The sequence below is a fragment of the Methylophilus sp. 5 genome (genome assembly GCF_000515275.1).
Taxonomy (GTDB): domain Bacteria; phylum Pseudomonadota; class Gammaproteobacteria; order Burkholderiales; family Methylophilaceae; genus Methylophilus.
The window spans coordinates 1,608,484-1,720,920 of the sequence record NZ_KI911560.1 but is presented as its reverse complement, the minus strand read 5'-3'; the positions used below and the strand labels follow the sequence as shown (position 1 = coordinate 1,720,920).

Genomic DNA, 112,437 nt, shown 5'->3' with positions numbered 1-112,437 from the left:
AGCAAAGCCATACGTCCAAGCAGGCCACGGTGGTTGGGCTAACCAGCTATCAGGCGGCCGCCTTTCCAGAAATGACCAACGAAGAGGTCTATAACTGGTTTAACAGCGACACCGCGCTCAACTCGATTCCGGTGATTAACCAACAGGCAACGCCGCTGGGATTAATTAGCCGCTACGACACCATAGACCGTTTTGCCAGACGCTACCAAAAAGAGTTACATGGCAAAAAGTCTTGTACCACCTTTATGGACACGCACTGCCTGATGGTGCAAAAAGACATGACGATTTTGGCCTTGAGTGAGTTGATTCTGGCGGCTGACCCCAAATATCTGCTCAATGGCTTTATGATTGTAGATGGTGAGCGCTATGTGGGCATGGGCAGCGGACATGCCTTGCTGCGCGAGGTCACCAATATGCAAATCCACGCTGCACGTTATGCCAACCCGCTTACCCTGCTGCCGGGCAATGTGCCTATTAATGCCCATATTGATAAATTGCTAGAGCGACGCATCCCTTTTGTCGCCTGCTATTGTGACTTAGACCACTTTAAGCCGTTTAACGACGCTTATGGTTATCGGCGTGGCGATGAAGTGATTCAGTTTGTGGGGCGTTTATTAAGCAGCATGGTGAACAATGAGCACGACTTTGTCGGCCATATTGGTGGCGATGACTTTGTGCTGATTTTTCAAAGCGAAGACTGGGAGGTCATTTGTCATGACATTCTGGAGACCATTGTGAAAGTGATGCCAGACTTTTATGACCTGAAAGACGTGCAACTGGGCGGCATACGCATAGAAGACCGCTTGGGCAACGAGCATTTTTATCCGTTTGGCAGTTTGTCGATAGGCGCTGTGCGCGCATGCTCAGACGCGTTTGCCAGCCATCACGAAGTAGCTGGCGCCATGAGCAATGCCAAAAAACAAGCCAAAAAAACCATAGGCAACAGTCTTTTTATAGAGCGCCGCAAACTGGCGCCGACGGCCACACCATAGCGATTGCCCAGGCAGAAAAACAGGTTTATGCCTGCGGAGCAGCTCTAAAAACGTCTTTATAACTGATGTACTGAAAAGCAAACATCAAGGCATTAATCACCAGCAACGCGGCAAACACCAAAAGTGGCATCAGCAACTGTGCCAACATGGGGATTAACGCGCCTAAAATACCAATCACCAGCCCCAAGCCCAGCATCACCACCAGCATACCAATCGTCATCACCAGCCAGGAAACTCCCATTGGCACGGTGTACTGCAACATGCCTGCAATGCTGGATTTAATCGCCTTGAGCAAGGGGTAGCCATTTAAGGCAATCAGCATGGGCGAAAACCAGGTGGCAATAAACAACGGCAGCAACAGCAGTAACACCTTGACGATAAAAGACAGGGTGTTTTCAAGAAACAGCGTCATTTGTGACTCGGTCATGCCGGCTTTGGTTGGCGCATGCGAAATCAGTGAAGCAAGCTCGCTGCTAAGCAAATAGGTGGCTAATACGGCATAGACCAGGCAACTGGCGCCGAGCAATACCAATGGTTTAAAGTGCTGTTGCAATTGATGCCATACCGCCGGCGGTGACATACTGCCCTGCAAATCTACCTGGCGGTATAACATCACCACCAATGCCATGCACACCGGCCAAATGACCACTGAAATCAAGCCCAAAAAGCCTAACATGGGCAATGAGGGCAAGACCATGAAAATCACGATATAAGCCAGCGAACACAACATCCAGACATGCGGCTGTGTTCGGAACAAAGCCACGCTTTCTTTCACCCAGCGCACACCGCGTTGGCTCCCGGTTTCTGTCATGTGTATCCCTTTTTTATATTCTTGAATCATTAAGTTAAAACTTTGCGATTGAGCAGCACCCGCTCAAAATACGCAGGGTCTTTGGCATGTGTCAGCTCACCGGTCACCGGATAATAAAAATCATACAGGCGCGATAACCAGAAACGCAAGGCAGCGCGACGCAACAAGGCAGGCCAATGCTTTTTCTCGGCCTCGGTAAATGGCCGTTCTGACTGGTAGGCGCTCATAAAGGCCGCCAGCTTGTCATCGACAAAGTTGCCAGTCGCATCGACGCACCACTCATTGGCCGCAATCGCTATATCGTAAGCCAGCACATCATGGCAAGCATAATAAAAATCAATAAAGCCGCCCAACGCATCGCCATCGAACAACACATTGTCACGGAACAAGTCACCATGAATCACGCCATGTGGCAATCGTGATAAATCCAGGCCATGCTGAAACTCTAATTCTTCTTGCAGCAAGTGCTGCTGTACTGGCGCCAGTTTTGGCATCACCTGTTGCGCGGTCATGACGCGCCAGCCCTGCCCGCGCTGATTGTGTGACTGCTCATGAAAATCCAGCCCGGCCACATGCATGCGTGCCAATGTCTTTGCCACGGCCTCAATCTGTTTTAAATTGGGCTGACTGACATCGCTGCCTTGCAGGCAACTCACCATTAAAGCCGGTTTGCCGTGAATACGCTGCAAGGCCGTGCCTTTAGTATCCACAATTGGCCGCGGGCATAAAATGCCATGGCGTGACAAATGCGTCATCAAATGGACAAAATAGGGCAGCTCATCAAAATCGTTTTTTTCAAACACAGTGAGCACAAAGCGCGCTTGACTGGTTTCAACGAAATAATTGGTATTGGTGATACCGGCAGCAATGCCGCGCAAGGTATGCAACTCGCCAATATTAAAAGGCGTCAGCCACTGGCGCACTTCATCTAAACTCAGGGTGGTAAAAACAGACATGGTATGTGCTAACCCGCCAGTGATGGCAGGCGATCAGAATTAGAATCGAAACAGAATCCATTTAGGAACGGAGAGTGGGCGTGTCGGGCCATCATGCACCCAGTCACCATTGCGGTCTTCGCGATGCAGGTAGTAAGGCTTACCACTTGGTGGCGTCACTTTTACCATATAAACCTCGCCATTCAGGCTATATTCCTCAACGTCATTTTCGCCATCTTTGCGCTTGGCAACACTAGGCTGGTCAATCGGCTGCCCTTCAATCACCTTGGGCGGCGGCGGCACCTCCTCAAGCAGCTCTGCATCTTTAGGGGCGGCAGCCCATACTGGCATCGCAATGGCGGCAATGCAGATGGCCAGCAATAAACGGGAAAAATCACGCATGGAGGACTCCTTAGTCAGTGATGACTATTCTAGCAAAAACCCACGCGCTGGCGGTCACTGCACTCATAATAAACTTACAAAATAATGCCCGGCAAGACTGACCGGGCACAACCAGGCAAACATTTACAGATAAAGCTGCATCTTGCGCTCGGTGGGGGTGAGCTCAAAACCGGTGGTTTCATAGTGTTTAAAAATTGCATCCACAATCTGCTGCGGCTCATCAATGATCTGAATCAGGTCCATATCGCCAGGAGACGCCATGCCCTCAGCCACCAGCGTATTGCGTAACCAGTCGACCAGCCCGGCCCAAAACTGGCTACCGACTAAAATAATCGGGATTTTGCGGCTCTTGCCGGTTTGCACCAGCGTAATCGCCTCCATCACCTCGTCCAGCGTGCCAAAGCCGCCCGGCATCACCACAAAGGCGCTGGCATATTTAACAAACATCACCTTGCGCATAAAAAAGTATTTAAAGCTGATGCCAATATCCTGATAAGGATTGCCATGCTGCTCGAACGGCAGCCTGATATTCAAGCCGACACTGGCGCCACGGCCAGGGAACGCGCCTTTGTTGGCTGCCTCCATCACGCCGGGGCCGCCACCAGAAATCACACTAAAGCCTGAGTCTGACAATAAACGCGCAATTTCTTCGGTGAGCAAATAATAAGGATGGTCGGGCTTGGTACGCGCACTGCCAAAAATGGACACGGCAGGCATGATGGCTTTGAGACTTTCAGTTGCCCCAACAAACTCGGCCATGATCTCAAAGGCACGCCAGGACTCATGGGAAACATCATCGCCATCCAACAACTCCGGCTCCACCATGCTCGGTAGCTTTTGACTATTCATACATCTATCTTTCAAATAACAATCCAAATTAGTGTACATGAAGTCGCTTTGAAATGCGTAAAATACGCCATTGATTTGATTCACGAGAACGCACAATGAAAACCTTGCTTCTGGTAGACGGTTCCAGTTACCTTTATCGCGCCTTTCACGCCATGCCTGATTTGCGCAACTCGGCCAATGAGCCGGTTGGTGCGATTCAAGGCGTGCTCAATATGCTGCGCCGCCTGCACAAGGATTACCCCTCTGACTACAGCGCCTGTGTGTTCGACGCCAAAGGCAAAACCTTCCGTGACGACCTCTACGCCGAATACAAGGCCAATCGTGCCAGCATGCCGGATGACTTGCGCGTGCAAATCGAGCCCTTGTATGAAACGATACGTGCGATGGGCTGGCCCTTGATTATTGAAGAAGGTGTAGAAGCCGATGACGTGATTGGCGCTCTGGCCAAACAAGCCGAACAACAAGGCATTAAAACCATTATCTCTACCGGTGACAAAGACATCACGCAGTTAGTCAATGCGCACATCACCGTCGTTAACACCATGCGTGACGCCTTCCGCAAAACCGATGATGTGCTGGATGTAGCCGGTGTTGAAAATAAATTTGGCATCCCGCCAGACAAGATCATTGATTACCTGATTCTGGTCGGTGATACCGCAGACAACGTGCCCGGCGTAGAAAAAGTGGGCCCGAAAACTGCAGTCAAATGGCTGACCGAATACGGCACACTCGATAACATTATTGCCAATGCCGACAATATCAAAGGGGTCGTGGGTGAAAACCTGCGCAAAGCCCTGCCCTGGCTGCCAACAGCGCGTGAGCTGATTACCATACGCTGCGATGTCGGCTTATGTGAAAGCTTTGACGAACTGACAACGCAAACGCCAGATAAAGAAAAACTGCTGGCCTTGTTTGACCATTTTGAATTCCGCAGCTGGAAGCGTGATCTGGATAAACTGGCTGATGGCAGCACCACTGACACAACAGCAAGCACGGCAATCAGCCAGCCACCATCGCAGCCTGAACACAGCTACACCCCAGACACGCGCCGCCAGTACCAGACCATCCTCAGCGAGGCTGATTTAGATGTTTGGCTCGCAAAGCTACAGCAAGCAGAACTGGTGTGTTTTGACACTGAAACCACCTCACTCGACGCCATGCAGGCAAAAATTGTTGGCGTCTCATTTAGCGTGACACCCGGCGAAGCGGCTTACGTGCCACTCACACACGACTACTTTGACGCCCCAGAACAATTGCCATTGGCAACCACACTGAGTAAGTTAAAGCCGATGCTGGAAAATGCCGCGATTAAAAAAGTGGGCCAAAACCTCAAATACGATATGCATGTGCTGGCAAATCACGGCATCCAGTTGCAAGGCGTGGCGCATGACACGTTGCTGGAGTCTTATGTGTTTGAGAGCCACAAAGGCCATGGCATGGACGAACTCAGTGAACGCCACTTAGGCATCGCGCCTATCAGCTACGAAACCGTCGCAGGCAAAGGGGCTAAACAAGTCAGCTTTAACCAGGTCACCGTTGAGCAAGCTGCTGACTATGCCGCTGAGGATGCAGACATTACGCTACAGTTGCACCAGGCGCTTTACCCGCAAGTGAGCGCCTCGGACAAACTCAATTTTATTTATCAACAGATTGAATTGCCTAGCATGCAGGTGCTGCAACGCATAGAGCGAAACGGCGTATTGATTGATAGCCATATGCTTAATCGCCAGAGCAATGAAATCGGCCTGCGTTTGGTAGACATTGAAAAACAAGCGTTTGAACTGGCCGGGCAACCGTTTAACCTCGGCAGCCCCAAACAACTGCAAGAGATTCTGTTTGGTAAATTGGGCATCAAGCCGCTGAAAAAAACGCCGTCTGGCGCACCGTCTACCGACGAAGATGTGTTGCAGGAACTGGCGCTCGACCACCCTTTGCCCAAAGTGATTCTGGAACATAGAAGCCTGGCCAAACTAAAATCGACCTACACCGACAAACTGCCCAAAATGATCAATGCGCAGACCGGGCGCGTGCACACCAACTATAACCAGGCCGTCGCCATTACCGGCCGCCTGGCGAGCTCTGACCCCAACTTGCAGAATATCCCGGTGCGTACTGCCGAAGGCCGCCGCATCCGCGAGGCATTTGTGGCGCCAGCAGGCGCGCATATCGTGTCAGCTGACTATTCACAAATTGAATTACGCATCATGGCGCACTTATCACAAGATGCAGGCATGCTCACCGCGTTTGCCAACAATGAAGATATTCACCGCGCGACAGCAGCTGAAATCTTCGGCGTAGAAAAATCCGCCGTCGACAACGAACAGCGCCGCTATGCCAAAGTGATCAACTTCGGCCTCATTTACGGCATGAGCGCATTCGGCCTGGCACAAAACCTCAACATTGAGCGCAGCGCCGCCGCCAACTATATCGAACGTTATTTTGCGCGCTACCCAGGCGTGAAAGCCTATATGGAAAACACCCGCGCGCTAGCCAAACAGCAAGGCTATGTAGAAACCTACTTTGGCCGCCGCCTGTGGGTGCCCGAAATCAACAGCGCCAATGTGCAACGCCGCAACGGCGCCGAACGCGCAGCCATTAACGCACCCATGCAAGGCACCGCCGCCGACCTGATCAAACTGGCCATGATTGCAGTCGACCAATGGCTGACCGCCGAAAAATTGCAGACCAAACTGATCATGCAAGTACACGATGAACTGGTGCTGGAAGTACCCGACGCCGAGCTGGCGCTGATTCAGGAAAATCTGCCAAAACTGATGCAAAGTGTGGCGACGCTGGATGTACCGTTGCTGGCTGAAGTGGGTAGCGGCAGCAATTGGGAAAGCGCGCATTAATGATGCGTTGATCATCAACCTAAATGCAGAGATAAGTGACGGTCTCTCTTAATATTTTTCGCATCACAGAATATGGTTTAAAATACGATCAATCGCACCATTAAGGATGCTAATCATGCAACAGTTGACCGCAAATGATTTAAAAACTAAAGGCGTTGCCGCCATTGAAGCTTCTCTGGAAGGGCAAACAGAGGTGGTTGTTTCTGTGCGTGGCAAAGATAAATATGTGGTGATGGACTTAGCGCAGTACCACTATTTACGCGAGTGTGAATTGGAAGCGGCGCTGGCTGAAAGTCGCGCTAATTTGGCAGAAGGCAAGTTTGTCAAAGAATCCGCTGAAGCACATTTGACACGTTTGGATCATTTCAATCAGCCTTAATAGCGGTGAACTAAAGTGAGTTTCAATTTAGTTTTTACCGAGCAATACAATAAGCGGGCTGCACGCTTTTTAAAACGCCATCCTGAGTTACGGTCGCAATACTTAAAAACATTACAGTTGCTTGAAGCCAACCCGCATCACCCCTCATTGCGCTTATACCCACTCGCTGGCAAATTAAGCGGCTTGCACTCTGTGTCTATCAATCTGTCGTATCGTATTACCTTGGAGTTGATTATTCAAAATAATGAGATCACTCCTATCAATGTGGGTGATCATGATGCTGTTTATTAAAACAGCAAGCAGATTGGTTTAAGCGAGCAACACCTGGCAGCAAAGCCGCACATTAAACCTGCAGCGTATGTTAAGGTAATACATCACATGACTTATTTGGAGGGTACGCGATGAAGTCTTCGCTTATGATCGGCATTATCTTGGTCGCTTTTGGCGTAGCTGGATTGGTTTTCAAGGGCTTTAGCTATGAAAGCAAAGAAACCGTGGCTAAACTCGGCTCTCTGGAGGCCAGTGCAGAAATCACTAAAGACGTCGAAATTCCGCAAGCATTGAGCATTATTGTGCTGGTGGCAGGGGTGGCGATGGTGCTGGTGGGGTTAAAAAAATAACTCGAGGCGCGCCAGCTTGCCAGTCTTTTCTGACAGGCAGTTCCTACAACCACTGACAGATTGCAGCAACCACTTTGGTTAGCATACGGTTTCATCACAACAACAAAGGGAGATTCACATGCTTTGGACAATAGTCGTTGGTATTATTGCAGGTTGGCTGGCTGGTCTGATTATGAAGGGTGATGGCTTTGGCCTGATCTGGGATTTGATTTTAGGCATTGCGGGCGCGGTGGTTGGTGGCTGGCTGTTTGGTTTGCTGGGCTTAAGTGCCAGTGGCGGCCTTGTTGGTAGCATTATTGTGGCTACCATTGGCGCGGTGTTCCTGATCTTTATTTCGCGCGTGCTCAGAAAAGCCTAAACGCATCTCTTCATCTAAACACTAAATGCTGGAAAAGATGACTTTTCCAGCATTTCCTTTTTTTGCCTGATACATCGCCGCATCTGCTTTTTGCAGCAAGGCTTCAATTTCTTCTCTTTTTTGCGGCCAGGCAAAGGCCACGCCGATACTGCAACCAACCGTGATTTCTTGCCCGGATTGCAGCCTGATGGTTTTTTGAATGGTGTCGATCAGCTTGTCTGCAATCTTGCTGGCGAGCGTTTCCGGGTGATCGGTGAAGGTGAGCAGAATCACGAACTCATCGCCGCCATACCGGCACACCATATCATCCTCACGCAGCACGCTGGGGATGCGTTGTGAGACCGTGATCAAGACCTCATCACCTGCGGCATGTCCTAGCTGGTCATTCACGGCTTTAAATCCGTCTAAATCCAAAAACAGTAAAATCATGCCGCGATTCACGTTGTGCGCATGCGCGCCGCTGGCAATGCCTCGCATCAGGCTGAGTAAGCCACGCCGATTAAACAATCCAGTCAACGGGTCCTCGGTCAGCAGTTTTTCCAGCGCGTTTTGCTGGGTGTGAAACGCGGTCATGTCCATCAAAAAACTAATACAAAAATTGGATTCATTTTCAACCACGCGGGTCAGCGCAATCCTGAGCGGGATTTCGTGGCCATCGGCATGAAAGCCTTTGCGCTCGGCCACCATTTTTTCAGTCGTATCCAGTTGCCTGCGTTTTTTGGCATAGGCATTCAACTGTTTCCAATCGGGGATCATTTTTGAAATATGTTTGCCGATAATCAACTGCGCCTGATAACCAAACATACCCTCAAAGGCGCGATTGACCATGTTGATAAAGCCCTTGGCATCGGTGATGACAATGGCATCAATCGAGTTTTGAAAGATCACCCGCATTTGATGTTCTTTGAATTGCAAATCACGGCCTAGCTGACGTTGCCTGGCAATCATATTTTGCGCCATGGCAGCACCGATCAAGGTCATGGCCCCCAAGGTCACCAGTGTAGACAGATACCAGCGGTCTACGGTTGGTGCTGGTTCGACAAATTCGGCGATGCCCACAAACGTGGCGGCTGCCATGCCAACATAATGCATCAGCGTAATGGCTGCCCCCATTACCAACCCGCTCACTAGGTGGCGCCAGGCGCGTAGCCGTTGTAACCGCTCACATTGCTGCCTAAACCATAAGGCGAGTACGGCCAACAACACCGCAACCACCACAGACATCATGACCCACCATGGTTTGAATGTCATGGTGGCGGCAGTGCGAATGGCTAACATGCCGCTGTAGTGCATGACACCAATGCCCAGGCCAATAATGACGCCACCTAACCATAAATGTTTGACGCCGCGCTCAGTGTGCGAGATCCAGCGCATCGCCGCCCAGGAGGCGACAAACGCGGGCAAAATCGAGAGCAAGGTGGGCAGCGGCGCATATTTCACAGTGACGCAAAGCTCGAATGCCAGCATGCCTAAAAAATGCATGCTCCAGACGGCGGCACCCAATGCAATGGCGCCACTCAGCAGCGCAACCTTTTGATCTCTTTTTAACTGAAACTGTGTGGCCAGGTCGGCCAGATGCATGGCTAAGATAGAAGCAACCACGGCAATAAAATAAGACAAAGCGACCATCCATCCTGCATAACGGGAGAGGATGATGGCACCTGCTGGACTCACAAAATCAAACAAAAAGTTCGTCAATTGCTGTTATCCAATCACACATGGTGACTTTGTCAGGGCGTGGTGCAGCGGCTCAACTCAGCCCGCGCTTGCACACACTGCTGGCGCTAATTAATTTTTGTGATGCGTGTTTCACGACAAAACAAATTTAAAAGCGCTGACTGGTATTATGATGACCTTGAAAAACACTTTCAAAACACATTTACGCAAATTAACCATGAATCAGTTTGGTATTTATATTATTGGCGATGAAATCCTCTCTGGCAAACGTCAGGACGCCCATTTAAGCAAAGTGATTGCCCTGCTGTCAGCCCGCGGATTGCAACTGAGTTGGGCACATTTTATTGGCGATATTCCCGACCAAATTACCAGTCACCTCAAAGCAAGTATGGCGCGCGGCGATGTCGTGTTTAGTTTTGGCGGCATAGGGGCCACGCCAGATGACCATACCCGGCAATGTGCCGCTGCCGCTGCGGGTGTCAACATTGAACGCCATGCCGGTGCGGTGGCCAATATCGAAGCGCAGTATGGTGAAGGCGCCTACCCTAAGCGCGTGTTGATGGCCGAATTTCCGCAAGGTTGCGATCTGATTCCTAACCCGGTTAACCGCGTAGCGGGATTCAGCTTGAATCAGCATTATTTTGTGCCGGGCTTTCCTGAAATGGCGCACCCGATGGTCGAATGGGTGCTCGATACTTATTACAGTCACCTGTTTCATACAGCAGACTACCTGGAACAAGCCATTGTGGTGACTGAGGCGGGTGAAAGCGACCTGATTGATTTAATGCATCAGGTGCTCAGCCGTTACCCCATGCTCAAGCTGTTCAGCTTGCCGCGCACCAATCAACGCCGCACCACTGAAGTCGGGCTAAAAGGACAAAGTGACGCGGTGAAACAGGCCATGCAGGATTTAAAGGCAGGGGTCTCAGCACTCGGCTACCCCTGGGTGGATGTTTAATCCGTGGACTGTCGTCCGCAATGTGGCGCATGTTGTATTGCGCCATCTATTAACAGCGCCATCCCTGGCATGCCGCATGGCAAGCCAGCCGGGGTGGCCTGTGTGCAACTAGATGAGTTATTCAGATGCAAGCTGTTTGGCAAACCGGAACGACCAGCATTTTGTGGTGGCCTGCAGCCCAGCCTGGAGATGTGCGGCGATACGCAACAGCCGCGTGACTATGCCATACACTGGCTGAGCGCCCTGGAGTTAGCCACACAGCCAGATTCAACCCTTAATTAAGGGTTGCGATACGCCCAGCGCATCATGCCCAGCCCGACCAGAATCATGGGCACGCACAGCCACTGCCCCATACTCAAACCCAGTGATAACAGGCCTAAAAAGCTGTCCGGCTCACGCGTAAATTCGACAATAAATCTAAAGCTGCCATAGCCTAGCAAAAACATGGCTGAGACAGCGCCTATTGGTCGCTTTTTACCGGCAAACAACCATAAAATCAGAAACAGCGCGATGCCTTCCAGCGCGAATTCATATAACTGCGACGGATGGCGCGCTAACTGGTCAACGGCAGGAAACACCATGCCCCAATCGGCATTGGTCGGGCGCCCCCACAACTCAGCGTTGATAAAGTTACCTAAACGCCCTGCCCCCAGGCCAATTGGCACCAATGGCGCGACAAAATCCATCAATTGTAACCAGACCACACCACGTTTGCGCGCAAACAAAGCCATCGCCAGCATGACACCGATAAACCCACCGTGGAACGACATACCACCTTGCCACAGCGCAAAAATTTCCAGCGGGTGCTGCAAAAAATACGCAGGCTGGTAAAACAGCACATAGCCCAAACGGCCACCAAACACTACGCCCAGCGCGATGTAAAACAGCATATCGTCCGGGTCACGTGCTTGCCAGGGTGATGCGGCGTCGAGCCTACGCAAACGGTTGACCTGATATTGTCCCAGCCATAAGCCACCAAAAAAACCGACCAGATACATCAAGCCGTACCAGTGAATGCCGAAACTGCCGATTTGCAATGCAATAGGGTTAAAGCCCGGATGGGTAAACATACCGTGTCACCGTGAGAAAAATTGCATTATACCTGCTACCAGCACAAGAACAGATGCGAACAAGCACAGTGCTTGCAGCTTAGTCTGCCAGCACTGCGGGCGAGGTCATGTGCCACACGGCCAACAGACTAATCAAGGCCATCAGCGACATATACGCCCCTACCCAGGGCAAGCCACCTTGCTGCACCAAAAACTGTGCAACGGCTGGCGCAAAAGACGCGCCTAAAATACCGCCCAACTGGTAGCTGAGGCCTGCGCCGCTATAACGCACCGCCACCGGAAACTGCTCGGGCAAAAAAGCGCCCATGGGCGCAAACGTCACCCCCATCAAAAACAGGGCCGCAAATAAAAACAGTACGATACATAAGCTATCACCGCTGCCCAGCATAGGGGCCAGCGCAAAACCAAGCATCACCGCCAGCATTTGCCCTATCATCAGCACCGGGCGCCTGCCGATGCGGTCGGCCCACCAGGCAGCGAGCGGTGTGGCAAGCGCCATACCGAGCACAGCAATACACAGCAAGCCCAAAAACAATGGTCGCGGTATATGCAGGGTTTGTGTGCCATAGCTCAGGCAAAATACCGTCGCCGTGTAAAACAGGTGGTAACACACTGCCATGGCCAGCGCACCCAGCACAATCGCACGCCCGTGTTGCAACAACAGCGCCTTTAACGGCCAGCGGTGCAAATGCTGTGCCGATTGCGCCTGTGCAAACACTGGCGTTTCGGCCAGTTTAAATCTGACATACAAGCCCACCATCACTAGCGCCGCACTGATGATAAACGGCACGCGCCATCCCCATTGCTCAAACTGGCTGTCACTCAAGCACACACTCAAGCCTAAAAATGTCAGTGTCGCCAGTAAAAACCCAATCGACGGCCCCAGTTGCGGAAACATGCCATACCAGCCACGTTTGTGCGCGGGGGCATACTCGGTCGCCAGCAATGCGGCCCCGGCCCATTCGCCGCCGAGGCCGATGCCTTGCGCAACCCTGAGCAGACAAAGCACGATAGGCGCCCAGACACCCCAACTGGCATAGCCAGGCAGCACACCAATCAAAAAAGTCGCGCTACCCATCACCAGCAAAGAGGCCGCCAGTGTTGATTTACGACCAATGCGGTCACCAAAGTGGCCAAACAACAAAGCGCCGACGGGCCGCGCAATAAACGCCAGGCCAAAAGTAAGTAAGGCATTTAAAGATTGAATAGCGGGGTCACCCGCAGGAAAAAATACTTGCCCGATCACCAACGCAGCCGCCATGGCGTAAATATAAAAATCGTAGAACTCAATAGCGGTGCCAATGAAACTGGCAAACGCAATATGCTTTAAAGAAGGTGTGGTCATGCCCGCATCTTAAAGGCGCCCGCAGCTTTTGCCTAGCCAATAAAAAACCGGGCTAACGAAACCTCGTTAGCCCGGCTAGCTCACACATACAACAAAAGAATGACTTTTTAGCGCGTTATTTCTTAGACTCGGCTTCGGCTGTGACGCTCTCTGGCTTCCAGCCGCCGCCCAATGCTTTGAACAAATCAACCGAAGCGGTTAATGTGTTCTGGCGACTCTGTACAACCGCTTGCGTGGCCTCATTATGGTTGCGCTGTGCATCGAGCACCTCAAGGTAGCTGGTATAACCTGCCTCGTAGCGATTTTTTGCAACGCGCAGAATATTGCCAGTGGTTTTTTCTTTGGACTCGGCCAATGCCTCCTGCTCGCGGTATTGCTGCGCGTTCACCAGCGCATCACTCACCTCGGTAAAGGCGGTTTGCAAGGTGCTTTGATAGGTTGCCAGCACTTGTTTTTGCTGTGCCGTCGCCTGATCTAAACGGGCATTCAGACGACCACCGTTGAAAATCGGCATACTAATATCAAGCCCCAGTGACCACACGCGTGCGGGTGATTTGAGCAAGTTGTTGAGCGCGATACTCTCACCACCGTAAGTCGTTGATAGCGAAATGCTAGGGTAAAACGCGGCACGTGCCACGGCAATATTAGCATTGGCTGAAACCATGTCCTGCTCTGCCTGGCGCACATCCGGTCTGGCTTCCATCAACGCAGAAGGCAAACCGGTTGGCGCGACGGGTGGCGTTGGCATGGTCATCAGGTCACCAGCGGCAATTTTTAAGCCCAGGTCATTAGTCAGCAAACCAAGTTGATGCTCACTCAAGGCACGCAAACGCTTCAATTCCAACGTTTGCGTTTGCAATGTGGTCACCACCAATTCGGCCTGGTGGGCATCCAGGATAGTCGACACACCGCCTTCGACCCGGCGTTTGGCCAAGTCGAGGCTGTCTTGTGCGGTTTTGAGGTTTTGTTCGTTAACCAGCAATTGCGCATCCAGGCTGCGTATCATCAGGTAATGATTCGCCACCAGGCTAGAGAGTGACCAGGTCACGGCCTCTTTGGCATAACGTGTCGCCAATAACTGCGCACGTGCAGCTTCATTGGCGCGGCGCAATTTACCCCACAGGTCGAGCTCATAGCTGCCGTTCAAACCAACTTTGTAGGTTTTACGCGGGTTGTTACCAAACACCGGAAACACGCCAGACTCGGTGACGCGGTTACGCAAACCGGAGCCTGTGGCTGTCACGGTAGGTAGCAAATTGGCACCAATTTCGCGCATTTGCGCATCTGCCTCTTCAATGCGTGCAACCGCCAGTTGCACGTTATTGTTTTTGGCTAATGCCGTGTCTACCAATTGGTTCAACTGGCTGTCATTAAACAAGGTCCACCATTGTTGCAAGGTCAGTTGCTGCTCGGCGCTGAGTGCGTTGGCACCCGTAGCGCCATATTCGGCTGGCAATTGTGGCGCCGGACGCGAATACAAATCACCCAGCATCTGGCAACCAGTCATAGACAAGGTCAGCAGCCCCAGCAGCAATGACTGCTGTAATGGTTTTAATGCAAATTTTATGGTCGGTTTCATACCGATTCCTCTTCTACAATATGCCCATGGTGACGCACTTTTTTCTCATTGGTCAGCCAGGTAAAGAACAACGGGATAAAGATAGTGGCAATAAAGGTCGCCAGCAGCATACCGCCAAACACACCAGTCCCCATGGATTGACGCGCTGCCGCACCCGCACCGGTCGCGAATACCAGCGGGATAATCCCCAGCATAAACGCCATCGACGTCATCACAATCGGTCTGAAACGCAAGCGTGCAGCTTCCAGTGCAGCCTCAGCCAACGGCATGCCTTCTTCCATTTTTTGCGAGGCAAACTCCACGATCAGAATCGCGTTTTTAGCCGCCAAACCGATCAGCGTAATCAGCCCGATCTGGAAGTAAATGTCGTTGTTCATGCCACGTGTCAGCACGGCGATCAAGGCCCCTGTCATCGCGAACGGAATCGCCATAATCACCGCTAATGGCAATGCCCAGGTTTCAAACTGTGCCGCCAGAATCAAGAACACCATGATGGTCGCAAACGCAAAGGCAACCAGCGCGGCAGAACCAGTACGATTCTCCTGATAAGCCTGACCAGTCCAGGCAATCTGGTAACCATCCGGCAGGTTTTCCTTGGCAATCTTTTCCACCAGCTTGATCGCGTCGCCCGAGCTCACACCTGGCGCACCGCTACCAAATACTTTGGCAGACAGCAAGCCGTTGTAACGTTCTAACTGCTCGGCACCGACAATATTGCTGACCTTGGCCAGGGCAGACATCGGCACCATATTGCCGTTAGGATTATCTTCCGTTGGCTGGCTACGCACATACACCTTGCCCAAGTCTTCCGGCTTCATGCGGTACTCAGCCTCGGCTTGCAACTGCACTCGATAAGTACGGCCACTACGGTTAAAGTCGTTAACGTAAAGCGAACCCATGGTGCTTTGCAAGGTCGCGTAAATATCCGCAATTTTCACGTTTTGTGACAGCGCCTTGGCTTCATCTACCTCAATAAACAACTGCGGCACGGTTGGGCGGAAGAAGCTGTTAATACCGGTCAATTGCGGACTCGCACGCATCGCATCCATAAAGTTATTCATGACTTGCGCCAGCTTGATCGGATCGGTATCACCATGGCTTTGTACATACACCTCAAACCCACCGGCAGAACCCAGGCCACGAATTGCTGGCGGGTTCACCGCAAAGCTCAAACCGTCTGGCTGACTCATGCCGATGCCAATCAGTTTGCCCACCATTTGGTCAGCATTGGTGGTGCGTTTATCCCAGTCTGTCATACGCACAAACATAGTGGCAGCATTGGTTTTGTTAGCGCCGGTCAGCAATTCAAAGCCGTTCACAGCAAATTCATGCGCAGTGGCCGGATCTTTGGCAATCGTCGCACGAATATTTTCTGTGGTTTGCGACGTACGTTTCAAGGTTGCGCCATCCGGCATCACCACAATGCTGATCACATAGCCTTGATCTTCTGGCGGTACAAAACCACCTGGCACGGCACGGAACAAGAAAATCATGACAACAACCATGGCACCAAACACTACCGCACCAATAATTTTGTGATGCAGGGTCAGGTTAACCGTGCCGGTATACAAGTTGGTCAAGCGGCTAAAACCACGGTTAAATTTTCTGAAAAAGGCGTTTTCATGGTGGCCATTTTTCAAAATCATGGCGCACAGGGCTGGCGTTAACGTCAACGCCACCACGCCTGAAATCACCACAGAAATAGCCACTGTTACCGCAAACTGGCGATACAACTCACCAGCAATACCGCCCTGGAAAGCCACCGGCACAAACACCGCGCACAGCACCAGTACAATCGCCACCACCGCCGCTTGTACCTGGGCAATAGATTTAATGGCCGCATGCAGCGGGTTCAGGTTTTCTTCCTTCATCAGACGCTCGGTGTTTTCGAGCACCACAATCGCGTCATCCACCACAATACCAATCGCCAGAATCATGGCAAACAAGGTAAGCAGGTTGATTGAGAATCCAAACAGATACAAACCGGCAAACGTACCGATAATAGAAATCGGCACTGCGATCATCGGAATCAAGGTTGCGCGCCAGCTTTGCAAGAACAGGAACACCACCAGCACCACTAGAAGCAGCGCTTCGCCAAAGGTATGAAACACTTCTTTGATGGTCGCTTTTACAAAGTCACTGGTGTCATATGGAATGTTGTAGTCCATGCCTTCAGGAAACTTGAGCTTCAACTCGTCCACTTTGGCCTTGATGGCTTCGGCAGTTTCGAGCGCATTCGCACCCGTTTGCAAAAAGATAGGCAACGCAACCCCAGGCTGTCCATTGAGGGCAGACGCCACGTTGTAGGTTTGTGCACCCAACTCAATACGCGCGACATCTTTCAGGCGCAGCACGCCGTTAGGGCCTTGCGCACGAATAATAATATTACCGAACTCTTCTGGCTCGATTAAACGGCCTTTGGCAGTGACGGTAAACGCCAGTTGCTGATTAGGCGTGGCTGGCTCGGCACCAATTTTACCTGCCGCATACTGCGCGTTTTGCGCGCCAATGGCGGCAGAAATATCACTGGTAGACACCCCCAGTTGCGCCATACGGTCAGGACGCAACCAGACGCGCATAGAGTAATCCTGGCCACCAAAAATAGTGACATCGCCCACGCCCTTGATGCGTTTAAACTCATCCAGCACATTCAGCGTGGCATAGTTACTCAAGAACAAGCGGTCATGCTCTTTTTTCTTGGAGATCAGCATCACCACCAACAAGATGTCGTTGGAGCGCTTTTGCACTACAACGCCGGTCCTGCGCACGTCTTCTGGCAAGCGCGGCAAGGCAATATTGACGCGGTTACTGACGTTAAACGTCGCCTGGTCAACATTGGTGCCAATATCAAACGTGGCGGTAATGGTTAAGGTGCCGCTACTGTCTGAGCTTGAGTTAAAGTAAAGCAGGTTTTCCACCCCACTTAACTGCTCTTCAATCGGTGCTGCCACGGTTTTAGACAGTGTTTCAGCACTGGCGCCAGGATAGCTGGCCGTAATCAACACAGTTGGCGGTGCAATTTGCGGATATTGTGCAATCGGCAATTTAAATGCCGCAGCCAACCCTGCCAACACGATGATGATAGACAGCACGCTGGCAAAAATCGGCCGTGTGATAAAAAATCGGGTCATATCGTTTTTCCTGAGACGGGCCTGAAGTTAGACTCAGGCCCCAGATAACATGATTAAATCGAAAACAACATTAAGCACTTACCAAATTAGCTTTTGGCTTGTTCGCCTGCTGGCGCAGCGTCTGCCGCATGCGGTGCCACCGGCGCGCCTGGACGGACTTTGATCAGGTTATCAACAATCACCTGGTCACCTGCTTTCAAACCATTCAGCACAATCCAGCGATCATTAAACCAACCACCAGCCACAATCGGCCGCACGGCAGCCACGGTTTTGCCTTCTTTGTCTTTTTCAGCCACAAAGATAAATTTACCTTGCTGACCGGTCAATATCGCAGTTTGCGGAATCAGGAACACGCCATCGCGTTGACCAGTAGTCAGGCGCACGCGCACAAACTGTCCTGGCAACAAGGCGTGATCAGCGTTTTGAAACTCAGCGCGTAACTGTTGTGTCCCTAAAGCCGGGTCAATCTGGCTGGCAGAAAAGTTGAGTTTGCCTGACTGTGGATACTCACTGTTATCCGCCAGAATCAGTCGCACATCCTGCACACGGCCTGGACGCAAATGGCCGCCCAGCGTCAGTAAATCAGACTCAGACAAACTGAAACGCACCCAAATTGGCGAGACTTGTACAATCGTACTCAGCAACGTGGTGTTTGCACTTGCCAGCGCACCTTCAGACAACACAAAACGCCCAGCAATACCGCTTTCTGGTGCTTTAACATGGGTATAAGACAAGTTTAGTTCAGCTTCACGCAATTGCGCCTGGTATTGCAGCAACGTCGCTGCCGCCACCGAGTTATCAGAGGCCGCATTGTCATACTCGCGCTGACTGATAGATTTTGTTTCCAGCAAGCCTTTCAACCGTTGCGCTTCACGCGCAGTTTGCTCAATGCGGGCTTTTTGCTGCGCAATTAACGCTCTTGCCTGCTCAACCTGCAACTGGAAAGGCACCGGGTCAATCAGGAACATATCCTGACCGGCTTTCACCGATTCGCCTTCTTGATACAAACGTTTTAACACAATGCCGCCCACACGTGGACGCACTTCAATTTGCTTAGCACCTTCAGTTTGTGCCACCACTTCGGTTTGCACCGGCACAGTTTCTGCTGTCACCGTTTGCGTGGTCACCGGCATGGCTGGCATCGCGCCCGCCGCCGGGGCTTGTTCGTTGGATGATTTTCCGCAGGCACTCAATACAATGCCCAAAGCAAGCACGAGCAGCGTACGACGAGGCTGGATAGTCTGTGAAATCAACATGTTATCCTCTAAAAATTTTTAAAATAGACTTGATTACATACAGTCTTGGATGTATATTATATACAAACACGAATGTATGTAAATGGGTTTTGCAAAAAATTTGCCGATCAACCTGCGAAAAACTAGCAACCTGTCACAACTGGTAAAATACCCTATATACAAGAAACTTTAATGAAACTTAAACGAGCGATAGAGACTGATGGTACGTAAAACCAAAGAAGATGCCGCAATTACCCGCCAACGCATTATTGATGCAGCGCGCGAGATGTTCCTGCAAAAAGGTGTTAGCCGTACCAGCCTGGAGCAAATTGCCACCCACGCCAGCGTCACGCGTGGCGCCGTCTACTGGCACTTTCAAAACAAGGCTGAGCTTTTCCATGCCATGCGCGAAGAGGTCTACCTGCCCCTGATTGACCGTATGGACGACACCTTGCTTGGTAACGCCGACGAGTCCAACCGCGACCCCCTGGGCCGCATTCGCAAACATATGGCCAGCACCATCCAGATTCTCGATGACGACCAGACCACGCGCGCCACCTATGAAGTTATGATGACCAAATGCGAATATGTGGACGAATTTGCCGATGTACTCAAGTCTATTTTAAGTAACTGTAGCGGACTCGTGCACAAATTGGAACAGGCCTACGCCAAAGCACAAGAAATCGGTCAGGTTGGCACCCAGTTAACCGCCGCCGAACTCGCCATGGATACCCACCTGTTTTTCTCTGGCTTGCTGCATATGTGGGTCAAAGACACCGAGGGCACGTTATTCCGTGACCACGCCCTGCAACTGATAGACACACATATCAACCTGCGTAAAAAATAAGCAATAATTCTTATTACGCATTCCCTGATGCGTGATTTGCAGTTAAAATAGTCGGTCTTTTCACTGTTTTTTCAATCACATGCAAATCGGCTCACACATTCTGAAAAACAATCTGGTGGTCGCCCCTATGGCGGGTGTCACTGATCGCCCTTTCCGCATGCTGTGCAAGAAAATGGGCGCAGGCCTGGCCGTGTCTGAGATGGTGACATCCAACTCTTTGTTATATGGCAGTGAAAAAACCAAGCGCCGCGCCAATCACGAGGGTGAAGTGAGCCCAATCTCGGTGCAAATTGCCGGTGCAGAACCTGCCATGATGGCCGAAGCTGCCAGACACAACGTTGACAATGGCGCACAAATCATTGACATCAATATGGGCTGTCCAGCCAAAAAAATCTGTAATGTAATGGCGGGCTCTGCGCTGCTGCGTGACGAGCCACTGGTGTCACAAATTCTCAGGGCAGTCGTCAATGCCGTAGATGTGCCGGTCACACTGAAAATCCGCACCGGCTGGGACAGACAAAACAAAAACGCGATCCAGATTGCAAAAATGGCCGAGGACCTTGGCGTGCAGGCGCTGACGATTCATGGCCGCACGCGTAACGACCTTTATCATGGCGACGCAGAATACGACACCATTGCCGCCGTCAAACAGGCGATTAACATTCCACTCATCGCCAACGGCGACATCACTACGCCAGAAAAAGCCAAGTTCGTGCTTGATTACACCAAGGCAGACGCCGTGATGATTGGCCGCGCCGCACAAGGCCGCCCATGGATTTTTCGCGAAACCGAGCATTTCTTGCTCACGGGTGAGCATATGCTGCCACCCACCGTGGATGAAATTCACCAGGTTATGCTGGAACACTTGCATGATTTATATGACTTTTATGGTGACCTGACCGGCATGCGTGTCGCACGCAAGCATATTTCCTGGTATACCAAAGGCTTGTCAGGGTCAGCGGCTTTCCGCCACAACATGAACACCCTGCAAACCATAGAATTACAACTACAAGCTATCAACGACTTTTTTGCCGAACTCAAAGCGAAGAACGACCGATTGGTCTATGTCGACAATGAGGATGAAAACAATGGCAACGAGGAGTTGGCGGCATAATGCAGACCGATAGCAAATTAAGCCTCGCCGTGCGCGAGTCACTGGACGATTATTTCACGCACCTGGACGGGCAACCGCCGCACGCCATTTACGACATGGTATTGGGTTGCGTCGAAAAACCCATGCTGGAATACGTACTCAATAAAGTCGGTGGCAATCAAAGCAAAGCCGCAGACATGATGGGCATTAACCGCAACACCCTGAGAAAAAAAATGGCCGCCTACGGCCTGGAATAGACTAAACCGGGTCTGATGATTGTTAATCATCAGACCTTTTCATTTTCTTTATCAAGCAACTCCACTCAATTCATTATGACGATTAAACGCGCGCTTATCAGTGTTTCCGATAAAACCGGTGTGCTCGAACTGGCACAATCCCTGCACCAGCTTGGTGTAGAACTCCTTTCTACTGGCGGCACCGCCAAACTGTTCCGTGACAACAATATTCCGGTCAAAGAGGTCAGTGACTTTACTGGTTTTCCAGAAATGCTGGATGGCCGAGTCAAAACACTGCACCCAAAAGTGCACGGTGGCCTGCTCGGTCGCCGCGACTTGCCTGAGCACGTGGCTGCCATGCAGCAATATGGCATTGAAAATATCGACTTGCTGGCGGTGAATTTATACCCGTTTGAAGCCACCGTCGCTAAAGCCAACTGCACACTGGAAGACGCCATTGAGAATATCGACATTGGCGGCCCAGCCATGGTACGCTCAGCTGCCAAAAACTGGAATGACGTAGCCGTGCTCACCGATGCCGCACAATATGCTGAAATCGTGAGTGAGCTGCAAGCCAACAACGGTAGCGTATCCAAAGCGACACGCTTCAAGCTGTCAGTAGCAGCGTTTAACCGTATTGCCCAATACGATGCCGCCATCAGCAATTATCTGTCTGCCATTGACTTCACCGAAACCGAGTCTGCAGGCAAGCCGGTCTTGAGCCAGTTCCCGGGCCAAATGAACAGCAGCTTTGTCAAAGTACAAGACCTGCGCTACGGTGAAAACAGCCACCAGCAAGCCGCGTTCTATCGCGATTTGTATCCAGCGCCAGGTAGCTTGGCGACTGCACAACAATTGCAAGGCAAAGAGCTCAGCTATAACAATATCGCTGATGCCGACGCGGCCTGGGAGACCGTCAAATCCTTTACTGGCCAGGCCTGTGTGATTGTGAAACATGCCAATCCTTGCGGTGTTGCACTTGGCGCCAATGCACTTGAAGCCTACAGCAAAGCACTCAAAACTGACCCGACCTCTGCCTTTGGCGGCATTATTGCGTTTAATGGCACGCTGGATGGCGCCGCAGCAGAAGCGGTCTCCAAGCAATTTGTAGAGGTATTGATTGCACCTGACTTTACAGCAGAAGCGCTGGCCATTTTTAGCGCCAAAGCCAATGTGCGTGTATTAAAAATTGCTTTACCACAAGGCGGCAACACTGCCTGGGAGCAAGGCCGCAACGCGGTTGACTCCAAACGCGTTGGCTCAGGGATTTTGCTGCAATCCGCCGACAACCACGACCTGCAATTGGCCGATCTGAAAATCGTCACCAAACTGCAACCCACCCCAGCACAACTGCAAGACCTGCTATTTGCCTGGAAAGTAGCCAAATATGTGAAATCCAATGCCATCGTATTCTGTGGCAATGGCATGACCCTGGGCGTAGGCGCAGGCCAGATGAGCCGTGTCGACAGCACCAAAATCGCTGCCATCAAGGCACAAAATGCGGGCTTAAGCCTGCAAGGCTCTGTGGTCGCCTCTGACGCCTTCTTCCCGTTCCGTGACGGCGTCGATGTGTTAGCCGACGCCGGCGCAAGCTGCGTGATCCACCCGGGCGGCAGCATGCGCGACGAAGAGGTGATTGCCGCAGCAGACGAGCGTGGCTTGGCCATGGTGGTGACAGGTATTCGTCACTTTAGACATTAATTTTATTTGCCACAGAGGGCACCGAGACCACAGAGAACTTCTTTAATCATGTTTTCCTCTGTGCTCTCTGTGCCCTCTGTGGCTCAAACTCAATTAGGTAATACAAAATGAAAATTTTAGTGATTGGTTCTGGCGGTCGTGAGCACGCACTGGCATGGAAAGTGACACAAAACAAAGAAGTCAGCCGCGTCTATGTCGCGCCTGGTAACGCTGGCACAGCCACCAACCCGGACATGGTCAACGTGCCCATCACCAAAATTGACGAATTAGTGAAATTTGCCGAGGACGAGCAAATCGCGCTGACCATCGTTGGCCCCGAAGCACCGCTTTCACAAGGCGTAGTGGATGCCTTTCGCGCGGCCGATTTAAAGATTTTTGGCCCAACCAAAGCCGCGGCGCAGCTTGAAAGCTCCAAAGACTTCGCCAAGGCGTTTATGGTGCGTCATAACATCCCGACCGCAAAATACCAAACCTTTAGCGATGCCACAGCAGCCCATACCTATATTGATGCCAATGGCGCGCCGATTGTAATCAAAGCTGACGGCCTGGCAGCAGGCAAAGGCGTAGTCGTTGCCATGACGCTGGAAGAGGCACATGCGGCAGTCGACGCCATGTTGTCGGACAACAAGCTTGGTGATGCCGGTGCTCGTGTGGTGATTGAAGAGTTTTTAACCGGCGAAGAAGCCAGCTTTATGGTCATGGTCGATGGTAAAAACATTTTGCCACTGGCCACCAGCCAAGACCACAAACGTCTGCTCGATGCCGACCAGGGCCCAAACACTGGCGGCATGGGCGCTTACTCGCCAGCCCCGGTGGTCACGCCAGACATCCACGCCAAAGCCATGCGCGAAATCATCGTGCCTACGGTTGAAGGCATGGCTAAAGATGGCATTCCTTATACCGGCTTTTTGTATGCCGGCTTGATGATCAGCCCAAGTGGCGAGGTCAAAACACTGGAGTTCAATTGCCGTATGGGCGACCCTGAAACACAGCCAATCATGATGCGTTTGAAATCAGACCTGGTTGAACTAGCAGAACATGCCGTAGATGGCACACTGGACCAAGCTAAAGCCGACTGGGATTGGCGCTTTGCGTTGGGCGTGGTGATGGCGAGCGCTCACTATCCTGACACCCCAAGACTGGGCGACGAAATTACCGGCCTGCCAAAAAACGTGCAAGATGGTCATGTGTTTCACGCGGGCACCACGCTCACCGATGGCAAAGTAGTAACCAGTGGCGGCCGCGTGCTCTGTGTCACCGCACTGGGCGAAACGGTGAAATCAGCGCAACAGCAAGCTTATAAAATACTGGAACAAATCCAGTTTGACGGCGCACAGTACCGTAAAGATATTGGCTATCGCGCCATTAAAAACTAAACGCCCTGAAAACGAATGACCATGACAGACCAGATTCGCCCTCAAGCTGTTTTTGATTTTCTGCAAGGCTTACAAGCCCGGATTGTCGAAGCCATAGAACTTGTCGATGGCAAAAACTTTTTGCAGGACAGCTGGCAACGGCCCGAGGGCGGCGGCGGTAACTCTTGCCTGCTCGAGGGCGGCAATGTGTTCGAACGCGCCGGGGTCGGTTTTTCACATGTGCTAGGCAACAAACTACCGCCTGCCGCCAGCATTGCCCACCCTGAGGCCGCAGGGCGTCCATGGGAAGCCATGGGCGTGTCATTGGTGTTTCACCCGCACAACCCTTACGTGCCCACGGTGCATATGAATGTGCGCTTTTTTGTGGCTAAAGCACAACACGCTGGCGAACAGGATATCTGGTGGTTTGGCGGCGGCATGGACCTCACGCCTTATTATGGTTTTGAGGATGACTGCATCCACTTTCACCGTGTGAACAAAGAGGCATTGGCGCCGTTTGGTGCCGATTACTACCCTGCCTTTAAAAAACACTGCGACGAATACTTTTTCCTCAAACATCGCAAAGAGCCACGCGGCATCGGTGGCGTGTTTTTTGATGACTTTAGCGCATTAGGCTTTGAAAAAAGCTTTGCCCTGCAACGAGCAGTGGGCGACGCTTTTATCAATGCCTATTTGCCAATCGTGCAACGCCGCAAAGACACCGCTTACGGCGAACGTGAGCGTGATTTCCAGGCTTATCGCCGTGGCCGTTACGTCGAATTCAACCTGATTTTTGACCGTGGCACTATTTTCGGGCTGCAATCGAATGGCCGTACTGAGTCTATCTTGCTCTCCATGCCGCCAATTGTGAAATGGCGCTACGACTGGAAACCAGAAGCCAACAGCGCAGAAGCCAACCTCTATAGCAATTTTTTGATTGAGAAAGACTGGGTATAAACATGCAAGTTTCAATAGAAGCCAGACAACAAGCGCAAGCCCTGCTGGCCTTTATTGATCATAGCCCCAGCCCCTGGCACGCGGTGGAAACAGTTGCCTCGCAACTGAAAGCGCATGGTTTTATCCACTTGCAGGAAACCGAAGCGTGGCAACTCAACGCAGGGGGCAAATATTTTGTGGTGCGCGATGGCGGCTCTATCATTGCATTTGTACCTGGCCAGCAGGCCATAGCGCAAAGCGGCTTCCGCATCGTAGGTGCGCATACGGACTCGCCCGGCTTACGCCTCAAACCCAAAGCAGCCTATAGCACAGAAGGCCTGGCGCAATTAGGCGTCGAGGTTTACGGTGGCCCGATTTTAGCCACCTTTACTGACCGTGACTTAAGCCTGGCCGGACGCGTAATGATCCGCACCGCGCAAGGCCTGGAGGTGCGGTTGATCCGACTAGACCAACCGATCGCGCGACTGCCCAACCTGGCGATCCACATGAACCGCGAAGTCAATGAAAAAGGGCTGGCGCTCAACAAGCAAACCGGTCTGCCACTGATTTTTGGTCATGCCGCGAATACCGAAACGGCCAAACAATTACTGATAGACACCTTGGCAGGCAAACTGGCCGTGCCAGCGCAAGCCATTGTCAGCTGGGACCTTGCCTTATACGACACCCAAACCGGCAGTTTCTGGGGCATAGAGCAGGAGTTTATTGCCAACAGCCAGTTGGACAATCTGGCTTCTTGCCACGCTGCACTTGAGGCCTTATTAAGCACTGAAACACCGCAGGCGACCTCTATTTGTGCATTATTTGACCACGAAGAGGTCGGCTCTGAAAGCGCAACCGGGGCTGGTGGCAGTTTTTTGCTGGATGTGATTGAACGCATTTGTCACACCACGCAGTTATCACAAGAAGACAAGCTGCGCGGTTTTGCCAACAGTTTTTTCATCAGTGCAGACATGGCGCACGCTTTTCATCCTAACCATGCTGGCAGCTACGAACCTTGTCATCACGTACAAATGAATCACGGGCCGGTGATTAAAACCAATGCTAACCACCGTTACAGCACCAATGCCAGCACCGCTGCACGCTTTATGCAGTTGTGCGATCAGGCAAATGTGCCGCACCAGCAATATGCGCATCGCACAGACTTGGGCTGCGGCAGCACCATAGGCCCGATCATGGCCGCGCAATTAGGCATTGCTACAGTGGATGTCGGCAACCCGATGTGGGCCATGCACAGCATCCGCGAAAGCGCAGGCGTGCTCGACCACAGCTACATGATTGCCACATTGCAACAGCATTACGCCAGCTAATGCACGACCAGCATTGACGCTGGTACAACGATTGCTTTACCCTAGGCAAACAAGGGGAGAATCAATCAATGTTAGAACAATTATTGCGCAAAAAACCAATCCAACCACATGCGCACACCGGCCTTAAAAAATGTTTAACCGCCTTTGACCTGGCCTTATTAGGCATAGGTGGCGCCATCGGCACCGGCATTTTCGTCCTTACCGGCATTGCGGCGGCCACACAATCTGGCCCTGCCGTCGTCCTCTCATTTATTATTGCCGCCATCGCCGCCGGTTTTGCCGCACTCTCTTATGCCGAATTGTCGTCGTCAATTGGCGGCTCCGGCAGCGCTTACGGCTATAGCTATGTCGCCTTTGGCGAATTTGCTGCCTGGATGATGGGCTGGATGCTACTGCTCGAATACGGCGTTGGCGCGGCTGCGGTTGCCAATGGCTGGTCAGGTTATTTTGTAAACACCTTGAGCAATCTCGGCTGGCACATGCCTGAGCATCTCACCAAGGCACCTATACTTGGCGGGTCGATTAACTTGCCCGCTTTTGCCATCATCTGGATATTAACCTTGCTACTGATGGTGGGCGTTAAGGAAAGTGCCCGCGCCAACAACATCATGGTGATTATCAAGCTGTCTACCATCGCCATCTTTCTGGCCTTGTCTGTCGGCCATATCAGCACCACCAACTGGCAACCATTTATGCCGTTTGGCTGGTTTGAAACCTTAGACAATGGCAAAAATATTGGCGTACTGGCCGGCGCCTCACTGGTATTTTTTGCTTACTTTGGCTTTGATGCTGTTTCGACCGCAGCTGAAGAGTGCCAGCAACCACAACGTGACTTACCTATTGGCCTGATTGCCTCACTGACTTTCTGCACCATCATTTATATTATTGTATCTGGCACGCTCACCGGCGTGATTCCCTACACCGAGCTCAACACCTCCTCACCAGTGGCTTATGCCCTAACCAAGCTGGGCTACACCTGGTCATCGACCTTGGTGGCGACAGGTGTATTGGCTGGGCTTATTACGGTGTTACTGGTGCTGCTCTATGGCCTCACCCGCATTTTATTTGCCATGAGCCGCGATGGTTTGATTTCACCGGTTTTTTCAGCGGTCAACCCCGAACGACAAACCCCTAGCAAAATCATTCTGATGTGCGGCATTGTCGTGTCTATTGTGGCGGGCTTTATTCCGCTGGGCGAGCTGGCAGAAACAGTCAATATTGGCACCTTGGCCAGTTTTATTATGGTGTGTTTTGGCGTGATGCGTTTACGCAAAACCCATCCAGACCTCGCGCGCCCGTTTAAAAATCCCTTTAATCCACTGATTCCGCTGGGTGGCGTCATCTCATGCGCAGCGCTGATGTCTTTTTTACCAGCAGAAACCTGGCATCGCTTTATTTCGTGGGCTATCGTCGGCGTGATTTTTTACTTTGTTTACTCATTGCGGCATAGCAAGTTACGCGCATAAATAGCAATAAAAAAGCCGACTCATGAGTCGGCTTTTTTGAATCACAGCAACGCTTAAATTACAGAGACAACACCCAGTCAACGATGGTTTTGATGTCTTCGTCTTTCACTTGTGGGCTGTTTGCAGGCATAGGGATATTACCCCAAACACCAGCACCACCTTTTTTCACTTTTTCAATCAGCTTGGCTTCAGCAGTTTTGTCGCCTTTGTATTTTGCTGCAACATCTTTGTATGCAGGGCCTAATACTTTGGCATCAACACTATGACATGCCAAACAGCCACTTTTTTGTGCCAGTGCTTTAGCTGCAGCGGCATCAACAGCGTGTGCTGAACCTGCCATCAACAAAGTCGCTGCTGCGACTGCGGATAATAAAACTTTCATGCGATCTCCTTGAATATCCTCTAAACAAATAGAACCCCGTAATGCAATTCTCATGCATGTGGCATATTACCTGACCAGACAAAATCCACAATAGAAAAACCGTGAAAACGCACGGTGATTCGGATAATTTCAACTGGTTTGGCGTTTTGCCAACAAGCTAAAAACGCATGTGCAACTTAACGGTTGACACGTGTCGCGTCTATGTTACAAGGTCTCGATAGAGTACTCTGCACTGAGCACATGTTTGCGGCCCGGGTTAATCACCACCATGTTGTCCATCGCATTGGTGGTTTCCACGCAAATGGTTTTACGCCACTCTTCACCCACGCCCATGTCGCCCATCGCGCCAGCTTTATCAGCGCCCGGATTCCACACTACGGTGGTATCACTGCCGGACTTGGCCACATGAATAATGCGGTTAAAGCCGCTGTCATGAATCGCACAATCAGAACTGTGGTGTACATAAACACGGTCATACTCTTTACCGTCAAATGTGAGCGCGTTGTGCTCCACATTGCGCTCATATTTGAGTAACTTGTCCAGATAAACCAGGTCTTGCATGCCGGTGATTTTAACGTTCGATAAATCACTGACATTAAAATACGTGTGAAATGCCTCGCTGATGACAAACGGATGCTCAGCCAGGTTAGTGGTCGCCAGATCAATTCGCAAACGACGGCCAATGGTGATGGTTAAGGTGAGCTCATATGGATAAGACAATTGGCGTTGCGCTTCTGGCGTTTGCTGCATCTCAAGAATGATGCGCGTCGCACCAGTCGGCGTGGCATCAATATCCATCACGCGCCACGGAATCACACGCGCAAAGCCGTGTGGGCACAGTGTGCTGTCCGTCGGGTGTGCACCAAACCATGGCCAGCAAATCGGCGTACCACCGCGGATAGAGCGCCCTTTAACATAGCGCGCATTGCTCGATAGCCATAACACCGGATTGGCCAGGAACTTGGGTTGCCACTGCATGACGTGCGCGCCTTGCAAGGCGATTTTGCCTGTTGCCAGCGGGTTATCAATCTCCAGGTACTGCAAGCCATTTTCGTCCTGCCATTGGGTAACATGCGCATGTAATGTCATACGCTTGGTCATTTCCATGCTGTTGGCCAGGAGACTACATTCGTCGCTCATTATTTCCCTCTCTCAATCTGCGCCACATCACGCACCGCGCCTTTGGCAGCGCTGGTACTCATGGCCGCATAGGCGCGCAAGGCTGGTGAAACCACACGCTCGCGATTCAATGGTTTCCATGCATCTCGACCTTTAGCGTCCATCTGGCCACGGCGATGCGCCATTTCTTCATCACTAATCACCAGATGTATCGTGCGGTTCGGGATATCAATCTCAATGGCATCGCCTTCTTGCACCAGGCCAATTGCGCCACCTTCGGCCGCCTCTGGTGAAGCATGACCGATACTCAACCCAGACGTACCACCAGAAAAACGGCCATCTGTCAGCAAGGCACAGGCTTTACCCAAGCCTTTAGACTTCAGGTACGAGGTTGGGTACAGCATCTCTTGCATGCCAGGGCCACCACGTGGACCTTCATAGCGGATCACAACCACATCGCCCGCCACAATCTCATCATTTAAAATACTTTCGACTGCCGCATCCTGGCTTTCATAAACGCGTGCGCGACCGTTAAATTTAAGAATGCTGTCATCCACACCAGCGGTTTTAACAATACAGCCATCTAAAGCAATATTGCCGTAAAGCACTGCCAGGCCGCCATCTTGTGAGTAAGCATGCGCTTTGTTGCGAATACAGCCATTTTCGCGGTCATCGTCCAGCGCTGGCCACAACATGCTCTGGCTGAAGGCAATGGTGGTTGCAATGCCACCAGGGGCGGCACGGAAAAACTTTTTCACGTCTTCATCTTGCGTAGTAACAATATCCCACTTAGCCAATGCTTCACCCATGCTAGGGCTATGAACGGTTGGCACCTCGGTATGGATGACACCGGCGCGATTGAGTTCCGCTAAAATACCCATTACGCCACCGGCACGATGCACGTCTTCCATATGGTATTTGCTGGTGGCAGGCGCTACTTTGGCCACACAAGGCACCTGGCGTGAAATGCGGTCTATGTCTTTCATGGTGAAATCCACACCCGCCTCATGTGCGGCTGCCAGCAAATGCAACACCGTGTTGGTAGAGCCACCCATCGCAACGTCCAGGCTCATGGCATTCTCAAAAGCCTGCATGGTCGCAATACTGCGCGGCAATACGCTGTAATCATCTTGCTCGTAATGGCGCTTGGCCAGCTCTACAATCAGGCGGCCTGCTTGCAAAAACAATTGCTTGCGCGCAGAATGCGTGGCCAGCGTCGAGCCATTGCCAGGCAAGCTTAAACCCAGCGCTTCAGTTAAACAGTTCATCGAGTTAGCGGTAAACATGCCTGAGCAAGAGCCGCAGGTTGGGCAAGCAGAGCGCTCAATTTCAGCCACTTCAGCATCGCTGACATGACTATCAGCAGCCTCCACCATGGCGTCAACCAAGTCCAGCTTGCGCACTTCGCCATTCCAGTTCACCTTGCCAGCTTCCATCGGGCCGCCAGACACAAACACCACCGGAATATTCAGGCGTAACGCAGCCATGAGCATGCCAGGGGTAATCTTGTCGCAGTTAGAAATACACACCAGCGCATCAGCACAGTGTGCATTCACCATGTATTCCACGCTATCGGCAATCAGGTCGCGGCTAGGCAGGCTATACAGCATGCCGCTATGGCCCATGGCAATGCCATCATCCACGGCAATAGTATTAAACTCTTTGGCAACCCCACCCACCTTTTCGATCTCGCGGGCGACGAGTTGTCCCATGTCTTTTAAATGGACATGACCCGGCACAAACTGGGTAAACGAATTAGCTACCGCAATAATCGGCTTGGAAAAGTCTTCATCTTTCATGCCGGTGGCACGCCACAAAGCGCGAGCACCAGCCATGTTACGACCTTGGGTAGTCGTGTGAGAACGGTATTTAGGCATGAGAAATACTAGGATGGTCGTTAAAAGCTTATTTTAACTGAATAAACCGTCGCGATATACCTCGCTTACAGGATTGTTACATGTATAAAAGCGCGATCAAATATAAGTGTGTCACGAGCGATCGAAGATCAAAACGTTTCCAGCCAATAACACGCTGGATAACATATCAATTTCAACATCACCACCTAACGCTTAAACCATAGCGCCTTCAGGCTCTGATCTATGGATCAATGCTACCGAGCCCCTTGTCATCAAGGCTGCGTTTTTGCCTGCAAACCAAGTTGAAAGGCATGTGCGATAGCCACGAACTGCGGCATAATCACGCCTCTAATAAAAAGGAAAACAATAATGAAAAAACTGCTCGCAGCATTACTTGTCGCTATTTCTTTATCAGGGTGCATGCCAGAACTCAAAGTCGGCAAAGTAGAGACCACCTCTGGACTCATCCAGCCGGCTCAAGGCAGGAAGCTAGGTCAGGCAGAGATTATTAAGAAAACTTCGTTGTCCTTAACGCCGTATAAAGACACCGCGTTCTTTTCATCAAACCAATACTATTTTCAATATGGCTTTGATCAACTGAAAGCTTTTAATTATTTCAATCAAGTGGTTAACTACAGCGACCTAGAGAAGGTGGTGATTGCGAATAACCTGCAAGATAAAGTGATCAATTTAGATAGTCAAATCGGCTTAAGTCGCCTGGCGAATAACTACAAACCTTTTTTATGGATAAGACTCTCGCCTAAATCAGAAAATAGTAAACAATATCTGGCATTAATTGTCACCAACCCGACCAACGCAGAAGATCTATTCGAGGCGAGGACGCTGCAAAGCGCTGAGACTGACGAACAGTTGTTATACCCACTGTTCAATGAATTATCACTATGGATAAAAGCAAACCAATAACAATCAGGATGTGTATGAAAAAACTATTTATTTTATGTGCCATTGCCTTATTAAGTGCATGCAGTGTCTTTAAAGTGGTGCCGATTGACCCAAAAACCGGCTATTACCCAGCCAAAACAGAGGCTCAAGTCGTACTGAGCAAGCCTACTGACCTCGACAAAAGAAAATCTCTCTTACTGATTGCTGATCATGACTTTGTACGCGGTCAAATTACCAACATGCACTACTTCGATGAGTTAATGACGCTATCTGAGCTGGAAACAAAAATTGTGAAGGCTCAGCTCACTGACAAAATTCCTTCGGTAAATGACAAGATAGGCATCAATAACGCAGCAAAGTATTACAAGGACTTCTTGTGGTTTAGAGTCGAATTTAAAAAAGAAGGTTACGCGAACAAGTCTGTTAAATTCATTCTCACAGACCCGCAAAACATGGAGGATATTTTCATCACAGAAACAGAACTGGATTACCAGTGGAAAGGGGTCAACGACCAATATAATTGGTACCCTATGTTTAATGCGATGCTCAAATATATCCGAGACAATTCAAAGTCCTACAAATAAGTATTTTAGTGAAAAAAGGCCGCTCATGATGGAGCGGCCTTTTTTCTATCTGCGGCTAAATCAGCAGCAACGCTTCACCCCAGTCCACTTTTGGTCTTGCCACTGCTTAAAAAATTCGGCGCGAGACAGCGCCGGTTGCGCATCGGGCTCGCTGGCATGATGTTCGTTGTAATGCGCCAGATAACGCTCATAGGCATCATCACCAGATAACTGGCGTATACGTTGCCAAGCTTGCTTTAACCAGTATGCACGCATGCGCTCTTACCTACACCAGCTTAGAGGCGACATAAGCGGTTTCATTGGATGGCCTGACTGGCTGCCCGGCAAAATAGCGGCCGCTCATTCTGAGCATATCAAGCACGACTATCCACAACATCGCCACGAAAAATAAGGTTAACCAGGCATCCAGCTGCTGATTCACAATCAGTTGCGGTGCCACAGCTGCTTTTTCTGCTGGCAATACACCACTCGCCAACTTTTGTGACAAATCATTCGCAGCCGCAAAAAAGCCAACCCGAATATCGTCGCTAAACACTTTTTCGTAGGCGGCGCTTGTTGTAATGACAAGCAGCCAAACCAATGGCAAGCCGGTGATCCAGGCTTTGGTGGCTTTACCGGACTTGATTAAGACGCCGGTCGCGACAGACAGTGCAATCGCCGCCAGCATTTGGTTGGCAATGCCAAACAGCGGCCACAGAATATTGACACCGCCATTTGGATCAATCACGCCGATATAGAGAAAATAGCCCCAGCCCGCCACGACTAACGCACTGGTGAGCAGCACAGACGGCGTATAAGACGTTTCGCCGAGCTTGGGATGCACATTGCCCAGCATATCTTGCAGCATAAAACGGCCAACGCGCGTCCCGGCATCCAGCGTGGTGAGGATAAAAATCGCCTCAAACATGATTGCAAAGTGATACCACAATGCTAGCAAATGCTCACCAAATACTGTGCCCAAAATGCTGGCCATGCCAACCGCCAGGCTGGGCGCGCCACCGGTGCGGGCAAACAGCGTACTTTCGCCCATGGCACTGGCCAGATGCTGCATCTGCTCAACGGTGACCTGATAGCCCCAACCACTGATGGTATTGACTGCATCCAGCGCCTCTTTACCCACCACGCCAGCCGGGCTATTAATTGCAAAATAGACGCCCGGCTCTAACACTGTCGCGGCGATCATCGCCATGATGGCGACAAAACTCTCCAGCAACATAGCGCCGTAACCGATCATGCGAATATCATTCTCGCCGGTGATCAGCTTAGGTGTGGTGCCGCTGGCAATCAGCGCATGAAAGCCTGAAATGGCGCCACAAGCGATGGTGATGAATACAAACGGGAATAATTTGCCGCCAAAAATGGGGCCGGTGCCATCAATAAAAGGCGTGATGGCGGGCATATGAATCTCTGGCCGCAGCCACAAAATAGCAACCGCCAGCATCAACACGGTGCCCAGCTTCATGTAGGTAGACAAATAATCGCGCGGCGCCAACAACAACCAGACTGGCAACACTGCCGCCGCGAAGCCGTAAGCAATGACACTAAACGCTAGCGGTAAGCCTTCATGATCAAACCATGCAGCCAACACCGGATGATGATCTACCCAGCCGCCAAACACCACCGATGCCAGCAACAACACTACACCGAGCAAAGAGGCTTCTAACACGCGGCCTGGGCGCAAATAACGCATATACACACCCACCAGCATGGCAATCGGGATCGTGGACGCCACCGTAGCGGTGCCCCACGGGCTATGCTTCATGGCGTTTACGACCACCAGCCCCAACACGGCGATTAGAATAATCATGATAATGAAAGTGCCGATGAGCGCCGCCGTCCCACCAATCGGGCCAATTTCGTCACGCGCCATCTGCCCAAGACTACGGCCATTGCGGCGCGTAGACAAAAACAGGGTGACCATATCTTGCACTGCGCCGCCGAGTACTGCGCCTATTAATATCCACAAGGTGCCCGGCAAATAACCAAACTGCGCCGCCAAAGTGGGCCCCACCAATGGGCCTGGCCCGGCAATGGCAGCAAAATGATGTCCGAATACCACCCAGCGATGAGTGGGCACGTAATCGCGCCCATTGTTTAAACGCTCCGCCGGTGTGGCGCGAGTCGCATCAATCGCCAGTACATTGGCGGCAATCCAGGCCGAATAAAAACGATAGCCAATCAAATATACACAGACCGCTGCGGTGACCAGCCACAACGCATTCAGCGACTCTCCGCGCGCCATGGCCACATGTGCCAGTGCCGCAGCCCCCAGCAAAGCCACACTGGCCCAACCTGCACGCCCCCAAAAAGCTTTCATCATGATGGAATTCATCCCTGTTTTTTTAATGATTTGCACTGTAACAAAAAGGCCCTCTGCACGCAAAAAACATGCAGGGCCCAGACGTTGTTGATGTGGTGCAATGGCACTGCCTTGGTGCACCTCAAGAGATCAGAACAACAACGAACAAGCCCAAAAATAAGGGTAATTATTGTTTAAAATCATCACATTAACAAAAAATCACCAACTGGCATGCAGATTGCTAAATTGTAGTAGAACATTTTTTAATGATGAGCAATGAGACCTGTACCCACTAACATGTCAGCCTCACCTTTCTCAAAACCGCCCATTATTCTGAGCATAGAAGACCAGAAGCTGGTCGACTCGGCGAAAGAGATTTTAATGCACCAGCGCGACCTGAGTGAAGAACAAGCCTATTTGTTATTGTCCGAGATGGCAGACAAGCGCAAAACTGGCATGGCCGACATTTCGCTGCAATTAATCAACATCACCAAACGACTGACCGTTTAAGCCTAAGTAGCCCTCACAAAACACAAAACATTTTTTTGCTGGCTCTTGCAGTAAAAAAGAGATTCGGTATAATGCGGCCTTCGTTGCAAGGCACGGGTGCTTAGCTCAGTTGGTAGAGCGTCGCCCTTACAAGGCGAATGTCAGCGGTTCGACCCCGTTAGCACCCACCACCTCCCTGCCTGCACCGCTCAAATCAATCCCCGCTCACTAAACGAAAACGTTTCCTGCCTGGCCACAATAATGTGATCAAGCACTTTGATATCCACCAAATTCAATGCGTCTTTCAAGCTGATGGTCAATTGTTCATCGGCACGACTGGGCTTGGCACTGCCGCCTGGATGGTTGTGACTCAGAATCAACGCGGCCGCATTTAAAGCCAGCGCGCGCTTCACCACCTCTCGCGGATAAACACTGGTTTGCATCAAACTGCCTTCAAATAAGGTTTCATAAGCAATCAGGCGATTCTGCGCATCGAGAAACATAATGCCAAATACCTCCCGTTGCAGATGCGACAGTTGCAATTGCAGGTAGTCTTTGACTTGTGCGGGAGATCGAAAGCTATCGCTCTGCTGCAGCGTTTCACCCAGCGCGCGTTTGCTCATCTCAAGCACGGCCTGCAACTGGCAATATTTACTCACGCCCATGCCGGGCACCGCCGTCATTTGCTGTAAATCGGCCGAGAATACGCCGTTCAGGCTTTGAAAATTCTGCAGTAAGTCGCGTGCCAGATCAACCGCAGTTTTGCCTGCCATGCCTACGCGTAAAAAAATAGCCAGCAATTCGGCGTCAGATAGCGTGGCGACCCCTGCGCGCAACAGTTTTTCACGTGGTCGCTCCTGTTCTGGCCAGTCGGTAATTGCCATCGCGCCTCCTTAATCACCCATTTGTCACCCGGTTTATTTTGACCAGCCAATTTCGCGCGCGGTTGGTCGGCCAATCACAGCCTCATGCAAACTTTTGGCCATGCGTGCTGTTTGCGGTGTTTGCGGCACCTTGCCTGCCATCACTTCGGCCATAGATTGCGGATAAAGCGGCTGCGCATAAGGCTCGGCGTAGCCTTGAGGAAACAAGGGCAGGCTATTGCTCAAGTCATATTTATCGGTGGCGCTCAACGTATGCAGCAACTCGTGCCCAATAATGACGGCATTGGTCGCATGCTGGCTGTTTTCCGCAAACAGATTGACGCGGCCAATTCTGCCTTTATGCAAAGCGGTTGAATGTAATAAGCGGCGATGCCTATCTGGATCGTGATACAACAGATATAACTTGATATCAACAGGCACACCCACCGCTGGCTGATGGCCCCAGCTAAACCACCTGAACTTAAGGCTCCACAGAACAATATCGAGCAAGCGCCCATTGACTGCGGGTGGCGCAGGCGGAATATCATGAATCTCGGGGCCTAAGTAAAGCGTGATGGGGCGCCGCAAAGGCAATTGGTATTTGAGTGCTTCGCGTGAAAAAAACTGCACAATGACTTCAAAATCTTGCGCACGCAAGCTGGCAATATAGGTATCCACGACTGGCGTACCATCTGCATTGACCGGGTACACAGCCACGTTCAAAGGCTTGCGCCACTGCAAGGTTTGATACTCTTGCCAAAGCTGCATCAAAGCAGTCAGCACCACAATCACCCAGAAAAAGATTCTGACCACCTTTATCATGTATTTCACCTCACCGATGCCAGATGTTAACATTTTTAAAGAAAATGCTATACGGCGCATAAATGGCAATTGCGCAAAATTTACAGTTAAAATGCAGCCATGATTCCAGCGCACTCACCTCATCAACACCTACTGCTTGGCGTGACTGGCGGTATTGCCGCTTATAAAGCCGCCGAACTGGTTCGCTTGTTGGTTAAACAAGGCCATCGCGTACAAGTCGTGATGACAGAAGCGGCGACCCACTTTATAACGCCCACCACCTTGCAGGCGCTGTCTGGCAACCCGGTGTTTGTCGATAGCTGGGATCAGCGTATTTCTAATGGCATGCCGCACATAGAACTCAGCCGCAAAGCCGATGCCATTTTGGTCGCACCCGCCAGCGCAGACTTTATCGCCAAACTGGCGCATGGCTTTGCCAACGATTTACTCTCGACATTATGCCTTGCACGTGAGTGCCCACTTATTGTTGCGCCCGCAATGAACAAGCAAATGTGGGAGAACGCAGCCACGCAGCGCAATATCGGGCAATTACAGCAAGACGCCATCACCATCTTAGGCCCGGATAGCGGCGAACAAGCCTGCGGTGAAGTCGGGCTAGGCAGAATGCTAGAGCCAGCAGACTTGCTGGAAGGCCTGCAAACGTTTTTTACGCCCAAGCTGCTGGCTGGCAAAAAGATACTGATCACCGCCGGGGCAACACTCGAAATGCTAGACCCGGTGCGTGGCATCACCAATATTAGCAGCGGCAAAATGGGCTACGCACTGGCGCAGGCAGCCATGCGCATGGGGGCAGAAGTCACCCTTATTTACGGCCACACCAGTGCCTCGCGCCCGGCCACCAGCCAAGCCTACTTTGCCAGCAGCGCGCATGACATGTACCAAAGCGTAATGCAATCTATTGCAGATCAGGATATTTTTATTGCGGTGGCAGCCGTTGCCGACTATAGGCCGGATGTTTCCTCAGTGCAAAAAATTAAGAAGAGTGAGCAAACACTCACCCTAGAACTCATAAAAAATAAAGACATACTGGCAGATGTCGCCTCTTTACCCAACCCACCCTATTGCGTTGGATTCGCCGCCGAAACAGAACGAGTGATCGACTACGCCAAACAAAAAAGGCTGGCAAAACGTATCCCTATGATCGTGGCTAACCACGCCAACACCGCAATGGGTAGTGATCAAAATACGGTCACTATCATTGACGAGCACGGTGAATATGCACTTGGCACCGACGATAAAATTAACATTGCATTCAAACTCTTAACGCACCTTAAAAGCCAACTTGATCCACGCTAATTAAATCGGCATTTCTCAGTATTTTCATGAAAATACTGAGCGGCCAAAGCTTACACTCAGCTTACAATCCGCGCAGTTTAACTTTAGTATTGAGAATAATGATGCGCGCACCCCGCCTCACGCCGTTGTATATTGCCCTTTCTGCCGTGTTTGGCAACCTGCCACAAGCCATGGCAGACGAAGAAAAAACACTCACGCTTTCACCTGTTGTCGTTACAGCCACACGCCAGGCACAAAACAGTTTTGATTTACCGGTGGCGATTGATGTGATTGAACAAAAAAACATCAAAGACGGCCAGTTACAAATGAACCTGTCCGAAAGCCTGATTCGCGTACCCGGCGTGACAGCGCAAAACAGAACGCAACAAGCACAAGACCCGCAAATTTCCAGTCGTGGCTTTGGCTCCCGCTCGTCATTTGGTGTACGTGGCATCCGTATCTATGTTGATGGTATTCCACTCACCATGCCAGACGGCCAGGGTCAACCAGGCGTCATGGACCTGTCTGCCATTAAAAGCATAGAAGTCATGCGCGGCCCATTCTCTTCACTCTACGGCAACTCATCTGGCGGCGTGATTCAGATGTTTACGCAAGATGCGCCAGCTACACCTACCATTGGCGCCACCACTATGTTTGGTAGCTACAACACGAAGCGGAATGTGCTGGAAGCAGCTGGGCAATTAGAGGGTTTGGAATACTCGCTGAATGTATCTAACTATGAGTCTGACGGCTACAGAGCCAACAGCTCAAGCAATAAACAAATGGCCACCGCCAAATTCAAATTTAATTTGAACGAAGATACTAAAGTCACAACTTTAGTGAATTGGTTTGACCAGGAAGCGCAGGACCCTCTGGGACTAGACAGAGCAAGAGCCTTTTCTAACGCAACAAGAGATAAAGTTGTTTCTGCTGCCTTATTTGCCAACACAAGTGTTAAACGTGACCATACGCAAGTGGGTTTTAACATTGAGCATGCGTTTAACGAAAATAACAAAATCAGTTTTATTCCCTACGTAGGTAGTAGAAATAATGCACAAATTTTAACGACGACGGCAACCGCTACAACCCTTGCTGCTACCAGTTCACGACTCAGTGAAATCAGTAGAGAATTTTACGGTGCAGACTTGAGATGGGACAACAAAGGCAGTCTGGGCAACCTCCCCTACCAAATAACTCTTGGGTTGAATTATGGGAAGTCAACCGATGACCGCAAAGACACCAACCTTTTGCGCTTAGGCTCAATCGTTAACACACCAAATAGGCTGGAACAAAACATCTCCAGCAACTTCGATCAATATTTACAAGGCAATTTAAGCATCACGCCCAACCTTGATTTGCACGCAGGTGCACGTCATACCAAAGTAAAACTGGAAGTTCAAGACAACTTCATTACCGGCACAGGCTCAAACGGCGATAACAGTGGAAATGTTGAGTACCAAAAAACCACGCCAGTGGTCGGCATTATTTGGAAAGCGACTGAGAAGTTAAACTTCTATGCTAACTTCGGTAAAGGCTTCGAAACGCCTACGTTTATTGAAGCAGCTTTTGATAATGTCACAGGCGGTGTAGCAAGCAAACCGAACCTTTCATTGAAGGCTGCAGAAAGCACAAATATTGAATTAGGCGCAAAAGCTTTTATCACTGACGATATCAGAGCCAACGTTACGCTATTTAAAGTCGATACTGACAATGAAATTGTGACCCGTCAAACCGTTTCAGGACGTTCAAGCTATCAAAATGCAGGCAAAACAAAAAGGACAGGCATTGAAGCTTCGATTGATGCCAACCTGGACAACAATATCACTGTATTCGCCGCCTACACACTACTCAATGCAAAATTTGATGATCCTTTTGTAACAGTGATTAACGCAGCAGGCACAACCGGCCCAGTCAACTCAGGCAACCGCATCCCTGGCACCTACAAGTCACAAGTGTATGGAGAAATCGCTTGGAAGTACCCTAGCCTTGGCTTTTTCTCAGCTCTCGAAGGTCGCCATAACAGTCAAGTCTACGTGAACGACATCAATACAGATAAAGCACCTTCGTACACAATCTTTAATATCCGCGCAGGTTTTGAACAGAACCTGACCAAGTGGCGCTTCAAACAATATGTGCGTATTGAGAACATTACCGATAAGGATTACATCGGTTCTGTACGCGTGAATGATGGCAATGCCTTGTTCTTCGAACCTGCCGCTGGCCGCAATTACCTGCTCGGTTTAACCGCGCAATATAAGTTTTAAACATTCACACGATTTGCAAAGCCAGCAACTGCTGGCTTTTTTGTTGCTGACTAATTATCGTAATCAGTGATTTTCAGCCATATTTCGTGTTTAATAGCGCAATATTTTTCTGGAGCATGCCGTATGTCGATTACCGTAGATCTCAAGATTCTTGACCCTCGCCTGCATCACATGATGCCTAACTATGCAACGCCAGGCTCAGCCGGGCTGGATTTGCGGGCTTGCATTGAGCACACACAAACCATACAACCGGGAGAGACCATCATGATCCCTACCGGCATGGCGATTCATATCGACAATGCTTATTATGCCGCCATGATTTTGCCGCGCTCGGGTCTGGGTCATAAACATGGTATTGTGCTGGGCAATCTGGTCGGGCTAATTGATTCAGATTACCAAGGGCAGCTACTGGTGTCGTGCTGGAACCGCAGTAAAGAAGCGTTTATTTTGAACCCGATGGAACGTGTGGCGCAGATGGTCATTGTGCCTGTGGTACAGGCGGACTTTCATATTGTGGACGAATTCACCAGCAGCGAACGCGGTGAAGGTGGCTTTGGCAGCACAGGCAAGCACTAATTGTTTGAAAAATTACAATAATCGCTTGATTTGTGCGGGCGATTCAATCTATAATCTCGCTCTTTCTGAAAAGATAAAAGTATTTGGAGACAACCATGGCACGTGTATGTCAGGTAACCGGTAAAAAACCAATGGTGGGTAACAATGTTTCTCACGCACAAAACAAAACAAGACGTCGTTTCTTGCCTAACTTGCAAAACCGTAAGTTTTGGGTTGAGAGCGAAAACCGCTGGGTAAGCCTGCGCATTACCAACGCTGCTTTGCGTACGATCGACAAAAACGGTATCGACGCTGTGTTGGCTGATTTGCGTGCTGCTGGCGAAAAAATCTAACTCGCGACATTAGTCAGCTAAGGATATTATCATGCGTGAAAAAATCAAATTAGAGTCTAGTGCTGGTACAGGTCATTTCTATACCACCACAAAAAACAAACGTACTATGCCAGAGAAAATGGAGATCAAGAAATTTGACCCAGTTGCTCGTAAGCATGTCATGTACAAAGAAACTAAATTGAAATAATCTTAGTTTCAAGTATTAATAAAAAAGCCTGCAAATGCAGGCTTTTTTATTAGCTGCGCATTGTCTTCACCCGTAAAAAAGGCCCAATCATTAGATTGAGCCTTTTGCATATAGGGAACAGTTCTTGATTGCAGCTTAAATCGCTGCAGAAGCCGCTGGTACCGAGATCACCCTCACGTCGCGCTGTGGGTATGGAATCTGGATATTATTCGCTTTAAAACGCTGCCAGATCTCATAGTAGATCTCACTTTGCAGTTTGGCCGTCGCCTCCTCCGGATTAAGCACCCATAGCGATAGCAGCAAATCAATGCCACTCTCCGCAAACGCCTTGATAGTCACATCCACCGCAGTATCGTCTTTAATCGTACGCTGATGCGCGGTGCCAATGTCTTTTAACAACTTGATGGCCAGATCCAGATCGCTTTCATATGAAATCTGAATCGGAATAGGAACCTTGGCCTTATGCGCAGCGGAGGTATGATTGATCACGGCATCTGTGATCATCATTTCATTTGGAATAATAATTTCAGTACCATCCTGCTTACGCAGCAGCATATAGCGTGAGCGCAACTCTTTCACAATGCCATAGTGGCCATGAATAGTGACGACATCCCCCATATGCAGTGACTTATCCATCAGGATAATAAAACCGCTGACATAATTACTGGCAATTTTCTGCAAGCCAAAACCCAAGCCGACGCCAAGCGCGCCGCCAAAGACTGACAGCATCGTCACATCAATCCCCACCGCGGCCATCGACATCAGCAAGGCAATCACGATAGCAACCATGCGCACCAGCTTGACCATAATGACACGCCAGTTGCTATTTATACTCTCCGAAGCCATCAGCCGCAGCTCTATCATTCGACTTAACCACAAGGCGACCAGCATGGTGATCACAATGGTCAGCCCGCCTTGAATCAGCAACAACAGGTTTAATTTTTGCTTACCAACACTGAACGTCACATCTTCAAGAACCTGCAAGGCCGGATCCAAAAATCCGCTGATATGCAATGCCACCACCACCCAAACACTCCAGGCAATCACACGCTCAAACGAGTGCAACCAGGCACTGGGCGAAAACACGTAACGCAACACGTATACCAGGCTACGAATAATCACCATTGCTAGCAACATTCGCGCAGCGAGTCGCAACAGGCCAACATGCATGTAGCCTTCCAGCGAATAGCGCGCAATCACCAGCATTAAAAATGCCACGAACGGGAAAAACAAACGCTCGATGCCGCCCAACAGCATCTTATAAACGGTGTTGACTTTGCCTGCCGCAATTTGCTTGCGCAGGTGCCAATTGAGCAAACCGCTCACCGCCAGAATCACACCGAACACAAACAGCTGCCACAAGGCAGAGACTGTGCTCAGGTCTTGAACAATTTCTTTCCAGAGAATATTAATATCGTTATCCATCATAGATTTTTATAATAAAAAAATTGTGGCTAAGCCGAGAAAAATCAAAAAGCCGCCACTGTCGGTCAGGGCAGTAATCAACACGCTGGAGCCAACGGCCGGATCTCGACCCAACTTGTTCATCACCAACGGAATCATGACACCGGTAATGGCGGCCAATAGCAAGTTGAGCGCCATGGCGGCCATCATTACCAAGCCCAAGGCAGCATTATGGTATAACCAAAAGGCGACCAGACCGAGCACACCGCCCCATAGCAGGCCATTTAACAGCGCCACACCCATTTCTTTTTGCAGCAAAGATTTCATGTGATAACCGGAGATTTGGCCCAGTGCCAAACCGCGCACAATCATGGTGGTGGTTTGATTGCCTGAGTTGCCGCCAATGCCGGCAACAATAGGCATCAGTGCTGCCAGCGCAACGATTTTTTCGATACTGCCTTCAAACAAACCAATCACGCGCGAAGCCACTAATGCAGTGACCAGGTTAATCGCCAGCCAAGCCCAACGGTTTTGCACCGACTTCCAGATCGACGCAAAAAAGTCTTCTTCTTCGCGCAAACCGGCCAAGGACAACATGTCTGACTCCGCCTCCTCACGAATAATATCCATGACGGTATCCACCGTAATGCGCCCAACCAGCTTGCGGTTATTGTCGACCACTGGCGCCGTCACCAAGTCGTAGCGCTCAAACGCCATTGCGGCCTGGTCGGCCATGTCTTCAGGATGAAACACCACGGCATCTGTCGACATAATGTCACCAACCCGGGTCTCGGGGTCATTCAGGATAATGCGCTTGAGCGGCAACACCCCTTGCAGGATGTCATCGCGATTAATGACAAACAATTTATCGGTATGATCAGGGAATTTGGGCAATCGACGCAGGTAGCGCAACACTACCTCGAGCGTGATATCGTCACGAATAGTCACGATATCAAAGTCCATGATCGCGCCTACGGTATCTTCAGGGTAAGACAGCGCAGACTGTAAACGCTCGCGGTGTTGTGTATCCAGACTGTAAAGCAAGTCTTGCAACACATCTTTTGGCAAGTCAGGCGCCAAGTCTGCCAGCTCATCGGTGTCTAGCTGTTCGGCAGCGGCCAGCAACTCGTCACTGTCCATGTCCGCAATCAGCGTTTGACGCACGGCGTCAGAGGCTTCGAGCAGAATCTCGCCATCACGATCTGCTTTGACGAGATCCCAGACCATTAAACGGTCATCTAATGGCAATGATTCCAGGATATAAGCAACGTCAGCCGGGTGAAGCTGATCCAGCTTGTGCTGCAGAATATTCAGATTTTGCTTGTGAACCAGGTTCTCGACCAGATCATGCTTAGGCATATCCTGCCGGTGTACTACATGCTCGACCAGCTTGTGCTTACCCAGCAAGTGGATAACCTGTTGCAACGTTTCACTTAGGCTTTCCTTGCCTTCGGTCAGTTTCTCATCTTGTTCGCGAATTTCTGTCATGCATGATCCAATGTTGAGCAGCCGTTGTTTTTGCAGGTATCATTGTACAAAGCGTTGATGACACTACCTAGAGTTTTATGCAAAACCAATTGATATTATTAGGCACCCAAGGCTGCCACCTCTGCGATGACGCAGAGCAGCTTTTACAGGCCTTAAACCTACCCTACCAAAGCCTAGACATCATGGATGATGAAAAATTGCTACAGCGTTATGAAATAAGCATCCCGGTACTGCTTGACGCATCCAATAGCGGTGTAAATGAATTGTTCTGGCCATTTAACGCCGAGATGATTAGCCACTGGCTCACCACGCAGGCCTAAAAACAAAAAAGCCAGCGAAAGCTGGCTTTTTTATACATACATCGTTACTTATTCTGCTGCTGGTGCTTCTGCAACTTCTGGACGATCTACCAACTCAACAAAAGCCATTGGTGCATTGTCGCCCTGACGGAAACCACACTTCAAAATACGCAGGTAACCACCGTTGCGTGCAGTGTAACGAGGACCCAGTTCACCGAACAATTTACCAACGATATCACGGTCACGCAAGCGGCTGAACGCCAGACGACGGTTTGCCAGTGTAGGTGTTTTACCCAAAGTGATCAGTGGTTCTGCATATTTACGCAGCTCTTTTGCTTTAGGCAAAGTTGTTTTGATCACTTCATGACGCAGCAAAGACGCCACCATGTTGCGGAACATAGCTGCGCGGTGGCTGCTGGTTCTGTTCAATTTACGATTGCTATTACCGTGACGCATAGTAATTTCCTTAAGTATTTATCTGATCAGAAATTAAGCTTTTTCCAAGCCAACAGGTGGCCAGTTTTCCAGCTTCATTCCCAGTGTCAGGCCTTTAGAGGCCAACACGTCTTTAATTTCATTCAATGATTTTCTACCCAGGTTAGGCGCTTTCAGCAATTCGTTTTCTGTACGCTGAATCAGATCACCAATGTAGAAAATATTTTCCGCTTTGAGGCAGTTAGCAGAACGTACTGTCAACTCCAGGTCATCGACCGGACGCAACAGAATTGGATCTACCTGAGGCGCTGCTTTCACTTCAACATCCGCTGAAGCACCTTCCAGATTTGCAAATACTGACAACTGACCAATCAGGATACGCGCAGCATCACGAATCGCCTGCTCAGGCTCGATAATGCCGTTAGTTTCAACGTCCATAATCAGTTTGTCGAGGTCGGTACGCTGTTCAACACGTGCGCTCTCAACATGGTAGCTCACTTTGTTGATCGGGCTGAAAGAAGCATCCACCATCATAAAGCCCAAAACGCGATCTTCATCGTTGGCTTTTTGACGGGCCGGTACAGGCTGATAGCCGCGACCCATTTCAACTTTCACTTCTAGGTTCAACTTACCACCTTTGGTGATGTTGGCAATCACATGATTTGGATTAACAATCTCAGTATCATGACCAACTTCAAAATCACCCGCAGTCACAATACCTTCACCAGATTTGTTCAATACCAAAATGGTTTCAGTTTTGTTGTGCAGCTTTAAAGCAACACCTTTCAGGTTCAGCAAGATATCAACAACGTCTTCTTGCACACCTTCAATCGTGGAGTACTCATGTACAACACCATCGATTTTTACTTCAGTAATGGCAAAACCCGGGATGGAAGAAAGCAATACTCTTCTCAACGCATTCCCTAAGGTATAGCCAAAGCCACGTTCCATTGGCTCTAAAGTCACACGTGCACGCAGTGGAGTAATCACTTCAACGTCCACAACACGTGGCTTCAAATAATCTGTAGGGTTATTTTGCATACAACTCCTTGAAGTAATTGGGCAGTAACAAGTAATCCTTAGCCTAGGCTAAGTGATTACTTAGAATACAATTCAACGATCAATGATTCATTGATGGTAGCAGGCAACTCATCACGCTGAGGTTTAGCCTTGAACTTACCAGACAATGCTTTGACGTCGACTTCCAACCACTCAGGGAAACCACGTTGTTGCGCTGCTTCAATCGCAGATTTAATACGCAATTGTGCTTTTGATTTATCAGCAACAGTAATCACGTCGCCAGCCTTCACTTGATATGAAGGGATGTTCAAACGTTTACCGTTAACCAAAATGCTGTTGTGACGCACAACTTGACGTGCCTCAGAACGTGAACCAGCCAGACCCATGCGGTATGCAACGTTGTCCAAACGGGACTCCAGCAACTGCAACAGGTTCTCACCAGTAATACCTTTTTGACGATCAGCTTCAGCGTAATAAGTACGGAACTGACCTTCTAACACGCCGTAAATACGACGTACTTTTTGCTTTTCACGCAATTGCACGCCGTAATCAGACAGACGTGAGTTGCGGCGCTGACCATGCTGACCTGGTGCGAAGTTGCGCTTTTCAATTGCGCATTTGTCTGTAAAGCATTTTTCTGCTTTCAGAAACAGTTTTTCACCTTCACGACGGCATTGACGGCATTTAGGGTCTAAATTTCTAGCCAAAATAGTTCTCCAGTAATCGATTCGCTAATCTGTGACAGCGAAATGAATTAAATTCTGCGTTTTTTCGGTGGACGGCAGCCGTTATGTGGCACCGGTGTCACATCAGTAATGCTAGTGATTTTAAAACCAGCAGCATTCAACGCACGCACAGCAGATTCACGACCTGGACCTGGACCCTTGATACGCACTTCCAGATTTTTAACGCCAGACTCTTGAGCAGCTTTACCAGCCACTTCAGATGCTACCTGTGCAGCAAATGGAGTACTCTTACGTGAACCTTTAAAACCTTGACCACCAGAAGTAGCCCATGACAACGCATTGCCTTGACGATCGGTAATCGTAATAATCGTGTTGTTAAAAGAAGCGTGCACGTGAGCAATACCCTCGGCAATATTCTTTTTAACTTTTTTTCTAACGCGTACATTAGCTTTTGCCATGTTGTACTGTCCTTAATATCTACTGATGTTCAATAAAAGATTATTTAGATTGCTTGATGGCTTTAACCGGACCTTTGCGAGTACGCGCATTGGTTTTGGTACGCTGACCGCGTACTGGCAAGCCACGACGATGGCGAATACCGCGATAGCAACCCAAGTCCATCAAACGCTTGATGTTCATGGTTACTTCACGACGCAAATCACCTTCTACAGTGTATTTAGCCACTTCGTCACGCAGCTTTTCAACTTCTGAGTCGCTCAGGTCTTTGACCTTTGCTGTTGTCAATACACCAGCCGCAGCACAGATTTTCTGCGCAGTATCGCGACCAATACCGTAAATAGAGGTCAAAGCAATTTCTGCATGTTTGTGGTTTGGGATATTTACCCCGGCAATACGAGCCATACTTAAACTCCAATAATCAATCGTTTTTCACGATCAAGCTTGATGCGTAGAAAAGAAAAGCCGCATATTATATCAGCCAATCAAATCTCTCACAAGCGAATGTTTTACCATTAACCTTGACGTTGTTTATGACGTGGGTCAGTACAAATAATACGAACAACGCCGCGACGTCTTACAACTTTACAGTTACGGCATAATGTTTTAACTGATGCGCGAACTCTCATCTTACTTTCCTTTATTTAATTCACTTACTTTGCGCGGAATGCAATTCGCGCACGGGTTAAATCATATGAGGTCATTACCACTGAGACTTTGTTACCAAGCACAGCGCGACCATTTTTGAATTTCACTTTAAAACTGCACTTGGCAAAGACATCGCCTTGCATCGCAAAGCGATCTTCATCTTGCAATTTGGCTACTTGCCCGAACCTTTAAAATTGGCTTTTTTCAGCAAGCCTTCATACTGTTGAGACATCAGATGTGATTGCACCTGCGTCATAAAGTCCATCGTCACAACAACGATAATCAACAATGAAGTACCACCAAAATAGAACGGGGTATTAAACTTCAACACTAAAAACTCTGGCAACAAACAAACCAGCGTAATGTAGAGCGCACCAATCAATGTCAAACGACCCATGATGCGATCAATATATTTGGCCGTTTGATCACCAGGACGAATCCCCGGTACAAACGCACCACTTTTCTTCAAGTTATCTGCTGTTTCTTTAGGGTTGAAGACCAACGCCGTGTAGAAGAAAGCAAAAAACAAAATCGCGGCAGCAAATAACAAGATATACAAAGGCTGACCCGGTGAGAGTTTCGCACTCACGTCTTTTAACCAGTACATATGTTCACTGCTACCAAACCAGCCAGCCAAAGTGGCCGGGAACAAAATAATGCTAGAAGCAAAAATCGGTGGAATCACACCTGACATATTCAGCTTCAGTGGCAAGTGCGTAGACTGACCACCATAAATACGGTTACCAACCTGGCGTTTAGCGTAGTTGACGGTGATCTTGCGTTGACCACGTTCAACAAACACAACCAGCGCAGTCACCAGAATCACCGCAACAAACAGGAACATGACCAATGGAATGGAGAATGCACCCGTTTTGGCAAGATCCAGCGTACTGCCGATGGCATGTGGCAAACCTGCTACGATACCTGCAAAAATAATGATCGAGATGCCGTTACCAATACCACGCTCGGTAATCTGCTCACCCAACCACATCAAAAACATTGTGCCAGCAACTAACGTAGTCACGGCCGTAATACGGAACGCAAAACCGGGGTCCAATACCAAACCAGCCTGACCTTCCAACGCAATGGCAATGCCTAACGCTTGAAAGGTTGCCAGCAACACCGTGCCGTAGCGGGTGTATTTGGTAATTTGACGACGTCCAGCTTCGCCTTCTTTTTTCAGTTGCTCCAGCTGAGGTGAAACCACTGTCAGCAACTGCATGATAATTGACGCAGAAATGTAAGGCATGATGCCTAAGGCAAACACGGTGAAGCGTGACAACGCACCACCGGAGAACATGTTAAACATGCCCAAAATGCCGTCTTTCTGCGTATCAAACAACTGTTTTAACACAGTTGGATCAATGCCTGGCACTGGAATATGCGCACCTAAGCGATAAACGATCAGTGCGCCCAACAAGAACCACAAACGGCTTTTTAACTCGCCAAGTTTGCTTACGGAACTTAAGATATTATCCTGTGCCAAGCTGATACTCTTTTCTTACAACAGATTAGACTTCAAGTACTTTTCCGCCAGCAGATTCGATGGCAGCTTGAGCACCTTTAGTCAACAACAACCCTTGAACTTGCACTTTAGTAGCCACTTCACCAGACAGGTAAACCTTCACTGCTTTTGCAGAAACAGGCACCAATTTGGCTGCTTTTAAAGACAAGATGTCGATCACTTCAGCATCAACCAATGATAACTCGCTGGTACGGATACGTGCAGTGTCAGCATGTGTCAATGAGTTAAAGCCACGTTTTGGCAGACGGCGTTGCAGAGGCATTTGACCGCCTTCAAAACCGACTTTATGAAAGCCACCAGCACGGGATTTTTGACCTTTATGACCACGGCCACCAGTTTTACCTAAACCAGAGCCAATGCCACGACCTAAACGACGAGATGCTTTTTTTGCGCCTGTAGCAGGCTTAATCGTGTTTAATTGCATGATTATTCAACCTTCAAAAGATAACTCACTGCATTAATCATGCCGCGAATTTCAGGAGTGTCCTGCACTTCTACAGTGTGGTGCATACGACGCAGACCAAGACCACGTACAGTGGCTTTGTGCGCTTCAATACGACCAATCAAACTTCTAACCAACGTTACTTTTAAAGTAGCGTTTTCTTTTTTTGCTTTAACCATGATTAGCCTCTGATTTCTTCTACGGTCTTGCCACGTTTAGCGGCAATTTCAGCCGGTGTATTCATGGACGCCAAACCGTTCAAAGTTGCGCGAACCAGGTTGTAAGGATTGGTAGAACCAATACTCTTTGCAACCACGTTAGTCACACCCATCACTTCGAAGATCGCGCGCATTGCACCACCAGCAATAATACCGGTACCTTCTGAAGCTGGCTGGATCAACACTTTAGCTGCACCGTGAACGCCAGTCACTGCGTGATGCAATGTACCATTGTTCAAGTTCACTTTAACCATACCGCGACGGGCTTCGTCCATGGCTTTTTGTACAGCCACTGGCACTTCACGTGCTTTGCCTTTACCCATACCAACGGCGCCATCGCCGTCACCAACCACGGTCAACGCAGCGAAGCTCATGATACGACCGCCTTTAACCGTTTTACTTACGCGGTTAACGGTGATCATTTTTTCGCGCAAACCGTCGGTTTGCTGCTGTTCAATATCTTTAGCCATTCTTTATCTCGCCCTTAGAATTTGAGACCAGTTTCACGGGCAGCTTCGGCCAAGGCCTTGATACGACCGTGATACTTGTAGCCTGAACGATCAAATGCAACAGTGGTAATGCCAGCTTTAGCTGCTTTTTCAGCAATCAGCTTACCAATCAGGGTTGCAGCTTCGATGTTGCCGCCATTTTTCAGTTGTTGACGCACTTCAGCCTCAACGGTGGATGCACTCGCCAATACGCGATCGCCAGTTTCAGCAATGATCTGTGCGTAGATATTGGTATTGGTGCGATGTACACTCAAACGTGTAACTTTTAACTCGGCGATTTTGGCACGGGTTTTACGTGCTCTGCGCAAGCGGTTATTTACGTTCTTCATTGAATTTACCTTTAATGTTGATTCACTGTTAAGGCCAGTGTCAAACCCTGCAGCATGACGCTGCAAGTGCCTTAGTTATTTTTTCTTGGTCTCTTTGATGACTACAACTTCATCCGAATAACGAACGCCTTTGCCTTTATATGGCTCTGGTGCGCGATAAGCACGAATTTGTGCAGCAACCTGACCGACCACCTGCTTGTTAGCGCCAGTCAAAATCACCTCTGTTGGAGTAGGTGTTTGCACAGTCACGCCTTCAGGCATTTTGTGGCTGATCGGGTGAGAGTAGCCCAGCTCCAGGTTCAGGTTAGAACCTTGAGCATTGGCTTTGTAGCCCACACCAATCAGAGACAGTTTACGGGTAAAGCCAGTAGAAACACCTTGCACCATATTGGCCAGCAAAGCGCGCGTTGTACCTGACATCGCTCTAGCATGCTGCGTTTCTTTGATAGCTTTTACCAACAACTCTTCACCTTCGCGGGCAACAGAAATCTCTGCAACCAACGCCTGGCTTAATTTACCCAGAGGACCACTAATGGACACTTCTGAAGCAGAGATCACAACTTCCACTTTTTCGGGAATCGCAATCGGGTTTTTAGCAACACGTGACATATTGATTCTCCTTAAGCCACGATGCACAAAACTTCACCACCGATACCGGCAGCTTGTGCTTTACGATCAGTCATCACACCTCTAGAAGTGGAAACGATCGTAACACCTAAACCGTTCATCACTTTAGGTATATTCTGACTACCTTTATAAATACGCAAACCAGGCTTGGATACGCGCTCAATCTTCTCAATTACTGGACGACCGGCGTAGTATTTAAGACTGATGTTCAAAACTGGCTTACCATCATTGTCTTGAACGTTGAAATCATCGATGTAACCTTCATCTTTCAACACGTTTGCAATGGCGCCTTTAACTTTGGAAGCCGGCATTGAAACAGATGTTTTATTCGTACGTTGCGCGTTACGAATACGGGTCAACATATCGGCAATCGGATCACTCATACTCATGTTCTATTCCTCCGTTACCAGCTGGCCTTGGTGACACCTGGTACGTGACCAGCCATCATCAATTTACGCAACTCGTTACGTGCGATACCAAATTTACTAAACACACCACGTGGACGACCAGTCAAAGCACAACGATTACGTGTGCGAACAGGACTGGAGTTGCGTGGCAGACTTTGCAACTTCAAACGGGCAGCCATGCGATCTTCGACGCTGGCAGACTGATCGTTGCTCGCAGCAACCAGATCAGCACGTTTAGCTGCATATTTTTTAACGGTTTCGCGACGCTTTTGCTCGCGCTCTGTCATACATACTTTTGCCATGACTTAACCTCTGAAAGGGAAACTAAACGCAGCCAAAAGAGCTTTCGCTTCTTCGTCTGTTTTCGCAGTTGTAGTAATCGTGATGTTCATCCCGCGCAGCGCATCGATTTTATCGTATTCGATTTCTGGGAAAATGATTTGCTCTTTCACGCCCATGTTGTAGTTACCACGGCCGTCAAAAGACTTGCCTGAGATACCACGGAAGTCACGAATACGTGGAATAGCCACAGTGATCAGGCGATCCAAAAATTCGTACATGCGCTCACGACGCAACGTAACCTTACAACCAACAGGATAGTCATCACGGATTTTAAACGCAGCGACAGATTTCTTAGCCTTGGTTACGATTGGTTTTTGACCTGCAATTTTTTGCATATCAGAAACAGCGTTCTCCATGACTTTTTTATCAGCCACAGCCTCGCCCACACCCATGTTCAGGGTAATTTTTTCGATGCGCGGAACTTGCATTGCTGAGGTGTAACCAAATTGCTCAGTCAATTTAGCAACCACGCTATCGTTATAATACTGTTTTAAACGTGCCATATATTGTCCTATGCGTCGATAGACTCGCCGCTAGATTTGAATACACGAATCTTGCGACCATCTTCCAGTACCTTAAAACCAACACGATCAGCTTTTTGTGTTGCAGCATTGAAGATTGCCACATTGGAGCCGTCTACCGGCATTTCCTTGCTGATGATGCCACCAGTGATACCACGCATCGGGTTTGGGCGAGTGTGTTTTTTAACCACATTCAAACCTTCAACCACTACATGGCCGGTTGGCAAGACGCTTAAAACAGCACCTGTTTTACCTGCATCTTTACCTGTGTTCAGAATGACCTGGTCACCTTTGCGAATTTTGCTCATTTGATTGTCTCCAAGCCGATTACAACACTTCAGGCGCCAGTGAAACAATCTTCATGAAGCGCTCACTACGCAATTCACGTGTCACAGGGCCAAAAATACGCGTACCAATAGGCTCGAGCTTGTTATTCAACAAGACTGCGGCATTGGCATCAAATTTAACTAACGAACCATCTGGACGGCGAACACCTTTAGCAGTGCGCACAACCACAGCGTTGTAGATTTCACCTTTTTTGACGCGACCACGCGGCGCAGCATCTTTAACACTGACCTTAATGATGTCGCCAATGCTGGCATAACGACGCTTGGAACCACCCAAGACTTTGATACACTGAACGGAACGCGCACCAGTGTTATCGGCTACTTCCAGCCGAGATTGCATTTGAATCATGAGAAATAATCTCCAACTTAATCCGTTATAACCACTACAGCCGCTTGCTTTCACAATTTCGGCCAATAGACCACGGTCAGTATTGGGGTGCCAGCTACATGCCAACTAAGGCGGGCACCGAAAAGTCCAACATTATACAACCAAAAAAACGCTTATGACAAGCGTTTTTCCAGTTTTATATTTAAAGCCTTACTTAGCTTCGATTTTGCTTACTACCCAAGACTTGCTCTTGGAGTATGGGCGGCTTTCTGTGATTGTCACAAAATCGCCTTCGTTACATGCATTTGCTTCATCGTGTGCATGGAACTTGTTCGATTTAACAACCACTTTACCAATCAAAGGGTGTTTAACCTTACGCTCGACAAGCACAGTGACGGTTTTATCCATCTTGTTGCTTACCACGCGACCAGTCAAACTGCGTACTACTTTCGCTTTTTCAGTCATCATGCCTGTTTCGCTTTCTCAGCCAATACAGAGTTCACGCGAGCGATATCCTTGCGCACTTTACCCAGCTGATCTACTTTGTTCAATTGTTGGGTGGCTACCTGCATACGCAGTGAAAACTGCGCACGGCGCAACTCAACCAACTCGTTGTTGAGCTCATCTGCTGACTTTGCTCTCAATTCAGAAGCTTTCATCGTTACTACTCCTTAACTGCCAATTTGACGGGTCATGAATGTAGTTTCGACTGGCAACTTGGCAGCAGCCAATTTGAAAGCCTCACGTGCCAGCTCTTCGCTCACACCATCCATCTCGTACAGCATTTTGCCTGGCTGAATCTGGGCGATGTAGTAATCAACACTACCTTTACCATTACCCATACGTACTTCAGCAGGTTTTTTAGAAATCGGTTGATCCGGGAATACACGAATCCAAACGCGACCACCACGTTTAATGTGACGAGTCATCACACGACGGGCGGCTTCAATCTGGCGTGCTGTCAGACGACCGCGACCGATCGCCTTCAAACCAAATTCACCAAAGCTCACCTTGTTACCAGTAGTCGCAATACCTTTATTGCGACCCTTTTGCATCTTACGGTACTTCTGTCTAGCTGGTTGCAGCATCTTTAGCCCTCGGCTTTCTTACTTTTTTCTCTGGCTCAGCATCAGCAACGGCAGCGTTAGCAGCGTTGTCACCGAAGATCTCACCTTTGAATACCCAAACTTTAATTCCGATGATACCGTAAGTCGTTGAAGCCTCAGCAACACCGTAGTCGATATCAGCACGCAGTGTATGCAAAGGCACACGGCCTTCACGGTACCACTCGGTACGTGCAATTTCGATACCGTTCAAACGACCGGAACTCATGATTTTGATACCTTGTGCGCCCAAACGCATCGCGTTTTGCATGGCACGTTTCATGGCACGACGGAACATCACGCGCTTTTCCAATTGCTGAGCAATGGATTGTGCGATCAAAGTAGCGTCCAATTCTGGTTTACGCACTTCTTCGATGTTCAGGTGCACAGGCACGCCCATCAGGCCTTGCAGGGTAGAACGCAAGGATTCGATATCCTCACCCTTTTTACCAATCACAACACCTGGACGGGCGCTGTGAATCGTAATTTTAGCGTTTTTAGCAGGACGCTCAATGATAATTTTACTTACCGCAGCGCTCGCCAGTTTCTTGTTCAGAAACTCACGCACTTTGATGTCACCTTGCAACATCGCAGGGAAGTTCTGGCTATTCGAGTACCAACGTGAGGCCCAGTTTTTCTGAACGCTCAAACGGAACCCAATTGGATGAATTTTCTGTCCCATATTATTCCTTTGAGTCACCGACTGTCACATGAATGTGGCAGGTTGGTTTCGTAATACGGCCAGCGCGACCTTTTGCACGTGCACGGATACGCTTCATGACCACGCCTTTATCCACATAGATTGAAGTCACCTTCAATGTGTCGATATCAGCCCCATTGTTGTGTTCGGCGTTAGCAATCGCAGACAAAACCACTTTTTTGATAATCTCGGCACCACGCTTAGGCGTGAATGCAAGAATATTCAGTGCTTGATCTACTTTTTTGCCACGCACAAGATCGGCCACCAGACGCGCTTTTTGCGGAGAAAGGTGTACGCCTCTTAAAATTGCAGTAACTTGCATAATCAGCCCTTACTTCTTCGCTTTTTTATCAGCCGCGTGGCCCTTGAACGTGCGTGTCAACGCAAATTCACCGAGCTTGTGACCAACCATGTTTTCAGAAATCAACACAGGCACATGTTGTCTACCGTTGTGCACTGCGATGGTTAAACCAATAAAGTTTGGCAATACAGTCGAACGACGAGACCAGGTTTTAATTGGCTTTCTGTCGCGGTTCGCTGACGCAGTTTCGACCTTTTTAGCCAAGTGAGCGTCCACAAATGGACCTTTTTTAATAGAACGTGCCATAGCGATTACCTTACATTTCTCGGACGACGACTTACGCGCATGTTATCAGTACGCTTATTCTTACGTGTACGATAACCCTTAGTTTTCTGACCCCATGGTGACACAGGGTTCATACCAGCAGCTGTACGGCCTTCACCACCACCGTGCGGGTGATCAACCGGGTTCATTACCACACCGCGAACGGTAGGACGAACACCGCGCCAGCGCATTGCACCAGCTTTACCGATTGAACGCAGTGAGTGCTCTTCATTGCCTACTTCGCCCAATGTGGCTTTGCAGTCAACGTGCACACGACGCACTTCACCAGAACGCAAACGCAACTGAGCGTAGGAACCTTCACGCGCCAGCAACTGTACCGAAGTACCTGCTGAACGGGCGATTTGCGCGCCTTTACCTGGTTGAATTTCGATGCAGTGAATGGTGCTACCCACTGGAATGTTGCGCAAAGGCAATGCATTACCAGCACGGATAGGCGCTTCAGAACCGCTGATCAACTGTGCACCGGCAGCAATGCCACGTGGTGCAATAATGTAACGACGCTCACCATCGGCGTAGCACAACAGTGCAATGTTCGCCGTACGGTTTGGATCGTACTCAATACGCTCAACAGTCGCCGGAATACCATCTTTATTGCGACGGAAGTCAACAATACGGTAATGCTGCTTATGACCACCACCTTGGTGACGGGTTGTAATGCGGCCGTTGTTGTTACGACCTGCGTTTTTACTTTGACTTTCCAACAGTGGCGCGTAAGGTTTGCCTTTGTGCAAATCTGGTGTAACGACTTTCAATACACCGCGACGACCGGGGGAAGTTGGTTTGACTTTAACTAATGCCATGTCTTCTCTCCTTATTCGCCAGCTGCAAAGTTAATTTCTTGACCCGGCTTCAAGCTCACATAAGCTTTTTTCCAGTCGTTACGCTTACCAATACGACGGCCAGCACGCTTTACTTTACCTGCGACATTAATCACAGATACAGAAGCCACTTCGACTTTGAACACCAGTTCAACAGCCGCTTTAATTTCTGGCTTAGTCGCGTCAGTGCGTACTTTGAAAGCAATTTGCTGATGTTTATCAGCAATGTAAGTTGCCTTCTCAGTAATCTGAGGCGCCAAAATCACTTGCAATAAACGATCTTGTGTTTTAGTTGCTGCGGTAATCATGCCAAGATCTCCTCAAGTTTTTTCACAGCATTGGCTGTGACCAAAACGTTAGGGAAACGCACCAGACTTACTGGATCAGCATACTGCGCTTCAACCACCAATACGTTTGGCAAGTTGCGGGAAGACAAGTACAAATTCTCATCAAAACCGTCAGTCAACAGCAACACACCGCCGTCGATGCCCAGAGCATTGATTTTCTGTACAAATTGTTTTGTTTTTGGGGTATCAATTGTGAAACTGTCTACCACCTTCAAACGGTCCTGACGCACTAATTCAGACAAGATAGTCTGCATGCCAGCACGGTAAGCCTTACGGTTTACTTTGTGGCTGTAGTTTTCGTTAGGGCTGTTTGGAAATGCGCGACCGCCTCCACGCCAGATTGGGCTGGATGTCATACCGGCACGGGCGTTACCAGTGCCTTTTTGCGCATATGGCTTATGTGTCGTGTGAGCAACGGTTGCACGTGTTTTCTGTGCGCGAGTCGCAGTACGGGCATTTGCCATGTAGGCAACAACCACTTCATGCACTAAAGACTCGTTAAACTCACGACCAAAAGTACCGTCAGACGCGTCAACGCCTTTTTTAGCTACCTTGCCGTTTTGATCGATTAATTTCAGTTCCATTATTTAGCCCCTTTCGCTTTGATGGCTGGACGTACAACGACATTGCCACCTTTGGAGCCAGGTACGGAACCTTTAATCAACAACAGGTTACGCTCTACATCCACACGAACGATTTCCAGGTTTTGGGTAGTGACTTTAGCATCACCCAAATGACCAGGCATACGCTTACCAGGGAATACTCGACCTGGATCCTGCGCCATACCGATAGAACCTGGTACGTTATGCGAACGGGAGTTACCGTGAGAAGCACGGTTAGAGGAGAAGTTATGACGCTTAATCGCACCGGCAAAACCTTTACCGATCGAAGTACCTGTCACATCAACCAACTGACCAACAGCAAAAATATCAACAGTGACATTTCCACCAACTTGGAAGTTAGCCAATACATCTTCAACCACATTGAATTCTTTGATACCAGCACCAGCAGTTACGCCAGCCTTGGCAAAGTGACCAGTCAACGCTTTGTTGATACGGCTAGCGCGACGCTCACCGTAAGCAACCTGCAGGCCTGTATAGCCATCCGTTGCGACTGTCTTTACTTGTGTCACGCGGTTAGGGATCACTTCCAGCACTGTTACAGGAATGCTTGCGCCTTCATCTGTAAAAATGCGGGTCATGCCCACCTTGCGACCAATAAGCCCTAAGCTCATGATCAGTTCCTTATAATAGTTAAAGTGGACGATTACAATTGACCGTCCACCGAAGAGCGCGGATTATACCGAACAATTCTTAATTTGACAATAACCTTTTCATTTGAAAAGGTTATTTGCAATGACACCTTACAACTACAGCTTAATTTCTACATCCACGCCAGCTGGCAAATCCAACTTCATCAATGCATCAACCGTCTTGTCTGTTGGATCCACGATGTCCATCAAACGCTGATGGGTACGAATCTCAAACTGGTCACGGGAAGTTTTGTTCACGTGTGGTGAACGCAAAATATCAAAGCGCTCGATACGTGTTGGCAATGGCACCGGACCTTTAACAACTGCACCAGTACGTTTCGCAGTATCTACGATTTCCAAAGCAGACTGGTCGATCAAACGATAGTCAAATGCTTTCAGACGGATACGAATTTTTTGAGCTGCCATGTTTTTTCCTTTAAAGAGCAAAAGCGGCAGGAAATTCCTGCCGCCCATAAAAATAATTACTCGATGATTTTGGCAACAACGCCAGCACCAACGGTACGACCACCTTCACGAATAGCGAAGCGCAAGCCTTCTTCCATCGCGATTGGTGCAATCAGTGCAACTGAAATAGATACGTTGTCACCTGGCATCACCATTTCGGTACCTGCTGGCAATTCAACTGCACCAGTTACGTCTGTCGTACGGAAGTAGAACTGTGGACGGTAGCCGTTGAAGAATGGGGTATGACGACCACCTTCATCTTTACCCAACACGTAGATCTCAGCTGCGAACTTGGTGTGTGGTTTGATAGAGCCTGATTTAGACAATACTTGACCACGTTCGATATCTTCACGTTTAGTACCACGCAGCAATACGCCTACGTTGTCGCCTGCTTGACCTTGGTCCAACAGTTTACGGAACATTTCAACACCAGTACAGGTGGTTTTCACTGTTGGCTTAATACCAACGATTTCGATCTCGTCACCTACTTTAACGATACCACGCTCGATACGGCCAGTTACTACAGTACCGCGACCAGAGATAGAGAATACGTCTTCTACTGGCATCAGGAATGTACCGTCAATCGCACGCTCTGGCATTGGGATGTAGCTGTCTAAAGCTTCTGCCAATTTGAAGATCGCTGGTTCGCCGATGTCTGATTGGTCGCCTTCTAAAGCCAACTTAGCGGAACCGTGAATGATTGGGGTGTCATCACCTGGGAAGTCGTATTTGCTGAGCAACTCACGCACTTCCATTTCAACCAACTCTAACAATTCAGCATCATCAACCATGTCTGCTTTGTTCAGGAACACGATGATGTATGGCACGCCAACCTGGCGAGCTAACAGGATGTGCTCACGCGTTTGCGGCATAGGGCCGTCAGCAGCGGAACATACCAGAATCGCGCCGTCCATCTGGGCAGCACCGGTAATCATGTTTTTAACGTAATCCGCGTGACCTGGGCAGTCAACGTGGGCGTAGTGACGACCAGCTGTTTCGTATTCTACGTGTGCGGTATTAATAGTAATACCACGTGCTTTTTCTTCTGGTGCCGCGTCAATTTGGTCGTAAGCTTTTGCTTCGCCGCCAAATTTCTTCGTCAATACAGTGGTGATCGCCGCTGTCAGTGTCGTCTTACCGTGGTCAACGTGACCAATCGTACCAACGTTCACGTGTGGCTTGGTACGTTCAAATTTGCCTTTTGCCATGATGTTTTTCCTTTAATTCAATACTTTTAAATTTAATACTTAAAATTCAATTATTTTTTGTTGATGATTGCATCAGCAACGTTTTTCGGTGCATCGGAGTAATGCTTGAATTCCATGCTGTAAGTGGCACGACCTTGTGACAGGGAACGCACAACAGTGGAGTAACCAAACATTTCAGACAGTGGCACTTCCGCTTTAATCGCTTTACCACCGCCAGGCATATCATCCATACCCTGAATGATACCGCGACGAGATGACAAGTCACCCATCACATCACCCATGTAGTCTTCTGGCGTTTCCACTTCAACCGCCATCATAGGCTCCAGCAACACTGGATCCGCTTTACGCATACCGTCTTTAAAGCCAATAGAAGCCGCCATTTTAAATGCGTTTTCATTGGAGTCAACGTCATGGTATGAACCATCGAACAAGGTCACTTTTACATCGACTACCGGGAAACCAGCCAACACACCGGCAGGAATAGTTTCACGCAAGCCTTTTTCAACCGCAGGAATAAATTCACGCGGCACCGTACCACCTTTAATCTGGTCAACAAACTCAAAGCCTTTACCAGCTTCGTTTGGTTCCATTTTGAGCCATACGTGACCGTACTGACCTTTACCGCCAGATTGCTTAACGAATTTACCTTCAACTTCGACTGATTTGCGAATCGCTTCACGGTATGCCACTTGTGGCGCACCTACGTTGGCTTCAACGTTGAACTCACGACGCATACGGTCTACCAGAATTTCCAGGTGCAACTCACCCATACCGGAAATAATAGTTTGACCAGACTCTTCATCGGAACGCACACGGAATGAAGGATCTTCTTGCGCCAAACGACCCAAAGCCAAGCCCATTTTTTCCTGGTCGCTTTTGGTTTTTGGTTCAACAGCCACGTGAATCACTGGCTCAGGGAATACCATGCGCTCAAGAATAATCGGCTTGTCTGGAGAGCACAGAGACTCACCAGTCGTGACATCTTTCAAACCAATACAAGCTGCGATGTCGCCCGCCAATACCTCTTCAACCTCTTCACGGTTGTTAGCGTGCATCTGTACGATACGGCCAATACGCTCTTTTTTACCCTTTACAGAGTTGAGCACGGTATCACCCTTGTTCAACACGCCTGAGTAAACACGAATAAAGGTCAACTGACCAACAAACGGGTCTGTCATCAACTTAAATGCCAATGCAGAGAAGCCTTCTTTGTCGTCAGCTTTACGGCTAGCTGGCTGACCGTCGTCGTCCTCACCTTTAACATCATCAATATCAATCGGTGATGGCAGGAAGTCAACAACAGCGTCCAACATACGTTGCACACCTTTGTTTTTAAATGCTGAACCACACAACATAGGCTGAATTTCACCAGCAATGGTGCGTGTACGGATACCCAGGATGATGTCTTTCTCATCCAGGTCACCGCTTTCCAGGTATTTATTCATCAGGTCTTCGCTGGCCTCAGCGGCTGACTCAACCATTTGCTCACGCCATTTGGCAGCAGTTTCAACCAAATCAGCTGGAATCTCACCATAAGTGAATTTCATGCCTTGAGAAGCCTCATCCCAGATGATGGCTTTCATTTTGATCAGGTCAACCACGCCAGTGAAAGTGTCTTCACGGCCAATAGGAATCACGATAGGCACAGGATTTGCACGCAAGCGGGATTTCATCTGCTCTACGACTTTGAAGAAATCGGCGCCGGAACGATCCATTTTGTTTACAAATGCCAGACGTGGCACTTTGTATTTGTTGGCTTGACGCCATACAGTTTCAGATTGCGGCTGTACGCCACCCACTGCACAGTACACCATACAGGCACCATCAAGCACGCGCATGGAACGCTCAACCTCAATCGTGAAGTCTACGTGTCCTGGGGTATCAATAATGTTGAATCGATGCTCAGGGCGGGCAAGGTCCATACCTTTCCAGAAACAGGTGGTCGCAGCAGAAGTAATGGTGATACCACGCTCCTGCTCTTGCTCCATCCAGTCCATGGTGGCCGCACCGTCGTGCACTTCACCAATTTTGTGGTTCACACCAGTGTAGAACAAAATACGTTCTGTCGTGGTTGTTTTACCAGCGTCAATATGCGCAGAAATACCAATATTACGGTAGCGTTCAATAGGGGTTTTACGTGCCACGATGCTTTACCTTTGCTATCAATTCAACTAATTATTAAAGAACGAGGTCGTTTAATTAAAAACGGAAGTGTGAGAAGGCTTTGTTTGCCTCTGCCATACGGTGAACTTCTTCACGTTTTTTCATCGCTGAACCACGGCCTTCAGATGCTTCGATCAACTCAGCAGCCAAACGCAGGCCCATAGATTTTTCGCCACGCTTACGGGCTGCATCACGCAACCAACGCATTGCCAACGCACTACGGCGGCTTGGGCGCACTTCTACCGGCACCTGGTAGTTAGCACCACCCACACGGCGACTCTTCACTTCAACAACCGGACGCAGATTATTCAACGCTGTGGTGAATAATTCCAGCGGGTCCTTACCGCTCTTGCTGGCCACCTGATCAAAGGCACCGTAAATGATACGCTCAGCAACAGATTTCTTACCACCTGTCATCAGCACATTTACAAACTTGGACACTTCCTGGCTACCAAATTTTGGATCCGGCAAGATAATACGTTTGGGGACTTCTCTACGTCTTGGCATAACTATTCTCTTTTCAATTAAATTTTTGCTAGCAATGACACTCGCAAGGCATTTCAGCCGCTATAAAAATGGACAATTCGTCCGGACAAGCTCGCTAAATTAAGCTTTAGCTGCTTTAGGGCGCTTAGCACCGTATTTGGAACGTGACTGTTTACGGTCTTTCACACCAGCCGTATCCAAGCTACCGCGCACCATGTGGTAACGCACACCCGGCAAGTCTTTTACACGACCGCCGCGCAACAGCACAACTGAGTGCTCCTGCAGGTTATGGCCTTCACCGCCGATGTAGCTAATCACTTCGTAACCGTTGGTCAGGCGCACTTTAGCGACCTTACGCAACGCGGAGTTTGGTTTTTTTGGCGTTGTTGTATATACACGCGTACATACACCACGCTTTTGAGGACAAGCTTCCAGTGCTGGAACCTTGCTCTTGGTAACCACTTTAACGCGTGGCTTACGTATTAACTGATTAATGGTTGGCATTGCCTTAACCTCTTCACCTTTAAAAAACCACCATTTGAGCAGGAAGACTCAAGTTTGGCGGCATATCAACAATAACGCCTTATTGAGACAATAAGGCTATTCTGAGAAACCCAGCATTTTAATAAACGAGTCAAGGGGTGTCAAGCATTATTCATACTTGACACCCCTTGCACACAAAGACAACAGTGATCGAATTATTCGTTCGGTTGGTCGTCTGCTGCGGTTTCCTCAACAACTGCTTCAGTTGCAAACATCGCTTCCGCTGCCAGCAATGCTTCAGATGGCTCTGCTGCATTTGGTGTCAGTGAAGCCACGGCTGCACGCTTGCGCGACTCGTGATAAGCCAAACCGGTACCGGCTGGAATCAAGCGACCCACAATCACGTTTTCTTTCAAGCCACGCAGATCGTCGCGTTTGCCCAAAATAGCCGCTTCGGTCAACACGCGCGTCGTTTCCTGGAACGATGCCGCAGAGATGAACGAGTCAGTTGACAGCGATGCTTTAGTAATACCCAGCAACACGTACTCGAAGGTTGCCGGACGCTTGTCCTCAGCCACCACGCGTTCGTTTTCTGTCAACAGATCAGCACGCTCTACTTGCTCAGCCGGGATAAAGCCGGTATCACCAGCATCAACCACACGTACACGACGCAACATCTGGCGCACAATCACTTCAATGTGCTTGTCGTTAATCTTCACGCCTTGCAAGCGGTAAACGTCTTGCACTTCGTCGATGATGTAACGTGCCAACGCTTCACGGCCTTGCAAACGCAGGATGTCTTGCGGATCGGCTGGGCCGTCGACAATAGTTTCACCCTTGGTCACTACCTGACCATCATGCGCAGTCACGTGCTTGTCTTTAGCAATCAGGAACTCGCTGGTAATACCGTCGAGGTCAGTAATGACCAGACGTTGCTTACCTTTGGTGTCCTTACCGAAAGAAACTGTACCAGTCACTTCAGCCAGCATACCGGCGTCTTTTGGTGAACGCGCCTCGAACAGCTCGGCCACACGTGGCAGACCCCCGGTAATATCACGCGTTTTGGAAGACTCTTGCGGGATACGTGCCAGCACTTCACCCACGCCAACTTCCTGGCCATCTTTCACAGTAATGATACAACCCAGCTGGAAGGTGACGTTTACTGGTGTTTCAGTACCAGCAATTTTCACTTCCACGCCATTCGCATCCAGCAATTTCACCTGCGGGCGCAAGCCTTTGGTTTGACCAGCGCGTTGCTTAGGATCAATCACCACCAGTGAAGACAAGCCTGTAACTTCATCGACCTGTTTGGCAACGGTGATACCTTCTTCAACGTTCTCAAACTTAACCCGGCCTGCGTACTCGGTAATAATCGGACGCGTATGCGGATCCCAAGTAGCCAATGCTTGACCAGCTTTCACTATTTTACCGTCATGGATCGTCAGTGTGGCGCCGTACGGCACTTTATGACGCTCACGCTCACGGCCATTATCCTCAGAAATCACCACTTCACCATTACGGGAAATCACGATTTGCTCACCACGTGAGTTAGTCACGTAACGCATGGTCGATGTAAAGCCAGCAGAACCGTTAGATTTGCTTTCTACCTGTGAAACAGACGCTGCACGCGATACCGCACCACCGATGTGGAACGTACGCATGGTCAGCTGTGTACCTGGCTCACCAATGGACTGCGCCGCAATCACACCAACAGCTTCACCCATGCTAATCAGCTTGCCGCGACCCAGGTCACGACCGTAACACTTGGCACAAATACCGTAACGTGTATCGCAAGTCAGCGCAGTACGCACTTTAACTTCATCAATGCCCAGCGCGTCGATTTTTTCGACTTCATCTTCACCCAGCAACGTGCCTGATGGATACACCACTTCCTGTGTTTCAGGATGCAGAATGTCCAGTGCAGACGTACGGCCCAGGATACGGTCATGCAATGGCTCAATCACTTCGCCACCTTTAACCAGGGCTTTAGTCACCAAACCATCAATGGTGCCGCAATCCGGCTCAGTCACTACCAAATCTTGCGTCACATCAACCAGACGACGTGTCAGGTAACCGGAGTTCGCTGTTTTCAGCGCCGTATCGGCCAGACCCTTACGTGCACCGTGGGTAGAAATAAAGTACTGCAATACGTTCAGGCCATCACGGAAGTTCGCTTTAATCGGCGTTTCAATAATGGAACCATCCGGTTTCGCCATCAGGCCACGCATACCGGCCAGCTGACGTACCTGCGCCGCAGAACCACGGGCGCCGGAGTCGGCCATCATGTAAATCGCGTTAAACGATTCCTGACGGACGGTTTTACCGTCTTTAGTCACCACGTTACCGTCGCTGTCTTTTACATCTTCTTCACGCAACTGCTTCATCATGGCATCGGCCACTTTGTCACCGGCGCGACCCCAGATGTCGACCACTTTGTTGTAACGCTCACCCTGAGTCACCAGACCGGACACATATTGGTCTTCAATCTCTTTTACTTCCGCATCAGCGGCAGCAATCAATTGCTCTTTCTCTGGCGGCACCAACATATCGTTAATGCTGATAGAGATACCCGCTTTGGTCGCGTAGGAGTAACCGGTGTACATCAGTTTGTCAGCAAAAATCACCGTTTCACGGATGCCCACTTTACGGAAGCTAGCGTTAATCAGACGTGAAATTTCTTTTTTCTTCAGCGCTTTGTCGATGTAGCTGTATGGCAAGCCTGGTGGCAGGATTTCAGACAGCAAAGCACGACCAACCGTGGTGTTATAACGGTTGATTTTTTCAACTTTCTGGCCAGCAACATCCAGCTCAAACTCGCGGATACGCACAGTGACTTTAGCGTGCAAGTCGATCAAACCTTGATCGTACACACGCTGCACTTCTTTAATGTCACTGAAGATCATGCCTTCACCGCGTGCAGCCACTTTCTCGCGGGTCATGTAGTACAGACCCAATACGATATCCTGTGACGGCACGATAATTGGTTCACCGTTGGCTGGAGACAGCACGTTGTTAGAAGCCAGCATCAAGGTGCGTGCTTCCATTTGTGCTTCCAGGCTCAATGGAACGTGTACCGCCATTTGGTCACCGTCAAAGTCGGCGTTAAAGGCTGAACACACCAATGGGTGCAACTGGATCGCTTTACCTTCGATCAAGACTGGCTCAAACGCCTGGATACCCAAACGGTGCAGCGTAGGCGCACGGTTCAACAGTACCGGATGCTCGCGGATCACGTCTTCCAGGATATCCCAGACTTCTGGTCCTTCTTCTTCCACTTTCTTCTTGGCAGCCTTGATGGTTGTCGCCAGGCCTAATACTTCCAGCTTGTGGAAAATAAAAGGCTTGAACAGTTCCAACGCCATTTTCTTAGGCAAACCGCACTGATGCAGTTTCAGGGTTGGACCAACCACAATCACGGAACGACCGGAGTAGTCCACGCGCTTACCCAGCAAGTTCTGACGGAAACGACCGCCCTTACCTTTAATCATGTCAGCCAGTGATTTTAATGGCCGCTTGTTAGCGCCAGTCATCACTTTGCCGCGTCTACCGTTATCCAGCAACGAGTCTACCGCTTCTTGCAGCATACGTTTTTCGTTACGGACAATGATTTCCGGGGCTTTCAACTCTAACAAACGCTTCAAGCGGTTGTTACGGTTAATCACGCGACGATACAAATCGTTCAGGTCTGAGGTCGCAAAACGACCGCCGTCCAATGGCACCAACGGGCGTAATTCTGGCGGCAACACTGGCAAGATTTCCAGAATCATCCACTCTGGCTTGATGCCAGATTTCTGGAATGCTTCCAGCACTTTCAGGCGCTTGGCGATTTTCTTGATCTTGGCTTCGGAACTGGTGGCAGACAACTCGCTACGCAATTTCTCGATTTCACGCTCAATATTCATCGTGCGCAACAATTCACGCACAGCCTCGGCACCCATCACGGCATTAAATTCGTCACCGTATTCTTCAACTTTAGCCAGGTAGTCATCTTCAGTCAGCAACTGACCACGGGTCAGCGGCGTCATGCCTGGATCGATCACGATAAATGCTTCAAAGTACAACACGCGTTCGATGTCACGCAGAGCGATGTCCAGCACCATACCCAAGCGGCTAGGCAGGGATTTCAGGAACCAGATATGCGCCACTGGCGAGGCCAACTCAATGTGGCCCATGCGCTCACGACGCACTTTGCTCAAGGTGACTTCAACGCCACACTTCTCACAAATCACACCGCGGTGTTTCAGACGCTTGTATTTACCGCACAAGCACTCGTAATCTTTGATCGGGCCAAAGATTTTAGAGCAGAACAAACCGTCCCGCTCAGGTTTGAAGGTACGGTAGTTAATAGTTTCTGGCTTTTTAACTTCGCCATAGGACCATGAACGGATTTTTTCAGGTGAAGCCAGCGCAATTTTAATCGCGTCGAACTCTTCTTCTTGCGTAACCTGTTTAAATAAATCTAATAACGCTTTCATAGAGACTCTCCTTAATGGCGGGCTTAGTTACGGTCTAAATCAATATCAATGGCCAGTGAACGAATTTCTTTCACTAACACGTTGAATGATTCAGGCATACCCGCATCAATTTTGTGCTCACCTTTGACGATGTTTTCGTACACTTTGGTACGACCATTCACGTCATCTGATTTCACTGTCAACATCTCTTGCAAGGTGTATGACGCACCATAGGCTTCCAGTGCCCAAACTTCCATCTCACCGAAGCGCTGACCACCGAACTGGGCTTTACCACCCAATGGCTGTTGTGTCACCAGACTGTAAGGACCAGTAGAACGTGCGTGCATCTTGTCGTCGACCAAGTGATGCAGTTTCAGTACGTGCATGTAACCAACAGTCACCGGACGCTCGAAAGCATCACCAGTACGGCCGTCAAACAGTTTGACCTGTGTTTTACCTGCATGGAACTGCAACTTCTTGGTGTGCTCATCATCATCCGGGAACGCCAGATCCAGCATGGCTCTAATGTCGGACTCGGCAGCACCGTCAAACACCGGCGTTGCAAATGGCACGCCATGTTTCAGGTTAGTGGCCAGGTCAATCACTTCAACGTCAGTCAGGCCGACAATATCTTCTTTTTTGCCGGTGCTGCTGTTGTAGATTTTGTCCAGGAAACCACGGATTTCAGCCACTTTAGCTTCTGCTTGCAACATATCGCCCAAGCGCTTGCCCAAGCCTTTAGCAGCCCAGCCCAAGTGCGTTTCCAGAATCTGACCAATGTTCATCCGTGAAGGCACGCCCAGTGGGTTCAACACGATGTCTAACGGTGTCCCGTCAGCCATGTGCGGCATATCTTCAACCGGGCAAATCTTGGAGATCACACCCTTGTTACCGTGACGACCCGCCATTTTGTCACCTGGTTGAATACGGCGTTTCACCGCCAGATATACTTTCACCATTTTCTGTACGCCTGGTGGCAATTCGTCACCTTGCGTCAGTTTGCGTTTTTTCTCTTCAAACTTGTTGTCAAACTCAATACGGGCCTGGCTCAAGCTGTCTTTCAGCTGTTCCAGTTGACGGGCAGCTTCTTCGTCGTTCAAACGAATATCAAACCAGTCATAACGACCCACGCTTTCCAGGTATTCCTGGGTCAGTGTGTCACCTTTTTTCAGCTTGTTCGGACCACCGGTTGCCACTTTACCAGCCAGCAAACGGCTGATACGGCCAAAGGTATCGTCTTCCACAATACGCATCTGGTCGCCCAGATCTTTTTTGTAGTGAGACAACTGGTCATCAATAATCTGCTGTGCACGCTCATCACGGTCTATGCCTTCACGGGTGAAGACTTGCACGTCGATCACGGTCCCTGTCATGCCAGATGGCACGCGCAGTGACGTGTCTTTTACGTCAGACGCTTTTTCACCGAAAATGGCGCGCAGCAATTTTTCTTCTGGCGTTAAAGTGGTTTCACCTTTTGGTGTCACTTTACCCACCAATACGTCACCAGCTTCTACCTCAGCACCAATGTAGATAATACCGGAGTCATCCAGACGGCCTAGCATGCGCTCGGACAGGTTGGAAATATCGCGGGTAATCTCTTCAGGTCCCAGTTTGGTATCACGGGCAACCACAGACAACTCTTCAATGTGGATGGACGTGTAACGGTCATCAGCCACTACGCGCTCAGAGATCAAAATCGAGTCTTCGTAGTTATAACCGTTCCATGGCATAAAGCCAACCAGCATGTTCTGACCCAGCGCCAACTCACCCATGTCAGTAGACGCACCATCAGCCACCACGTCGCCGCGGGCAATAATGTCGCCCACTTTAACCAATGGACGCTGGTTGATGTTGGTGTTCTGGTTAGAACGGGTGTATTTGGTCAGGTTGTAAATATCCACACCAACTTCGCCTGCCAATGCTTCCACATCATGCACACGCACCACGATACGACCAGAGTCAACGTAATCGACCACACCACCACGACGCGCAGTCACGACAGTACCGGAGTCAATCGCCACTGTACGCTCAATACCAGTACCAACCACGGCTTTTTCAGCACGCAGACATGGCACAGCTTGACGTTGCATGTTGGCACCCATCAATGCACGGTTCGCGTCATCGTGTTCCAGGAATGGAATCAGCGACGCCGCCACGGACACGATCTGGCCTGGGGCCACGTCCATATACTGTACGCGATCAGGTTGTGTCATGGTGAATTCGTTATGAAAACGCGCAGACACCAGATCTTCTTTAAAGCCACCATCTTTAGCAACATCAGTGTTAGCCTGTGCAATCACATACTGGCTCTCTTCAATCGCTGACAAGTAATCAATCTTGCCTGAGACTTTATTGTCTTCAACCAAACGGTAAGGCGTTTCGAGGAAACCGTATTCATTGGTACGTGCATACAGCGCCAATGAGTTGATCAAACCAATGTTTGGACCTTCCGGTGTTTCAATTGGACACACGCGGCCATAGTGGGTGGTATGTACGTCACGCACCTCAAAACCGGCACGTTCACGCGTCAAACCGCCAGGGCCCAAAGCAGAAATACGACGTTTGTGCGTAATTTCTGACAACGGGTTAGTTTGGTCCATAAACTGTGACAATTGGCTGGAACCGAAGAACTCACGGATCGCGCTAGACACTGGTTTAGCGTTAATCAGGTCATGTGGCATCAGGTTCTCAGACTCAGCCTGAGACAGACGCTCTTTCACTGCACGCTCAACACGCACCAAACCGGCACGGAACTGGTTCTCGGCCAATTCACCCACAGAACGGATACGACGGTTACCCAAGTGGTCGATATCGTCAATTTCACCGCGACCATTGCGCAACTCGATCAACACACCGATCACAGCCAGGATATCTTCGTTAGACAACACATTAGCGCCGGTATCCCCTTGTGCACCAACTGCCTCGTAAAAACGACGCATCCAGGTAGCAGTACGGTCTTCCAGCTTGGTTGGATAAGCACGGCGGTTAAACTTCATGCGGCCAACCACAGACAGGTCATAACGATCTTCTGTGAAGAACAAGCCTTTGAACAAAGCCTCTACAGCATCTTCGGTTGGCGGTTCACCAGGACGCATCATACGGTAAATCGCAACACGCGCACTGTATTGGTCAGGAATCTCATCACTACGCAATGTTTGCGAAATGAAGTTACCGTGATCCAGATCGTTGGTATAGATAGTATCGACTGCCGAGATCTTGGCTGCCACTAATTTTTCCAGCAATGAAGGCGTTACTTCATCGTTGGCATTGGCAATCAACTCACCGGTTTCGGTATCAATAATATTTTTGGCAACAGCACGACCCATCATAAAGTCAGTCGGCACAGCCATGGTTTTTACACCCGCTTTTTCGACATCGCGAATATGCTTGACTGTAATACGCTTGTCTTTAGCCACCAGCACGGTACCATCTTTATCAGTGATATCGAACTTGGCCACTTCACCGCGCAGACGGTCTGCCACCAGCTCAAATTCCACGCCTTTAGGGCCAATATGGAAAGTGTCTGTATCGTGGAATGTTTCCAGGATTTGTTCCGGGTTATACCCCAGTGCTTTAAGCAAAATGGTGACTGGCATCTTGCGACGACGGTCAACACGGAAGTACAGGTAGTCTTTTGGATCGAATTCAAAATCCAGCCAGGAACCACGGTAAGGAATGATACGTGCAGAGAACAGCAACTTACCGGAGCTGTGGGTTTTACCACGGTCGTGCTCAAAGAACACACCCGGGCTACGGTGCAACTGTGACACAATCACACGCTCAGTACCGTTAATTACAAAAGAACCGTTTTCGGTCATGAGCGGCAATTCGCCCATATAGACTTCTTGTTCTTTCACTTCTTTAACGGTTGGCTTGGACGCTTCGCGGTCCATGATGGTCAAACGGACTTTAACGCGCAAAGGCACGGCATAAGTCAAACCACGTTGCTGACACTCTTTCACATCAAATGGCTCAGCGCCTAATTGATAGCTCACATAGTCCAGACGTGCATTCTCAGAATGACTGACAATCGGGAAAATAGAACGGAAAGTAGATTCCAGACCTTCGTCTTTACGTTGATCGAGTGGAACATTTTCCTGCAGAAATGATTTGTAGGACTCTAACTGCATGGCTAGCAGGTAAGGCACCTCTTGAACACTGTCGCGCTTAGCAAAACTTTTGCGGATGCGTTTCTTTTCGGTAAAGGAATAGCTCATAGCGTCTCCTGAAATTTTGAGGGTAGAAGACAAAACACTTTTCATCCACTGCAATGTTTTGACATCTAACTTCGTTTAAATTCAGCCACTTATCATAAAAAAGTGACCGTCACACAATATTACTCCGGTCGTTACAGTTGATAAATCACACCTCATTACAACTGCATACGCCAGAAATGGCGAAGGCCGACGGTCTCCCGTCAGCCCAGCCAGATTCACAATTGTGAATTATTTCATCTCAGCAGTAGCGCCCGCTTCGATCAATTTTTTCACAGCTGCTTCAGCGTCAGCCTTGCTTACGCCTTCTTTAACAGCTTTAGGTGCGCCGTCAACTACGTCTTTAGCTTCTTTCAAGCCCAAGCCAGTCAATTCACGCACGGCTTTAATAACGCTAACTTTGTTGTCGCCAGCGCTGTTCAAGATCACGTTGAACTCAGTTTGCTCAGCAGCAGCAGGCGCAGCAGCACCGGCAGCAGCGCCACCAGCAACTGCAACAGCAGCAGCAGAAACACCAAACTTCTCTTCGATTTCTTTAATGAATGCGGTCAGTTCTAAAACTGTTTTGTTACCGATTGCATCCAAAATATCAGCATTTGAAATTGCCATGATAATAATTTCCTAAAATAAATTTGATTAAAATTAAGCCGCTTGCTTTTCTTTGTCGTCGCGTACTGCTGCAACGGCACGAGCAAACTTGGTTGGGATTTCGTTGAGCATGCCAGCCAGTTTGGACAGCAACTCTTCGCGGCTCAATGTAGACGCTAATGCTTGCACACCGGCAGCATCTAAACGCTCATTAGGCATCGCACCTGCTACAAGCTTGAACTGATCATTGCTTTTGGCAAAGTTGTTCATCACTTTAGCAGCGGCCACGGCATCGGTAGAAATACCGTAAACCAGTGGACCAACCATGTCGTCAGCCAATGCTGCAAAAGGTGACCCTTCTACTGCACGACGAACCAAGGTGTTTTTCAACACGCGCAGATATACACCTGCATCACGCGCATCTGCACGCAGTTTCGTCATGTTGGCAACGCCAATACCACGATACTCGGCAAGTACGATTGACTGTGCGTTCGCAACTTGTGCGATTACCTCGGCAACGACTTCTTTTTTCTCTGTAAGATTAAGACTCAAAGTCTGTTCTCCTTCCGTTAATGAAAGCCCGACTTACGTCAAGCCACTCACGGCGTCCTTGTGCAGGGCATGGAAATATCCTGTGCTGGGGATCGCCATCTGCGTTGGTTTTTAATTGCTGCAAGCAGAGGATCGCTCGCCCACTTGCATTCAATTATCAATTAAGTCATACACCAACGGTCTTTGATGCTCTTGTGTGCTTGCCATACAGCGCCAGCACACAAGCCCAAAGTTCCTGCCCGGGCTAGTAAAAGCCCGGGACTTTAAATTAAGCAACTACTGATGCTTGATCGACACGTACGCCAGGACCCATGGTGCTGGAAACGGACAATTTTTTCAGGTAGATACCTTTTGAGCTGGTTGGCTTGGATTTGTTCAATGCCTCAACCAATGCAGACAAGTTACCTTGCAATTGCTCGGTTGTGAAAGAAGCACGACCAATCGTGCAATGCACGATACCACCCTTGTCAGTACGATATTGTACTTGACCAGCTTTGGCGTTTTTCACAGCAGTCGCTGCGTCAGGCGTCACGGTACCCACTTTTGGGTTTGGCATCAAACCACGTGGACCCAACACTTGACCCAACGCACCAACGATACGCATCGCATCAGGCGTTGCAATCGCTACGTCAAAGTCCAGCATGCCGCCTTTAACTTGTTCAGCCAGGTCTTCAAAACCAACGATATCAGCACCCGCTGCTTTTGCTGCTTCAGCTTGCGCACCTTGCGCAAACACAGCAACACGTACGCTTTTACCTGTACCGTTAGGCAGTACGATCGCACCGCGAACCAATTGGTCAGATTTACGTGGGTCAATGCCTAGGTTAATCACGGCATCAACTGACTCGTTAAATTTAGCGCTCGCGCCTTCTTTAACCAGGTTCAGGGCATCAACCACTGGATATAATTTGTTGCGGTCGATTTTCGCACGCAATGCATCAATTCTTTTAGCCATGTTATACACCCTCCACTTCGATACCCATGCTGCGTGCGCTACCAGCAATGGTACGTACGGCTGCGTCCATATCGGCTGCAGTCAGGTCAGGCATTTTTGTTTTGGCGATTTCTTCAGCTTGCGCACGAGTAATCTTGCCAACTTTGTCCGTATGAGGACGTGGAGAACCTTTTTCCAGCTTGGCCGCTTTTTTGATCAGCACGGTCGCTGGAGGGGTTTTCATCACAAAAGTGAAGCTCTTATCTGCAAACGCAGTAATCACTACTGGAATTGGCAAGCCTGGCTCAACACCTTGTGTTGCAGCGTTAAACGCTTTACAGAATTCCATGATGTTCAGACCACGTTGACCCAGTGCTGGACCAACTGGAGGGCTTGGGTTGGCTTTACCTGCAGGGATCTGCAGCTTAATGTAGCCAATGACTTTCTTTGCCATGTTTGACTCCTAAAATGGGTAATAACGCCTGCAATAGGCTCCCCGTTAAAAATATCGACCACCTATGCAGGCAGCCGAAAATACACAGTTAGACTTCTTTTTCTACCTGTGCAAAATCCAGTTCCACTGGTGTGGCACGACCAAAAATAACCACAGAAACACGCAGCTTGTTTTTGTCGTAATTTACTTCTTCGACACTACCAGAGAAATCTTTGAATGGGCCATCGATCACGCGTACGCTCTCGCCCTTTTCAAAGGTCATTTTCTGCGTTGGATTAGACTTACTGTCATCCATGCGACGTAGAATGATTTCTACTTCTTTATCTTTGATTGGGGTAGGACGCTGCGCAGTGCCGCCAATGAAAGAAGTCACTCTAGGCGTACTTCTCACCAAGTGCCAGCTCTCGTCAGTCATTTCCATCTGCACCAACACATAGCCAGGATACAGGCGACGCTCAGAAATGGTCTTCTGACCATTCTTCAACTCAACCACTTCTTCCACAGGCACCAGAATGTCACCGAACTGATCTTGTAAATTAGATCTGATGATGCGCTCTTCCAAACCGGCTTTCACGGATTTTTCCATGCCGGAGAAAGCTTGAACTGCATACCAACGCATAGACATTAAGCTCCTTTACCCATAATCCACTGCACCATGTAGGCGAAGCTGATGTCCACCAACGCCAGGAACGCAGCCATGATCACCACCAGTACAACAACTGCCAGTGTGGTTTGCATGGTTTCCTGACGCGTAGGCCAGACAACACGTTTAGCCTCAGCAACAGACTCATTAAAAAAGCCTAGCGCCTGCTTGCCCTGTGGCGCAGTCCACGCCACCGCTACAGACGCGGCAATACCTGCCAAAACGGCAAGTATCCTGATAACCATTGCTTTATCTTCAAAAAGATAAAAACCGGCGATCCCTAAAGCTAGTAACAACAGGGATAAAGCCAGTTTGATTTTATCGATCATAACCTTAACTTTATAGTGAACACCTCAGCTTATTCTGGGTGTTTGGCAGGCCAAGAGGGTCTCGAACCCCCAACCCTCGGTTTTGGAGACCGATACTCTACCAATTGAGCTATTGGCCTGTACTCTTTAAAGCGAAAGCTGCACGGGTTGTAGCGCAGCTTTCACATCACATCAAAAATTACTCGATGATTTTGGCAACAACGCCAGCACCAACGGTACGACCACCTTCACGAATAGCGAAGCGCAAGCCTTCTTCCATCGCGATTGGTGCAATCAGTGCAACTGAAATAGATACGTTGTCACCTGGCATCACCATTTCGGTACCTGCTGGCAATTCAACTGCACCAGTTACGTCTGTCGTACGGAAGTAGAACTGTGGACGGTAGCCGTTGAAGAATGGGGTATGACGACCACCTTCATCTTTACCCAACACGTAGATCTCAGCTGCGAACTTGGTGTGTGGTTTGATAGAGCCTGATTTAGACAATACTTGACCACGTTCGATATCTTCACGTTTAGTACCACGCAGCAATACGCCTACGTTGTCGCCTGCTTGACCTTGGTCCAACAGTTTACGGAACATTTCAACACCAGTACAGGTGGTTTTCACTGTTGGCTTAATACCAACGATTTCGATCTCGTCACCTACTTTAACGATACCACGCTCGATACGGCCAGTTACTACAGTACCGCGACCAGAGATAGAGAATACGTCTTCTACTGGCATCAGGAATGTACCGTCAATCGCACGCTCTGGCATTGGGATGTAGCTGTCTAAAGCTTCTGCCAATTTGAAGATCGCTGGTTCGCCGATGTCTGATTGGTCGCCTTCTAAAGCCAACTTAGCGGAACCGTGAATGATTGGGGTGTCATCACCTGGGAAGTCGTATTTGCTGAGCAACTCACGCACTTCCATTTCAACCAACTCTAACAATTCAGCATCATCAACCATGTCTGCTTTGTTCAGGAACACGATGATGTATGGCACGCCAACCTGGCGAGCTAACAGGATGTGCTCACGCGTTTGCGGCATAGGGCCGTCAGCAGCGGAACATACCAGAATCGCGCCGTCCATCTGGGCAGCACCGGTAATCATGTTTTTAACGTAATCCGCGTGACCTGGGCAGTCAACGTGGGCGTAGTGACGACCAGCTGTTTCGTATTCTACGTGTGCGGTATTAATAGTAATACCACGTGCTTTTTCTTCTGGTGCCGCGTCAATTTGGTCGTAAGCTTTTGCTTCGCCGCCAAATTTCTTCGTCAATACAGTGGTGATCGCCGCTGTCAGTGTCGTCTTACCGTGGTCAACGTGACCAATCGTACCAACGTTCACGTGTGGCTTGGTACGTTCAAATTTGCCTTTTGCCATGATGTTTTTCCTTTATTAGTACTAAATAAAGCCAATAATATTGTTTTCACAAATTATGCGACGCGGATGACAGCACCCTTGCACGCGACTACTTACCAAGCCCCATATATTGATACAGCTACCTACAGAGCAAATCTGGTGCCCATGGCGGGAATCGGACCCGCGACCTCTCCCTTACCAAGGGAGTGCTCTACCACTGAGCCACATGGGCGTTTTGCCTATTGTTATTGTTGGAGCGGGCGACGAGGTTCGAACTCGCGACATCTTGCTTGGAAGGCAAGTGCTCTACCAACTGAGCTACACCCGCACTATGCAGAACACCCAAGGAGGGTTCTCACCGACCCGCTTTACAGCAATACCGACAGGCAATCATTTTTTGGTGGAGAGGGCTGGATTCGAACCAGCGTACTCAGAGAGAACGGATTTACAGTCCGTCGCCTTTAACCACTCGGCCACCTCTCCAAAAAATCGACCGCGATTATCGCGGTTAATGTTGCTGACGTCAATGTCAACAACATATATTTGGTGCCGAGTATCGGAATCGAACTGATGACCTTCGCATTACAAGTGCGCTGCTCTACCAACTGAGCTAACCCGGCATTTCAGGAAGGCGCAACTATATCACTTTTTTTATTGAGTAATCCAGTGCTTTTTAAGATTTTTTTATTTTTCGGCGCAAAAACATAACACCGCCTCTGCATGCATACAAATCGGCCGTAAATTGCAGCAATCAGACCAGACGCTACTTCACCACTTTCAAGTGAGATTTTTTAACCGACGACTCTTCTGGCGCGACATGTTGAGCAGTCACAGGCCTGGTTGCCGGATCAGGCGCCTGACCATCCAGCACTTCAAAAAACATGCCCTGGCCATTCTCGCGGGCAAATACCCCCCCCACCCGGTTGATCGGCACATAAATATGCTGCGCAATTCCCCCAAAACGGGCCGAAAATACCACCGCATCATTATCAATATGCAAATCTTTGACGGCAGTGTAGTTCATATTGAGGACTATTTCGCCATTCTTCACATAAGCGGTCGGCACTCGCGTATGCGCATCGACCTTCACCAGCAAATGTGGCGTCAATCCATTATCAACACACCATTCATGAATGGCACGTATCAGGTAAGCAGTGGTTGGGATCAAAGCGCTCATCCGGATTTCCTTAAAAAAACAGCGCGAAGGACATTCGCGCTGCTTATGTACTGACTGATGTTATTTACGCATTGCCTTTTCAGACGGCGTCATCGCTTCGGCATACATTGGGCGCGAGAACAAACGCTCTGCATATTTCAACAATGGTGCAGCCTGGTTAGGCAACTCAATGCCATAGTGCCCCAAGCGCCATAACAATGGCGTAATCGCCACATCAAGCATGGAGTACTCGTCGCCCATCAGGTAACTTTGTTTGCCAAAAATAGGCACCAGCTGCGTTAAATTATCACGCACAACTTTACGCGCTTTGCCTGCGACTTCGTCATCACTGGATTCCAGATCTTTAATGTGGCTAAACAAATCTTTTTCAAAGTTGTAGAGAAACAGGCGTGCACGGGCACGCATCACAGGATCGGCAGGCATTAACTGCGGATGTGGAAAACGCTCATCAATATATTCATTAATGATATTGGCTTCCGACAACACAAGGTCGCGCTCGACCAACACCGGCACTTCGCCATATGGATTCAAAATGGCTAAATCTTCAGTTTTGTTGGTCAGGTCTACATCAATGACTTCAAAGTCCATGCCTTTTTCAAACAGTACAATACGGCAACGGTGACTGTAAGGATCGACGGTACCCGAATACAATCTCATCATAATTTATTTTCCCTATAAAAAAAGACACCAAGGCCTCACGCCTTGGTGTCGGACTTGGTTTGCGGTTAGCGAATATCTTTCCAGTATTCGGTTTTGATTTTCTTCACCAAGACGAACAGCACAGACAGGAACAACAATACCAGCACACCAATCCACAAACGGGATTGTTTGGCTGGCTCGGCCATGAATGCCAGGAAGTTGGTTAAATCACCAGCAAACTGGTCATACTCTTCAGGACTCAACTTACCTGCTTTTTCCAGCTTCAGTGTATGGGTTTCATGATCCAGCACCTGCACACCTTGCAACTCATATAGCACGTGCGGCATCGCCACTTTATCAAACACCTGATTATTCCAGCCAGTTGGGCGAGAATCATCTTTATAGAAGCTGCGCAGATAGGCATAAACCCAGTCCGCACCGCGCGCCCGCACTTCAACACTTAAATCAGGCGGTGCAGCACCAAACCATTTTTTAGCATCTTTAGGATTCATGCTGACGCGCATGGTCTCACCGACTTTCTCACCGGCAAACAGCAAATTCTCTTTAATCTGTTTGTCGGTCAGGCCGATATCCTGCAAACGGTTGTAGCGCATGTAATTGGCACTATGGCAATTTAAGCAGTAATTGACAAAAATCTTGGCGCCGCGCTGCAAGGAGGCTTTATCCGACATTTTAATTGGCGCCTTAACGTCAATATGCACTTCATTGGCCAAAGCCACGCCAGAAACCAGCAGTGTCAGGCCAGCAAAAGCCTGTAAAAACATTCTCTTCATCATTAGTATGTCACCCTTTCTGGCACTGGTTTGGTTTTGTCTTTTTTGGTGTACCAAGGCATTAATACAAAATATGCAAAGTAAACCGCAGTACAAATACGGGCAATCACGGTTGCACGATCTGCACGTCCCAGCCATGGGCCAAATTGCCCCCAGACATCCCCCGGAACAGTACCCAGATAACCCAGAATAACAAAACTGATGACAAAGGCAGTTAACCAGCGTTTGTACAATTGGCCACGGTAGCGAATAGATTTCACCGGACTTCTATCCAGCCATGGCAAGAATGCAAATGCCACGACTGACAAGCCCATCGCCACGACACCCGGGAATTGTGAAATACCAATTGGCGGCACGGCGCGCAAAATAGAGTAGTAAGGCGTGAAATACCAGACCGGTGCAATGTGCGCAGGTGTTTTCAATGGGTCAGCTGGCACAAAGTTGTTGGCTTCCAGGAAGTAACCACCCATTTCAGGCATAAAGAACACAATGGCAAAAAACACCATCAGAAACGCCACCACACCGACCAGGTCTTTAACCGAGTAGTAAGGATGAAATGGAATGCCATCCAAAGGAATGCCAGTGGTTTTATCTTTAATGGCTTTGATTTCAACACCGTCCGGGTTATTGGAGCCCACTTCGTGCAAAGCAACAATGTGCACGGCAACCAGGCCCAGCAACACCAGCGGCAAGGCAATGACGTGGAAAGCAAAGAAGCGGTTCAATGTCGCATCAGAGACCAGGTAATCGCCACGCAGCCATTCAGACAAATCAGGGCCAATAAAGGGCACGGTGGAGAACAGGTTTACAATCACCTGCGCACCCCAGTAGGACATTTGCCCCCATGGCAGCAGGTAACCAAAGAACGCCTCGCCCATCAACACCAGAAAAATACCCACACCAAACAGCCAGATCAGTTCACGCGGTGTCCTGTATGAGCCGTAAATAATGCCACGGAACATGTGCAGATAGACCACCACAAAGAACATGGAAGCGCCAGTAGAGTGCATGTAACGAATAATGTTGCCGCCAAACACATCACGCATGATGTATTCAACAGAGGCGAATGCCAATTCAGCATCGGGCTTGTAGTTCATGGTTAAAAAGATACCGGTGACGATTTGCAGCACCAGCACCAATAACGCTAACGAACCAAAGAAATACCAAAAATTGAAGTTTTTTGGCGCGTAATACTCGGTAAGGTGTCCCTTGACGGTACTGGTGAGCGGGAAGCGGGCATCCACCCAGTCCAATACACCAGCGGCAATTGTTTTTTTAGTAGTTGCCATGATATTTAAGCCTCCGCCTTTTTGTCATCACCAATCAAGATGGTGGTTTCTGTCAAATACTGATGTGGCGGAACAATCAGATTGGTCGGTGCTGGCGAGCCTTTGAACACCCGGCCAGTCAGGTCAAATTTGGACCCATGGCATGGACAGACAAAACCACCCGGCCACTCTGCAGTCTGCACAAAGTTTTCGTTCGGCGAACAACCCAGATGCGTGCATGTACCCAACATCACAGCATACTCAGGTTTAATCGCGCGTGCCTTATTCTTGCAATACTCAGGCTGTTGAGGCACTTCCATATTAGGATCAGACAGATCGCCATCGTGCTTATCCAGCTTCGCCATCATTTCCGGCGAACGGCGCACGATCCACACCGGCTGACCGCGCCATTCGGCCGTCATTTTTTCACCCGGTTTCAGCTTGCTGATATCCACCTCGACTGGCGCACCAGCCGCTTTGGCACGTTCACTAGGTAACATGCTGCCGACAAACGGCACCGCGACCGCAGCGACACCCACAGCACCTGTCGCCGCCGTGGCTTTCACCAAAAAGTCGCGCTTTTGCAAATCCACCTCAGATGGCTGGCAAAACGACAAACAGTTGCTGTCAATTTTGTTTTCTGACATTGGCTTCCTTAATCTACCCTTTTGAGGTAACAGTGTGATCAAAACTTGAGTCGCGATTATACATTTTTCGCAGAAACAAGCCAAATTTAATTCGATAAGCCATTGATATTAATCAATTAAACAGGATTATCCAACTCAATATAAATGTGCTCTATGCCATATTTTTCAGCGATCCACTGCCCCAGCGCCTGCACGCCATAGCGCTCGGTCGCATGATGCCCGGCACCAATATAAGCCGTGTCCGTTTCACACACGGTATGCCAGGTCTGCTCGGAGACTTCACCACTGATAAATACATCTACCCCTGCATTCACCACTTGCTGAATATATGACTGTGCTGCCCCAGTGCACCAGGCCACTGTTCTTACCTGCTTTTGCGGGTCCCCCAGCAACTGCGCCTGCCGGCCTAAACGCTGGCTGACATACTCACCCAACTGGGCCAGGGTCATCGCTTGCGGCAACACCGCCATCGGCAGCATGTTTTTATCATCGAGGTAGCGCGTGAGCGGCCACTCGAATACCTGGCCCAGCTGCACATTGTTGCCAACTTCAGGGTGCGCATCCAGCGGCAGATGATAGGCGAGCAGACTAAGGTCATGCGTGAGCAGACGCTTTAAGCGATTGCGCTTATGCCCCGTTACTTCTAGCGCCTCACCGCGCCAGAAGTAGCCGTGGTGCACCAGAATGGCATCGGCATCCGCGGCAATCGCAGCCTCAATCAACGCCTGGCTAGCCGTGACGCCACTGACAATACGTCGCACTTGCGGCCGACCTTCTACCTGCAGGCCATTTGGGCAATAATCTTGAAATTTGCCAACTTGTAAAAAATTGGCTAACTCTGTGACAAGAAGATTCAATTCCATCTCTGACTCTCATATATACTAGGCATTGTTAAGACATTCACTTACTTTTGCAATTATGCGACATCTCTGGTCTATCTTCTCACAAGCCGTCACCGTTTGTCTGGGCATTTTATTTGTCTTAAAACTATTTTATCCCGGCGTATTAGCACCAGCCAGCAACCAGCCGTTGACGCCGAAACAAACCACGGCCAACAGCGTCGCTGCCATTGCAAAAAATGGTTATCGCACGGCGGTGAGCAAAGCCATGCCTTCCGTGGTTAACATTTTTACCACGGCGCGTATTAGCCAGGATCCGCACCATGCTTTAAAAAATGATCCGCTGTTTCGCCACTTTTTTGGTGATGAAATGGAAGAAGAAGATGAGCAGCCAGAAAACAGCCTCGGCAGTGGTGTGATTGTCAGCGCCGACGGCCTGATTCTCACCAATAATCACGTGATCAGTTCTGCCGACCAGATTGAAGTGGCCTTGAGTGATGGCAGCAAATCCTCCGCCACCGTGGTTGGCACAGACCCCGACACGGATCTGGCTGTGCTAAAAATTGACCGTAAAAACCTGCCTGCGATTACTTTTAGCAATAGCGATCAAATGAAGGTTGGTGATGTGGTGCTGGCGATTGGCAATCCTTTTGGTGTCGGCCAGACAGTGACGCAGGGTATTATCAGCGCCCTTGGCCGCAACCACCTGGGTATCAACACCTTTGAAAACTTCATTCAAACTGACGCCTCGATCAACCCCGGCAACTCCGGCGGCGCGCTGATAGATGTGAACGGGAACCTGATTGGCATTAACAGTGCGATCTATTCACGCAACGGCGGCAGCATGGGCATCGGCTTTGCCATTCCAGTCAGCATTGCCAAACAGGTGATGGAACAAATCAGCTTTAATGGCTCTGTTACGCGCGGCTGGATTGGCATTGAAGCGCAAGACATCACGCCAGAACTGGCTGAGTCATTTAATCTTAAAACCGCTAACGGCTCACTGATTGCAGGGGTATTGCTGGATAGTCCGGCCGACCGTGCAGGCTTGCGCCCAGGGGATATCTTAGTGGCGATTGACGACAAACAAGTGGCAGATAGTCAATCTATGCTCAATATTATTGCCATGCTCAAGCCGCGTGACAAATCTACTTTATCTATCATCCGCGCCGGTAAAAAAGTAAATATCGCGCTGGTGGTCGGTAAGCGCCCACTACCAAGCAAGCTACCGCAATAACTTAATTGGCGGCCGAGTCGCTGGTGGGTGCTTGCGGCAGCCAGCGCACTACCAGCAAACCAAGCTCATATAGCAACCAAAGCGGGATAGCCAGCATACACTGCGAGACAATATCCGGCGGCGTGAAAATTGCGCCCAGTACAAATGCGCCAACAATCACATAAGAACGCGACTCTTTGAGCTGATCCAGCGTGACCCAGCCCATCAGCGCCAGCAAAACCACGGCAATCGGCACTTCAAACGCAAAACCAAACGCCAGAAACAAGCCAATCACAAAATCCAGATATTCAGCAATGTCCGTCATCACAGCCACCCCGGCCGGTGCACTGCCAACTAAAAAGCCGAATACCACTGGAAACACCACAAAATAGGCGAAGGCCATGCCAATAAAAAACAAGGCAATGGCAGATACTAGCAGCGGGCGGATCAAGCGCTTTTCATGCGCATATAACCCTGGGGCTACAAAAGCCCAGCATTGATAAATCATCCACGGCAGCGCAATGAGAAATGCCGCCAGCATCGTCACTTTCATCGGCACAAAAAATGGCGTTGTGACGGCAGTCGCGATCATTTGTGCCCCTTGCGGCAGCTTGGCCAATAGCGGCTCGGCCAGCAGGCTATACAACCGATCGGCAAACGGAAACAAGGCCGCGAACGCCAGTAGCCAGCCGATTGCCGCGCGCAGCAAACGATGACGTAATTCAATCAGGTGGGAAATAAAACTTTCGGTCGGCGTCATGATGAAAAAGGTATCCGAAACCGCTTAAGCCAGCGGCTTTTGTTCCGACACAGGCGCAGCGTCGTCAATTCTTTTGGCCGTATTGCGTGAACGACGCGGTTTTTTAGCCACGTCTTCTGGGACGGCAAACAGTTCCGCCTGCGGATCAGCCGCTAAAGTTTGCTGCTCGGCATTGCCAGCAGGCTGCTGCATTGCTGTAGTTACTTCATCCGTAGCAGCTAGTTCGTCATCAATGACATTGACTTTAGGCTGACGTGGTTTACGTGGCTTTTTGACAGCGACCGCTTCAGTTTCAGCGACGTCAATCACAGGGGCTTCAGGCGGCAAGATACTGTGTTCAATCTCATCGTAACCTTGTTGTAAACCGGACTGCACCTCTTGCTGCAAGGTTTGCAGCTCGGCAAAACGCGTTTCGCGGTTGACCTCATCTTTGACTTGCGCCACAAAACGTTGCATGCGGCCAAAAAAAGCGCCCGCAGTGCGGGCGACTTTGGGCAACTTTTCTGGCCCGATCACCACCAGGGCAACCAAGGCGATCACCAATAACTCTGAGAATGAAATATCAAACACAGTGCGTCAGTGCTTATTTATGTTTATCAGACAACTCTTCAGGCTTGGACTCGCCCTTGCCTTCGCTGACTGCTTTTTTAAATTCGTTGACCGCACCACCGACATCACCACCGATATTACGCAGTTTTTTAGTGCCAAATACCAACACCACAATCAGTAATACAATCAGCCAATGCCATAAACTAAATGATCCCATGGTAATCTCCTTTATCTTGTCCGGTGATATTAAGCGACAGCGCCGCCGCCAAACACGTGCAGATGAATATGAAACACTTCCTGACCGCCTTCGCGACCCACATTCATCACAGTTTTATAGCCAACCAGGCCCTGTTCAGCGGCTAACTTGGCCGCCAACAACATCATTTTACCCAACAGCGCCTGGTGTTCGGCAGTACAGTCTTTTAAGGTTTCAAGGTGTATTTTAGGCACAATCAGAAAATGTACTTTGGCCAAGGGGCGAATATCATGAAATACAATGACATCGTCGTCTTCATACAGCGTTTTAGACGGAATGCTGCCAGCCGAAATTTTGCAAAAAATACAGTCAGCACTCATTCGGTTCTGCTCGCCTTCTCTGCAATGCCTGACAACCCTTCGCGCCGCGCCAATTCATTCAGCACGTCCTGCGCACTCAAACCAGCATGACTCAACATGATCAAGGTATGAAACCATAAATCAGCCGTTTCATAAATAATTTCTTCCGCGTTGCCGCCCTTGGCTGCAATCACCGTTTCGGTCGCTTCTTCGCCAATTTTTTTCAGGATACTGTCCATGCCTTTAGCATACAGCTTGGCAACATAAGAAGACGCAGGATCAGCCGCTTTGCGCTGTTCCAGCAATTCAGACAATCTACCTAATACATCATTTCCGTTGAATGCATCACTCATGGTAAATCGCTTTCGGATCTTTGAGCACAGGCTCTACCGTGACCCAGTCATCGTTTTGCAATTGCTGGAAAAAGCAATTGTGCCGACCGGTATGACAGGCGATTCCGCCCAGTTGTTCGACCGTCAGCAAAACAACGTCGTCGTCACAATCAAGGCGAATGTCGTGCACGATTTGCGTATGGCCGGATTCTTCACCTTTGTGCCAGAGCTTGTTGCGCGAGCGGGAGAAATATACGGCATGCCCGCTATCGCGTGTCAGTTGCAACGCCTCACGGTTCATCCAGGCAAACATCAATATTTTGCCAGTGTCTTTTTCCTGTGCAATCACCGGCACCAGGCCATCGGCAGTCCACGCGACTTGATCCAGCCAGTTCATCGTATTTCTAACCCATGTTCACGCATATAGTCTTTGGCCTGCTGCACTGTGAATTCACCATAGTGAAAAATGCTGGCTGCCAACACGGCATCAGCACCCCCCAAAGTCACACCATCCACCAAGTGTTGCAAGTTACCGACGCCGCCAGAGGCAATGAGCGGCACGTCTACGGCATCGCTAATCGCTTTATTGAGCGGATTATTAAAACCAATTTTGGTGCCATCGCGGTCCATACTGGTGACCAGCAACTCGCCAGCGCCCAAACTCACCATTTTTTGCGCCCACTTCACGGCATCTAAGCCAGTTGCATTGCGGCCGCCATGCGTAAACACTTCCCACTCAAACGGCTGGTTATCGACTTTTTTTGCGTCAATCGCCACCACAATACATTGTGAGCCAAAACGGCTGGCGGCATCTTCAACCACTTGCGGATTCAGCACCGCAGTTGTATTAATGCTCACTTTATCTGCACCGGCATTAAGTAAACGGCGCACGTCATCGACTTTGCGCACGCCACCGCCTACGGTGAGTGGAATAAATATCCGCTCAGCCACGCGCTCAATGATATGCAGGATCAGGTCTCGGTTATCAGAACTGGCCGTAATATCCAGAAAAGTCAGCTCATCTGCGCCCTGTTCATTGTAGCGCTGCGCAATTTCCACCGGGTCGCCGGCGTCGCGCAACTCAAGGAAGTTAACGCCTTTGACCACGCGGCCATCGGTGACATCCAGACACGGAATAATGCGTTTGGCACAGCCCATTATTTTTGACCGCTTAACTGGTCTGCCAGTTGTTGTGCCGCCGAAAAATCCAAGGTGCCTTCATAAATAGCCCGGCCGGTGATGGTGCCGATAATGCCCTCATCCTGAACATCACACAGCTTGCGTACATCGTCCAGGTTAGTCACACCGCCGCTGGCAATCACAGGAATCGTGAGCGCCTGCGCCAATGCAACCGTCGCTTCAATGTTGACACCCGTCAACATACCGTCGCGGCCGATGTCGGTGTAGACAATGCTCTCAACCCCGTAATCTTCAAACTTTTTCGCCAGGTCAATGACATCATGCCCGGTTAACTTAGACCAGCCATCGACAGCGACTTTGCCATCCTTGGCGTCCAGGCCAACCATGATCTGACCCGGGAAGGCGTAGCAAGCTTCGTGCAAGAAGCCCGGGTTTTTCACGGCGGCGGTGCCGATAATGACATAGCTGATGCCATCATCGAGGTAGCGCTCTATGGTATCGAGGTCGCGAATGCCGCCACCTAACTGAATAGGAATATCCCCACCCACCGCGGCCACAATCGACTTGATCGCCGCTTCATTGACCGGCTTACCGGCAAAAGCACCGTTCAAATCCACCAGATGCAAACGCTTACCGCCCTTATCTACCCAATGTCTGGCCATGGCGCCCGGGTCTTCGGAAAATACTGTGGACTCTTCCATCAGGCCCTGTTTCAAACGAACGCAGTGGCCATCTTTCAAATCAATTGCTGGAATAATTAACATGTTGTTTTCAATAGATAAATAACGAGTAGTGACTAAAACAACCGGATGCCCGCTTTAGGGTTTCCAGTTTACAAAATTACGCAAAAGTTGCAAGCCTGCATTGGCGCTCTTTTCCGGGTGAAACTGTACGGCAAATACGTTATCACGTGCAATCGCGCCAGTATACTCAAATGGATACTCGGTAGTGGCTGCCGTTAAAGCAGATTCGTCTGGCGCCACATAATAACTATGCACATAATAAAAACGCGCCTGATCTGGAATCTCTGACCACAGCGCATGCGCCTGGGTTTGATGCACCTGGCTCCAGCCCATGTGTGGCACTTTCAGTTTAGCACCATGCGCATCCAGCATACGTTCGGACGGAAACCGCTTCACTTCGCCAGGATACACGCCCAAGCCCGGCACATCGCCTTCTTCAGAGTGCTCAAACAGCATCTGCAAGCCGATACAAATGCCTAAAAATGGCTTTTGCTGTGTTGCTTCTATCACTGCCTGGCGTAAATGGCGTGCATCGAGTTCACGAATACAATCCGGCATCGCGCCCTGGCCAGGAAACACCACGCGCTCAGCTTGCGCAATTTGCTCAGGATCACTCGTGACCGCAACAGAGACGGCAGGTGCCACCGCTTTAAACGCGTTGGCCACTGATCTTAAATTACCCATGCCATAATCTACGATGGCAACTTGCAAGCGACTCATGGTTAGCAATCAGGCGTTATAACGCACCCTTGGTAGATGGCATTAATCCTGCCATACGTGGATCTGGGGTCGCAGCCACACGTAGTGCACGACCAAAAGCTTTAAAAATAGTCTCTGCCTGATGGTGCGCATTATGGCCTTTGAGGTTATCAATATGCAGCGTGACCAGCGCATGATTAACAAAGCCCTGAAAGAATTCATGAATCAGGTCTACATCAAACTCGCCAATCATGGCACGCGTAAACGTGCAATCAAACGCCAGGCCAGGACGGCCGGATAAATCAAGCGCTACGCGGCTCAAGGCTTCGTCCAGCGGCACATAGCTGTGACCGTAACGGGTCAAGCCTTTTTTGTCGCCCAACGCTTTGGTAAAGGCCTGGCCCAGCGTGATGCCGATATCTTCAACAGTATGATGCGCATCAATATGCAAATCGCCGTTGGCATGTACTTTTAAATCAATCATGCCATGGCGCGCAATTTGATCCATCATATGGTCTAAAAAGCCCAGGCCACTATGCAAGTCCGATTGACCAGTGCCATCGAGGTTAATCGAGACGGTAATTTGTGTTTCTAGCGTATTACGCGTGACTTCAGCTTGACGTGACATATATGAGAGGAAAGGTGATCACAGAGAGTTAGCAATTATTGCGTTCATTTTACAGCAAGTCTTGCCAGACTGGCAAAAAGCGATCATGAAAAACAAAAAAGCAGCCCGCATGGGCTGCTTTTTTTAAATCAGAAAGCTATTCGCGAAAATAGCCGTTGATTATTTAGCTTCTTCAGTCGCTGGAGCAGCTTCAGCAGGCGCAGCCTCTTCAGCAGCTGGCGCTTCTGCGGCAGGTGCTGCATCAACTGGAGCCACTTCTTCAGCAGCTGGTGCTTCAGCAGCAGGCGCAGCCTCTTCAGATTTCTTGCCCAGCAATGAGAATACCAATACAGCAGCAACAGCAGCAATGATCCATGGCAGCAATTTGTTACCACCTTTAGTTGCTGCACCAGAACCGTGAGCAATTTTAGTGATTTCAGTTGCAGCAGCAGCTGGGTCAGCAGCACCGTAGATAGCCGCACCGGCAACCACGATATCAGCACCAGCATCAACCACTTGTTTAGTTGTTGCAGCTTTAACGCCACCAGCAACAGACACTTTAGCGCCTGTTTTCAGACCGGATACCAGACCCAGGTCAGCAAATGGTGTTTGACCAGCCGCTTGTTGGTCCAAACCAGTGTGAACACCAATAATGTGTGCACCCAATTTAACCACTTCCAGCGTACGGGCTTTTTTGTCTTTAACGTTGATCAGGTCGATTTGCGCTTCTTTGCCATATTTGTTGGCAGCGTCGATCACACCTTTGATCGTACCGATGTCTGCAGTACCCAAAACGGTACAAATATCAGCACCTGCTTTGTAGAATGGCTCAGCTTCGTAGAAGCCAGCATCCATGGTTTTCAGGTCAACCAAAATTTTGTTGTTAGGAAATTTTGAACGCAATGCTTTCAACAATTCGATACCGTTGTGTTTGATACAAGGGGTACCAATTTCCAGAATATCAACGTGTGGTGCAACTTTAGCTGCCAAAGCGATTGTTGCGTCGAAATCCAATGAATCCAATGCCATCTGGGTTTGTGCCATTTTTCTTCCTCCGAGTTTGCTCTATTTTAAATCCAATGAATCAATGCGCAGCAATTATGCAAACGCAACCCTCACTGCACATTATGTACAATAGCGTGCATCATAACCGCATTTTCAAAAAAATGACAATATTGCGACGATTTTTTTACGCCACAATGCATTCATTTGCAGCACATTAGCGTGCAAATTACGGCAAATAGTTTGATTTTAACGACATTAAGCCAACAGAAGGGCGCGCAATGCCTGCATCAAGGCCTGATTTTGAGAGGTGTTGCCTATGGTAATCCGCAAAAAGTCAGCAATCCGGGCAGGCTTTTTGAAATGACGTACAATCACAGCCTGCTCACGCAAAGCCGCGGCTAGTTGATCGCCCGCATATTTGGCATGGCGCGTGAAAATAAAGTTGGCGCCTGAGGGCAGTACTTCAAAGCCCAACGACTGCAAATCAAGCACCAGTTGATCGCGCGCAGCAATCACTTGCTGACGTGTTTGCTGAAAATAGGCTTCATCTTGCAATGCAGCAATTGCCCCAGCCTCAGCAAAACGATCAATCGGATAGGAGTTAAAGCTATCTTTGACGCGAATCAAGGCTTCAATCAATGTCGCGTTGCCGACGGCGTAGCCGACCCGCAGACCGGCCAGAGAACGCGACTTTGAATAAGTATGCGTCACCAGCAAATTGGGATATTGATTGACCAGCGCCACTGCCGACTCAGTGCCAAAATCGACATAGGCCTCATCAATCACCACCACTGATTGCGTGTTGGCTTTTAACAAGCGCTCTATCTCGCTCAGCGCAACCGGGATACCCGTTGGCGCGTTGGGGTTAGGAAAGATAATGCCGCCATTAGGGCGCAAGTAATCGTCAACGGCAATCTCAAACTGCGCATTCAATGGCACCGTTTCAAAGTCAATGCCGTAAAGGCCACAATACACCGGATAAAAACTATAAGTAATATCCGGGTAAAGCAGCGGCTGATCGTGCTTAAGCAAGGCTTGAAACACATGCGCCAGCACTTCATCGGAGCCATTACCTACAAATACCTGATTGGCCTGCAAGCCATGATACTTAGCAATCTCCGCCTTCAGGCGACTAGAGTCTGGGTCTGGGTACAAACGCAAACTATCTGCTGCCTCTGCCTGCAAGGCAGCAATCACTTTGGGGCTAGGCCCATAAGGGTTTTCGTTGGTATTCAGCTTGACCAGGTTTTGCAGTTTAGGCTGCTCGCCGGGCACATAAGGCGTCAAGCTGTGTACGAGGCGACTCCAATATTGACTCATGACAATACTCTTAAATTTCAGGCGATTATTTCAAACGATATTCGGCACTGCGTGCGTGTGCCTGCAAGCCTTCACCATACGCCAGAGTGGCGGCAATTTTTCCCAGCGTTTGCGCACCTGCAGCAGAAACCATAATCAGGCTAGAACGCTTTTGAAAATCATACACCCCTAATGGCGAGCTGAAGCGCGCGGTACGCGAGGTTGGCAAGACGTGATTAGGCCCAGCACAGTAGTCGCCTAATGCCTCACAGGTATCACGCCCCATAAAAATGGCCCCGGCGTGTCTGATCTGCTTGCTAAACGCCAACGCATCATCCATGGATAACTCCAGGTGCTCAGGGGCTATGTAGTTACAAATCTCGGCGGCCTCAGCCAGGTCCTTTACTTGAATCAAGGCACCGCGGTTTTGTAGCGAGGTGCGAATAATCTCTTGGCGTGGCATCTCGCCTACCTGGCGCTCAATACTCGCTTGTACTTGATCTAAAAACTCAGCACTTGGTGACAATAAAATCGCTTGCGCCAATTCATCGTGCTCGGCCTGGCTAAACAAGTCCATCGCGGTCCAGTCCGGGTTGCTGTGGCCATCACTAATGACCAGAATTTCTGACGGCCCGGCCACCATATCAATGCCGACCACACCAAACACACGTCGTTTTGCTGCCGCCACATAGGCATTGCCTGGCCCGACAATTTTATCTACTTGCGGCACAGTCTCGGTGCCATATGCCAACGCGCCCACAGCTTGCGCGCCACCTAAACAAAAGACACGATCGACCCCACAAACGGCAGCCGCCGCCAGCACCAATGGATTCTTCTCACCATTGGGCGTAGGCACCACCATCACCAACTCTTGCACACCAGCCACTTTGGCCGGGATCGCGTTCATCAGCACAGACGATGGATAAGCCGCTTTGCCGCCTGGCACATATAAACCAACACGGTCCAGCGCGGTCACCTGCTGACCAAGCAAGGTCCCGTCAGCTTCGGTGTATTGCCAGGACTGCATAACTTGTTTTTCGTGGTAGCTACGCACGCGATCAGCCGCCGCTTGTAAGGCTTCGCGTTGCACCGCTGGCAGGCCATTTAAAGCCGCATGCAACTCAGCCTGCGGAATTTCCAAAGCCGCCACACTGGCTGCATTGGTTTTATCAAAACGATTGGTGTACTCGAGCACGGCAGCATCGCCACGCGTTCTCACATCCTTGAGGATGTTGGCGACCACCTGGTCGATGCTGTCATCCTGCGCTGTTTCAAAAGCTAACAATGCTTTTAACTCAGCCTCAAAATCCGCATTCTGTGTATTTAAACGTTTAATCTTCATAGATATTAGTCAATTAATCTTTTTGAATAGCGGCTAATCTTTTTGAATAGCTCTAGCAAAACTGTCAATAATCGGTTGTAGCAGCGGACGGTTCACCTTGAAAGAGGCTTGATTCACCACCAGACGCGAGCTAATCGCGCCCACCTCTTCTACCGCTTTCAGCTGGTTGGCGCGTAAAGTGCCGCCAGTGCTCACCAAATCGACAATGGCATCTGCCAAGCCAACCAGTGGACCCAGCTCCATCGAGCCGTATAGCTTGATCAAGTCCACATGCATGCCTTTGGCGGCAAAATGCTCGCGCGCAGTTTTCACATACTTGGTCACCACTTTAAGACGCGCGCCCTGACGAATACTGGCTTCGTAATCAAAGTCATCTCGCACCGCGACCATCATCTTGCATTTGGCAATATTCAGGTCCAACGGTTGATACAAGCCTTCTCCACCATGCTCGTCCAGCACATCCTTACCCGCAATGCCCAAATCTGCAGCGCCATATTGCACATAGGTTGGCACATCGGTAGCGCGCACAATCACTAAACGCACATCGGCACGGTTGGTAGGCAAAATCAGCTTGCGCGAAGATTCAGGGTCTTCAAGCGCATGTATGCCTGCAGCAGCCAATAACGGCGTGGTTTCCTCAAAAATGCGCCCTTTACTGAGTGCAATAGTAATCATGATTAATTCGATCTGCGCACTTTGGCGCCCAGTTGATTCAGTTTTTCTTCCAGCTTTTCATAGCCACGGTCAAGATGGTAAATGCGGTCAATCACTGTTTCACCGTCAGCCACCAAACCCGCTAACACCAGGCCAGCCGAGGCGCGCAAATCAGTCGCCATCACATTAGCACCTTCCAGCGCAGACACACCCTGCACCATGGCAGTATTCCCCTGCACGTCAATATTGGCGCCCATGCGCTGCAGCTCCTGCACATGCATAAACCGGTTTTCAAAGATGGTCTCAATCACGGTACAAACACCCTCTGCCACCGTATTCATGGCCATAAACTGTGCCTGCATATCGGTTGGAAAAGCCGGATGCGGCGCCGTACGCACATTGACTGCCTTTAACTTGCCATTGCTTTTAACCGTAATGCTATTACTGTCATGGCTAATGGTCGCGCCTGCTTCACGCAGCTTTTCAATCACAGCCTCGAGCAAATCGGCACGCGCATTTTTCAAGGTGACTTCGCCGCCGGTCATTGCCGCCGCAACCATATAGGTGCCTGCTTCAATGCGGTCACAGACCACATGGTGCTGTGCACCGGTCAGGCGCTCAACACCCACTATCGTAATGGCATCGGTGCCAGCGCCAGTAATTTTGGCCCCCATTTTATTCAGGCACTCAGCCAGGTCGACCACTTCTGGCTCCTTGGCTGCATTCTCAAGCACAGTGGTGCCTTGCGCTAGGGTGGCGGCCATCATCAGGTTTTCGGTGCCGGTGACGGTGACCACATCCATGTAGTACTTGGCCCCTTGCAAACGGCGGTTAGGCAAGTGCAAGGTGCTGGCCTGGATATAGCCATGCGTAATATGCATGGCAGCGCCCATAGCTTGCAACCCTTTAATATGCAGATCTACCGGGCGCGAGCCGATAGCACAGCCCCCGGGCAGAGACACGCGCGCAGTGCCAAAGCGCGCCAGCAACGGACCCAATACCAGAATCGAGGCCCGCATGGTTTTCACCATTTCATAGGTCGCTTCAAACGAGGCCACATCACTGGCATCCAGCGTCACCTGATCACCATTTTTGCTCACTTTCACACCCATGGTATCCAGCAACTGCAGCGTGGATGCCACATCGCGTAATTCAGGCACACCAGTTAAGGTAAAGGGTGTTTCGGCCAGCAAACCAGCACATAAAATCGGCAAGGCGGCATTTTTAGCGCCAGACACGACAACTTCGCCATGCAGTTGCACGCCGCCTTCAATAATCAGTTTGTCCAAAATTACGCTTTCGCCAACAAGGTTTGCAGTTCACCACTCTGATACATGCTGCGCATAATATCGGCGCCGCCAATAAATTCGCCATCCACATAAAGCTGTGGAATGGTTGGCCAGTTAGCATACTGCTTGATGCCTTCACGGACATCCATGTCTTGCAATACGTCAATGGTGACATACTCAACACCACAGGCGGTCAGGATTTGCGTCGCCACGCTGGAAAAACCACATTGCGGAAATTTAGGGTTACCCTTCATATACAACACCACTTTGTTATTGCTCACGGTGTCTTTAATTTGTGCTTGTACGTCCATCTTAATTCACTCCAACGATTCATTAAAACGCTAGGCTTGCTGTTGCTGCCATTGCGTCGGGGTATAGGTTTGCATAGACAACGCGTGTATCTCGGCACGCATGCGGTCACCCAGCGCTGCGTAAACCAATTGATGCTGCTGAACCATGCGTTTACCTTCAAACTCCGGGCTGACAATCACCGCATCAAAATGGGTGCCGTCATCGCCATTCACTTTCAGGTAGTCGCATGCCAAGCCACTACGGATGTATACCTCAAGTTGCGCTGCTGTTAACACAAAACCTCACTTACTCAACAAAATACAGTGCGATGACACAAGAAGATATTTCTTGCATTGATCAGCTAACTGCGTAATTTATAACCGGATTTTAACATCTTTAGGCATAGCCACGCTAATGCCAGCAAGAAGCTACCGACAACAGCCAGACTAAGCCAGGGAGAGACATCGCCATGGCCAAAAAAGCCGTAACGGAAACCATCTATCATGTAGAAAAATGGATTTAATTGCGAGACGGCCTGCCAGAACGGTGGCAACGAGTGAATGGAGTAAAACACACCAGACAAAAAGGTCAACGGCATGATGACAAAGTTCTGAAAAGCCGCCATCTGGTCAAACTTGTCGGCCCAAATACCAGCAATAATGCCAAACGTGCCCAGCAAGGCGCTGCCCAGCAAAGCAAAGGCGATGATCCAGCCAGGGTACACCGTAGGCACCGACACAAAACACCACGCCACCAGGTAAATGCTCAATCCCACCAGTAAGCCACGGATCATAGACGCCGCCAAAAACGCCACAAAAAACTGCAGCGTATTAATCGGCGTCAGCAGTAAAAAGACAATATTGCCCATGACTTTAGACTGGATCAGGCTAGACGAGCTGTTAGCAAACGCGTTTTGCAGCAAGGACATCATCATCAGGCCAGGCACCAAAAAAGCGGTATAACTGACCTGATCGTAGACTTTGACATGCGACTCCAGCACATGCGAAAAAATCAGCAGGTATAGCAATGCAGTCAAAATGGGGGAAGCAATGGTTTGAAACGCCACCCGCCAAAAACGCAATAATTCTTTTTTAAACAGCGTGTAGACACCACGCCAGCGTGGGCTGACTTTATCGTCGAGCCAAAAGAACGGATTGAGCCACTTCATGCCGCCCCCCCGCTCTGCTTACCAACCAGATTCAAAAACACATCCTCCAGATCGACCTCCTGCAATTGCATATCCAGAATATCCACCTTGGCCTCGCGCAACACGCTTAACACCATTTCAACCTGCGTCAACTCAGATAACGCAAGCACTACTTCATCGCCATGATACTGCTTGAGCAAGGGCTGCAATTGGCTTGGCAACGTGCCAGAAAGACGCAAGCAAAGCTGTTTTGCTGCATGACTTTTCAGCAACGCACGCGTGGTATCCAGTGCCACAATCCGACCTTGCTTCATCATAGCCACACGCTCACAGAGCGCTTCAGCCTCTTCGAGATAATGCGTGGTCAGAATAATGGTGTGACCCTGCTGATTGAGCTTTTGAATAAATGCCCACAGCATTTGCCGCAACTCGACATCCACCCCGGCAGTCGGCTCATCGAGCACAATCACCGGCGGCTTGTGCGCCAGCGCCTGCGCAATCAGCGCGCGCCGTTTCATGCCACCAGACAGCTGGCGCATATTGGTATGCGCTTTATCTGTCAGGCCAAGCCCCTCGATCACTTCATCGATCCAGGCGTCATTTTCAGGACCATGCCCAAAATACCCGGCCTGAAAGCGCAACATTTCGCGCACATTAAAAAACGGGTCAAATACCAGCTCTTGTGGCACCACACCCAAGGCACTGCGCGCGCGCTGCGCGTCGGTTTGCACATCATGCCCCATGATGCGGATGCTGCCACTGCTGGGTTGCAGCAAACCTGCCAGCAGGTTAATCAAGGTAGACTTACCCGCCCCATTAGGGCCTAACAAGGCAAAAAATTCCCCTTGCTCGATGTGCAAGTCTATCCCTCTAAGGGCCTCAAACTGCCCGTAGCGCTTGGTAATGCCTGTAATCTCAATGGCTGCAGCCACGTATGACCTTTCGCTATCCCAAAAAAACGAAACCCCACCTCGTCAGAGCTGGGGCTGTTAGACTGAATTGTTTGTTAATTCAACAAAAATCCGTCGACACCGTAAAGTTGCATCAGACTCCGCAAGTTTTCCGGCACCCCAATCACCGACACGGGACTGGCTTGCGAATGCTGATGATGCAGTTGCCGCTGAATCTCCAGAATCAAACTGACAGCCACCGTATCCACTTCATTCACCTTTGAAAAATCCAGTGTCAGCGGTGAATCAAGACGCAAAGCTTGCAACTGGCTCACAGTTTCACTGATATTGTTAATCAGCAAATTACCACTGAAACTCAATGTATTCTGTTGTTGCGTAATTTGAGCCACGAGATTCTCCGAATGTCCTTAAATGCTTGCCCGGCGATTACTTACCGGTGGCCGCCTTGTTTTTGTCGGCCAATTTTTTGGTCAAACTGTCCAGGCCATTCTGGCGAATCTCTTGCGCAAACTGGCTACGGTAATTAGTGACCAGGCTTACACCTTCAATCACGATATCAAATACTTTCCAGTCATCCGCTTTTTTACCCAGGCTGTAATCGACGCTAATCGGATCACCACCCGGTTGCTGAATCGCGGTTTTTACCGTTGCACTGTCAGCACCGGCTTCCATACGAAAAGGTTTGTACTCGATCGTTTGATTTTTGTACTTGGACAATGCAGTAGCATATGTACGCATCAACAAGGTTTTGAACTCAGCCTGAAAAGCTGTTTTTTGCTCTGGTGTCGCATTGGTCCAGTTTTTACCCAGCACTAAGCGAGAGACTTTTTCAAAGTCAAAGTTAGGCAAAATCTTTTCTTCTGCCAAGGCAAAAATCTTTTGCTGATTGCCAGCCTGGATGTCTTTGTCATTTTTGATGACTTCAATCACATCATCAGCTGTTTTCTTCACCAGCTGATCCGGGGTCATTCCAGCCATTGCCACACCGCTTAACAGCCACATGGCAACTGCCATCCACCACTTTTTCATTGTGTTCCCTTTATCAATTGAGTGAGTTACTTACCAATTTTGTCCAATGGACTGGCATCTAACGCATCAGCACCAGATTCGGTTGATGCAGATACCGTTTTACCCGGCTTGTCATCACTTTCGGTCGCCTTGCTGTAAAGAAACTGGCTAATCAGTTTTTCCAGCACTACCGCATCTTGTGTTTGCGAAATCTTGTCGCCATTTTTAAGACTAACCTCATCGCCACCGGCTTCCAGACCAATGTATTGCTCACCTAACAAACCCGCTGTGTAGATATTAGCAAACGTATCTTTAGGAAAGTTGTAGCGTGTGTCGATGTTGAGACTCACGACGGCCTCATAAGTTTTCGGGTCGAATACAATTTCACTCACGCGACCAACCACGACCCCGGCACTTTTGACCGGCGCGCGTGGTTTGAGACCACCAATATTCTCAAAGTTAGCGGTCACCAAGTAGGTTTGACCAATGCTACTGGTGGTGAGATTACCCACCTTCATGGCCAAGCCAAGCAAGGCAGCAAAACCGAGTGCGACAAAAATGCCTACCCACAAATCAATTGTTGTTCTTTCCATTGTTTCTTCCCCGCGAATAACCGTGCGTGCCTGACCTAAACTGAGATCATGAACGACGTTAATATAAAATCCAGCCCCAACACAGCCAGTGATGAAGTCACCACTGTGCGGGTGGTAGCCCGGCTCACACCTTCAGCTGTTGGCGGTGCGTCATAGCCTTCAAACAAGGCAATCATGGTACATGCCACACCAAACACCACACTTTTGAATACGCCATTCAAAATATCGTACTCCCAATCGACATTGGCCTGCATTTGCGACCAAAACGCACCTGCATCTACGCCAATTAAAGGCACAGCGACCAGATAGCCACCCAAAATACCCACCATGGAGAACAACGTCGCCAGCACAGGCATGGCAATCACCCCAGCCCAAAAGCGCGGTGCAATCACACGTGCAATCGGGCTCACTGCCATCATTTCCATGGCGGACAATTGCTCGGTCGCTTTCATCAAGCCAATTTCTGCCGTAATCGCCGTACCGGCACGCCCAGCAAACAGCAATGCCGTGACGACCGGGCCGAGCTCACGCACCAAAGCCAGGGCGACCAATACGCCAATGGCTTCAGAGGAGCCGTATTTTTGTAAGGTGTGATAACCCTGCAAAGCCAGCACCATGCCGACGAAAAAGGCAGATACCAAAATAATAATCAGTGACAACACGCCAGTGAAATAGACCTCACGTACCGTCAGGCGAAAACGACGGAAGCTTTCAGCAGAAGAAACCAGGGTCAGCCAGAACAAACGGCCACCAGCACCTAGCCGCCATATTTTATTGATGCAACCAGCACCCAACCGGCTGAACATGCGCTTCAATTTATGCAATACCATTAGCGCGCCCCTCTCAGCAAACTGGCGTGATACTCAGGCGCCGCATAATGAAAGGGCACCGGGCCATCTTTTTCACCATGCACAAACTGGTGCACAAACGGTAGTTCAGAGTTACGCAAATCGTCTGGCGTCCCCTCAGCGGCAACAACACCATCCGCGACAAAATAGACGTAGTCAGCAAACTGGAAGGTTTCTTCTACATCGTGCGTCACAATAATAGAGGTAGCCCCCAAGGCATCATTGAGACTACGGATCAAATCGCAAATCACTGCCATTGAAATCGGGTCTAACCCGGCAAATGGTTCGTCATACATAATAATGCTGGGGTCTAACGCAATTGCGCGCGCCAGGGCGACACGTCTTGCCATACCGCCAGACAGCTCGGTTGGCATCAGGGCATGTGCACCGCGCAAACCCACGGCATTGAGCTTAAGCAAGACCAAGTCGCGGATCATGCTCTCAGGCAAGCTAGTATGCTCGCGCATGGGAAAAGCGACGTTTTCAAACACAGATAAATCGGTGAACAAGGCCCCATGCTGAAACAGCATGCCCATTTTGCGACGCAAGCGGTATATACCTTCACGGTCCTGCTGATGCACGACTTCGCCGCCCACCTCTACCTGACCTTTAGTGGGCTTGAGCTGCCCGCCAATCAAACGCAGCAAGGTGGTTTTACCACTGCCGCTACCGCCCATAATGGCAACCACCTTGCCTTTAGGAAAGGTCATATTGATGCCTTTATGCAACAAGCGGCCTTTATACCCGAAAGACAGGTCTTTAATTTCTACAATTGCGTTTGCCATAGGAAGTGGGTGGTGTAAAACGGCTACCATTCTAAAACAGAATGTGTCTCAATCGGTGAATGTATCAGACATAAAACAAAAAGCCTGAAAAACCAGGCCTTTTGTGTCAAATTTATGTTGTATTCTACACTAAAAACTCATACAGACTAAGTAAGCTGTCCCGGCCACTGGCGCGGCCTCACCCGTGCCTGGCGTGCCATTGACCAAGATGCGCATCACGCCGCTATTGCCTGCGCCATCATCCATCATCGCATCCAGTTGCAATGCGTAGCGTCCCAAAATAGCATCTGAACACATGGCATGCGCGCTGTTAAAAGTCCCCACGGTGACCGCCCCTAAAGCGGCGACACTGGTCACACCTAACTGGCCTCCCTCGCTGTTGCGCGGCGTATACTGAGGGCTAGCGAGCGCTGTCGCACCAGCAGCCAACCCCGCCAATCGCAAATGCTGCCAGAGTAAAAATGACTCGTCGGTATCGGTAGTCGAATTCCAGCCGCCCTGAATCAAGCCATTCTGCACCTGCCCGTTGCTGCTGGCATTGGTGCCGGCAACATGCGTATCGGCTGCATGATCATCACCTGGTAACGCGCGAAACCTGTCCTGGTAGCCATAAAAATAAGTGGGAATATTTCTGAAATCACTGGCCAGACTTTTGACCTTGGCATTGGCAATCAACTCCTGCCCTCGCATGACACCTGCGAGTAACAACCCTGCAATCACCAACACAATGGCCAATTCAATCAAGCTAAATCCTAGTTGCTTTTTCATTTTGAATCCTCCTGATACCTGCATCATTGAAAGAAGTATGACGGTGTTAACACCAGCAGCCAGCGGATGCCAACACGGACAATATTAACATTAATTAATAATTGTTAATATTGTCCGCAGGTAAATAAATTCAGAATAAGCAAAACAAAACGGGCAGATGCATCAGCACCTGCCCGTTAATCACAACAATTTAAACCTTACAGTGTGCCGTAAGAATGCAGCCCACTCAAAAACATATTTACACCAAGAAAGGCGAAGGTCGTGACCAGCAAACCAACCAGCGCCCACCAGGCCAACACCGTGCCGCGCAGCCCTTTCATTAAGCGCAAATGCAACCAGGCCGCGTAATTTAACCAGACGATCAAAGCCCAGGTTTCTTTAGGGTCCCATGACCAGTAACCGCCCCAGGCTTCTGCCGCCCACATGGCGCCTAAAATAGTCGCGATGGTAAAGAACGCAAAACCAATCGCAATGGCTTTGTACATGAAATCATCCAGCACATGCAGCGCTGGCAGGCGGCTGACCAACACACCATGCTTCACCAGCAAGTAGGCGCCGGCCACCATCGCCGCCAGTGAAAATGCACCATAGCCTATAAAGTTGGCGGGCACGTGTATCTTCATCCAGTAGCTTTGCAAGGCAGGCACCAGGGGTTGAATCTCATTGGCGTGACGATCAAAGGTGTACCAGAGAATAAAGCCGACTGCGGCATTAATAACGATTAGGACAAAGCCGCCCAATTGGCGTGTGTTAAACAGCTTTTCGTAATGCAGATAGAGCAAAGAAGTAATCAGGCAAAACAGGATAAACACTTCATACAAGTTGCTGATAGGAATATGCCCAACATCTGGCGCAATCAGGTAAGACTCATACCAGCGCACCATCAGGCCGACAAAGCCAAACAAGGTTGCCGCCCAGGTGAGCGCCGAGGCTACTTTGGCGGTGAAAGCTGACTTTTGGAACAGCGCCAGCCAATAGGTCAGCATGGCCAGCACAAACAGCACATTCATCCACATGACGGCGGACTGGCTGGCAAGCAAAAACTTCAACAAAAAGCGTTGGCTAGCATTGGCCAAATCCCCCTGGTAAGCAGTCACGCCGATCAAACTGAGCACCGCCACGCCCAGCACTAGTCGCGCAATGGCCGACCAGCGCCAGCCCAGATAACTGAACAAGGCAACGGCAGCAAACAAAAAGCTGACTTCATATACATCCATAAAGCCTGCATAGCGCTGATACGAAAAGATCCCGCCCGCCAGCAGCAGCACGGCATACACCCAGTCAAACTTGCTTAATGATTGCCAAAACGATGTTGGCTTTGATAATAATGATGTACTCATCGCATTCCCCTCTTCATTTCGTCAGGCAACAGGTGCCGTTTGCAATAATGCTGTCAGTTGTTGTTGCATGCGCGCAAAATCCTGGTCCAGATCCATGTTTTTACGGTTAGATGACATCGCCAGCAACACTTCTTGCTGTGCAGGTTTGATCAATAACCACAAGCGACGTTCCTTAATATAGAACATGGAAAAAATACCCAGCACCAGCATCACAGAGCCAAAATACACCCAGTTTTGACCAGGCGAGCGTGTCAGCTGAAAGCCGCTGGCCTGTTTTAAGGTGTAATTATTCAACTGAAAATAATACGGCGTGCCATAAAAAAACAAATCATTCATGGCGTTCAAACTATCTTGAATAAACATCACCGTCTCCTGATTGTCAGGGGCTGGTGGCAATTGGCGCTGAGCGCGGCTGATTTGGTAACCTTGCAATGCAGCCCGGTTTAACAATTTTAAATAGGTTTGCGCCGCTTGCTCACGCTGGTCTTTTGGCACAGCACTCTCAATAATGCGTGACAACTCACTGTAGCCACCCTTCTTAAACGTCACCAGCAGATGTTGCAGGCTTTGCTCAAACTGCGCTCTTAAAGCAGCATTATCGCCCGGCATTTGCTTGGCAACCTCGCTGGCAATCTCACGCATCGCCTGCTCATTACGCAATGTCTGGCGCAAGTGCATAAAACCGTTAATTTCCAGCGCATCATCGGCCGGAATGCGCAAATACTTAAACTCGTCCTGCACCGTCTCACGCATGCCCGAGACAAAGTAAGCACGGCCATCCAACTGCAATGGCTGCATATAGCTCATGTATTCGCGCGCCTGGCCACTGGCATTACGCAGCTTCAAGGTGGTATTGGGGCCCACATTATGCGGCTTGCCTTTGCCATCGGCAGACAAGTTCAAAATATTAAACTGACGGAACTCGTTAAACTCCACCGTCATTTTTTGCGCGCCATCCCCCAGTGAGCCTTTTTGCAACACCACGCCCTCAATATCAAAGCCATCTGGCTTACTAGCAGCCAAATCCCACAACTTAAACTTGAGTTGCGAACCACCATCCTGAAAATCAGACTGATAGATGGCAATGCCTTTATAGGTATAAGGATGATTAACGCGAATCGTGGTTTCAATCGGCTGGCTTAAGTCAGGGTCGGTGATGACAATATCACTCTCAAACGACTTTGGCATGCCGGTCGCATAATGCTCAATGCGAAAATCTTTCAGCGCCACCGTAAATGGCAGGTCTTGCACTAAATAGCCATCGCGCACGCGCACAAACGCCACATTGTCATGCTCACCTTCAGGCAAGGTCATGTTGGCGCGAAAGGACAAATTATCAACCCCTAAACGACTTTCCGCAGGTACTTTACGCGCAGAAATATCACGCGTTTCGATTGTTTTCCATCCCAGCAACTCTTGCACTTTAAGCGGCAAGTTACCGTCCAGCAACCCGCCAAAGCAAATCACAATAATCGCCGCATGGGTAAAGATATAGCCCAAACGTTGATGCGTCCCCAGCTTTGCTGCGATTAACACATCACCATTGTCTTGCTGGCGCGTTTTAAAACTGTAGCGTTCTATGCTTAAAAAAGCACTTAACTGCGCTTGCAAAGCTGCCGCAGGCTGTTGCGTTGTTAAACTGGCTTGATGACCAAATAAACGCAGCGATTTTTCAGTAGCATGCTCTTTATATACTCGCCACTCTTTTACCATCAACGGCGCATTACGAATGACGCACAGCGTCGTCGACACCACCAAAAACAGCAAAATGAGCAAAAACCAGGCCGCATGATACACATCCAGCAAGCCCAGCCACTCAAACAACTCAAACCAGAACTGGCCAAACTTGATGATGTAGTTGGTGTAAGGCTCATTTTGCTTGAGCACGGTGCCAATCATCGAAGCAATACCCAGTAACGTCAGCAGGCTCACAGCAAAGCGCATTGAGCTCATAAGCTCATAAACACGCTGTGATAAGGAAATGGGAGCTTTCAAAACGGTCTCTTTAAAATGGACGAGTTAAAGTTGGGTATGCGTTTATCGTTATACATAGCAACAACGCAAGATGCGCATTTGTGGACGACATCTATCGTAAAAGGTTGCACTGGCCTACAGTAAAAAAGGTGGCCGCAGCCACCTTTTTTCAATCAGCAAGCGTTAGCGCAAACCTTGAATATAATCTGCCACTGCTTGCATTTCAGCATCGCTCATTTTCGCCGCGATAGTCATCATCATTGGCGCGTTAGCACGCTCACCGGTGCGGAAAGTTCTTAACTGCTGCACGGTGTAATCTGTGTGCTGACCAGCCAAACGTGGAAACTGCTTAGGCAACCCAGCGCCAGTTGCGCCATGACAGGCCGCACAGGCAGGCACTTGCGTTGCCGCAATACCACCGCGGTAAATTTTCTCACCTAAAGAGCCTTTGCCATTGCTGCTGGCTTTGGCCAATTTAATGCTCTGGCTAGAGAAATATTTCGCCACGCCTTCCATGTCTTCCTGGCTCAACGCCCCAGCCATACCGGCCATCACCGGGTTGGCGCGCGTGCCATCTTTAAAGTTGCTCAATTGCTTGAGCAAATATTCAGGATGCTGACCTGCCAGTTTAGGATTGGTGTTGATCACGCTATTACCGTCGGCCCCGTGACAGGCAGCACAGACGTTTTGAACGATTTTTTCCGGCCCATTCACCACTGGCGCGGCTTCGGCCGAGGCAGCTTCCTCAGCAAATACAGGCTGCACAGCCATGGCCAGCAGCACAAACAATCCAGCTTTAAAACTCTTTAACATAATTCAATGCCCCAACATTTTTATTCTGCGCCATTTTATCAAACAAACCTTGTTCGTGATAGCATGCACAGCTGAATAGTCCATAAAACCTTGAGGCAACTCAACTCATCATGCCAGTTTTTCAAAACGCCCGCTTTCACCTGTCGGCACATCATCTACGTGACCTGCCGCCAGCCAGTGGCATCGAAGTCGCCTTTGCCGGTCGCTCCAATGCGGGCAAATCAAGCGCGCTCAACACCTTAGCCAACCACAACCGCTTAGCCTTTGTCAGCAAACAACCTGGCCGCACCCAACTGATTAACTTTTTCACGCTGGGTGACGACAAACATTTGGTCGACTTGCCTGGCTATGGCTACGCCAAAGTGCCTGAAGCCATGCGCACACATTGGCAAAACGTGCTGTCACGCTACCTGAGTGAGCGCCAAAGCCTGGCCGGACTAGTGCTGGTGATGGATAGCCGCCACCCGCTGACCCCGCTGGACCGACAAATGCTGGACTGGTTTTGCCCTTCCGGCAAGCCGGTGCATGTGTTACTGACCAAGAGCGACAAACTGTCACGCAGCGAATCCAGTATCCTGATCGGCAAAATACGCAAAGAGTTGCAGGCCGGCTGGGGCGAGAGCATCAGCGTTCAATTATTCTCCAGCCTGAAAAAACTAGGCGTGGATGAGGCAGAGAAAGTACTCGGTGAATGGTTTTTCGGCAACGACCCCGCAACGCAGAATGATCCAGTTGCCAGCGAATAAAAAAAGCAGACATCAGTCTGCTTTTTTTATTTTGCGCTGCACCCATTAAACCCGCTTAAACACCAGATCCCACACCCCGTGCCCTAACTTGAGGCCGCGATTTTCAAACTTGGTCAACGGACGATAAGACGGTTTTTCGGCATAATCGCTAGCCGTGTTTTGCAGTTGCGGCTCGCCTTGCAGCACTTCCAGCACCCACTCGGCATACTCCTGCCAGTCAGTCGCGACATGAATGTAAGCGCCCGCTTTCAATTTAGTGCAAAGCAACTGGACGAATTCAGCCTGAAGCAAGCGACGTTTATGGTGCCGCTTCTTATGCCACGGATCCGGGAAGAAAATATGCACACCATCGAGTGAAGCATCCGCCAACATATGCTGCAGCACCTCCACGGCATCATGCTGAACAATGCGCAGATTCTGAATCTCGCCCTCTTGCATCAACTTAAGCAAACTGCCAACACCAGGTGTATGCACCTCGACTGCCAAAAAATCACAATCCGGCAAGGTTTGTGCGATCTTGGCGGTGGCATCGCCCATACCAAACCCGATTTCGAGAATTTTTTTACTCTCGGCACGGCCAAACGCCTGATTTAAATCCAGCGATTGATCGGTATATTCAATACCAAATGTTGGCCATGCTGTTTGCAGCGCGCGCTCCTGGCCCTTGGTCAAACGCCCCTGGCGCAAGACAAAACTACGGATACGGCGCTGATAAGGCGCTTCGGAAGATTCTGGGGTTGGGTCGATTTCGGTCATGGGGCGCATTATACTTTAAGAGCTTGTTTTCCTTCGAAAATAGCAAAAGAGTCCCAAAAGATTATTTCGCCTCTCGGCGAGTCACTTTCTGGTGCTTGTCCCCCAGAAAGTAACCAAAGAGGACGACACCCAGCCATCACGGCCTTCGGCTCCCTTGCGTTGCTCAACAAAATAAGCGGTCACGAAACTCGCCCTAGCAGCTTGCACACTACGCAAGCTGCCGCGGAGCTCAAACAGTCGCTCCCTTCCTCCTTACTTTGTCTCCGCTACTCAGCGTGATGGGATGGGATTTATCTCATTTAAGCAGCAGCGTAGAAGTTTTTGACGGTTAAAAAACCAGATTCTTTTTCTTCAATTCACTTTTGGTTGCAGTCGCATGGTGTTCGGGGTCCCCATCTGCCGCGCCGAGCAACGCAGGATTGGCGGGAGTTGTCGGCCATCGGCTGTCCGAATCCCGCAGCAGCTCACACTTTATGTGAGCTGCCAGGTTGAGTTTCGATGGCCGCCCGACAAGCCGAGTAGCGCAGGAAACAAGCGGAAGCTGGGGTGTCTTGTTCTTTGCCTTCTTTCTTATGGACAAGCATAAGAAAGAATGGTCGCCGAAAAGGCGAAAGTGATGGATCATCAAATAACCAAGCACCCATACTACGATGATGGTTGTCGCTTCGGGCAAGCAAAGAAAAGTAACTCGCCGAAAAGGCGAAACGCAACCTAACAAACAACCACAACCGCATGGGCATCAATGCCCCCCTACGCCCTGAGAAAGCGAAAAACAACCTTTTATTGCAATCTCACCCCGCCTGGATTCCGGCCAACGCCAGAATGACGAATCTAAGGTTGAATGGGGCTGAGAAGTAAAAAGAATGACCTTCTTCTCGCATCCACAACCCATCACAACTGATGCCGCTTATCCCCACTCACAAATCCCAACAAAAGCTCACTCACCCCTTTACTCAGTGCCAACACCTTAAACAACTCGCCCATCTCCGCCGGCGATAGCAGTTTTTGCACTGCGGCAACCATCGGCAAGTAACGCGCGCTGTCTGCCGGTGACACTGTTTGCAGCAACTGCAAAATACCGCAGTTGATTAAAAACTGGGCTTGGCTGGTGTAGCCCGCACAATGAAGGCCATGCGTCAGCGCCGTCTCGGCCATGGCGGTAAAGTTGACGTGTGCAGTGATGTCCTGCAACCCTGGATAAATAAGCGGATCATCATGCGCGTAATGCTGAAAATGGCACATCAGCGTGCCCTGACGGCGTTGCGGATGATAGTACTCGCTTGCCGAAAAACCATAATCCAGCATGATGATCACACCCTGTTGAAGACTATTGACCAAGCTGGCAATCAGCCCCTGTGCGGCCGGACAGACTTCGGTCATATAGCCGTCTGGCAACTGACTGGTATCAATATGGGCGACCAGTGATAAATCTTGCAATGGCTGCGTTTGCCACGCCAAAGGCTGACCAATCGACAAGCCTCGCTCCAGCCATTGCCCCGCTTGCCACTCAACCACATGTACCGGAATCGCATCCAGCACTTCGTTACCAACCACCACGCCAGTAAACCTGTCTGGCAAGGTATCCAGCCATTGCAGGCGTGAAAAAATAGCCTCTGGCAATTGCGCCCGCAAGAACTCTTGCTGCCGTTGGCGCAAGCTAGCGCTCACCTCAAGAATAAAGTAATGCGGCGGCAACTGCTCTAATTTTGCCAACTGCTGCAATAGGCCTGCGGCCAACTTACCGGTACCCGCCCCCAGCTCCAGCACATCGCCCGCAGTCGCCTGCAGCACCTGGCTAAGCTGGTTCGCCAACGCTTGCGCAAATAGCGGCGAAATTTCCGGCGCAGTGACAAAATCGCCGCCGGTGCCGAACTTATTGGCGTCGCCGCTGTAATAGCCAAGGTGGGGCGTATAAAGCGCCATTTGCATATAATCGGCAAATGATAGCCAGCCGCCCTGTTGTTGCACTTGCTGTTGAATATGTGCGAGCAATGTGCTGCAGTGTTGTTGTGCCGCGGCATCCAAGGCCGGCAATCGTGAAGAATTCGGTTGAGCAGTCATTCAGCCATTATAATGTGACCAGTCCAGAATAAAGAGACCCCTGTGAATTTCGATGCTGCTTCCAAAGTTGTGCTCATTACCGGTGGCGCTAAACGCGTCGGCGCTGCCATCGCCCGCGAGTTGCATCGCCAGGGTGCCAGCCTGTTACTGCACTACCACACCAGCAGCAGCGAAGCGCTGGCACTGCAAGCCGAGCTCAACCAGGCAAGGCCTGGCAGTGTGGTGGTAGCGCAAGCCAACCTGCTCGATACGGCGGCCATACCGCAACTGATAGACACCGCGCTGCAACAGTTTGGCCGGTTGGATGCGCTAGTCAACAATGCCTCAAGCTACTACCCGACCCAGCTTGGCCAGATTAATACAACGCAATGGGAAGAACTGATGGGTAGCAACCTGAAAGCGCCGCTATTTTTAAGCCAGGCAGCGGCCGACGCGCTGCGTGCCAGCCAGGGTTGCATTGTGAATATTACTGACATGCATATCGAGCGCCCGAAAAAACACTACATCGTTTATAGCGCGGCCAAAGCAGGCTTGGTGAGCCTGACTAAATCGCTAGCGCAAGAACTCGCCCCTGATGTCAGGGTCAATGCCGTCGCGCCCGGGCCGGTGTTATGGCCAGATGGGAATCAGGAGTTTGACGACAATTATCGCCAGCAAGTGGTCAATCAAACCTTACTCAAACGCACCGGCGAGCCTGCTGACATCGCCAAAGCCGTCAAATTTTTGATTTATGATGCGCCATTCATCACTGGCCACGTACTGGCAGTGGATGGCGGGCGCAACTTGAGCCTATAGTCACGGTAACGGCGATGCACACTCAGTCACAAATCATCACCATACACGCCCATGCCCCTGCAAAACCTGCGCTAGGTGAAGCGTGTAACGGCTGCGGCGTCTGTTGTGCTGCCGAGCCCTGCCCGGTCAGCCTCGCTTTGTTATGGCCACATCAAGCGCCTTGCCGCGCACTGATATGGAGTGATGCCACGCAACGCTACCTGTGTGGCATGGTGAGTGATCCGACCCGCTTTTTAGGCTGGCTACCAAAAAGCATGAACGCAAGCGCCAGCCGCCTATTCAAACGCTGGATCGCAGCGAATACAGTCTGTGATGCCGATGCTGTACTGTCCGAATAAAATCAATTCTAATAATCAAAGACTTAGCGTGACTTTAACTCGCTTTCCGCTATAATGCGCGCCATGAAGATCAAACATTATCCAGACGACGTTAGCCAAAACTTCTTGAAACTGCGTAATCAGTTGATTAGTGCCACGGGTAAGGCCATTGGCGATTACAACATGATTGAAGAAGGCGACACCGTGCTCGTGTGCATGAGCGGCGGCAAAGACAGCCACGCCATGTTGATGATTTTACTGGCCTTGCAAGAGCGCGCACCGATCAATTTTAAATTGATCGCGATGAACCTGGACCAGAAGCAACCTGGCTTCCCGGCTGACATTTTGCCGGCCTACCTGGAAAAACTGGGTGTGGAGTACCGTATTGTCGAGGCGGACACTTACTCGATTGTGAAAGAAAAAATCCCCGAAGGCAAAACAACGTGCAGCTTATGCTCACGCTTGCGCCGCGGTATTATTTACACCACCGCCCAACAACTGGGTGCGACCAAGATTGCGCTAGGCCATCACCGGGATGACATCGTGCAAACCTTGTTTTTAAACATGTTTTACGGTGCCAAGATGAAAGCCATGCCGCCAAAACTGGCCACCAACCGTGGTGAATTTATGGTGATCCGCCCCTTGGCATATTGTGCCGAGAAAGACATTGCGTCTTATGCGCGCAGCATGCAGTTCCCGATTATTCCGTGTGACTTATGTGGCAGCCAGGAAAACCTGCAGCGGCAAAAAATCAAAGACATGCTCAATAACTGGGAGCGCGAGCAGCCTGGGCGCATTAACAATATTTTCCGCGCCATTGGCAATGTCGAGCCTTCGCACCTGGCTGATGTTGACCTGTATGACTTCAAACACTTAAGCCATGCCAAGGCAGACGATGAAGACCCGATGTTTGATCACGAAAAATTTTCCAGTAACGACATGGCGCTGAATATTGCGACCCAGGATGAGAAACGCATTGAATTTGCGCGCAAATCTTTTCCGATTGCGGCCACCACTGAAGAATAAAACAACGTTTTGGTGCCGGAAAGACTTTAATTAATGACTTTCCGCACCTATATATTGTCTAGTCGTTAAAACGCTTGCTATTATCTAGCCAACTCTTACACAGACCGCTCAATGTCAAAACTGCTGATCGTTGAATCACCCTCCAAGGCCAAAACCCTCAAAAAATATTTGGGCGGTGATTTTGAGGTCCTGGCTTCTTACGGGCATGTGCGCGACCTGATCCCCAAAAACGGTGCGGTGGACCCGACACAGCAGTTCGCCATGAAGTACGACATCATCGACCGCAACAGCAAGCATGTCGATGCCATTGCCAAAGCAGTGAAAAGTGCTGACAGCATTTATCTGGCAACCGACCCGGACCGCGAAGGTGAAGCCATCTCGTGGCATATTGCCGAAATTCTGGCCGAAAAAAAGCTGATCAAAAACAAGCTGGTCAAACGGGTTGAATTTAACGAGATTACGCAAACTGCGGTCAAACACGCTATAGATCATCCACGTGATATTTCTATGGACCTGGTCAATGCACAACAGGCCCGCCGCGCGCTGGATTATTTAGTCGGCTTTAACCTGTCACCATTGTTGTGGAAAAAAATCCGCCGTGGTTTGTCAGCAGGCCGTGTACAAAGCCCGGCACTGCGCCTGATTGTAGAGCGCGAACTGGAAATCGAAGCGTTTATCAGCCGTGAATACTGGAGCATTCACATGGGTGCGCTCAAGCATGCCCATGGCTTTGATGCCAGACTGGTGCAACTCAATGGCCAGAAAGTTGAGCAGTTCACGGTCACCAACCATGACCAGCAAGCCGATATTGTCGGCAAATTGCTGCTGGCTTCGGCGGGCAAAACCACAGTCACCCGGGTTGAGAAAAAACAACGCAGCCGCAGTCCGGCCGCGCCCTTTACCACCTCTACCCTGCAACAAGAAGCCGTGCGCAAACTTGGCTTTACCACCAGCCGCGCCATGCGCGTGGCACAGCAACTATACGAGGGTATGGATGTTGGCAGCGGCACGGTCGGTTTGATTACCTACATGCGTACCGACTCCTTTAGCCTGGCGGCCGAAGCGGTGATGCAAATCCGCGACTATGTGAAAAAGAATTTTGACGCAGGCTACCTGCCCAAAGCGCCTATCATGTACAAAACCAAAGCCAAAAATGCGCAAGAGGCGCACGAGGCGATCCGTCCGACGGAAATTACCCGCACGCCTGCCAGCGTACGCCAGCACCTGAACGACGAACAGTTCAAGCTGTATGAAATGATCTGGAAACGCACACTGGCTTGCCAGATGACACAAGCCAAATATGACGCTGTCAGCGTCGATTTAGCTGTCGGCAGCGAAGCGACGCTGTTCCGCGCCAGTGGTCAAACCCTGGTGTTCCCG

The 112,437-nt window shown here is 49.8% G+C and carries 128 protein-coding genes and 6 tRNA genes (2 of these 134 cut by a window edge); 32 read left to right on the top strand and 102 right to left on the bottom strand.

Going from position 1 to position 112,437, the window contains the following annotated elements:
• Positions 1–992 carry the 3' portion of a GGDEF domain-containing protein gene (locus METH5_RS0108250; RefSeq protein ID WP_029148055.1) on the top strand. The gene continues 796 nt to the left of window position 1, outside the view, so only the last 992 of its 1,788 coding nucleotides appear in the window; its start codon lies off the left edge, out of view; it ends in the stop codon at positions 990–992.
• A gap of 25 nt (positions 993–1,017) precedes the next feature.
• Here METH5_RS0108250 and METH5_RS0108245 read toward each other — a convergent pair whose 3' ends face one another.
• The 4 genes from METH5_RS0108245 to METH5_RS0108230 form a co-directional block, all read right to left on the bottom strand.
• Positions 1,018–1,803 (bottom strand): BPSS1780 family membrane protein, encoded by a 786-nt coding sequence (locus METH5_RS0108245; RefSeq protein ID WP_029148054.1) that lies wholly within the window; start codon positions 1,801–1,803, stop codon positions 1,018–1,020.
• A gap of 29 nt (positions 1,804–1,832) precedes the next feature.
• On the bottom strand, positions 1,833–2,759 hold the full coding sequence (locus METH5_RS0108240; RefSeq protein WP_029148053.1) for a homoserine kinase: 927 nt from the start codon (positions 2,757–2,759) through the stop codon (positions 1,833–1,835).
• A gap of 39 nt (positions 2,760–2,798) precedes the next feature.
• Positions 2,799–3,140 carry a DUF2782 domain-containing protein gene (locus METH5_RS0108235; protein WP_029148052.1) on the bottom strand — a complete coding sequence of 114 codons (342 nt, stop codon included), beginning with the start codon at positions 3,138–3,140 and terminating at the stop codon, positions 2,799–2,801.
• A 123-nt stretch (positions 3,141–3,263) separates the two neighbouring features.
• The gene (locus tag METH5_RS0108230; protein WP_029148051.1) at positions 3,264–3,989 is read right to left on the bottom strand and encodes a TIGR00730 family Rossman fold protein; all 726 of its coding nucleotides are present in this window, start codon (positions 3,987–3,989) and stop codon (positions 3,264–3,266) included.
• A gap of 95 nt (positions 3,990–4,084) precedes the next feature.
• On the opposite strand from METH5_RS0108230, the gene polA reads away from it, so the two are divergent.
• The 5 genes from polA (at position 4,085) to METH5_RS0108205 (ending at position 8,198) form a co-directional block, all read left to right on the top strand.
• Positions 4,085–6,841, top strand: a complete 2,757-nt coding sequence (polA, locus tag METH5_RS0108225; RefSeq protein WP_029148050.1) for a DNA polymerase I — start codon at positions 4,085–4,087, stop codon at positions 6,839–6,841.
• A gap of 115 nt (positions 6,842–6,956) precedes the next feature.
• Positions 6,957–7,220, top strand: coding sequence for a prevent-host-death protein (locus METH5_RS0108220; RefSeq protein WP_029148049.1), 264 nt, complete (start codon positions 6,957–6,959; stop codon positions 7,218–7,220).
• Positions 7,221–7,235: 15 nt separating this feature from the next.
• Positions 7,236–7,511, top strand: a complete 276-nt coding sequence (locus METH5_RS0108215; protein ID WP_029148048.1) for a plasmid stabilization protein — start codon at positions 7,236–7,238, stop codon at positions 7,509–7,511.
• A 110-nt stretch (positions 7,512–7,621) separates the two neighbouring features.
• Entirely contained in the window at positions 7,622–7,840 is a 219-nt protein-coding gene (locus tag METH5_RS0108210; protein WP_029148047.1) for a hypothetical protein, read from the top strand.
• Positions 7,841–7,958: 118 nt separating this feature from the next.
• Positions 7,959–8,198 (top strand): GlsB/YeaQ/YmgE family stress response membrane protein, encoded by a 240-nt coding sequence (locus tag METH5_RS0108205; protein ID WP_029148046.1) that lies wholly within the window; start codon positions 7,959–7,961, stop codon positions 8,196–8,198.
• Between the two features lie 21 nt (positions 8,199–8,219).
• Here the strand turns inward: METH5_RS0108205 and METH5_RS0108200 are convergent, their stop codons facing one another.
• Positions 8,220–9,896: a diguanylate cyclase domain-containing protein gene (locus METH5_RS0108200; protein ID WP_232410986.1), complete on the bottom strand. Its 1,677-nt coding sequence runs from the start codon at positions 9,894–9,896 to the stop codon at positions 8,220–8,222.
• 196 nt (positions 9,897–10,092) lie between these two features.
• On the opposite strand from METH5_RS0108200, the gene METH5_RS0108195 reads away from it, so the two are divergent.
• On the top strand, positions 10,093–10,833 hold the full coding sequence (locus METH5_RS0108195) for a molybdopterin-binding protein (protein ID WP_029148044.1): 741 nt from the start codon (positions 10,093–10,095) through the stop codon (positions 10,831–10,833).
• 3 nt (positions 10,834–10,836) lie between these two features.
• Positions 10,837–11,115 carry a YkgJ family cysteine cluster protein gene (locus tag METH5_RS0108190; protein ID WP_081726719.1) on the top strand — a complete coding sequence of 93 codons (279 nt, stop codon included), beginning with the start codon at positions 10,837–10,839 and terminating at the stop codon, positions 11,113–11,115.
• Here the strand turns inward: METH5_RS0108190 and lgt are convergent.
• The 5 genes from lgt to METH5_RS0108165 all read right to left on the bottom strand — a co-directional run bounded on the left by lgt (position 11,112) and on the right by METH5_RS0108165 (position 19,214).
• Positions 11,112–11,903, bottom strand: coding sequence for a prolipoprotein diacylglyceryl transferase (gene lgt / locus METH5_RS0108185; RefSeq protein WP_029148042.1), 792 nt, complete (start codon positions 11,901–11,903; stop codon positions 11,112–11,114). The genes METH5_RS0108190 and lgt overlap by 4 nt on opposite strands.
• Positions 11,904–11,982: 79 nt before the next feature.
• On the bottom strand, positions 11,983–13,248 hold the full coding sequence (locus METH5_RS0108180; RefSeq protein WP_029148041.1) for an MFS transporter: 1,266 nt from the start codon (positions 13,246–13,248) through the stop codon (positions 11,983–11,985).
• A gap of 115 nt (positions 13,249–13,363) precedes the next feature.
• Positions 13,364–14,827, bottom strand: coding sequence for an efflux transporter outer membrane subunit (locus tag METH5_RS0108175; RefSeq protein WP_051412905.1), 1,464 nt, complete (start codon positions 14,825–14,827; stop codon positions 13,364–13,366).
• Complete coding sequence (locus tag METH5_RS0108170; RefSeq protein ID WP_029148039.1) at positions 14,824–17,958, bottom strand: efflux RND transporter permease subunit; 3,135 nt, start codon at positions 17,956–17,958, stop codon at positions 14,824–14,826. Before METH5_RS0108170 ends, METH5_RS0108175 begins: the two co-directional genes overlap by 4 nt.
• Positions 17,959–18,044: 86 nt before the next feature.
• Positions 18,045–19,214 (bottom strand): efflux RND transporter periplasmic adaptor subunit, encoded by a 1,170-nt coding sequence (locus METH5_RS0108165; protein WP_029148038.1) that lies wholly within the window; start codon positions 19,212–19,214, stop codon positions 18,045–18,047.
• A gap of 199 nt (positions 19,215–19,413) precedes the next feature.
• Between METH5_RS0108165 and METH5_RS0108160 the strand changes: the two genes are divergently transcribed.
• From METH5_RS0108160 to METH5_RS0108125, 8 genes are all read left to right on the top strand, one after another.
• Positions 19,414–20,040: a TetR family transcriptional regulator gene (locus METH5_RS0108160; protein ID WP_029148037.1), complete on the top strand. Its 627-nt coding sequence runs from the start codon at positions 19,414–19,416 to the stop codon at positions 20,038–20,040.
• 79 nt (positions 20,041–20,119) lie between these two features.
• Positions 20,120–21,154, top strand: a complete 1,035-nt coding sequence (gene dusB, locus METH5_RS0108155; protein WP_029148036.1) for a tRNA dihydrouridine synthase DusB — start codon at positions 20,120–20,122, stop codon at positions 21,152–21,154.
• Positions 21,154–21,390: a helix-turn-helix domain-containing protein gene (locus METH5_RS0108150; RefSeq protein ID WP_029148035.1), complete on the top strand. Its 237-nt coding sequence runs from the start codon at positions 21,154–21,156 to the stop codon at positions 21,388–21,390. Before dusB ends, METH5_RS0108150 begins: the two co-directional genes overlap by 1 nt.
• Before the next feature lie 75 nt (positions 21,391–21,465).
• On the top strand, positions 21,466–23,070 hold the full coding sequence (purH, locus tag METH5_RS0108145) for a bifunctional phosphoribosylaminoimidazolecarboxamide formyltransferase/IMP cyclohydrolase (RefSeq protein ID WP_036308235.1): 1,605 nt from the start codon (positions 21,466–21,468) through the stop codon (positions 23,068–23,070).
• 107 nt (positions 23,071–23,177) lie between these two features.
• Complete coding sequence (gene purD / locus METH5_RS0108140) at positions 23,178–24,446, top strand: phosphoribosylamine--glycine ligase (protein WP_029148033.1); 1,269 nt, start codon at positions 23,178–23,180, stop codon at positions 24,444–24,446.
• Between the two features lie 21 nt (positions 24,447–24,467).
• Complete coding sequence (gene hemF / locus METH5_RS0108135; protein WP_029148032.1) at positions 24,468–25,382, top strand: oxygen-dependent coproporphyrinogen oxidase; 915 nt, start codon at positions 24,468–24,470, stop codon at positions 25,380–25,382.
• Between the two features lie 2 nt (positions 25,383–25,384).
• Positions 25,385–26,689, top strand: a complete 1,305-nt coding sequence (locus METH5_RS0108130; RefSeq protein WP_029148031.1) for a M18 family aminopeptidase — start codon at positions 25,385–25,387, stop codon at positions 26,687–26,689.
• Positions 26,690–26,757: 68 nt separating this feature from the next.
• Positions 26,758–28,155 carry an amino acid permease gene (locus METH5_RS0108125; protein WP_029148030.1) on the top strand — a complete coding sequence of 466 codons (1,398 nt, stop codon included), beginning with the start codon at positions 26,758–26,760 and terminating at the stop codon, positions 28,153–28,155.
• A gap of 58 nt (positions 28,156–28,213) precedes the next feature.
• Here METH5_RS0108125 and METH5_RS0108120 read toward each other — a convergent pair whose 3' ends face one another.
• The 3 genes from METH5_RS0108120 to ilvD form a co-directional block, all read right to left on the bottom strand.
• Entirely contained in the window at positions 28,214–28,537 is a 324-nt protein-coding gene (locus METH5_RS0108120; RefSeq protein ID WP_029148029.1) for a c-type cytochrome, read from the bottom strand.
• Between the two features lie 204 nt (positions 28,538–28,741).
• A complete protein-coding gene (locus METH5_RS0108115; RefSeq protein WP_029148028.1) occupies positions 28,742–29,677 on the bottom strand; it encodes a D-hexose-6-phosphate mutarotase in 936 nt (311 codons plus the stop codon).
• Positions 29,677–31,533, bottom strand: coding sequence for a dihydroxy-acid dehydratase (gene ilvD / locus METH5_RS0108110; RefSeq protein WP_029148027.1), 1,857 nt, complete (start codon positions 31,531–31,533; stop codon positions 29,677–29,679). The genes METH5_RS0108115 and ilvD overlap by 1 nt, the downstream gene beginning before the upstream one ends.
• A 348-nt stretch (positions 31,534–31,881) precedes the next feature.
• Here ilvD and METH5_RS0108100 point away from each other — a divergent pair, with 348 nt between their 5' ends.
• Both METH5_RS0108100 and METH5_RS0108095 read left to right on the top strand, forming a co-directional pair.
• Entirely contained in the window at positions 31,882–32,436 is a 555-nt protein-coding gene (locus METH5_RS0108100) for a hypothetical protein (protein ID WP_157381505.1), read from the top strand.
• Positions 32,437–32,450: 14 nt separating this feature from the next.
• A complete protein-coding gene (locus METH5_RS0108095; protein WP_157381504.1) occupies positions 32,451–32,999 on the top strand; it encodes a hypothetical protein in 549 nt (182 codons plus the stop codon).
• Between the two features lie 60 nt (positions 33,000–33,059).
• Here the strand turns inward: METH5_RS0108095 and METH5_RS0108090 are convergent, their stop codons facing one another.
• Both METH5_RS0108090 and METH5_RS0108085 read right to left on the bottom strand, forming a co-directional pair.
• The gene (locus tag METH5_RS0108090) at positions 33,060–33,254 is read right to left on the bottom strand and encodes a YbdD/YjiX family protein (RefSeq protein WP_029148024.1); all 195 of its coding nucleotides are present in this window, start codon (positions 33,252–33,254) and stop codon (positions 33,060–33,062) included.
• Between the two features lie 10 nt (positions 33,255–33,264).
• Complete coding sequence (locus METH5_RS0108085) at positions 33,265–35,316, bottom strand: carbon starvation CstA family protein (protein ID WP_029148023.1); 2,052 nt, start codon at positions 35,314–35,316, stop codon at positions 33,265–33,267.
• A 279-nt stretch (positions 35,317–35,595) separates the two neighbouring features.
• Here METH5_RS0108085 and METH5_RS0108080 point away from each other — a divergent pair, with 279 nt between their 5' ends.
• Both METH5_RS0108080 and METH5_RS0108075 read left to right on the top strand, forming a co-directional pair.
• Positions 35,596–35,808: an ANTAR domain-containing protein gene (locus METH5_RS0108080; protein ID WP_029148022.1), complete on the top strand. Its 213-nt coding sequence runs from the start codon at positions 35,596–35,598 to the stop codon at positions 35,806–35,808.
• Between the two features lie 94 nt (positions 35,809–35,902).
• A tRNA-Val gene (locus tag METH5_RS0108075) sits at positions 35,903–35,978 on the top strand.
• An 18-nt stretch (positions 35,979–35,996) separates the two neighbouring features.
• Here the strand turns inward: METH5_RS0108075 and radC are convergent.
• Both radC and METH5_RS0108065 read right to left on the bottom strand, forming a co-directional pair.
• Positions 35,997–36,671 (bottom strand): DNA repair protein RadC, encoded by a 675-nt coding sequence (gene radC / locus METH5_RS0108070; protein WP_029148021.1) that lies wholly within the window; start codon positions 36,669–36,671, stop codon positions 35,997–35,999.
• Between the two features lie 33 nt (positions 36,672–36,704).
• Complete coding sequence (locus tag METH5_RS0108065) at positions 36,705–37,472, bottom strand: hypothetical protein (RefSeq protein ID WP_029148020.1); 768 nt, start codon at positions 37,470–37,472, stop codon at positions 36,705–36,707.
• 99 nt (positions 37,473–37,571) lie between these two features.
• On the opposite strand from METH5_RS0108065, the gene coaBC reads away from it, so the two are divergent.
• The 5 genes from coaBC (at position 37,572) to rpmG (ending at position 42,106) form a co-directional block, all read left to right on the top strand.
• Positions 37,572–38,768 (top strand): bifunctional phosphopantothenoylcysteine decarboxylase/phosphopantothenate--cysteine ligase CoaBC, encoded by a 1,197-nt coding sequence (gene coaBC, locus METH5_RS0108060; protein ID WP_029148019.1) that lies wholly within the window; start codon positions 37,572–37,574, stop codon positions 38,766–38,768.
• 101 nt (positions 38,769–38,869) lie between these two features.
• On the top strand, positions 38,870–41,011 hold the full coding sequence (locus METH5_RS0108055; RefSeq protein ID WP_029148018.1) for a TonB-dependent receptor: 2,142 nt from the start codon (positions 38,870–38,872) through the stop codon (positions 41,009–41,011).
• Between the two features lie 123 nt (positions 41,012–41,134).
• Positions 41,135–41,587: a dUTP diphosphatase gene (gene dut / locus METH5_RS0108050; protein WP_029148017.1), complete on the top strand. Its 453-nt coding sequence runs from the start codon at positions 41,135–41,137 to the stop codon at positions 41,585–41,587.
• 95 nt (positions 41,588–41,682) lie between these two features.
• The gene (gene rpmB, locus METH5_RS0108045; RefSeq protein WP_018986249.1) at positions 41,683–41,919 is read left to right on the top strand and encodes a 50S ribosomal protein L28; all 237 of its coding nucleotides are present in this window, start codon (positions 41,683–41,685) and stop codon (positions 41,917–41,919) included.
• Between the two features lie 31 nt (positions 41,920–41,950).
• Positions 41,951–42,106 (top strand): 50S ribosomal protein L33, encoded by a 156-nt coding sequence (gene rpmG, locus METH5_RS0108040; RefSeq protein WP_013441158.1) that lies wholly within the window; start codon positions 41,951–41,953, stop codon positions 42,104–42,106.
• 135 nt (positions 42,107–42,241) lie between these two features.
• Here the strand turns inward: rpmG and METH5_RS0108030 are convergent, their stop codons facing one another.
• Both METH5_RS0108030 and mgtE read right to left on the bottom strand, forming a co-directional pair.
• Positions 42,242–43,534, bottom strand: coding sequence for a mechanosensitive ion channel family protein (locus METH5_RS0108030; protein WP_029148016.1), 1,293 nt, complete (start codon positions 43,532–43,534; stop codon positions 42,242–42,244).
• A gap of 6 nt (positions 43,535–43,540) precedes the next feature.
• Positions 43,541–44,998, bottom strand: a complete 1,458-nt coding sequence (gene mgtE / locus METH5_RS0108025) for a magnesium transporter (RefSeq protein ID WP_029148015.1) — start codon at positions 44,996–44,998, stop codon at positions 43,541–43,543.
• A gap of 77 nt (positions 44,999–45,075) precedes the next feature.
• Between mgtE and METH5_RS0108020 the strand changes: the two genes are divergently transcribed.
• On the top strand, positions 45,076–45,318 hold the full coding sequence (locus METH5_RS0108020; RefSeq protein WP_029148014.1) for a glutaredoxin family protein: 243 nt from the start codon (positions 45,076–45,078) through the stop codon (positions 45,316–45,318).
• Between the two features lie 48 nt (positions 45,319–45,366).
• On the opposite strand, the gene rplQ is transcribed toward METH5_RS0108020, so the two are convergent.
• The 53 genes from rplQ to METH5_RS0107760 all read right to left on the bottom strand — a co-directional run bounded on the left by rplQ (position 45,367) and on the right by METH5_RS0107760 (position 82,712).
• The gene (gene rplQ / locus METH5_RS0108015) at positions 45,367–45,753 is read right to left on the bottom strand and encodes a 50S ribosomal protein L17 (RefSeq protein ID WP_029148013.1); all 387 of its coding nucleotides are present in this window, start codon (positions 45,751–45,753) and stop codon (positions 45,367–45,369) included.
• Between the two features lie 33 nt (positions 45,754–45,786).
• On the bottom strand, positions 45,787–46,773 hold the full coding sequence (gene rpoA / locus METH5_RS0108010) for a DNA-directed RNA polymerase subunit alpha (RefSeq protein WP_029148012.1): 987 nt from the start codon (positions 46,771–46,773) through the stop codon (positions 45,787–45,789).
• A gap of 56 nt (positions 46,774–46,829) precedes the next feature.
• Entirely contained in the window at positions 46,830–47,459 is a 630-nt protein-coding gene (rpsD, locus tag METH5_RS0108005; RefSeq protein WP_029148011.1) for a 30S ribosomal protein S4, read from the bottom strand.
• A gap of 47 nt (positions 47,460–47,506) precedes the next feature.
• Positions 47,507–47,896 carry a 30S ribosomal protein S11 gene (gene rpsK / locus METH5_RS0108000; protein ID WP_018986256.1) on the bottom strand — a complete coding sequence of 130 codons (390 nt, stop codon included), beginning with the start codon at positions 47,894–47,896 and terminating at the stop codon, positions 47,507–47,509.
• Between the two features lie 40 nt (positions 47,897–47,936).
• On the bottom strand, positions 47,937–48,299 hold the full coding sequence (gene rpsM, locus METH5_RS0107995; protein WP_019881242.1) for a 30S ribosomal protein S13: 363 nt from the start codon (positions 48,297–48,299) through the stop codon (positions 47,937–47,939).
• Between the two features lie 110 nt (positions 48,300–48,409).
• On the bottom strand, positions 48,410–48,523 hold the full coding sequence (gene rpmJ, locus METH5_RS15465; RefSeq protein ID WP_081620790.1) for a 50S ribosomal protein L36: 114 nt from the start codon (positions 48,521–48,523) through the stop codon (positions 48,410–48,412).
• Between the two features lie 24 nt (positions 48,524–48,547).
• A complete protein-coding gene (gene infA, locus METH5_RS16015; RefSeq protein ID WP_369758916.1) occupies positions 48,548–48,685 on the bottom strand; it encodes a translation initiation factor IF-1 in 138 nt (45 codons plus the stop codon).
• A gap of 29 nt (positions 48,686–48,714) precedes the next feature.
• Positions 48,715–50,028 carry a preprotein translocase subunit SecY gene (secY, locus tag METH5_RS0107985; RefSeq protein ID WP_029148010.1) on the bottom strand — a complete coding sequence of 438 codons (1,314 nt, stop codon included), beginning with the start codon at positions 50,026–50,028 and terminating at the stop codon, positions 48,715–48,717.
• 25 nt (positions 50,029–50,053) lie between these two features.
• Positions 50,054–50,491, bottom strand: a complete 438-nt coding sequence (rplO, locus tag METH5_RS0107980; protein ID WP_029148009.1) for a 50S ribosomal protein L15 — start codon at positions 50,489–50,491, stop codon at positions 50,054–50,056.
• A gap of 2 nt (positions 50,492–50,493) precedes the next feature.
• Positions 50,494–50,688, bottom strand: coding sequence for a 50S ribosomal protein L30 (gene rpmD, locus METH5_RS0107975; RefSeq protein ID WP_029148008.1), 195 nt, complete (start codon positions 50,686–50,688; stop codon positions 50,494–50,496).
• A gap of 2 nt (positions 50,689–50,690) precedes the next feature.
• Positions 50,691–51,197, bottom strand: coding sequence for a 30S ribosomal protein S5 (gene rpsE / locus METH5_RS0107970; protein WP_029148007.1), 507 nt, complete (start codon positions 51,195–51,197; stop codon positions 50,691–50,693).
• Between the two features lie 14 nt (positions 51,198–51,211).
• Positions 51,212–51,565, bottom strand: coding sequence for a 50S ribosomal protein L18 (rplR, locus tag METH5_RS0107965; protein WP_029148006.1), 354 nt, complete (start codon positions 51,563–51,565; stop codon positions 51,212–51,214).
• Positions 51,566–51,640: 75 nt separating this feature from the next.
• On the bottom strand, positions 51,641–52,174 hold the full coding sequence (gene rplF / locus METH5_RS0107960) for a 50S ribosomal protein L6 (RefSeq protein ID WP_029148005.1): 534 nt from the start codon (positions 52,172–52,174) through the stop codon (positions 51,641–51,643).
• An 11-nt stretch (positions 52,175–52,185) separates the two neighbouring features.
• Entirely contained in the window at positions 52,186–52,581 is a 396-nt protein-coding gene (gene rpsH, locus METH5_RS0107955; RefSeq protein WP_029148004.1) for a 30S ribosomal protein S8, read from the bottom strand.
• 14 nt (positions 52,582–52,595) lie between these two features.
• Complete coding sequence (rpsN, locus tag METH5_RS0107950) at positions 52,596–52,901, bottom strand: 30S ribosomal protein S14 (protein WP_029148003.1); 306 nt, start codon at positions 52,899–52,901, stop codon at positions 52,596–52,598.
• A gap of 3 nt (positions 52,902–52,904) precedes the next feature.
• The gene (gene rplE, locus METH5_RS0107945) at positions 52,905–53,444 is read right to left on the bottom strand and encodes a 50S ribosomal protein L5 (RefSeq protein ID WP_029148002.1); all 540 of its coding nucleotides are present in this window, start codon (positions 53,442–53,444) and stop codon (positions 52,905–52,907) included.
• A gap of 8 nt (positions 53,445–53,452) precedes the next feature.
• Positions 53,453–53,770, bottom strand: coding sequence for a 50S ribosomal protein L24 (gene rplX / locus METH5_RS0107940; protein ID WP_019881230.1), 318 nt, complete (start codon positions 53,768–53,770; stop codon positions 53,453–53,455).
• A gap of 19 nt (positions 53,771–53,789) precedes the next feature.
• Positions 53,790–54,158, bottom strand: coding sequence for a 50S ribosomal protein L14 (gene rplN / locus METH5_RS0107935; RefSeq protein WP_018986269.1), 369 nt, complete (start codon positions 54,156–54,158; stop codon positions 53,790–53,792).
• A gap of 189 nt (positions 54,159–54,347) precedes the next feature.
• Positions 54,348–54,605: a 30S ribosomal protein S17 gene (gene rpsQ / locus METH5_RS0107930; RefSeq protein WP_036307724.1), complete on the bottom strand. Its 258-nt coding sequence runs from the start codon at positions 54,603–54,605 to the stop codon at positions 54,348–54,350.
• A complete protein-coding gene (gene rpmC / locus METH5_RS0107925; RefSeq protein WP_019881226.1) occupies positions 54,602–54,796 on the bottom strand; it encodes a 50S ribosomal protein L29 in 195 nt (64 codons plus the stop codon). The genes rpsQ and rpmC overlap by 4 nt, the downstream gene beginning before the upstream one ends.
• Before the next feature lie 12 nt (positions 54,797–54,808).
• Positions 54,809–55,225: a 50S ribosomal protein L16 gene (gene rplP, locus METH5_RS0107920; RefSeq protein ID WP_029148000.1), complete on the bottom strand. Its 417-nt coding sequence runs from the start codon at positions 55,223–55,225 to the stop codon at positions 54,809–54,811.
• Positions 55,209–55,922, bottom strand: a complete 714-nt coding sequence (gene rpsC / locus METH5_RS0107915) for a 30S ribosomal protein S3 (RefSeq protein WP_029147999.1) — start codon at positions 55,920–55,922, stop codon at positions 55,209–55,211. Before rpsC ends, rplP begins: the two co-directional genes overlap by 17 nt.
• A gap of 1 nt (position 55,923) precedes the next feature.
• A complete protein-coding gene (gene rplV, locus METH5_RS0107910; protein WP_029147998.1) occupies positions 55,924–56,262 on the bottom strand; it encodes a 50S ribosomal protein L22 in 339 nt (112 codons plus the stop codon).
• Between the two features lie 9 nt (positions 56,263–56,271).
• Positions 56,272–56,547, bottom strand: a complete 276-nt coding sequence (gene rpsS, locus METH5_RS0107905; RefSeq protein WP_029147997.1) for a 30S ribosomal protein S19 — start codon at positions 56,545–56,547, stop codon at positions 56,272–56,274.
• 5 nt (positions 56,548–56,552) lie between these two features.
• Positions 56,553–57,386: a 50S ribosomal protein L2 gene (gene rplB / locus METH5_RS0107900; RefSeq protein ID WP_019881222.1), complete on the bottom strand. Its 834-nt coding sequence runs from the start codon at positions 57,384–57,386 to the stop codon at positions 56,553–56,555.
• Between the two features lie 11 nt (positions 57,387–57,397).
• Complete coding sequence (rplW, locus tag METH5_RS0107895; RefSeq protein WP_029147996.1) at positions 57,398–57,712, bottom strand: 50S ribosomal protein L23; 315 nt, start codon at positions 57,710–57,712, stop codon at positions 57,398–57,400.
• Positions 57,709–58,335 (bottom strand): 50S ribosomal protein L4, encoded by a 627-nt coding sequence (rplD, locus tag METH5_RS0107890; RefSeq protein WP_029147995.1) that lies wholly within the window; start codon positions 58,333–58,335, stop codon positions 57,709–57,711. Before rplD ends, rplW begins: the two co-directional genes overlap by 4 nt.
• Positions 58,335–58,985 (bottom strand): 50S ribosomal protein L3, encoded by a 651-nt coding sequence (gene rplC, locus METH5_RS0107885; protein WP_029147994.1) that lies wholly within the window; start codon positions 58,983–58,985, stop codon positions 58,335–58,337. The genes rplD and rplC overlap by 1 nt, the downstream gene beginning before the upstream one ends.
• Positions 58,986–59,120: 135 nt before the next feature.
• Positions 59,121–59,429, bottom strand: coding sequence for a 30S ribosomal protein S10 (gene rpsJ, locus METH5_RS0107880; protein WP_018986280.1), 309 nt, complete (start codon positions 59,427–59,429; stop codon positions 59,121–59,123).
• Between the two features lie 56 nt (positions 59,430–59,485).
• Positions 59,486–60,676, bottom strand: a complete 1,191-nt coding sequence (gene tuf, locus METH5_RS0107875) for an elongation factor Tu (RefSeq protein ID WP_029147983.1) — start codon at positions 60,674–60,676, stop codon at positions 59,486–59,488.
• Between the two features lie 50 nt (positions 60,677–60,726).
• Positions 60,727–62,820 (bottom strand): elongation factor G, encoded by a 2,094-nt coding sequence (gene fusA, locus METH5_RS0107870; protein ID WP_029147993.1) that lies wholly within the window; start codon positions 62,818–62,820, stop codon positions 60,727–60,729.
• Positions 62,821–62,875: 55 nt separating this feature from the next.
• Positions 62,876–63,346: a 30S ribosomal protein S7 gene (gene rpsG, locus METH5_RS0107865; RefSeq protein ID WP_019881216.1), complete on the bottom strand. Its 471-nt coding sequence runs from the start codon at positions 63,344–63,346 to the stop codon at positions 62,876–62,878.
• A 99-nt stretch (positions 63,347–63,445) separates the two neighbouring features.
• On the bottom strand, positions 63,446–63,829 hold the full coding sequence (gene rpsL, locus METH5_RS0107860; protein WP_029147992.1) for a 30S ribosomal protein S12: 384 nt from the start codon (positions 63,827–63,829) through the stop codon (positions 63,446–63,448).
• Between the two features lie 194 nt (positions 63,830–64,023).
• Positions 64,024–68,283 carry a DNA-directed RNA polymerase subunit beta' gene (gene rpoC / locus METH5_RS0107855; RefSeq protein ID WP_029147991.1) on the bottom strand — a complete coding sequence of 1,420 codons (4,260 nt, stop codon included), beginning with the start codon at positions 68,281–68,283 and terminating at the stop codon, positions 64,024–64,026.
• A 23-nt stretch (positions 68,284–68,306) separates the two neighbouring features.
• Positions 68,307–72,479 (bottom strand): DNA-directed RNA polymerase subunit beta, encoded by a 4,173-nt coding sequence (gene rpoB, locus METH5_RS0107850; protein ID WP_029147990.1) that lies wholly within the window; start codon positions 72,477–72,479, stop codon positions 68,307–68,309.
• Positions 72,480–72,707: 228 nt separating this feature from the next.
• Positions 72,708–73,085 (bottom strand): 50S ribosomal protein L7/L12, encoded by a 378-nt coding sequence (rplL, locus tag METH5_RS0107845; protein WP_029147989.1) that lies wholly within the window; start codon positions 73,083–73,085, stop codon positions 72,708–72,710.
• Positions 73,086–73,118: 33 nt separating this feature from the next.
• Positions 73,119–73,616, bottom strand: coding sequence for a 50S ribosomal protein L10 (rplJ, locus tag METH5_RS0107840; RefSeq protein WP_029147988.1), 498 nt, complete (start codon positions 73,614–73,616; stop codon positions 73,119–73,121).
• A 268-nt stretch (positions 73,617–73,884) separates the two neighbouring features.
• Positions 73,885–74,571: a 50S ribosomal protein L1 gene (gene rplA, locus METH5_RS0107835; RefSeq protein WP_029147987.1), complete on the bottom strand. Its 687-nt coding sequence runs from the start codon at positions 74,569–74,571 to the stop codon at positions 73,885–73,887.
• A gap of 1 nt (position 74,572) precedes the next feature.
• On the bottom strand, positions 74,573–75,004 hold the full coding sequence (gene rplK / locus METH5_RS0107830) for a 50S ribosomal protein L11 (RefSeq protein WP_029147986.1): 432 nt from the start codon (positions 75,002–75,004) through the stop codon (positions 74,573–74,575).
• Between the two features lie 88 nt (positions 75,005–75,092).
• Positions 75,093–75,629, bottom strand: a complete 537-nt coding sequence (gene nusG / locus METH5_RS0107825; RefSeq protein ID WP_029147985.1) for a transcription termination/antitermination protein NusG — start codon at positions 75,627–75,629, stop codon at positions 75,093–75,095.
• Positions 75,629–75,976: a preprotein translocase subunit SecE gene (gene secE, locus METH5_RS0107820; RefSeq protein WP_029147984.1), complete on the bottom strand. Its 348-nt coding sequence runs from the start codon at positions 75,974–75,976 to the stop codon at positions 75,629–75,631. The genes nusG and secE overlap by 1 nt, the downstream gene beginning before the upstream one ends.
• Before the next feature lie 43 nt (positions 75,977–76,019).
• Positions 76,020–76,095: transfer RNA gene (locus tag METH5_RS0107815), tRNA-Trp, on the bottom strand.
• A 59-nt stretch (positions 76,096–76,154) separates the two neighbouring features.
• Positions 76,155–77,345, bottom strand: a complete 1,191-nt coding sequence (gene tuf / locus METH5_RS0107810; RefSeq protein WP_029147983.1) for an elongation factor Tu — start codon at positions 77,343–77,345, stop codon at positions 76,155–76,157.
• 136 nt (positions 77,346–77,481) lie between these two features.
• Positions 77,482–77,556, bottom strand: a tRNA-Thr gene (locus METH5_RS0107805).
• Between the two features lie 20 nt (positions 77,557–77,576).
• Positions 77,577–77,652, bottom strand: a tRNA-Gly gene (locus tag METH5_RS0107800).
• Between the two features lie 70 nt (positions 77,653–77,722).
• Positions 77,723–77,807: transfer RNA gene (locus METH5_RS0107795), tRNA-Tyr, on the bottom strand.
• Positions 77,808–77,868: 61 nt separating this feature from the next.
• Positions 77,869–77,944 (bottom strand) — tRNA-Thr (locus METH5_RS0107790).
• Between the two features lie 143 nt (positions 77,945–78,087).
• Positions 78,088–78,501: a ClpXP protease specificity-enhancing factor gene (locus tag METH5_RS0107785; RefSeq protein WP_029147982.1), complete on the bottom strand. Its 414-nt coding sequence runs from the start codon at positions 78,499–78,501 to the stop codon at positions 78,088–78,090.
• Positions 78,502–78,561: 60 nt separating this feature from the next.
• Complete coding sequence (locus METH5_RS0107780) at positions 78,562–79,161, bottom strand: glutathione S-transferase N-terminal domain-containing protein (RefSeq protein WP_029147981.1); 600 nt, start codon at positions 79,159–79,161, stop codon at positions 78,562–78,564.
• A 65-nt stretch (positions 79,162–79,226) separates the two neighbouring features.
• The gene (locus tag METH5_RS0107775) at positions 79,227–79,937 is read right to left on the bottom strand and encodes a cytochrome c1 (RefSeq protein WP_232410985.1); all 711 of its coding nucleotides are present in this window, start codon (positions 79,935–79,937) and stop codon (positions 79,227–79,229) included.
• Complete coding sequence (locus METH5_RS0107770; protein ID WP_029147979.1) at positions 79,937–81,223, bottom strand: cytochrome b N-terminal domain-containing protein; 1,287 nt, start codon at positions 81,221–81,223, stop codon at positions 79,937–79,939. Before METH5_RS0107770 ends, METH5_RS0107775 begins: the two co-directional genes overlap by 1 nt.
• A 5-nt stretch (positions 81,224–81,228) precedes the next feature.
• Complete coding sequence (petA, locus tag METH5_RS0107765) at positions 81,229–81,849, bottom strand: ubiquinol-cytochrome c reductase iron-sulfur subunit (RefSeq protein WP_051412903.1); 621 nt, start codon at positions 81,847–81,849, stop codon at positions 81,229–81,231.
• 116 nt (positions 81,850–81,965) lie between these two features.
• Positions 81,966–82,712 carry a Nif3-like dinuclear metal center hexameric protein gene (locus METH5_RS0107760; RefSeq protein ID WP_029147977.1) on the bottom strand — a complete coding sequence of 249 codons (747 nt, stop codon included), beginning with the start codon at positions 82,710–82,712 and terminating at the stop codon, positions 81,966–81,968.
• Positions 82,713–82,767: 55 nt separating this feature from the next.
• Here METH5_RS0107760 and METH5_RS0107755 point away from each other — a divergent pair, with 55 nt between their 5' ends.
• Positions 82,768–83,925 carry a S1C family serine protease gene (locus METH5_RS0107755; RefSeq protein ID WP_029147976.1) on the top strand — a complete coding sequence of 386 codons (1,158 nt, stop codon included), beginning with the start codon at positions 82,768–82,770 and terminating at the stop codon, positions 83,923–83,925.
• A 1-nt stretch (position 83,926) separates the two neighbouring features.
• Here the strand turns inward: METH5_RS0107755 and tatC are convergent, their stop codons facing one another.
• The 28 genes from tatC to METH5_RS0107615 form a co-directional block, all read right to left on the bottom strand.
• Entirely contained in the window at positions 83,927–84,664 is a 738-nt protein-coding gene (tatC, locus tag METH5_RS0107750; RefSeq protein WP_029147975.1) for a twin-arginine translocase subunit TatC, read from the bottom strand.
• A 24-nt stretch (positions 84,665–84,688) separates the two neighbouring features.
• Entirely contained in the window at positions 84,689–85,234 is a 546-nt protein-coding gene (tatB, locus tag METH5_RS0107745; RefSeq protein ID WP_029147974.1) for a Sec-independent protein translocase protein TatB, read from the bottom strand.
• Positions 85,235–85,247: 13 nt separating this feature from the next.
• A complete protein-coding gene (gene tatA / locus METH5_RS0107740) occupies positions 85,248–85,430 on the bottom strand; it encodes a Sec-independent protein translocase subunit TatA (protein WP_029147973.1) in 183 nt (60 codons plus the stop codon).
• 29 nt (positions 85,431–85,459) lie between these two features.
• The gene (locus tag METH5_RS0107735) at positions 85,460–85,789 is read right to left on the bottom strand and encodes a histidine triad nucleotide-binding protein (protein WP_029147972.1); all 330 of its coding nucleotides are present in this window, start codon (positions 85,787–85,789) and stop codon (positions 85,460–85,462) included.
• The gene (locus METH5_RS0107730) at positions 85,786–86,121 is read right to left on the bottom strand and encodes a phosphoribosyl-ATP diphosphatase (protein ID WP_029147971.1); all 336 of its coding nucleotides are present in this window, start codon (positions 86,119–86,121) and stop codon (positions 85,786–85,788) included. The genes METH5_RS0107735 and METH5_RS0107730 overlap by 4 nt, the downstream gene beginning before the upstream one ends.
• A complete protein-coding gene (gene hisI / locus METH5_RS0107725; protein ID WP_029147970.1) occupies positions 86,114–86,497 on the bottom strand; it encodes a phosphoribosyl-AMP cyclohydrolase in 384 nt (127 codons plus the stop codon). Before hisI ends, METH5_RS0107730 begins: the two co-directional genes overlap by 8 nt.
• A complete protein-coding gene (gene hisF, locus METH5_RS0107720) occupies positions 86,494–87,258 on the bottom strand; it encodes an imidazole glycerol phosphate synthase subunit HisF (protein ID WP_029147969.1) in 765 nt (254 codons plus the stop codon). Before hisF ends, hisI begins: the two co-directional genes overlap by 4 nt.
• Entirely contained in the window at positions 87,258–88,004 is a 747-nt protein-coding gene (gene hisA / locus METH5_RS0107715; RefSeq protein WP_029147968.1) for a 1-(5-phosphoribosyl)-5-[(5-phosphoribosylamino)methylideneamino]imidazole-4-carboxamide isomerase, read from the bottom strand. The genes hisF and hisA overlap by 1 nt, the downstream gene beginning before the upstream one ends.
• Before the next feature lie 54 nt (positions 88,005–88,058).
• On the bottom strand, positions 88,059–88,703 hold the full coding sequence (hisH, locus tag METH5_RS0107710; protein ID WP_029147967.1) for an imidazole glycerol phosphate synthase subunit HisH: 645 nt from the start codon (positions 88,701–88,703) through the stop codon (positions 88,059–88,061).
• 16 nt (positions 88,704–88,719) lie between these two features.
• Positions 88,720–89,310, bottom strand: a complete 591-nt coding sequence (hisB, locus tag METH5_RS0107705; RefSeq protein ID WP_029147966.1) for an imidazoleglycerol-phosphate dehydratase HisB — start codon at positions 89,308–89,310, stop codon at positions 88,720–88,722.
• 159 nt (positions 89,311–89,469) lie between these two features.
• Positions 89,470–90,333 (bottom strand): 3-hexulose-6-phosphate synthase, encoded by an 864-nt coding sequence (hxlA, locus tag METH5_RS0107700; protein ID WP_029147965.1) that lies wholly within the window; start codon positions 90,331–90,333, stop codon positions 89,470–89,472.
• A 216-nt stretch (positions 90,334–90,549) separates the two neighbouring features.
• Entirely contained in the window at positions 90,550–91,614 is a 1,065-nt protein-coding gene (gene hisC / locus METH5_RS0107695; protein WP_029147964.1) for a histidinol-phosphate transaminase, read from the bottom strand.
• A gap of 25 nt (positions 91,615–91,639) precedes the next feature.
• Positions 91,640–92,935: a histidinol dehydrogenase gene (gene hisD / locus METH5_RS0107690; RefSeq protein ID WP_029147963.1), complete on the bottom strand. Its 1,296-nt coding sequence runs from the start codon at positions 92,933–92,935 to the stop codon at positions 91,640–91,642.
• A 33-nt stretch (positions 92,936–92,968) separates the two neighbouring features.
• Positions 92,969–93,610, bottom strand: coding sequence for an ATP phosphoribosyltransferase (gene hisG / locus METH5_RS0107685; RefSeq protein ID WP_029147962.1), 642 nt, complete (start codon positions 93,608–93,610; stop codon positions 92,969–92,971).
• A 2-nt stretch (positions 93,611–93,612) separates the two neighbouring features.
• The gene (murA, locus tag METH5_RS0107680; protein WP_029147961.1) at positions 93,613–94,878 is read right to left on the bottom strand and encodes a UDP-N-acetylglucosamine 1-carboxyvinyltransferase; all 1,266 of its coding nucleotides are present in this window, start codon (positions 94,876–94,878) and stop codon (positions 93,613–93,615) included.
• 2 nt (positions 94,879–94,880) lie between these two features.
• Positions 94,881–95,189, bottom strand: a complete 309-nt coding sequence (gene grxD, locus METH5_RS0107675; protein WP_029147960.1) for a Grx4 family monothiol glutaredoxin — start codon at positions 95,187–95,189, stop codon at positions 94,881–94,883.
• A 30-nt stretch (positions 95,190–95,219) separates the two neighbouring features.
• The gene (locus METH5_RS0107670; protein WP_029147959.1) at positions 95,220–95,465 is read right to left on the bottom strand and encodes a BolA family protein; all 246 of its coding nucleotides are present in this window, start codon (positions 95,463–95,465) and stop codon (positions 95,220–95,222) included.
• Positions 95,466–95,530: 65 nt separating this feature from the next.
• A complete protein-coding gene (locus METH5_RS0107665; protein ID WP_029147958.1) occupies positions 95,531–96,337 on the bottom strand; it encodes an ABC transporter permease in 807 nt (268 codons plus the stop codon).
• A complete protein-coding gene (locus METH5_RS0107660; RefSeq protein WP_029147957.1) occupies positions 96,334–97,248 on the bottom strand; it encodes an ABC transporter ATP-binding protein in 915 nt (304 codons plus the stop codon). Before METH5_RS0107660 ends, METH5_RS0107665 begins: the two co-directional genes overlap by 4 nt.
• 74 nt (positions 97,249–97,322) lie before the next feature.
• Positions 97,323–97,616, bottom strand: a complete 294-nt coding sequence (locus METH5_RS0107655; protein ID WP_029147956.1) for a lipid asymmetry maintenance protein MlaB — start codon at positions 97,614–97,616, stop codon at positions 97,323–97,325.
• A gap of 37 nt (positions 97,617–97,653) precedes the next feature.
• Positions 97,654–98,256: a phospholipid-binding protein MlaC gene (locus METH5_RS0107650; protein WP_029147955.1), complete on the bottom strand. Its 603-nt coding sequence runs from the start codon at positions 98,254–98,256 to the stop codon at positions 97,654–97,656.
• Positions 98,257–98,282: 26 nt separating this feature from the next.
• Positions 98,283–98,828, bottom strand: a complete 546-nt coding sequence (gene mlaD / locus METH5_RS0107645) for an outer membrane lipid asymmetry maintenance protein MlaD (protein WP_029147954.1) — start codon at positions 98,826–98,828, stop codon at positions 98,283–98,285.
• 35 nt (positions 98,829–98,863) lie between these two features.
• Positions 98,864–99,658, bottom strand: a complete 795-nt coding sequence (gene mlaE / locus METH5_RS0107640; RefSeq protein WP_029147953.1) for a lipid asymmetry maintenance ABC transporter permease subunit MlaE — start codon at positions 99,656–99,658, stop codon at positions 98,864–98,866.
• On the bottom strand, positions 99,658–100,461 hold the full coding sequence (locus METH5_RS0107635; RefSeq protein WP_029147952.1) for an ABC transporter ATP-binding protein: 804 nt from the start codon (positions 100,459–100,461) through the stop codon (positions 99,658–99,660). The genes mlaE and METH5_RS0107635 overlap by 1 nt, the downstream gene beginning before the upstream one ends.
• A gap of 129 nt (positions 100,462–100,590) precedes the next feature.
• Positions 100,591–101,229 (bottom strand): type II secretion system protein, encoded by a 639-nt coding sequence (locus METH5_RS0107630; protein ID WP_029147951.1) that lies wholly within the window; start codon positions 101,227–101,229, stop codon positions 100,591–100,593.
• A gap of 197 nt (positions 101,230–101,426) precedes the next feature.
• Complete coding sequence (ccsB, locus tag METH5_RS0107625) at positions 101,427–102,569, bottom strand: c-type cytochrome biogenesis protein CcsB (RefSeq protein WP_029147950.1); 1,143 nt, start codon at positions 102,567–102,569, stop codon at positions 101,427–101,429.
• A gap of 21 nt (positions 102,570–102,590) precedes the next feature.
• Positions 102,591–104,513, bottom strand: coding sequence for a cytochrome c biogenesis protein ResB (locus tag METH5_RS0107620; protein ID WP_029147949.1), 1,923 nt, complete (start codon positions 104,511–104,513; stop codon positions 102,591–102,593).
• A gap of 213 nt (positions 104,514–104,726) precedes the next feature.
• Positions 104,727–105,356 (bottom strand): cytochrome c, encoded by a 630-nt coding sequence (locus tag METH5_RS0107615; RefSeq protein WP_051412901.1) that lies wholly within the window; start codon positions 105,354–105,356, stop codon positions 104,727–104,729.
• 110 nt (positions 105,357–105,466) lie between these two features.
• Between METH5_RS0107615 and yihA the strand changes: the two genes are divergently transcribed.
• Positions 105,467–106,102: a ribosome biogenesis GTP-binding protein YihA/YsxC gene (gene yihA / locus METH5_RS0107610; protein ID WP_029147947.1), complete on the top strand. Its 636-nt coding sequence runs from the start codon at positions 105,467–105,469 to the stop codon at positions 106,100–106,102.
• Between the two features lie 45 nt (positions 106,103–106,147).
• Here yihA and trmB read toward each other — a convergent pair whose 3' ends face one another.
• On the bottom strand, positions 106,148–106,858 hold the full coding sequence (trmB, locus tag METH5_RS0107605; protein ID WP_029147946.1) for a tRNA (guanosine(46)-N7)-methyltransferase TrmB: 711 nt from the start codon (positions 106,856–106,858) through the stop codon (positions 106,148–106,150).
• Positions 106,859–107,749: 891 nt separating this feature from the next.
• On the bottom strand, positions 107,750–108,919 hold the full coding sequence (locus tag METH5_RS0107595) for a class I SAM-dependent methyltransferase (RefSeq protein ID WP_029147945.1): 1,170 nt from the start codon (positions 108,917–108,919) through the stop codon (positions 107,750–107,752).
• A 42-nt stretch (positions 108,920–108,961) separates the two neighbouring features.
• Here METH5_RS0107595 and METH5_RS0107590 point away from each other — a divergent pair, with 42 nt between their 5' ends.
• The 4 genes from METH5_RS0107590 to topA form a co-directional block, all read left to right on the top strand.
• Positions 108,962–109,714 (top strand): pteridine reductase, encoded by a 753-nt coding sequence (locus METH5_RS0107590; protein WP_029147944.1) that lies wholly within the window; start codon positions 108,962–108,964, stop codon positions 109,712–109,714.
• A gap of 14 nt (positions 109,715–109,728) precedes the next feature.
• A complete protein-coding gene (locus METH5_RS0107585; RefSeq protein ID WP_029147943.1) occupies positions 109,729–110,052 on the top strand; it encodes a hypothetical protein in 324 nt (107 codons plus the stop codon).
• A 63-nt stretch (positions 110,053–110,115) separates the two neighbouring features.
• A complete protein-coding gene (gene ttcA / locus METH5_RS0107580; RefSeq protein ID WP_029147942.1) occupies positions 110,116–111,057 on the top strand; it encodes a tRNA 2-thiocytidine(32) synthetase TtcA in 942 nt (313 codons plus the stop codon).
• Positions 111,058–111,168: 111 nt separating this feature from the next.
• A protein-coding gene (gene topA, locus METH5_RS0107575) for a type I DNA topoisomerase (protein WP_029147941.1) crosses the window boundary here: on the top strand, positions 111,169–112,437 show its 5' portion. Its footprint extends 1,347 nt past the window's final position; 1,269 of the gene's 2,616 nt are visible here — the first part of the coding sequence; its start codon is at positions 111,169–111,171; the stop codon falls past the right edge of the window.

What these genes read in the sequence shown, in the direction of transcription:
- METH5_RS0108085 (WP_029148023.1), bottom strand. Translation starts at nt 35,316, where the DNA reads ATGAAAGCTTTTTGGGGGCGTGCAGGTTGGGCCAGTGTGGCTTTGCTG.
- METH5_RS0108205 (WP_029148046.1), top strand. Translation starts at nt 7,959, where the DNA reads ATGCTTTGGACAATAGTCGTTGGTATTATTGCAGGTTGGCTGGCTGGT.
- METH5_RS0107635 (WP_029147952.1), bottom strand. Translation starts at nt 100,461, where the DNA reads ATGGCAAACGCAATTGTAGAAATTAAAGACCTGTCTTTCGGGTATAAA.
- METH5_RS0108080 (WP_029148022.1), top strand. Translation starts at nt 35,596, where the DNA reads ATGTCAGCCTCACCTTTCTCAAAACCGCCCATTATTCTGAGCATAGAA.
- METH5_RS0108170 (WP_029148039.1), bottom strand. Translation starts at nt 17,958, where the DNA reads ATGACCCGATTTTTTATCACACGGCCGATTTTTGCCAGCGTGCTGTCT.
- rplB (WP_019881222.1), bottom strand. Translation starts at nt 57,386, where the DNA reads ATGGCATTAGTTAAAGTCAAACCAACTTCCCCCGGTCGTCGCGGTGTA.
- lgt (WP_029148042.1), bottom strand. Translation starts at nt 11,903, where the DNA reads ATGTTTACCCATCCGGGCTTTAACCCTATTGCATTGCAAATCGGCAGT.
- yihA (WP_029147947.1), top strand. Translation starts at nt 105,467, where the DNA reads ATGCCAGTTTTTCAAAACGCCCGCTTTCACCTGTCGGCACATCATCTA.
- METH5_RS0108220 (WP_029148049.1), top strand. Translation starts at nt 6,957, where the DNA reads ATGCAACAGTTGACCGCAAATGATTTAAAAACTAAAGGCGTTGCCGCC.
- rplC (WP_029147994.1), bottom strand. Translation starts at nt 58,985, where the DNA reads ATGAGCTTAGGGCTTATTGGTCGCAAGGTGGGCATGACCCGCATTTTT.
- METH5_RS0107630 (WP_029147951.1), bottom strand. Translation starts at nt 101,229, where the DNA reads ATGAAAAAGCAACTAGGATTTAGCTTGATTGAATTGGCCATTGTGTTG.
- grxD (WP_029147960.1), bottom strand. Translation starts at nt 95,189, where the DNA reads ATGGACGTACAAGCACAAATTAAAGACACCGTGAGCAATAACAAAGTG.
- METH5_RS0108165 (WP_029148038.1), bottom strand. Translation starts at nt 19,214, where the DNA reads ATGTTGATTTCACAGACTATCCAGCCTCGTCGTACGCTGCTCGTGCTT.
- rplF (WP_029148005.1), bottom strand. Translation starts at nt 52,174, where the DNA reads ATGTCACGTGTTGCTAAAAACCCGATTGCGATTCCCGAAAAAGTGGAA.
- rplK (WP_029147986.1), bottom strand. Translation starts at nt 75,004, where the DNA reads ATGGCAAAGAAAGTCATTGGCTACATTAAGCTGCAGATCCCTGCAGGT.
- tuf (WP_029147983.1), bottom strand. Translation starts at nt 60,676, where the DNA reads ATGGCAAAAGGCAAATTTGAACGTACCAAGCCACACGTGAACGTTGGT.
- ttcA (WP_029147942.1), top strand. Translation starts at nt 110,116, where the DNA reads ATGAAGATCAAACATTATCCAGACGACGTTAGCCAAAACTTCTTGAAA.
- hisH (WP_029147967.1), bottom strand. Translation starts at nt 88,703, where the DNA reads ATGAGTCGCTTGCAAGTTGCCATCGTAGATTATGGCATGGGTAATTTA.
- rpsL (WP_029147992.1), bottom strand. Translation starts at nt 63,829, where the DNA reads ATGCCAACCATTAATCAGTTAATACGTAAGCCACGCGTTAAAGTGGTT.
- rplD (WP_029147995.1), bottom strand. Translation starts at nt 58,335, where the DNA reads ATGGAACTGAAATTAATCGATCAAAACGGCAAGGTAGCTAAAAAAGGC.
- hisI (WP_029147970.1), bottom strand. Translation starts at nt 86,497, where the DNA reads ATGAACTGGCTGGATCAAGTCGCGTGGACTGCCGATGGCCTGGTGCCG.
- hisA (WP_029147968.1), bottom strand. Translation starts at nt 88,004, where the DNA reads ATGTTAATTATTCCAGCAATTGATTTGAAAGATGGCCACTGCGTTCGT.
- tuf (WP_029147983.1), bottom strand. Translation starts at nt 77,345, where the DNA reads ATGGCAAAAGGCAAATTTGAACGTACCAAGCCACACGTGAACGTTGGT.
- rplV (WP_029147998.1), bottom strand. Translation starts at nt 56,262, where the DNA reads ATGCAAGTTACTGCAATTTTAAGAGGCGTACACCTTTCTCCGCAAAAA.
- petA (WP_051412903.1), bottom strand. Translation starts at nt 81,849, where the DNA reads ATGTCAGAAAACAAAATTGACAGCAACTGTTTGTCGTTTTGCCAGCCA.
- tatA (WP_029147973.1), bottom strand. Translation starts at nt 85,430, where the DNA reads ATGGGATCATTTAGTTTATGGCATTGGCTGATTGTATTACTGATTGTG.
- rpsM (WP_019881242.1), bottom strand. Translation starts at nt 48,299, where the DNA reads ATGGCTCGTATTGCCGGGGTAAATATCCCAAACCACAAACATGCAGAA.
- mgtE (WP_029148015.1), bottom strand. Translation starts at nt 44,998, where the DNA reads ATGACAGAAATTCGCGAACAAGATGAGAAACTGACCGAAGGCAAGGAA.
- rplQ (WP_029148013.1), bottom strand. Translation starts at nt 45,753, where the DNA reads ATGCGTCACGGTAATAGCAATCGTAAATTGAACAGAACCAGCAGCCAC.
- METH5_RS0108020 (WP_029148014.1), top strand. Translation starts at nt 45,076, where the DNA reads ATGCAAAACCAATTGATATTATTAGGCACCCAAGGCTGCCACCTCTGC.
- METH5_RS0107620 (WP_029147949.1), bottom strand. Translation starts at nt 104,513, where the DNA reads ATGCGCTTTGCTGTGAGCCTGCTGACGTTACTGGGTATTGCTTCGATG.
- METH5_RS0108195 (WP_029148044.1), top strand. Translation starts at nt 10,093, where the DNA reads ATGAATCAGTTTGGTATTTATATTATTGGCGATGAAATCCTCTCTGGC.
- METH5_RS0108125 (WP_029148030.1), top strand. Translation starts at nt 26,758, where the DNA reads ATGTTAGAACAATTATTGCGCAAAAAACCAATCCAACCACATGCGCAC.
- METH5_RS0108115 (WP_029148028.1), bottom strand. Translation starts at nt 29,677, where the DNA reads ATGAGCGACGAATGTAGTCTCCTGGCCAACAGCATGGAAATGACCAAG.
- rplN (WP_018986269.1), bottom strand. Translation starts at nt 54,158, where the DNA reads ATGATTCAAATGCAATCTCGGCTGGAAGTAGCCGATAACACTGGTGCG.
- hisG (WP_029147962.1), bottom strand. Translation starts at nt 93,610, where the DNA reads ATGATTACTATTGCACTCAGTAAAGGGCGCATTTTTGAGGAAACCACG.
- rpsS (WP_029147997.1), bottom strand. Translation starts at nt 56,547, where the DNA reads ATGGCACGTTCTATTAAAAAAGGTCCATTTGTGGACGCTCACTTGGCT.
- METH5_RS0108235 (WP_029148052.1), bottom strand. Translation starts at nt 3,140, where the DNA reads ATGCGTGATTTTTCCCGTTTATTGCTGGCCATCTGCATTGCCGCCATT.
- rplA (WP_029147987.1), bottom strand. Translation starts at nt 74,571, where the DNA reads ATGGCTAAAAGAATTGATGCATTGCGTGCGAAAATCGACCGCAACAAA.
- secE (WP_029147984.1), bottom strand. Translation starts at nt 75,976, where the DNA reads ATGATCGATAAAATCAAACTGGCTTTATCCCTGTTGTTACTAGCTTTA.
- rpsG (WP_019881216.1), bottom strand. Translation starts at nt 63,346, where the DNA reads ATGCCAAGACGTAGAGAAGTCCCCAAACGTATTATCTTGCCGGATCCA.
- METH5_RS0108130 (WP_029148031.1), top strand. Translation starts at nt 25,385, where the DNA reads ATGCAAGTTTCAATAGAAGCCAGACAACAAGCGCAAGCCCTGCTGGCC.
- METH5_RS0107780 (WP_029147981.1), bottom strand. Translation starts at nt 79,161, where the DNA reads ATGATGAGATTGTATTCGGGTACCGTCGATCCTTACAGTCACCGTTGC.
- METH5_RS0108210 (WP_029148047.1), top strand. Translation starts at nt 7,622, where the DNA reads ATGAAGTCTTCGCTTATGATCGGCATTATCTTGGTCGCTTTTGGCGTA.
- METH5_RS0108245 (WP_029148054.1), bottom strand. Translation starts at nt 1,803, where the DNA reads ATGACAGAAACCGGGAGCCAACGCGGTGTGCGCTGGGTGAAAGAAAGC.
- rpoA (WP_029148012.1), bottom strand. Translation starts at nt 46,773, where the DNA reads ATGCAAAATAACCCTACAGATTATTTGAAGCCACGTGTTGTGGACGTT.
- hisD (WP_029147963.1), bottom strand. Translation starts at nt 92,935, where the DNA reads ATGAAGATTAAACGTTTAAATACACAGAATGCGGATTTTGAGGCTGAG.
- rplE (WP_029148002.1), bottom strand. Translation starts at nt 53,444, where the DNA reads ATGGCACGTTTAAAACAGTATTATAACGATAGCGTGGTTGCTAAATTG.
- METH5_RS0108230 (WP_029148051.1), bottom strand. Translation starts at nt 3,989, where the DNA reads ATGAATAGTCAAAAGCTACCGAGCATGGTGGAGCCGGAGTTGTTGGAT.
- dut (WP_029148017.1), top strand. Translation starts at nt 41,135, where the DNA reads ATGTCGATTACCGTAGATCTCAAGATTCTTGACCCTCGCCTGCATCAC.
- METH5_RS0107615 (WP_051412901.1), bottom strand. Translation starts at nt 105,356, where the DNA reads ATGTTAAAGAGTTTTAAAGCTGGATTGTTTGTGCTGCTGGCCATGGCT.
- rpsQ (WP_036307724.1), bottom strand. Translation starts at nt 54,605, where the DNA reads ATGATGACTGAAAAAGCGAAAGTAGTACGCAGTTTGACTGGTCGCGTG.
- METH5_RS0107730 (WP_029147971.1), bottom strand. Translation starts at nt 86,121, where the DNA reads ATGAGTGATGCATTCAACGGAAATGATGTATTAGGTAGATTGTCTGAA.
- hemF (WP_029148032.1), top strand. Translation starts at nt 24,468, where the DNA reads ATGACAGACCAGATTCGCCCTCAAGCTGTTTTTGATTTTCTGCAAGGC.
- tatC (WP_029147975.1), bottom strand. Translation starts at nt 84,664, where the DNA reads ATGACGCCGACCGAAAGTTTTATTTCCCACCTGATTGAATTACGTCAT.
- METH5_RS0107785 (WP_029147982.1), bottom strand. Translation starts at nt 78,501, where the DNA reads ATGAGCGCTTTGATCCCAACCACTGCTTACCTGATACGTGCCATTCAT.
- rplO (WP_029148009.1), bottom strand. Translation starts at nt 50,491, where the DNA reads ATGCAATTAAACACGATTAAGCCTGCTACAGGCGCAAAAAAAGCATCT.
- rplP (WP_029148000.1), bottom strand. Translation starts at nt 55,225, where the DNA reads ATGCTGCAACCAGCTAGACAGAAGTACCGTAAGATGCAAAAGGGTCGC.
- METH5_RS0107650 (WP_029147955.1), bottom strand. Translation starts at nt 98,256, where the DNA reads ATGAAAAAGTGGTGGATGGCAGTTGCCATGTGGCTGTTAAGCGGTGTG.
- METH5_RS0107735 (WP_029147972.1), bottom strand. Translation starts at nt 85,789, where the DNA reads ATGAGTGCTGACTGTATTTTTTGCAAAATTTCGGCTGGCAGCATTCCG.
- METH5_RS0108175 (WP_051412905.1), bottom strand. Translation starts at nt 14,827, where the DNA reads ATGAAACCGACCATAAAATTTGCATTAAAACCATTACAGCAGTCATTG.
- rpmD (WP_029148008.1), bottom strand. Translation starts at nt 50,688, where the DNA reads ATGGTTAAAGCAAAAAAAGAAAACGCTACTTTAAAAGTAACGTTGGTT.
- METH5_RS0107585 (WP_029147943.1), top strand. Translation starts at nt 109,729, where the DNA reads ATGCACACTCAGTCACAAATCATCACCATACACGCCCATGCCCCTGCA.
- METH5_RS0107595 (WP_029147945.1), bottom strand. Translation starts at nt 108,919, where the DNA reads ATGACTGCTCAACCGAATTCTTCACGATTGCCGGCCTTGGATGCCGCG.
- infA (WP_369758916.1), bottom strand. Translation starts at nt 48,685, where the DNA reads ATGCAAGGCGATGTCTTTGCCAAGTGCAGTTTTAAAGTGAAATTCAAA.
- radC (WP_029148021.1), bottom strand. Translation starts at nt 36,671, where the DNA reads ATGGCAATTACCGACTGGCCAGAACAGGAGCGACCACGTGAAAAACTG.
- rpoC (WP_029147991.1), bottom strand. Translation starts at nt 68,283, where the DNA reads ATGAAAGCGTTATTAGATTTATTTAAACAGGTTACGCAAGAAGAAGAG.
- rpmJ (WP_081620790.1), bottom strand. Translation starts at nt 48,523, where the DNA reads ATGAGAGTTCGCGCATCAGTTAAAACATTATGCCGTAACTGTAAAGTT.
- rpsE (WP_029148007.1), bottom strand. Translation starts at nt 51,197, where the DNA reads ATGGCTAAAGATATTGAACAGCAGCAAACCGACGGTTTGCGCGAAAAA.
- ilvD (WP_029148027.1), bottom strand. Translation starts at nt 31,533, where the DNA reads ATGCCTAAATACCGTTCTCACACGACTACCCAAGGTCGTAACATGGCT.
- rpsH (WP_029148004.1), bottom strand. Translation starts at nt 52,581, where the DNA reads ATGAGTATGAGTGATCCGATTGCCGATATGTTGACCCGTATTCGTAAC.
- METH5_RS0108100 (WP_157381505.1), top strand. Translation starts at nt 31,882, where the DNA reads ATGAAAAAACTGCTCGCAGCATTACTTGTCGCTATTTCTTTATCAGGG.
- METH5_RS0107770 (WP_029147979.1), bottom strand. Translation starts at nt 81,223, where the DNA reads ATGGCAACTACTAAAAAAACAATTGCCGCTGGTGTATTGGACTGGGTG.
- dusB (WP_029148036.1), top strand. Translation starts at nt 20,120, where the DNA reads ATGCAAATCGGCTCACACATTCTGAAAAACAATCTGGTGGTCGCCCCT.
- METH5_RS0108180 (WP_029148041.1), bottom strand. Translation starts at nt 13,248, where the DNA reads ATGACCACACCTTCTTTAAAGCATATTGCGTTTGCCAGTTTCATTGGC.
- rplR (WP_029148006.1), bottom strand. Translation starts at nt 51,565, where the DNA reads ATGAAGAACGTAAATAACCGCTTGCGCAGAGCACGTAAAACCCGTGCC.
- rpmB (WP_018986249.1), top strand. Translation starts at nt 41,683, where the DNA reads ATGGCACGTGTATGTCAGGTAACCGGTAAAAAACCAATGGTGGGTAAC.
- mlaE (WP_029147953.1), bottom strand. Translation starts at nt 99,658, where the DNA reads ATGGTATTGCATAAATTGAAGCGCATGTTCAGCCGGTTGGGTGCTGGT.
- METH5_RS0108120 (WP_029148029.1), bottom strand. Translation starts at nt 28,537, where the DNA reads ATGAAAGTTTTATTATCCGCAGTCGCAGCAGCGACTTTGTTGATGGCA.
- METH5_RS0108090 (WP_029148024.1), bottom strand. Translation starts at nt 33,254, where the DNA reads ATGCGTGCATACTGGTTAAAGCAAGCTTGGCAACGTATACGCCAGTTA.
- rplX (WP_019881230.1), bottom strand. Translation starts at nt 53,770, where the DNA reads ATGAGCAAAATTCGCAAAGGTGACCAGGTCATTCTGAACACAGGTAAA.
- METH5_RS0108150 (WP_029148035.1), top strand. Translation starts at nt 21,154, where the DNA reads ATGCAGACCGATAGCAAATTAAGCCTCGCCGTGCGCGAGTCACTGGAC.
- polA (WP_029148050.1), top strand. Translation starts at nt 4,085, where the DNA reads ATGAAAACCTTGCTTCTGGTAGACGGTTCCAGTTACCTTTATCGCGCC.
- METH5_RS0108065 (WP_029148020.1), bottom strand. Translation starts at nt 37,472, where the DNA reads ATGATAAAGGTGGTCAGAATCTTTTTCTGGGTGATTGTGGTGCTGACT.
- hisB (WP_029147966.1), bottom strand. Translation starts at nt 89,310, where the DNA reads ATGTCACGTCAAGCTGAAGTCACGCGTAATACGCTAGAAACACAAATT.
- coaBC (WP_029148019.1), top strand. Translation starts at nt 37,572, where the DNA reads ATGATTCCAGCGCACTCACCTCATCAACACCTACTGCTTGGCGTGACT.
- hisC (WP_029147964.1), bottom strand. Translation starts at nt 91,614, where the DNA reads ATGAGTCAATATTGGAGTCGCCTCGTACACAGCTTGACGCCTTATGTG.
- rpmC (WP_019881226.1), bottom strand. Translation starts at nt 54,796, where the DNA reads ATGAAAGCTTCTGAATTGAGAGCAAAGTCAGCAGATGAGCTCAACAAC.
- rpoB (WP_029147990.1), bottom strand. Translation starts at nt 72,479, where the DNA reads ATGAGCTATTCCTTTACCGAAAAGAAACGCATCCGCAAAAGTTTTGCT.
- METH5_RS0107775 (WP_232410985.1), bottom strand. Translation starts at nt 79,937, where the DNA reads ATGATGAAGAGAATGTTTTTACAGGCTTTTGCTGGCCTGACACTGCTG.
- rpsJ (WP_018986280.1), bottom strand. Translation starts at nt 59,429, where the DNA reads ATGGCAGCTCAAAAAATTCGTATCCGTCTGAAAGCATTTGACTATCGT.
- METH5_RS0108030 (WP_029148016.1), bottom strand. Translation starts at nt 43,534, where the DNA reads ATGATGGATAACGATATTAATATTCTCTGGAAAGAAATTGTTCAAGAC.
- METH5_RS0108055 (WP_029148018.1), top strand. Translation starts at nt 38,870, where the DNA reads ATGCGCGCACCCCGCCTCACGCCGTTGTATATTGCCCTTTCTGCCGTG.
- purH (WP_036308235.1), top strand. Translation starts at nt 21,466, where the DNA reads ATGACGATTAAACGCGCGCTTATCAGTGTTTCCGATAAAACCGGTGTG.
- trmB (WP_029147946.1), bottom strand. Translation starts at nt 106,858, where the DNA reads ATGACCGAAATCGACCCAACCCCAGAATCTTCCGAAGCGCCTTATCAG.
- METH5_RS0108240 (WP_029148053.1), bottom strand. Translation starts at nt 2,759, where the DNA reads ATGTCTGTTTTTACCACCCTGAGTTTAGATGAAGTGCGCCAGTGGCTG.
- METH5_RS0108095 (WP_157381504.1), top strand. Translation starts at nt 32,451, where the DNA reads ATGAAAAAACTATTTATTTTATGTGCCATTGCCTTATTAAGTGCATGC.
- hisF (WP_029147969.1), bottom strand. Translation starts at nt 87,258, where the DNA reads ATGGGCTGTGCCAAACGCATTATTCCGTGTCTGGATGTCACCGATGGC.
- rpsC (WP_029147999.1), bottom strand. Translation starts at nt 55,922, where the DNA reads ATGGGACAGAAAATTCATCCAATTGGGTTCCGTTTGAGCGTTCAGAAA.
- METH5_RS0108160 (WP_029148037.1), top strand. Translation starts at nt 19,414, where the DNA reads ATGGTACGTAAAACCAAAGAAGATGCCGCAATTACCCGCCAACGCATT.
- rplW (WP_029147996.1), bottom strand. Translation starts at nt 57,712, where the DNA reads ATGATTACCGCAGCAACTAAAACACAAGATCGTTTATTGCAAGTGATT.
- rpmG (WP_013441158.1), top strand. Translation starts at nt 41,951, where the DNA reads ATGCGTGAAAAAATCAAATTAGAGTCTAGTGCTGGTACAGGTCATTTC.
- rpsK (WP_018986256.1), bottom strand. Translation starts at nt 47,896, where the DNA reads ATGGCAAAAGCTAATGTACGCGTTAGAAAAAAAGTTAAAAAGAATATT.
- rpsN (WP_029148003.1), bottom strand. Translation starts at nt 52,901, where the DNA reads ATGGCAAAAGTATGTATGACAGAGCGCGAGCAAAAGCGTCGCGAAACC.
- METH5_RS0107760 (WP_029147977.1), bottom strand. Translation starts at nt 82,712, where the DNA reads ATGGAATTGAATCTTCTTGTCACAGAGTTAGCCAATTTTTTACAAGTT.
- ccsB (WP_029147950.1), bottom strand. Translation starts at nt 102,569, where the DNA reads ATGAGTACATCATTATTATCAAAGCCAACATCGTTTTGGCAATCATTA.
- mlaD (WP_029147954.1), bottom strand. Translation starts at nt 98,828, where the DNA reads ATGGAAAGAACAACAATTGATTTGTGGGTAGGCATTTTTGTCGCACTC.
- purD (WP_029148033.1), top strand. Translation starts at nt 23,178, where the DNA reads ATGAAAATTTTAGTGATTGGTTCTGGCGGTCGTGAGCACGCACTGGCA.
- METH5_RS0107755 (WP_029147976.1), top strand. Translation starts at nt 82,768, where the DNA reads ATGCGACATCTCTGGTCTATCTTCTCACAAGCCGTCACCGTTTGTCTG.
- hxlA (WP_029147965.1), bottom strand. Translation starts at nt 90,333, where the DNA reads ATGGCACAAACCCAGATGGCATTGGATTCATTGGATTTCGACGCAACA.
- rplL (WP_029147989.1), bottom strand. Translation starts at nt 73,085, where the DNA reads ATGGCAATTTCAAATGCTGATATTTTGGATGCAATCGGTAACAAAACA.
- nusG (WP_029147985.1), bottom strand. Translation starts at nt 75,629, where the DNA reads ATGTCTATGCGTTGGTATGCAGTTCAAGCTTTCTCCGGCATGGAAAAA.
- METH5_RS0107665 (WP_029147958.1), bottom strand. Translation starts at nt 96,337, where the DNA reads ATGAAGTGGCTCAATCCGTTCTTTTGGCTCGACGATAAAGTCAGCCCA.